The 115,343-nt window shown below is 39.4% G+C and carries 102 protein-coding genes (1 of these 102 running past the window's edge); 50 read left to right on the forward strand and 52 right to left on the reverse strand.

Annotation, left to right across the window (positions count from 1 at the left end; all coding sequences use genetic code 11):
- Positions 1–320 carry the start of a metal-dependent transcriptional regulator gene (locus B9Y87_RS08370; RefSeq protein WP_085498022.1) on the reverse strand. 703 nt of this gene lie to the left of the window's left edge, so only the first 320 of its 1,023 coding nucleotides appear in the window; it begins with the start codon at positions 318–320; its stop codon lies beyond the left edge, outside the window.
- Positions 321–656: 336 nt separating this feature from the next.
- On the opposite strand from B9Y87_RS08370, the gene B9Y87_RS08375 reads away from it, so the two are divergent.
- Positions 657–1,442, forward strand: a complete 786-nt coding sequence (locus B9Y87_RS08375; RefSeq protein ID WP_245808687.1) for a sugar phosphate isomerase/epimerase family protein — start codon at positions 657–659, stop codon at positions 1,440–1,442.
- 3 nt (positions 1,443–1,445) lie between these two features.
- Here the strand turns inward: B9Y87_RS08375 and B9Y87_RS08380 are convergent, their stop codons facing one another.
- Positions 1,446–3,428 (reverse strand): heavy metal translocating P-type ATPase, encoded by a 1,983-nt coding sequence (locus tag B9Y87_RS08380; RefSeq protein ID WP_085498026.1) that lies wholly within the window; start codon positions 3,426–3,428, stop codon positions 1,446–1,448.
- Positions 3,429–3,481: 53 nt separating this feature from the next.
- Positions 3,482–3,895: a Fur family transcriptional regulator gene (locus B9Y87_RS08385; RefSeq protein ID WP_085498028.1), complete on the reverse strand. Its 414-nt coding sequence runs from the start codon at positions 3,893–3,895 to the stop codon at positions 3,482–3,484.
- Positions 3,896–4,103: 208 nt separating this feature from the next.
- Between B9Y87_RS08385 and B9Y87_RS08390 the strand changes: the two genes are divergently transcribed.
- The 3 genes from B9Y87_RS08390 (at position 4,104) to B9Y87_RS08400 (ending at position 6,530) form a co-directional block, all read left to right on the forward strand.
- Positions 4,104–5,405: an alpha/beta hydrolase family protein gene (locus B9Y87_RS08390; RefSeq protein ID WP_085498030.1), complete on the forward strand. Its 1,302-nt coding sequence runs from the start codon at positions 4,104–4,106 to the stop codon at positions 5,403–5,405.
- Between the two features lie 75 nt (positions 5,406–5,480).
- Positions 5,481–5,849, forward strand: coding sequence for a DoxX family protein (locus B9Y87_RS08395; RefSeq protein WP_085498032.1), 369 nt, complete (start codon positions 5,481–5,483; stop codon positions 5,847–5,849).
- A 93-nt stretch (positions 5,850–5,942) separates the two neighbouring features.
- Complete coding sequence (locus B9Y87_RS08400) at positions 5,943–6,530, forward strand: pseudouridine synthase (RefSeq protein WP_085498033.1); 588 nt, start codon at positions 5,943–5,945, stop codon at positions 6,528–6,530.
- A gap of 29 nt (positions 6,531–6,559) precedes the next feature.
- On the opposite strand, the gene B9Y87_RS08405 is transcribed toward B9Y87_RS08400, so the two are convergent.
- On the reverse strand, positions 6,560–7,165 hold the full coding sequence (locus tag B9Y87_RS08405; RefSeq protein WP_245808682.1) for a protein-L-isoaspartate(D-aspartate) O-methyltransferase: 606 nt from the start codon (positions 7,163–7,165) through the stop codon (positions 6,560–6,562).
- 262 nt (positions 7,166–7,427) lie between these two features.
- Complete coding sequence (locus tag B9Y87_RS08410; RefSeq protein ID WP_085498036.1) at positions 7,428–8,123, reverse strand: 3-keto-disaccharide hydrolase; 696 nt, start codon at positions 8,121–8,123, stop codon at positions 7,428–7,430.
- A 245-nt stretch (positions 8,124–8,368) separates the two neighbouring features.
- Between B9Y87_RS08410 and B9Y87_RS08415 the strand changes: the two genes are divergently transcribed.
- Positions 8,369–10,657, forward strand: coding sequence for a type IA DNA topoisomerase (locus B9Y87_RS08415; RefSeq protein ID WP_085498038.1), 2,289 nt, complete (start codon positions 8,369–8,371; stop codon positions 10,655–10,657).
- Between the two features lie 169 nt (positions 10,658–10,826).
- On the opposite strand, the gene B9Y87_RS08420 is transcribed toward B9Y87_RS08415, so the two are convergent.
- From B9Y87_RS08420 to B9Y87_RS08430, 3 genes are all read right to left on the reverse strand, one after another.
- Entirely contained in the window at positions 10,827–11,255 is a 429-nt protein-coding gene (locus tag B9Y87_RS08420; RefSeq protein ID WP_085498040.1) for an FKBP-type peptidyl-prolyl cis-trans isomerase, read from the reverse strand.
- 160 nt (positions 11,256–11,415) lie between these two features.
- Entirely contained in the window at positions 11,416–12,699 is a 1,284-nt protein-coding gene (locus B9Y87_RS08425; RefSeq protein WP_085498042.1) for a serine hydrolase domain-containing protein, read from the reverse strand.
- 364 nt (positions 12,700–13,063) lie between these two features.
- Positions 13,064–13,519, reverse strand: a complete 456-nt coding sequence (locus B9Y87_RS08430) for a cold-shock protein (protein WP_085498044.1) — start codon at positions 13,517–13,519, stop codon at positions 13,064–13,066.
- Between the two features lie 488 nt (positions 13,520–14,007).
- Between B9Y87_RS08430 and B9Y87_RS08435 the strand changes: the two genes are divergently transcribed.
- Entirely contained in the window at positions 14,008–16,866 is a 2,859-nt protein-coding gene (locus B9Y87_RS08435; RefSeq protein WP_085498046.1) for a TonB-dependent receptor, read from the forward strand.
- Between the two features lie 115 nt (positions 16,867–16,981).
- Here B9Y87_RS08435 and B9Y87_RS08440 read toward each other — a convergent pair whose 3' ends face one another.
- Positions 16,982–17,401, reverse strand: a complete 420-nt coding sequence (locus tag B9Y87_RS08440; RefSeq protein WP_085498048.1) for an OsmC family protein — start codon at positions 17,399–17,401, stop codon at positions 16,982–16,984.
- Between the two features lie 671 nt (positions 17,402–18,072).
- On the opposite strand from B9Y87_RS08440, the gene B9Y87_RS22295 reads away from it, so the two are divergent.
- Positions 18,073–18,204 carry a hypothetical protein gene (locus tag B9Y87_RS22295; RefSeq protein ID WP_258364888.1) on the forward strand — a complete coding sequence of 44 codons (132 nt, stop codon included), beginning with the start codon at positions 18,073–18,075 and terminating at the stop codon, positions 18,202–18,204.
- A 133-nt stretch (positions 18,205–18,337) separates the two neighbouring features.
- Here the strand turns inward: B9Y87_RS22295 and B9Y87_RS08445 are convergent, their stop codons facing one another.
- From B9Y87_RS08445 to B9Y87_RS08460, 4 genes are all read right to left on the reverse strand, one after another.
- Entirely contained in the window at positions 18,338–19,276 is a 939-nt protein-coding gene (locus B9Y87_RS08445) for an EamA family transporter (RefSeq protein ID WP_085498050.1), read from the reverse strand.
- 215 nt (positions 19,277–19,491) lie between these two features.
- Positions 19,492–21,186 (reverse strand): DUF2207 domain-containing protein, encoded by a 1,695-nt coding sequence (locus B9Y87_RS08450; protein ID WP_085498053.1) that lies wholly within the window; start codon positions 21,184–21,186, stop codon positions 19,492–19,494.
- Positions 21,186–21,746: a LemA family protein gene (locus B9Y87_RS08455; protein ID WP_085498055.1), complete on the reverse strand. Its 561-nt coding sequence runs from the start codon at positions 21,744–21,746 to the stop codon at positions 21,186–21,188. The genes B9Y87_RS08450 and B9Y87_RS08455 overlap by 1 nt, the downstream gene beginning before the upstream one ends.
- Positions 21,747–21,963: 217 nt before the next feature.
- On the reverse strand, positions 21,964–22,893 hold the full coding sequence (locus B9Y87_RS08460) for a nuclear transport factor 2-like protein (RefSeq protein WP_085498057.1): 930 nt from the start codon (positions 22,891–22,893) through the stop codon (positions 21,964–21,966).
- A gap of 290 nt (positions 22,894–23,183) precedes the next feature.
- Between B9Y87_RS08460 and B9Y87_RS08465 the strand changes: the two genes are divergently transcribed.
- Both B9Y87_RS08465 and B9Y87_RS08470 read left to right on the forward strand, forming a co-directional pair.
- Positions 23,184–23,894, forward strand: a complete 711-nt coding sequence (locus tag B9Y87_RS08465; protein ID WP_085498480.1) for a pirin family protein — start codon at positions 23,184–23,186, stop codon at positions 23,892–23,894.
- 145 nt (positions 23,895–24,039) lie between these two features.
- Entirely contained in the window at positions 24,040–25,512 is a 1,473-nt protein-coding gene (locus B9Y87_RS08470) for a c-type cytochrome (protein WP_085498059.1), read from the forward strand.
- A 119-nt stretch (positions 25,513–25,631) separates the two neighbouring features.
- Here the strand turns inward: B9Y87_RS08470 and B9Y87_RS08475 are convergent, their stop codons facing one another.
- From B9Y87_RS08475 to B9Y87_RS08490, 4 genes are all read right to left on the reverse strand, one after another.
- Positions 25,632–27,191, reverse strand: a complete 1,560-nt coding sequence (locus B9Y87_RS08475) for a DEAD/DEAH box helicase (RefSeq protein WP_085498061.1) — start codon at positions 27,189–27,191, stop codon at positions 25,632–25,634.
- Positions 27,192–27,379: 188 nt separating this feature from the next.
- Entirely contained in the window at positions 27,380–28,372 is a 993-nt protein-coding gene (gene lpxD / locus B9Y87_RS08480; RefSeq protein ID WP_085498063.1) for a UDP-3-O-(3-hydroxymyristoyl)glucosamine N-acyltransferase, read from the reverse strand.
- 194 nt (positions 28,373–28,566) lie between these two features.
- Complete coding sequence (locus B9Y87_RS08485) at positions 28,567–28,788, reverse strand: VF530 family protein (RefSeq protein ID WP_085498065.1); 222 nt, start codon at positions 28,786–28,788, stop codon at positions 28,567–28,569.
- A 53-nt stretch (positions 28,789–28,841) separates the two neighbouring features.
- On the reverse strand, positions 28,842–30,200 hold the full coding sequence (locus tag B9Y87_RS08490; RefSeq protein WP_085498482.1) for a DEAD/DEAH box helicase: 1,359 nt from the start codon (positions 30,198–30,200) through the stop codon (positions 28,842–28,844).
- Positions 30,201–30,370: 170 nt separating this feature from the next.
- On the opposite strand from B9Y87_RS08490, the gene B9Y87_RS08495 reads away from it, so the two are divergent.
- Together B9Y87_RS08495 and B9Y87_RS08500 are read left to right on the forward strand one after the other, a co-directional pair.
- Entirely contained in the window at positions 30,371–31,921 is a 1,551-nt protein-coding gene (locus tag B9Y87_RS08495) for a M20/M25/M40 family metallo-hydrolase (RefSeq protein ID WP_085498067.1), read from the forward strand.
- Between the two features lie 106 nt (positions 31,922–32,027).
- The gene (locus tag B9Y87_RS08500; protein WP_072861502.1) at positions 32,028–32,330 is read left to right on the forward strand and encodes an HPF/RaiA family ribosome-associated protein; all 303 of its coding nucleotides are present in this window, start codon (positions 32,028–32,030) and stop codon (positions 32,328–32,330) included.
- 109 nt (positions 32,331–32,439) lie between these two features.
- Here B9Y87_RS08500 and B9Y87_RS08505 read toward each other — a convergent pair whose 3' ends face one another.
- Entirely contained in the window at positions 32,440–32,787 is a 348-nt protein-coding gene (locus B9Y87_RS08505) for a hypothetical protein (RefSeq protein WP_085498069.1), read from the reverse strand.
- A gap of 244 nt (positions 32,788–33,031) precedes the next feature.
- Here B9Y87_RS08505 and B9Y87_RS08510 point away from each other — a divergent pair, with 244 nt between their 5' ends.
- Positions 33,032–33,976: a TerC family protein gene (locus tag B9Y87_RS08510; RefSeq protein ID WP_085498070.1), complete on the forward strand. Its 945-nt coding sequence runs from the start codon at positions 33,032–33,034 to the stop codon at positions 33,974–33,976.
- Between the two features lie 9 nt (positions 33,977–33,985).
- On the opposite strand, the gene B9Y87_RS08515 is transcribed toward B9Y87_RS08510, so the two are convergent.
- The 14 genes from B9Y87_RS08515 to B9Y87_RS08580 form a co-directional block, all read right to left on the reverse strand.
- On the reverse strand, positions 33,986–34,243 hold the full coding sequence (locus B9Y87_RS08515) for a phosphopantetheine-binding protein (RefSeq protein ID WP_085498072.1): 258 nt from the start codon (positions 34,241–34,243) through the stop codon (positions 33,986–33,988).
- 2 nt (positions 34,244–34,245) lie between these two features.
- Complete coding sequence (locus tag B9Y87_RS08520; protein WP_085498073.1) at positions 34,246–35,523, reverse strand: beta-ketoacyl-[acyl-carrier-protein] synthase family protein; 1,278 nt, start codon at positions 35,521–35,523, stop codon at positions 34,246–34,248.
- The gene (locus tag B9Y87_RS08525; protein ID WP_085498075.1) at positions 35,520–35,969 is read right to left on the reverse strand and encodes a 3-hydroxyacyl-ACP dehydratase FabZ family protein; all 450 of its coding nucleotides are present in this window, start codon (positions 35,967–35,969) and stop codon (positions 35,520–35,522) included. Before B9Y87_RS08525 ends, B9Y87_RS08520 begins: the two co-directional genes overlap by 4 nt.
- 81 nt (positions 35,970–36,050) lie before the next feature.
- Positions 36,051–37,106, reverse strand: a complete 1,056-nt coding sequence (locus tag B9Y87_RS08530; protein WP_085498077.1) for a type III polyketide synthase — start codon at positions 37,104–37,106, stop codon at positions 36,051–36,053.
- Complete coding sequence (locus B9Y87_RS08535; protein ID WP_085498079.1) at positions 37,093–37,824, reverse strand: methyltransferase domain-containing protein; 732 nt, start codon at positions 37,822–37,824, stop codon at positions 37,093–37,095. Before B9Y87_RS08535 ends, B9Y87_RS08530 begins: the two co-directional genes overlap by 14 nt.
- Positions 37,824–38,945, reverse strand: coding sequence for an NAD(P)/FAD-dependent oxidoreductase (locus tag B9Y87_RS08540; protein ID WP_085498081.1), 1,122 nt, complete (start codon positions 38,943–38,945; stop codon positions 37,824–37,826). Before B9Y87_RS08540 ends, B9Y87_RS08535 begins: the two co-directional genes overlap by 1 nt.
- A 70-nt stretch (positions 38,946–39,015) precedes the next feature.
- Positions 39,016–39,711, reverse strand: a complete 696-nt coding sequence (locus tag B9Y87_RS08545) for a YiaD family glycine zipper/OmpA-like lipoprotein (protein ID WP_085498083.1) — start codon at positions 39,709–39,711, stop codon at positions 39,016–39,018.
- A 123-nt stretch (positions 39,712–39,834) separates the two neighbouring features.
- The gene (locus B9Y87_RS08550; RefSeq protein ID WP_085498484.1) at positions 39,835–40,329 is read right to left on the reverse strand and encodes a lipocalin-like domain-containing protein; all 495 of its coding nucleotides are present in this window, start codon (positions 40,327–40,329) and stop codon (positions 39,835–39,837) included.
- A gap of 341 nt (positions 40,330–40,670) precedes the next feature.
- On the reverse strand, positions 40,671–41,048 hold the full coding sequence (locus B9Y87_RS08555) for a hypothetical protein (protein WP_085498085.1): 378 nt from the start codon (positions 41,046–41,048) through the stop codon (positions 40,671–40,673).
- Between the two features lie 2 nt (positions 41,049–41,050).
- Positions 41,051–41,470, reverse strand: a complete 420-nt coding sequence (locus B9Y87_RS08560; RefSeq protein WP_085498087.1) for a GreA/GreB family elongation factor — start codon at positions 41,468–41,470, stop codon at positions 41,051–41,053.
- Positions 41,471–41,492: 22 nt separating this feature from the next.
- The gene (locus B9Y87_RS08565; protein ID WP_085498089.1) at positions 41,493–42,776 is read right to left on the reverse strand and encodes a Glu/Leu/Phe/Val family dehydrogenase; all 1,284 of its coding nucleotides are present in this window, start codon (positions 42,774–42,776) and stop codon (positions 41,493–41,495) included.
- 360 nt (positions 42,777–43,136) lie between these two features.
- Positions 43,137–44,471 carry a sigma-54-dependent transcriptional regulator gene (locus B9Y87_RS08570; protein WP_085498091.1) on the reverse strand — a complete coding sequence of 445 codons (1,335 nt, stop codon included), beginning with the start codon at positions 44,469–44,471 and terminating at the stop codon, positions 43,137–43,139.
- A 4-nt stretch (positions 44,472–44,475) separates the two neighbouring features.
- Positions 44,476–45,573 carry a sensor histidine kinase gene (locus B9Y87_RS08575; RefSeq protein ID WP_317045125.1) on the reverse strand — a complete coding sequence of 366 codons (1,098 nt, stop codon included), beginning with the start codon at positions 45,571–45,573 and terminating at the stop codon, positions 44,476–44,478.
- 29 nt (positions 45,574–45,602) lie between these two features.
- On the reverse strand, positions 45,603–47,579 hold the full coding sequence (locus B9Y87_RS08580) for an alpha-ketoacid dehydrogenase subunit alpha/beta (protein WP_085498095.1): 1,977 nt from the start codon (positions 47,577–47,579) through the stop codon (positions 45,603–45,605).
- Between the two features lie 126 nt (positions 47,580–47,705).
- Here B9Y87_RS08580 and B9Y87_RS08585 point away from each other — a divergent pair, with 126 nt between their 5' ends.
- From B9Y87_RS08585 to B9Y87_RS08610, 6 genes are all read left to right on the forward strand, one after another.
- The gene (locus B9Y87_RS08585) at positions 47,706–48,656 is read left to right on the forward strand and encodes an isopenicillin N synthase family dioxygenase (RefSeq protein ID WP_085498097.1); all 951 of its coding nucleotides are present in this window, start codon (positions 47,706–47,708) and stop codon (positions 48,654–48,656) included.
- A gap of 78 nt (positions 48,657–48,734) precedes the next feature.
- On the forward strand, positions 48,735–49,340 hold the full coding sequence (locus B9Y87_RS08590; RefSeq protein WP_085498099.1) for a DinB family protein: 606 nt from the start codon (positions 48,735–48,737) through the stop codon (positions 49,338–49,340).
- 109 nt (positions 49,341–49,449) lie between these two features.
- On the forward strand, positions 49,450–49,779 hold the full coding sequence (locus B9Y87_RS08595) for a translation initiation factor (RefSeq protein WP_085498100.1): 330 nt from the start codon (positions 49,450–49,452) through the stop codon (positions 49,777–49,779).
- Between the two features lie 73 nt (positions 49,780–49,852).
- On the forward strand, positions 49,853–50,785 hold the full coding sequence (locus tag B9Y87_RS08600) for a DUF1835 domain-containing protein (RefSeq protein WP_085498102.1): 933 nt from the start codon (positions 49,853–49,855) through the stop codon (positions 50,783–50,785).
- Between the two features lies 1 nt (position 50,786).
- Complete coding sequence (locus B9Y87_RS08605; RefSeq protein WP_085498103.1) at positions 50,787–51,653, forward strand: nucleoside phosphorylase; 867 nt, start codon at positions 50,787–50,789, stop codon at positions 51,651–51,653.
- Between the two features lie 130 nt (positions 51,654–51,783).
- Positions 51,784–52,638, forward strand: coding sequence for a substrate-binding domain-containing protein (locus B9Y87_RS08610; RefSeq protein ID WP_085498105.1), 855 nt, complete (start codon positions 51,784–51,786; stop codon positions 52,636–52,638).
- 40 nt (positions 52,639–52,678) lie between these two features.
- Here the strand turns inward: B9Y87_RS08610 and B9Y87_RS08615 are convergent, their stop codons facing one another.
- Together B9Y87_RS08615 and B9Y87_RS08620 are read right to left on the reverse strand one after the other, a co-directional pair.
- A complete protein-coding gene (locus B9Y87_RS08615) occupies positions 52,679–53,095 on the reverse strand; it encodes a response regulator (protein ID WP_085498107.1) in 417 nt (138 codons plus the stop codon).
- A gap of 225 nt (positions 53,096–53,320) precedes the next feature.
- Positions 53,321–53,986 (reverse strand): uracil-DNA glycosylase, encoded by a 666-nt coding sequence (locus tag B9Y87_RS08620; RefSeq protein WP_085498109.1) that lies wholly within the window; start codon positions 53,984–53,986, stop codon positions 53,321–53,323.
- Between the two features lie 231 nt (positions 53,987–54,217).
- Here B9Y87_RS08620 and B9Y87_RS08625 point away from each other — a divergent pair, with 231 nt between their 5' ends.
- The 3 genes from B9Y87_RS08625 to B9Y87_RS08635 are packed head-to-tail and all read left to right on the forward strand — an operon-like array spanning position 54,218 to position 55,757.
- The gene (locus tag B9Y87_RS08625) at positions 54,218–54,760 is read left to right on the forward strand and encodes an RNA polymerase sigma factor (protein ID WP_085498487.1); all 543 of its coding nucleotides are present in this window, start codon (positions 54,218–54,220) and stop codon (positions 54,758–54,760) included.
- Between the two features lie 33 nt (positions 54,761–54,793).
- Entirely contained in the window at positions 54,794–55,315 is a 522-nt protein-coding gene (locus B9Y87_RS08630) for a hypothetical protein (protein ID WP_085498111.1), read from the forward strand.
- The gene (locus B9Y87_RS08635; RefSeq protein WP_139827192.1) at positions 55,305–55,757 is read left to right on the forward strand and encodes a hypothetical protein; all 453 of its coding nucleotides are present in this window, start codon (positions 55,305–55,307) and stop codon (positions 55,755–55,757) included. The genes B9Y87_RS08630 and B9Y87_RS08635 overlap by 11 nt, the downstream gene beginning before the upstream one ends.
- A 60-nt stretch (positions 55,758–55,817) precedes the next feature.
- Here the strand turns inward: B9Y87_RS08635 and B9Y87_RS08640 are convergent, their stop codons facing one another.
- A complete protein-coding gene (locus B9Y87_RS08640) occupies positions 55,818–56,849 on the reverse strand; it encodes a WD40/YVTN/BNR-like repeat-containing protein (RefSeq protein WP_085498115.1) in 1,032 nt (343 codons plus the stop codon).
- Between the two features lie 71 nt (positions 56,850–56,920).
- Between B9Y87_RS08640 and B9Y87_RS08645 the strand changes: the two genes are divergently transcribed.
- Complete coding sequence (locus B9Y87_RS08645; RefSeq protein WP_085498117.1) at positions 56,921–58,150, forward strand: RsmB/NOP family class I SAM-dependent RNA methyltransferase; 1,230 nt, start codon at positions 56,921–56,923, stop codon at positions 58,148–58,150.
- Between the two features lie 55 nt (positions 58,151–58,205).
- On the opposite strand, the gene B9Y87_RS08650 is transcribed toward B9Y87_RS08645, so the two are convergent.
- Both B9Y87_RS08650 and B9Y87_RS08655 read right to left on the reverse strand, forming a co-directional pair.
- A complete protein-coding gene (locus B9Y87_RS08650; RefSeq protein ID WP_085498119.1) occupies positions 58,206–58,646 on the reverse strand; it encodes a hypothetical protein in 441 nt (146 codons plus the stop codon).
- 104 nt (positions 58,647–58,750) lie between these two features.
- Entirely contained in the window at positions 58,751–60,562 is a 1,812-nt protein-coding gene (locus tag B9Y87_RS08655) for an acyl-CoA dehydrogenase family protein (RefSeq protein ID WP_085498120.1), read from the reverse strand.
- Between the two features lie 197 nt (positions 60,563–60,759).
- Between B9Y87_RS08655 and B9Y87_RS08660 the strand changes: the two genes are divergently transcribed.
- The 3 genes from B9Y87_RS08660 (at position 60,760) to B9Y87_RS08670 (ending at position 65,908) form a co-directional block, all read left to right on the forward strand.
- Complete coding sequence (locus tag B9Y87_RS08660; protein WP_085498123.1) at positions 60,760–61,626, forward strand: cation diffusion facilitator family transporter; 867 nt, start codon at positions 60,760–60,762, stop codon at positions 61,624–61,626.
- A gap of 137 nt (positions 61,627–61,763) precedes the next feature.
- Positions 61,764–65,450, forward strand: a complete 3,687-nt coding sequence (gene purL / locus B9Y87_RS08665; RefSeq protein WP_085498125.1) for a phosphoribosylformylglycinamidine synthase — start codon at positions 61,764–61,766, stop codon at positions 65,448–65,450.
- A gap of 5 nt (positions 65,451–65,455) precedes the next feature.
- Positions 65,456–65,908: a GNAT family N-acetyltransferase gene (locus B9Y87_RS08670; RefSeq protein ID WP_085498127.1), complete on the forward strand. Its 453-nt coding sequence runs from the start codon at positions 65,456–65,458 to the stop codon at positions 65,906–65,908.
- Positions 65,909–66,006: 98 nt separating this feature from the next.
- Here the strand turns inward: B9Y87_RS08670 and B9Y87_RS08675 are convergent, their stop codons facing one another.
- Entirely contained in the window at positions 66,007–67,116 is a 1,110-nt protein-coding gene (locus B9Y87_RS08675) for a glycoside hydrolase family protein (protein WP_085498129.1), read from the reverse strand.
- 486 nt (positions 67,117–67,602) lie between these two features.
- On the opposite strand from B9Y87_RS08675, the gene B9Y87_RS08680 reads away from it, so the two are divergent.
- From B9Y87_RS08680 to B9Y87_RS08710, 7 genes are all read left to right on the forward strand, one after another.
- Positions 67,603–69,375 (forward strand): AMP-dependent synthetase/ligase, encoded by a 1,773-nt coding sequence (locus B9Y87_RS08680; RefSeq protein ID WP_085498131.1) that lies wholly within the window; start codon positions 67,603–67,605, stop codon positions 69,373–69,375.
- 136 nt (positions 69,376–69,511) lie between these two features.
- A complete protein-coding gene (locus tag B9Y87_RS08685) occupies positions 69,512–69,943 on the forward strand; it encodes a MarR family winged helix-turn-helix transcriptional regulator (protein ID WP_085498489.1) in 432 nt (143 codons plus the stop codon).
- A 32-nt stretch (positions 69,944–69,975) separates the two neighbouring features.
- The gene (locus tag B9Y87_RS08690; protein ID WP_085498133.1) at positions 69,976–72,366 is read left to right on the forward strand and encodes a 3-hydroxyacyl-CoA dehydrogenase/enoyl-CoA hydratase family protein; all 2,391 of its coding nucleotides are present in this window, start codon (positions 69,976–69,978) and stop codon (positions 72,364–72,366) included.
- Positions 72,367–72,448: 82 nt separating this feature from the next.
- A complete protein-coding gene (locus B9Y87_RS22365) occupies positions 72,449–72,607 on the forward strand; it encodes a four helix bundle protein (RefSeq protein WP_317045126.1) in 159 nt (52 codons plus the stop codon).
- Between the two features lie 189 nt (positions 72,608–72,796).
- Positions 72,797–73,987 (forward strand): acetyl-CoA C-acyltransferase, encoded by a 1,191-nt coding sequence (locus B9Y87_RS08700; protein ID WP_085498135.1) that lies wholly within the window; start codon positions 72,797–72,799, stop codon positions 73,985–73,987.
- Between the two features lie 81 nt (positions 73,988–74,068).
- Positions 74,069–75,877, forward strand: a complete 1,809-nt coding sequence (locus tag B9Y87_RS08705; protein WP_085498137.1) for an acyl-CoA dehydrogenase family protein — start codon at positions 74,069–74,071, stop codon at positions 75,875–75,877.
- A 581-nt stretch (positions 75,878–76,458) separates the two neighbouring features.
- Complete coding sequence (locus B9Y87_RS08710) at positions 76,459–76,896, forward strand: response regulator (RefSeq protein ID WP_085498140.1); 438 nt, start codon at positions 76,459–76,461, stop codon at positions 76,894–76,896.
- 151 nt (positions 76,897–77,047) lie between these two features.
- Here the strand turns inward: B9Y87_RS08710 and B9Y87_RS08715 are convergent, their stop codons facing one another.
- Positions 77,048–79,534, reverse strand: coding sequence for a PAS domain-containing sensor histidine kinase (locus tag B9Y87_RS08715; RefSeq protein ID WP_085498142.1), 2,487 nt, complete (start codon positions 79,532–79,534; stop codon positions 77,048–77,050).
- A 5-nt stretch (positions 79,535–79,539) separates the two neighbouring features.
- Positions 79,540–79,977 carry a response regulator gene (locus tag B9Y87_RS08720; RefSeq protein WP_085498144.1) on the reverse strand — a complete coding sequence of 146 codons (438 nt, stop codon included), beginning with the start codon at positions 79,975–79,977 and terminating at the stop codon, positions 79,540–79,542.
- A 298-nt stretch (positions 79,978–80,275) separates the two neighbouring features.
- Between B9Y87_RS08720 and B9Y87_RS08725 the strand changes: the two genes are divergently transcribed.
- From B9Y87_RS08725 to B9Y87_RS08770, 10 genes are all read left to right on the forward strand, one after another.
- Positions 80,276–80,776 (forward strand): hypothetical protein, encoded by a 501-nt coding sequence (locus B9Y87_RS08725; RefSeq protein ID WP_139827193.1) that lies wholly within the window; start codon positions 80,276–80,278, stop codon positions 80,774–80,776.
- Positions 80,777–80,819: 43 nt separating this feature from the next.
- Positions 80,820–82,523 carry a phytoene desaturase family protein gene (locus B9Y87_RS08730; RefSeq protein WP_085498148.1) on the forward strand — a complete coding sequence of 568 codons (1,704 nt, stop codon included), beginning with the start codon at positions 80,820–80,822 and terminating at the stop codon, positions 82,521–82,523.
- A 49-nt stretch (positions 82,524–82,572) separates the two neighbouring features.
- On the forward strand, positions 82,573–83,250 hold the full coding sequence (locus tag B9Y87_RS08735; RefSeq protein WP_245808683.1) for an SGNH/GDSL hydrolase family protein: 678 nt from the start codon (positions 82,573–82,575) through the stop codon (positions 83,248–83,250).
- Between the two features lie 68 nt (positions 83,251–83,318).
- Entirely contained in the window at positions 83,319–84,419 is a 1,101-nt protein-coding gene (locus B9Y87_RS08740; RefSeq protein WP_085498153.1) for a family 20 glycosylhydrolase, read from the forward strand.
- 96 nt (positions 84,420–84,515) lie between these two features.
- Positions 84,516–85,523, forward strand: a complete 1,008-nt coding sequence (locus B9Y87_RS08745) for a glycosyltransferase family 2 protein (RefSeq protein WP_085498155.1) — start codon at positions 84,516–84,518, stop codon at positions 85,521–85,523.
- Positions 85,524–85,654: 131 nt separating this feature from the next.
- The gene (locus B9Y87_RS08750; protein ID WP_085498157.1) at positions 85,655–87,577 is read left to right on the forward strand and encodes a BatA domain-containing protein; all 1,923 of its coding nucleotides are present in this window, start codon (positions 85,655–85,657) and stop codon (positions 87,575–87,577) included.
- Positions 87,574–88,827, forward strand: a complete 1,254-nt coding sequence (locus B9Y87_RS08755) for a dihydroorotase (RefSeq protein WP_085498159.1) — start codon at positions 87,574–87,576, stop codon at positions 88,825–88,827. The genes B9Y87_RS08750 and B9Y87_RS08755 overlap by 4 nt, the downstream gene beginning before the upstream one ends.
- 25 nt (positions 88,828–88,852) lie before the next feature.
- Complete coding sequence (locus tag B9Y87_RS08760; RefSeq protein ID WP_072861547.1) at positions 88,853–89,170, forward strand: magnetosome magnetite crystal formation protein family; 318 nt, start codon at positions 88,853–88,855, stop codon at positions 89,168–89,170.
- 82 nt (positions 89,171–89,252) lie between these two features.
- Positions 89,253–89,579 carry a hypothetical protein gene (locus B9Y87_RS08765; RefSeq protein WP_085498161.1) on the forward strand — a complete coding sequence of 109 codons (327 nt, stop codon included), beginning with the start codon at positions 89,253–89,255 and terminating at the stop codon, positions 89,577–89,579.
- 1 nt (position 89,580) lies between these two features.
- Entirely contained in the window at positions 89,581–90,240 is a 660-nt protein-coding gene (locus B9Y87_RS08770) for an alpha/beta hydrolase (protein ID WP_085498162.1), read from the forward strand.
- Here the strand turns inward: B9Y87_RS08770 and B9Y87_RS08775 are convergent.
- Together B9Y87_RS08775 and B9Y87_RS08780 are read right to left on the reverse strand one after the other, a co-directional pair.
- Positions 90,237–90,731: a hydrolase gene (locus B9Y87_RS08775; RefSeq protein WP_085498164.1), complete on the reverse strand. Its 495-nt coding sequence runs from the start codon at positions 90,729–90,731 to the stop codon at positions 90,237–90,239. The genes B9Y87_RS08770 and B9Y87_RS08775 overlap by 4 nt on opposite strands.
- 80 nt (positions 90,732–90,811) lie before the next feature.
- Positions 90,812–91,576, reverse strand: coding sequence for an MBL fold metallo-hydrolase (locus B9Y87_RS08780; protein WP_085498166.1), 765 nt, complete (start codon positions 91,574–91,576; stop codon positions 90,812–90,814).
- Between the two features lie 88 nt (positions 91,577–91,664).
- Between B9Y87_RS08780 and B9Y87_RS08785 the strand changes: the two genes are divergently transcribed.
- The gene (locus B9Y87_RS08785) at positions 91,665–93,125 is read left to right on the forward strand and encodes a nicotinate-nucleotide adenylyltransferase (RefSeq protein ID WP_072861552.1); all 1,461 of its coding nucleotides are present in this window, start codon (positions 91,665–91,667) and stop codon (positions 93,123–93,125) included.
- 73 nt (positions 93,126–93,198) lie between these two features.
- On the opposite strand, the gene bcp is transcribed toward B9Y87_RS08785, so the two are convergent.
- Complete coding sequence (bcp, locus tag B9Y87_RS08790) at positions 93,199–93,648, reverse strand: thioredoxin-dependent thiol peroxidase (RefSeq protein WP_085498167.1); 450 nt, start codon at positions 93,646–93,648, stop codon at positions 93,199–93,201.
- Positions 93,649–93,736: 88 nt separating this feature from the next.
- On the opposite strand from bcp, the gene B9Y87_RS08795 reads away from it, so the two are divergent.
- Positions 93,737–94,399: an endonuclease III domain-containing protein gene (locus B9Y87_RS08795; protein WP_085498169.1), complete on the forward strand. Its 663-nt coding sequence runs from the start codon at positions 93,737–93,739 to the stop codon at positions 94,397–94,399.
- 234 nt (positions 94,400–94,633) lie between these two features.
- Here the strand turns inward: B9Y87_RS08795 and B9Y87_RS08800 are convergent, their stop codons facing one another.
- The gene (locus B9Y87_RS08800; RefSeq protein WP_085498171.1) at positions 94,634–95,215 is read right to left on the reverse strand and encodes an RNA polymerase sigma factor; all 582 of its coding nucleotides are present in this window, start codon (positions 95,213–95,215) and stop codon (positions 94,634–94,636) included.
- 742 nt (positions 95,216–95,957) lie between these two features.
- Positions 95,958–96,539, reverse strand: coding sequence for an RNA polymerase sigma factor (locus B9Y87_RS08805; protein WP_085498173.1), 582 nt, complete (start codon positions 96,537–96,539; stop codon positions 95,958–95,960).
- Positions 96,540–96,781: 242 nt separating this feature from the next.
- Between B9Y87_RS08805 and uvrA the strand changes: the two genes are divergently transcribed.
- Complete coding sequence (uvrA, locus tag B9Y87_RS08810; protein ID WP_085498175.1) at positions 96,782–99,565, forward strand: excinuclease ABC subunit UvrA; 2,784 nt, start codon at positions 96,782–96,784, stop codon at positions 99,563–99,565.
- Between the two features lie 245 nt (positions 99,566–99,810).
- Positions 99,811–101,130 (forward strand): hypothetical protein, encoded by a 1,320-nt coding sequence (locus tag B9Y87_RS08815; protein ID WP_085498176.1) that lies wholly within the window; start codon positions 99,811–99,813, stop codon positions 101,128–101,130.
- 637 nt (positions 101,131–101,767) lie between these two features.
- Here the strand turns inward: B9Y87_RS08815 and B9Y87_RS08820 are convergent.
- The 4 genes from B9Y87_RS08820 to B9Y87_RS08835 are packed head-to-tail and all read right to left on the reverse strand — an operon-like array spanning position 101,768 to position 107,226.
- Complete coding sequence (locus tag B9Y87_RS08820; protein WP_085498178.1) at positions 101,768–103,237, reverse strand: oligosaccharide flippase family protein; 1,470 nt, start codon at positions 103,235–103,237, stop codon at positions 101,768–101,770.
- Positions 103,228–104,508 (reverse strand): glycosyltransferase family 4 protein, encoded by a 1,281-nt coding sequence (locus B9Y87_RS08825; protein ID WP_085498180.1) that lies wholly within the window; start codon positions 104,506–104,508, stop codon positions 103,228–103,230. Before B9Y87_RS08825 ends, B9Y87_RS08820 begins: the two co-directional genes overlap by 10 nt.
- Complete coding sequence (locus tag B9Y87_RS08830) at positions 104,508–106,943, reverse strand: YfhO family protein (RefSeq protein ID WP_085498181.1); 2,436 nt, start codon at positions 106,941–106,943, stop codon at positions 104,508–104,510. The genes B9Y87_RS08825 and B9Y87_RS08830 overlap by 1 nt, the downstream gene beginning before the upstream one ends.
- Positions 106,944–106,962: 19 nt before the next feature.
- A complete protein-coding gene (locus B9Y87_RS08835) occupies positions 106,963–107,226 on the reverse strand; it encodes a DUF4834 family protein (protein WP_085498184.1) in 264 nt (87 codons plus the stop codon).
- A gap of 88 nt (positions 107,227–107,314) precedes the next feature.
- Here B9Y87_RS08835 and B9Y87_RS08840 point away from each other — a divergent pair, with 88 nt between their 5' ends.
- On the forward strand, positions 107,315–108,391 hold the full coding sequence (locus B9Y87_RS08840) for a transporter (protein ID WP_085498186.1): 1,077 nt from the start codon (positions 107,315–107,317) through the stop codon (positions 108,389–108,391).
- A 68-nt stretch (positions 108,392–108,459) separates the two neighbouring features.
- Positions 108,460–109,578, forward strand: coding sequence for a GTP cyclohydrolase (locus B9Y87_RS08845; RefSeq protein ID WP_085498188.1), 1,119 nt, complete (start codon positions 108,460–108,462; stop codon positions 109,576–109,578).
- 93 nt (positions 109,579–109,671) lie between these two features.
- Here B9Y87_RS08845 and B9Y87_RS08850 read toward each other — a convergent pair whose 3' ends face one another.
- The 3 genes from B9Y87_RS08850 to B9Y87_RS08860 all read right to left on the reverse strand — a co-directional run bounded on the left by B9Y87_RS08850 (position 109,672) and on the right by B9Y87_RS08860 (position 114,240).
- A complete protein-coding gene (locus B9Y87_RS08850) occupies positions 109,672–110,931 on the reverse strand; it encodes a cysteate-C-fatty acyltransferase (RefSeq protein WP_085498190.1) in 1,260 nt (419 codons plus the stop codon).
- Between the two features lie 124 nt (positions 110,932–111,055).
- Positions 111,056–112,096 (reverse strand): cysteate synthase, encoded by a 1,041-nt coding sequence (locus B9Y87_RS08855; RefSeq protein ID WP_085498191.1) that lies wholly within the window; start codon positions 112,094–112,096, stop codon positions 111,056–111,058.
- 83 nt (positions 112,097–112,179) lie between these two features.
- Complete coding sequence (locus B9Y87_RS08860) at positions 112,180–114,240, reverse strand: S9 family peptidase (protein ID WP_085498193.1); 2,061 nt, start codon at positions 114,238–114,240, stop codon at positions 112,180–112,182.
- A gap of 192 nt (positions 114,241–114,432) precedes the next feature.
- On the opposite strand from B9Y87_RS08860, the gene B9Y87_RS08865 reads away from it, so the two are divergent.
- Both B9Y87_RS08865 and B9Y87_RS08870 read left to right on the forward strand, forming a co-directional pair.
- Entirely contained in the window at positions 114,433–114,759 is a 327-nt protein-coding gene (locus B9Y87_RS08865) for a YbaB/EbfC family nucleoid-associated protein (RefSeq protein WP_085498195.1), read from the forward strand.
- A 46-nt stretch (positions 114,760–114,805) separates the two neighbouring features.
- Positions 114,806–115,264, forward strand: a complete 459-nt coding sequence (locus B9Y87_RS08870; RefSeq protein WP_085498196.1) for a thioredoxin family protein — start codon at positions 114,806–114,808, stop codon at positions 115,262–115,264.
- Positions 115,265–115,343: the final 79 nt, after the last annotated feature.

Consider the following 115,343-nt stretch of genomic DNA (forward strand, 5'->3'; position numbering starts at 1 on the left):
TCACTGCCCGATTTTGTAAGTTTCACGCTATCGCCCTCTATGCTTATCAATGCATGGTGAGACATTCTATTGATGCATTCCAGTATAAGCTTATCATTATATTTTAAGGTTCTGATAATGTCGTTGACATTAAGATGTTTGTCCGCATTTTCATTGTGATATAACAATTTAAGAACATCCTCAACGACAATTTTGTCATTCGAAACCGAACTATTTTTTATCAGCCAAAACCATCCCTTATTTGGCCTAAATAGTAGATATGCCAAAATTGATAATGCAAAAAACACTGCCAGTGCAGTTATAGGGTTGTAGGTATTCATTGGTCTGTTGTATATATATTTTTGGCTACCGTACGCTTAAATGTAGGCCATGGCCCATTTCAATCTCGGTTTTGTAATTTTTTATAAAGATAATTATTAATTTTTAGATTAACCTAAAAAAATATTTCACATAGACTATACTATAAGCTGGGTCAATCAACCTGGTCTCTACCATGCATTCGCGTTTCATATTGTGGTGTACTTTTAAATTTTATCTTTCATTTTGTAGCCTATTCATAAAAACTTATACTACTTTTAAAAAAAAGATTATTTACCAGCATTATGAAAAAGTTATTGTCTTCCCCTGCCCTAAAAAAATTGATTCTACCCCTACTAATGATCGGAATGTTCAATGCCAGTGCCCAACAAAAAATTGGAGGGCTGGCGCTCTACACGGTTAGGGACAATATGGGAGCGGATGCCAAAGCCACTCTAATGGCGGTTGCAGAGGCAGGTTATAAAAATATTGAGGCGGCGGGTTACAGGGATGGCAAGTTTTACAATATGTCTCCCAAGGACTTTCACAAACTACTAAAGGAAGTAGGGCTGGCCCCTATTAGCACGCACCAGGGTGGTGTTACCTTAGAGAATGCCGATAACATGATCGCCGATGTAAAGGCGGTCGGTTTCAAGTACTTTGTAATTCCGGTACCTCCCATGGGATTGAGGGACGATTATAAACAATTGGCCACTGTCTTAAGCACCCTTGGCGAAAAATGTCATAAAGCAGGGTTGAAACTACTGTACCACAATCATGATTTTGAATTCAAAAAAGGAAATGATGGTATAGTGACCATTGATTATTTGCTTGAAAATACCGATCCAAAATATGTTAATTTTCAGATGGACCTCTTTTGGGTAACCAAAGCAGGAGAAGACCCTGTGGCCTATTTTAAGAAATATCCCGGTAGGTTTAAAATGTGGCATGTAAAAGATATGGACTCCGAAGGAAAATTTGCTCCTGTTGGTAGAGGACAAATTAATTTTTCCGATATCCTAGCTGAAAAAAAACTGTCTGGGATGGAATATTACATGGTAGAGCAAGATAATACTTTTGACATAGCACCTCTGGAAGCCATAAAAATTAGCCATAAAGGCCTTATCGAAATAGGTTTTAAATAATCGCTAATCCAAATTATAACGCAGTAATCGCAGTGCATTGATGACTACCAGGATGGTAGAGCCCTCATGAATGGCAACGGCAACTCCGATATTGGCAAATCCGAACAGGGTTGCTGGAATTAAAAATGCCACAATCCCCATACTTGCCCATAGGTTCTGCTTAATAATTGATTTGGATTTTCTACTTAGGCCGATCACAAAGGGAAGACTTTCTATCCTGTCCGACATCAAAGCTACATCTGCTGTTTCCAAAGCTACATCACTTCCTGCCGCCCCCATGGCAATACCAACAGTGCTGTTGGCCATGGCCGGTGCATCGTTTACGCCGTCTCCTACCATAGCGATTTTAATGCCTTTATTAACGTATTCCCCAATAGCCTTTACCTTGTCTTCTGGAAGTAAATTTCCTTTCGCCTCGGTTAGTCCAATTTGTGCCGCAATGGAATCTGCCACGTTTTGATGGTCCCCGGTCAGCATTATCAACTGTTTTATCCCTATTTTCCGTAGGCGCTCCAAGGTAGGAGCTGCACTTTTTCTAGGCACGTCCATAACACTCAACAATCCGATGGCCCTTTGCTTATAACCAACAAGCATAATGGTCTGTCCTTCTTTCTGCAATTGGTCTATTTGGTCTTGAATTTCTTCTAAAATTTGTATTCCCTTTTCCTTCATCAGTTGTCCATTGCCAATATAAATATGGCCACCGTTGTATTGCCCCACTACTCCCTTGCCCTGAATGGCCTCCATATTGGAGGAACGGTTACTGTTTTCAACCTTATATTCGTCCTTAAGATCTTTGGTTATGGCCCTCGCCAAGGGGTGGTCGCTTAGGCTTTCAACGTCCAGGACCAATTCTAAAAACTCCTTTTTGTCATATCCGTTCAATGCAATTGCATTAATCAACCTAGGCTTGCCTTCGGTAAGGGTACCTGTTTTATCAAAAGCAATGGTAGTAAGGCTACCCAGATCTTCCAGGGCACGACCACCTTTGATGATCACACCCTTATTGGCAGCTCTGGCTATGCCGCTGATTACTGCACTGGGTGTTGAAATGGCCAAGGCGCAAGGGCTGGAGGCTACTAAAACGCTTATAGCCCTGTATAGGCTATCCTGGACCGTCTCATCTATAATCAAGTGAAGAAAACAAAGGCCTATTACCAAAACCACCACTATAGGTACAAACCATTTTTCAAATTTTTTAGTAGTTAATTGGGTGGGCGATTTTTTAGTTTCCACCTCGTTTATCATTTTCACCAAACGTGATATTGTGGCATCCGCATTCAACTTTAAAACTTGGACTTCAAGCATGGAATCCCCATTTATAGTCCCGGTAAAGACAACATGGGACGGGTCTAGTTTTTCAAATTGGGGCAAATCGCTAATATCGTGAATCGCTGTTTTGTCCACGGGAATACTTTCTCCCGTTATTGAAGACTGATCAATACTGCTACTGCCCTTAACAACTACCCCGTCTGCAGCTATTTTGGTATTTGGTTTTACTACTATAATATCGTTCAACCTTAATTCCTCAACTGGAATTTCCTTTAAATCGCCTCCATTTTTCAGCAATGCCGTCTTCGGGGAAAGTTCACCCAAGGCCTTGATTGACTTTGAGGCTTTGTTCATGGCATAATGCTCCAACGAATGTCCTAAACTAAATAAAAACAGTAATAAGGCTCCTTCCCCCCATCTATCTATATAAGCAGCGCCTATTGCAGCGACTATCATTAGGAAATCTATTTCAAATTCCCCCTTTCTAATCTTGCCTATAGCCTCCAGCAGGGTGAAATATCCTCCAAAAACATAGGCCAATATATAGCAGACCAGTGAAACCCATGGTGTTGCCCATGGTACCCTGGCCAAAATCAATCCCATTAAGAAGAAGACACCGCTTAAAATGGCAAAATATAGCTCCGTTCTCTTTCCAAAAATTCCTCCGTGGTCATGATTGTGATTGTGTTTTTCATGATCATGCTGATGTTCCATACTTATAATTTGAAAGCAAAATTAACCCTAATGCCCGTGCAATGTATGTGCATTTATTGGTTACAGTGCTCACAAGTTCCCTTTACCAGCATATTCACATCTTCAGGTATAAATTTGTCGGGAAGATTAATTTGTGGTATTCTGTGTTCGGTTAAGCAGGTAGTCCTATTGCATTTAGTGCAATGAAAATGCAAATGCAGGTCCGAATGATTGGCCATACCATCATCATGATCGCAAAGGGCGTATTTAGGAATTCCGGTGCCATCATCTATTTGATGCACAATGCACTTTTCCTCAAAAGTCTTCAAAGTCCTGTATAAGGTGGTTCTATCGGATTTCTCAAAATTTCCCTCTATGCTACTAAGGCTAACGGCCGAATTTTGCGAAACCATAAATTGATGTACCAAAATACGCATAGCCGTTGGCCTAACACCAAATCTCATCAATTGCCTTTCAGATTCTTCCATAACTTTTAGAGGTGGTCTAGTTTTTACTATTGCAATTTAAAATTATGCCTGCTTCTTGGATACTTTTGGCTTTCCCTGGAAAGCTAAAAATACCACTTCTGAAAATTTAATATTTAAAATTAATGATAATGGTACAAAGGGTAAGCCCGGAACACAAAATTGTTCCTTTAAAATTCGTAGATTTAAACAAAACCAATAATTCTGGATCATGTCAATTATCAACCGTTTTTCTTATCTCCAAATAATAATTTGTTTTCTAATTTACAACCTAAGCTTAAATGCCCAAACCGATTCCTTTGTCTATGGTGATGCACTCCCGGACGCACCTGAGTTATCTGCTCGGGGAACCTATGCTGTTGGCGTAAGTACTTTGGATTTTATTCATGAGGGACAGGCAGATGTATTAAACTCAAAAAATGGAATTGACCCCATCTATGATCGACCATTAAAAGTAGAGGTTTGGTATCCCGCTCAGTTGGCCAAGGGAGCAATAGAAACTGTCCTTTATAATGAGGTCATGGGAACCGCCAATGATTCCCTGCGCCCCTTGATTCCCATTACCATTAAGGGCAGGGCATCCCGTGATGCCGCACCTCTAACCGCCAATGGTCCTTTTCCACTTTTAGTGGTGGCACATGGCTATGTGGGCTCCAGATATCTTATGACCTATCTTACAGAGAATTTGGCATCCAAAGGATATGTTGTCGTATCCATAGACCACACGGATTCAACTTTTAAGGATGCCTCCCCTTTTTCAAGTACCTTGGTGAATCGCGCAAAAGATATCTCCTTTGTTATGAACCAAATTGCGGATTTGGGAACATCCAAGAACAAAAACTTTTTAACGGGATTGGTGGATTCCGAAAACATCGGTATCATAGGCTATTCCATGGGAGGTTACGGAGTTTTAAACGTAGCTGGAGCCGGATATAGCGATGGTCTTGTAGGATTTTTTTCAGGCATGACCGGCGGCAGCAAAGCAATAGTCGACTTGGCCATGAGTAATCCGGAATTCCCAAAGGTCGACCCTAGAATAAAAGCGGTTGTAGCCTTCGCCCCATGGGGCATGGAGCGGGGCATTTGGGATGCCGAGGGCCTAAAAGGGCTTAAAGTTCCTACCTTTTTTGTTGCAGGAAACCAAGATGACATATCTGGCTATGAAAAAGGAATTAAGGCAATATATACCGGGGCTGTTAATGCTGACAGATATTTACTTACCTATAAAAATGCCAGGCACAACGTAGCCCCTAATCCACCCCCAGTGGAAGCTTTGGCTCCCGGTCTGCATATTGACGAATACTATAGGTACGCCGAACCAAGTTGGGACGAGAGAAAGATTAATAATGTGAACCAACATTTCTTAACGGCCTTTTTAGGTATTCATCTGAAACAGAAGGATTATTCGAAATTTTTGGAGTTACAAGAGAATTCCAATGAAAAGGATTGGACCGGATTTAAGCCGCGATCTTCCACCGGAATGGAACTGCTTCATGCCAAACCTGCGCCCTAAGAGCAATGGATGAAGCAATGTCCTTATTGTCGCGATACACAACTTTATTTTATATCCTCTTAAAACAGTAAGGCCATGAAACTATTTTGGACCATTCTTAAAATACTTTTGGCCCTTTTTATGATATACGCAGGGGTACAACATTTTATAAAACCAAGTTTTTATCTCGTTTTTGTACCTGATTTTCTGCCCTATAAAGTGTGGGTCGTTTATTTGTCTGGAGTAATAGAGATTGCCTTGGGTATCCTTCTATTGCTTCCGCATTACTCCCGAATTGGCGCAACAGGAATACTTTGGCTCATGATCCTTTTTCTTCCGATCCATGTTTGGGATGTTTTTTCTGACCAACCCGCCATTGGAAGTTCGGAAGCAGCCATGATCCGCTTGCCAATACAGTTTGTCTTTATAGGTCTTGCCTGGGGCGTTAAAAAATATGCAACGTGAAATAGCTTGGATTGATGTTTCAAATACTATCCACCGAAAAAAATTACACCTTTGGTGATTTAAAAAGAGTTTAATTCAAAGTACCTTCCACCCATGCTGGAAAATGACCATCTACATTTTAAAATTTACAAACCATTCGGAATGCTTAGTCAGTTGCATTCCAATGATGCCAAAGAGTCGCGCAACAAACGCTTCTTAGGTGAACTTTATAACTTTCCGGATGGGATTATGCCCATTGGGCGACTGGATGAAAAATCGGAGGGATTGCTCCTGCTCACAACCGATGGAAAACTGAGTAATCTGATCAACCGTTCTGGTGTGGAAAAGGAATACTATGCGCAGTTGGATGGCGAAATAACCAATGAGGCCATAGAACTACTACAAATTGGAGTGGAAATTGGATTCCATGGGAGGAAATATATAACCAAATCTTCCCAGGTCCAAAGATTGTCCACACTCCCTGCCCTGCCCGAACCGAACAACAAATTGAGAATAGGACGTCATAGACCAACTTCATGGATCAGTATCTCCATTACCGAAGGCAAGTTTCGTCAGGTACGCAAAATGACTGCTGCCGTGGGTTTTCCCACTTTAAGACTAATTCGCATGCGCATAGGGGATGTTCGTTTAAAGGAATTAAGCCCGGGAAAAGTAACCCCCATCAAGGAACCATCTTTTTAAATGTTCGGCTATGGCCGTTCCAATAAATATTACTGTTTTCTTGTGAAGGGAACAAAACGAACAGGGAACATATTTTTAGTTATTACCCTATCCTTCTTTTTTAACACACTTACCAAATAGGTGATATTATCGTTTGATCCAACGGGGATTACCATACGTCCGCCAATTTTTAATTGGTCCAATAAGGGTTGGGGAATCGAATCTGCTCCTGCCGTGACCATAATTGCGTCAAAAGGTGCTTTTTCTGGCCATCCATGATATCCATCGCCCCAATTTACAGTGATATTGTCATACCCTAAGTACTCCAATCGGCTCTTGGCGGATACGGCCAAATCCTGTATTATTTCAATAGTGAAAACAGAATCCACAATTTTACCCAATACCGCCGCCTGGTATCCCGATCCCGTTCCAATTTCCAAAACCCTATCGGTCGATTTCAATTTCAATGTTTCTGTCATATATGCCACAATGTACGGCTGTGAAATAGTCTGATTACTTCCAATAGGTAGTGCCCCATCCCTATAGGCATGCTCTACCAAATTTTTAGGCACAAATTTATGCCTTGGTACATTTAGCATGGCATACAAAGTTAAAGGGTCTATTATTCCCCGGTCCTGAAGCTGTGTTTTCACCATCTGCTCCCGTTTAAAGACGTGATCCTCCTGGGCAATAACTGCACCTGCAAAACAAATCGCAAGGGTATAAACAAAAAGAGATTTACAGATCATCACTCTAGTTATCAAATAATAACCTATTAACAACCAATAAGATACAAAATATGAACTAGCTATGCTACAGGGCAACGTTAAAAGAGACTCCCTTATCAAGCAGTAAACCTACATTGAGTGCAAAGTATAATTAGGAGTATCCAGGATGGAAGTGGAAGGGCATTGTTGATCAGGGCGCTTTTTCGCTCAGCTTTGAAATAGGGGTCAGCAATACTTTTCGGAATTCTACTTCCGCACCCTCAGCCTGCAGGGCAATATTTCCAATACTTGCGGTAGCATTATAACCATAATTGACCAAATCGCCATTTACCCATACCTTAATTGAGTTCTTTAGGCACTCTATGGTCATGGAATTCCATTCACCCAAGGGTTTTTCGGAACCATCGGTCAAATTTTTTATTCTTCGCAATTTGCCTTCGGTAATTCCCCATTCCTCCTTAGGTCCCCGCCTTTCCAACATATTGTCCGTTTCAATATCCTGTACGATACACCAAAAATCCCCGGCATTATCATGCATCATTTGAACCTCTATGGATTTAGGAAACATTTCATACAAGGATCTGGGGGTTGAGGCAAAAACCAACACACCGCAATTACCAGGTTTCCCCGCAAAACGATACTCCACTTCCAGTCTAAAATCCTGATAAACGGCATCAGTAATAAGATGGCCTTGTGGCTCTCCCAAACTTACCAACATACCCTCTCTAACTATAAAAGGATTTATAGCTTCGGGATTATTGTCCATTTCAGGTACGTCCACATGCCAACCGTCCAAATCCTTTCCATTAAACAGACTTTTGGAAGACTGGGAATTACAACTAATTAGTGTCAAGAAAGCGATAATGACCAATATTATACTTTTCATCGGTTTATTTTTAATGATTGAAATGTTCCATACCATAGCACTTATAATCCATGATCCTTTAAATGTATCATTTTCCAATGAAATAATATACAACCAGTTTGCCTTTAAATATTTCTTTTTTGTACCCAAAAAATACTAGTTGGTATCTAGTCACTGGACATCTGTTAGATAAAATACCGTATAATACGAATGTGGGGGTTCTGTATAATTTAAGTAATTTGCACCCATCCAAAACAATATTAAAAGTGAAGGTCTGTATTGCGGAAAAACCTAGTGTTGCTCGGGAAATTGCCCAAGTATTGGGGGCAAATACCAAACACGATGGGTATTTTGAAGGAAATGGTTACGCAGTTACCTTTACCTTCGGCCATCTCTGTACTTTATTTGAACCCAGCGATTATAAGCCCCATTGGAAAAGTTGGGACCTGAACAATTTACCCATGCTTCCCGAAAAATTTAAAACAAAAGTGGTGGATAATGCGGGAATCCAGAAACAGTTCAAAATTGTAAAAAGTCTATTCGACAAAGCTGAAGTGGTCATAAACTGTGGGGATGCCGGACAGGAAGGGGAACTTATTCAGCGTTGGGTACTGCAACAGGCTAATTATAAGGGCGAAGTAAAGCGATTATGGATTTCATCGCTGACCACTGAGGCCATAAAGGAGGGATTTACCAAATTAAAATCTTCCCATGACTACGACAATCTTTATTATGCCGGCTTTTCCCGTGCCATTGGGGATTGGTTATTGGGAATGAACGCCACCCGTCTCTATACCGTGAAACACGGGGGATATAAGCAAATGTTATCGGTTGGACGGGTCCAAACGCCAACCTTGGCCATGGTGGTCAATAGGTTTAAGGAAATAGAAAACTTTATACCCCAACCTTATTGGGAATTACAGACACTCTATAGGGATACGGTTTTTAATTATGAAGAGGGCCGTTTCCTAAAAATGGAGGACGGGGAAATTCTTGCTAATGAAGTAAAGGAACATGAATTCGAAATTGTTGCCATTACCAAAAAGAAAGGTAAGGAATACGCTCCCAAGTTGTTCGATCTTACAGGTCTACAGGTGTATTGCAATACAAAGTTTGGATTTACGGCAGATGAAACACTTAAGATCGTCCAAAAATTATATGAACAAAAAGTGGTCACCTATCCTAGGGTAGATACCACCTTTTTACCTAATGACGTTTATCCCAAGGTAGCGGGAATACTTCGTAATTTAACCCAGTACGAACAGTTCACCTCTACCCTGTTGTTAAAAAAGATCAGGAAATCCACAAAGGTTTTCAATGACAAAAAAGTAACGGACCACCATGCAATCATTCCCACTGGGGTCCAAATAAAGTTAGCTACAGCCCAGCAGCAAGTCTACGATAGTATCGTGAGGCGATTTATAGCTGTATTTTATGATGATTGTGATGTCTCTAACACAACGGTACTAGGCAAGGCTGCCAATATCCCATTTAAAACCACCGGGAAGGAAATCCTTAAAAAAGGGTGGCGGGTTGTTTTTGAGACAGGCAATTCCAAAGAAAAAAAAGAAACTGGAATATTGCCCAATTTTGTTAAAGGTGAAAAAGGTCCCCATAAGCCTACATTTTTGGAAAAGCAGACCAAACCACCAAAACAATTTACTGAAGCTACCTTGTTAAGAGCCATGGAGACCGCTGGAAAACAGGTCGATGATGATGAAATGCGCGAACTAATGAAAGAAAACGGAATTGGTAGACCATCAACCCGCGCCAATATTATAGAAACCTTATTTAGACGCAAATATATAGAAAGAAAAAAAAAGCAGGTATTACCAACCCCAACTGGTATTCAACTAATTGATACCATACAAAACGAATTGCTAAAATCTGCAGAATTGACCGGAATGTGGGAAAAGCAATTAAAGGACATAGAAAAAGGCGCGTATAGTGCCGGCCTGTTTATTGCCAACATGAAGAGGATGGTAGACGAATTGGTATACGAAGTAAGAAGTGAGGCCCAACGCGCCAATATCTCCCATTCTCAGGAACCCGTTAAAAAAGAAACCCAAAAAACTAAAAAAAATATAGGTGGCATTACGCATGAAACCTGTCCAAAATGCAAGAACGGCCATCTAATAAAAGGGAAGTTGGCCTATGGCTGCAGTGGGTACAAAAATGGTTGTGATTTTTTACTGCCATTTACCATTCACCATAAAAAAATCTCAGAAAAGCAGATGATCAGGCTGCTACAAAAGGGTTGTACCGTAAATTTAAAGGGGTTTACATACAATGGCGTAGAGGATGTTGAAGGCCTGCTACGCTTCGATGAAAATTATAAGGTTATTCTGGAACCAAAGAAAAAGCAGCATACCGATGTCCCAAGTTGCCCCAAATGCAAAAATGGTAGGATTGTTAAGGGCAAAACGTCCTATGGCTGCAGCAATCACAACAAAGGCTGCGATTTCAGGTATACTTTTATCGAGGTAAAAGCCAAAGCCTTGGGCAAACCCTTGACCAAAGCCCTAGTTGTTTCTATTTTGAATGGGAATTACTAATGTTTTCAACCCTAAGGACAAGGAAATGTTTTAGTCCAAATGGATAATTCATCCATGGATGAAACATAAGGATTGGCGGAAACTAAAAACCGCCCAAAAATGGACGGTCCTTATGTACTTTGCATTGCCTCCTCAAAAAAGGAAAGTCAATGCCCCGTAATCTATAAGCCTATAAAATGGCTACCAATTCCAACTCAAAAGTAAGGTCCTGCCCTGCCAAAACGTGATTGGCATCAATAACAATACTTTCTTCCTTAACATCTGTAATTCGCAATTGGTTTTCTGTACCGTCCGGATTTTTTGCAACCAACATCATTCCTATTTCGGGTTGAATGTCTTCAGGAAGCTCTGCCTTCTTAATTTCATGAAATAATTCTTCCATAATATCTCCGTAAGCTTCTTCCTTAGGTACGGTTATGGTCTTCTTTTCATTGACCTCCATATTTACCAATTCCTTTTCAAAACCGGGAATAAGCTGCCCTTGTCCCAAAGTAACCTCAATAGGCTCCCTTTCCAAAGAACTATCAAAAATTTGTCCGGTTTTTAATTTTCCAGTGTAATGTACTTTTACCTTGTCATTTTCCTTAACTCTACTCATAAAATTCAGTATCTCTAATTTTTAATCTGACTATTAAAGTACAAACCTATGGGATAAAGATTTTCTAGAAGAATAGATTGGTCCAAATCCTCTAAAATTTACAATATCTTAACACTTTTCACTAATAACCACATAGTTTCAACAAAATTTTGGGATAAGTTTATTCCAAAATGGCTTGGTAGACCAAACTTCTCAACTTGGCATGATCATCAACTCCATTGGTGGGTATAAGTTGTTTAAAATATACTACTACAAGCTCTTCCACCGGGTCTGCCCAATAAGTGGACCCATATGCCCCACCCCATTCAAAAGTACCTACAGAACCAGGCTCTCCCCTTTCACCTACATTTTTTGTAATGGAAAAACCGAGCCCAAATCCTGACCCTTTTCTACTTCCATAAGGAATGCCCCGAACATCCACGTGATCGGCAATCATCAATTCCACGGTTTTCGGGGACAATATCCTATTTCCGTTAAATGTACCTCCATTCAACAACATTTGTAAAAATTTAGCATAGTCCATGGCCGTAGAAAGAAGACCGGCACCACCAGAAAAGCTTTTGCGTGGACCCTTTATGTAATGGCCCTGGCCTATACCCAAACCGGGATCTGGTGATCTTTCCAAAGGCTTACCTTCATAGGCCATATAAGAAGTAGCCAGTCTTTCCGTTTTGTTTTTAGGCAAATAGAAATGTGTATCCACCATGCCTATAGGATCCAAGATTCTTTCCTTTATAAATGCATCCAAGGATTTTCCAGAGGCTTTTTCAACAATTACCCCTAATATATCCGTGTTGTAACCATATACAAACTGCTCACCTGGCTGTGCATCCATAGGTAATTTTGCCATTCGTGCCACGGTTTCCGCAATTAGTTCGTTTCGGTCTGCAAAATACCAGTTCTGTATCCCGGCTTCTTCCCATTCTTTTTTTGCGGGGCCATGACCGTAACCAATACCGGCAGTATGAGTCAATAAATCCCTAATGGTTATGGAACGGTTAGCCTTTACAACATCATACCCACCATCATCACGTAATTTGGCAACGGTTGTTTCTTTCCATTCCGGTAAATATTTTCCTATTGGATCTGCAATTAATAGTTTTCCTTCCTCCTGCAAGATCATTGCTGCCACACTTACAATGGCCTTGGTTTGTGAAGCTATTCTAAATATGGCATCATTGGTCATCTTTTTCCCTGCCTCAATATCACTCGCCCCAAACGCCTTATGATAGATTACTTTTCCCTTTCTGGCTATCAGTGCAACATTTCCGGACATGCTGCCGTCTTTAACATACTGCTCCAAAGTAGCGGATAATCGTTCCAACCTTTCACTGGACATCCCCACCTCCCCGGGTAGGGCCGAATCTAAATTTTGAGCTTGTGAAAAGGATAAAAAGAATAGACATGCCAATAATAGAATGTTACCTTTGATGAATTTTACCATGGTATTAAATATTTGATTAGTTACTCTTTTAAAGAATGCCGGAAGTTATTATTTTTTTTGGTTTTAAGAAACAATAATCAACTTTCGATCCTGTTTTTATATCTTACCTTGGGTCTTGGCTAATAGCGTATTAAATCCATTCAAACACATCTCCTGGGTATGGTTTTGTTAATAAATGGGCAGGGCCTTATATTACGCTAAAATTCTTTGCGCTTGCCAAAAATTGTCACATTTACACAAGACTGTATTGTATAATTTTAGGTCAAAAAAATAGTACATAAATCCAATACGTTTATGGATTAATATGTACTATCCCTTAAAATCTATAAATAAGTCAATTCCTATTAGGAAACTGGCTTGGACACTAAATTTTCTTTACTCGTACGGCATTCATACCTTTCATCCCCTTTTCTAGTTCAAAGGAAACTTTGTCATTTTCAGCAATTTCATCTATGAGCCCACTAACATGGGTAAAATACTTCTCTTGATTTTCAGTGTCGATTATAAACCCAAAACCCTTGGAAGTATCAAAGAATGATACTTTACCATTTCTAACCGGGTCGAATTCCTCCACATCACTATCATCTCTTTTAGGCACCCCTATTTCAATGGTAGAGGCATCTATTTTTATTTTTTTAGAGGGATCTGGTGGGGTATCCGTTAAATTTCCGTCGTGATCAACGTAGGCAAATTGGATACCGGGTCCATTTTCCTTAGACTCCAATTTTCGGGCCTCCTTTTTCTTTTGTTTCTCCTCACGCTTTTTTAGACGCTTCTTTTCTTTTTCACTTTTACTATACGTTTGTTGCGATTTTGCCATTGTTTTTTTTAAAATTATAAATTGTAAATCTCGTCTGAGCAGCGGTTGAAATACTAAACGAGTGTTTGAAAAAGAAAAATGAATCTAATTTTATCTACCCAAGAATTTAGTAGCAGCAATGGTGATTACAGGTCAATGCGCAACTCTTATATAACTTCAACAAATATAAGGCTAGTATTTCAAATATTTTAATTTAGTCCCCCAATTTTTTATCTCCATTGAAGAAAATTGGACATGATTTTCAGGATTTTGGAAATAAAAAATAAGAAATCAGCGCTTCTATGCTATTTCTTCAATAAAATACAATGTCTTATGTAAATCCCAAATAACAAATACTTCCAATCCCTAAGCAAGACCTATTCTTCTTGTAACAAACCCGTTTGTAAAGTCTTCTTTTTTAAATGATTGCATCACATTTTGGGATTTTTTCTTACAATTCACCTTAAAAATCCTTAACTTCTAAGCATATAAACTCAAAAAACTCACATATGAAAAAGTATTACTTTATTGCAGTGATTTTCGTTTTTGGGATGGTTGGTTTAACCAACGCCCAAATAACGGGATCAGTTTTGGATGAAGAAGGAACACCGTTGCCCGGTGCCTCCATCGTAATTAAAGGAACTACCACTGGTACAACCACGGATTTCGATGGCAACTTTACCATTGAGGTCTCCATGGGCGATATCTTAGTGGTTTCCTATATTGGATTCGAAACCTTAGAGGTAACGGTCAACAATACCGTAATGAACATACGGCTTACTTCGGGTGTGGCCCTGTCAGAAGTAATTATTGTAGGTTCACGTAATCCGAATAGGACTGCCACAGAAAGTACGGTTCCGGTAGATGTCATAGACATGACGGAATTGAACAATGTAGCCCCCCAAGTGAATCTAAACCAGATATTAAATTATGTGGCACCCTCCTTCACCTCCAATACCCAGACTATTTCGGACGGTACAGATCACATTGATCCAGCCTCCCTTAGAGGCTTGGGACCAGATCAGGTCTTGGTTTTGATTAATGGCAAAAGAAGGCATACCTCTTCTTTGATCAACGTAAACGGTACCTTTGGTAGAGGAAGCGTGGGAACGGATTTAAATGCCATCCCTGCCGCTGCCATACAGCGTATAGAAGTCTTACGGGACGGTGCGGCCGCTCAATATGGTTCGGATGCCATAGCAGGGGTTATCAATATTATATTGAACAAAAATGTAAATGAACTTACCACAACCGTCACCACAGGGGCCAATTTTACCAAAAATGCCAATGATCAAACAGGTGGCGTAGACGGAGCAACCACTAACCTATCGGCTAGTTACGGTATTCCATTGGGTGATAATGGTGGATTTATAAACCTCTCCGGAGATTTTGACGTTCGGGAAGACTATAGCCGAATGAAAGAGTGGGAAGGTACTATTTTTAATCTGTACAATACAGTTGAAAGAGTAGCCAGTTCGGATGGATATGACATTGCCAACCTTCTGGATGACGATGTGGCCGATGTAATACAGTATACCGACCAGGCGGGAATTGACCGAAATGGAGCAACCACCAAGGAAGATTTAAGAACTATACTTGGCGCAGATGCAACTACTACCGAATTGGCGGCCCGAGGGCAACAAAGAAGCGATTACAATATGCGGGTTGGCCAATCTGCCCTGCGTGGGGGCCGTTTATTTGCCAATTTCTCCTTGCCCTTGGACGATATAGGCACAACACTATATTCCTTTGCGGGGATTAGTTCCAGAACCGGTAATTCCGCCGGATTTTATAGGCTACCCAACCAAAGTAGGACCTATACTCCCGCTTATATTAACGGCTTTCTACCGGAGATCAATTCCAACATTAAAGATCAATCCTTATCTATTGGTATAAAAGGTATGGTGGGAGATTGGAATGTTGACCTGAGCAATACCTACGGTAAAAATTCCTTTTTGTACACCATAGGCAATACCTTTAATGCCTCCATGCAAAATGCTTCTCCAACATTTTTCGATGCTGGTGGATTCTCATTCCTGCAGAACACCTCCAATTTGGACATTACCCAATTTTTTGAGGATGTTATGTATGGGTTAAACATTGCATTTGGTGCGGAATACAGGGTAGAGAATTATGATATTGTGGCTGGAGAAGAACCATCTTACGCGCAATATACAGCAAATGGTCAACGTATTACCTTAGCTTCCCAGCAGCCTTCCCAAGATTTCTTCGGGAATTCCAGACCAGGAGGTTCCCAAGTGTTTCCAGGATTTGCCCCATCAAATGAATTATCGAGAGGACGAAGCAGTGTAGCTGGATATTTTGATGTAGAGGCCGATTTTTCGGAAGCGTTTTTGGCAAGTTTCGCCTCCCGCTATGAAAATTACAGCGATTTCGGAGGCACCATCAATTTTAAATTGGCAGGAAGATTCAAGGCTACTGACAATCTAAATATCCGTGGCGCATTGAACACAGGCTTTAGGGCTCCTTCCCTTCACCAAATCAACTTTAATTCCACTTCGACCATATTTGACAACCAGGGCAATCCACAAGAAGTAGGAACGTTTGCCAATGATAGTAGGGCGGCCAAACTTTTGGGCATTCCGCAATTGAAGGAGGAAACCTCCCAAAGTGTTAGTTTGGGACTCACCGCCAAAATACCGGATGCCAATTTAACTATAACCGTAGATGGCTATTTTGTTAAAATCAATGACCGTGTCGTATATACAGGTCAGTTTTCAGGACCTGGAACAGGTACCGAGTTAGACAACCTTCTAAGGCAAGCCAATGCCACGGCAGCCTCATTCTTTGCCAATGCCATAGATACCGAATCCAAAGGGCTGGATATTGTTCTTACCCATAGAACGGATCTGGGTGCCAATTGGAGGTTAAAATCGGATCTTGCCGGTACACTATCCAAAACCAAAAAAGTAGGGGACATCAACGCCTCTGAAGTTTTAAGGAACGCAGGATTGATCGACACATACTTTCCAGAGGACAGTAGGGTCTATTTGGAAGAGGCAGTGCCTAGGACCAAAATAAACCTCTCCAACAGCCTTACTTCCGATAAATTCATCATTTTCCTCAGAAATGTATACTTTGGAGAGGTAACCGAAGCAACAACAACGGTGGCCAACCAACAGGTGTTCGGCACTAAATTGGTAACAGACCTTTCTGTAGGTTATAAGGCAACGGATGCCCTAACTTTGACCATAGGGGCCAATAATTTATTCGATATTTATCCGGACAGGGCCAAGGACGAATTTGGCAACCGTAGCGACGGTCGTTTCGATTGGTCCCGTAGAGCACAACAATTTGGAATAGGTGGTAGGTTCCTTTTTGCCAGGGTAAATTTTACACTTAAATAGGAACTGCACATAACTTTCACTTAAATGGGAAAAGCCACTTATCAGTGGCTTTTCCCTATTATAACTGAACCCTGAAGGGTTTACCTCATTTGAAAGGCCATTATTAAACCTTAGCTTAGCCTTGCAGGCTTACATCCAACACTATATTTGTTTTTAACAATTTGGAAATGGGACAAATTTCTTTAGCCTTTTGTGCTATTTCCTTAAACTGTTCCAATTTAATCCCCGGTACCGTACCACTAAGACTTAAAGATATCTGAGGTATACTCCCATCCTCAAAGTTGACCTTGGCAGCTGTATCCAAATTAGTGGGAGTAAATCCAGCCTCCCCCAGTAAAAAACTGAGCTGCATGGTAAAACATCCCGCATGGGCCGCGCCAACCAATTCTTCAGGGTTGGTACCCTTGCCATCTTCAAAACGTGATTTAAAAGAATATTGAGTATCCTTCAAGATGGTACTTTCCGTACTCAAGGTACCCTTGCCATCCTTTCCGCTACCTTTCCAGTTTGCACTTGCTTTTCTACTGAATTTCATACTATTAATTTTTAAGTTAATACAAATTATTATTTATCTAATTCCATCTACTTCGTCTTTAAATGATCTGCATAATCCCTACTCTTTAGGGTTTTTGGATATACCACTTAATATATATCTAGCGAATAATTAAGCACACTAACCTCTAAGATATTAAATAGGTAATAATAATCCGATAAAATTCATTCAATTCCTTTAAAGCGTCTTTCTTGGCATATAAACTGAATTATTTTTTTTAGATCGATAAAAATCAAAATTTCACAATAATCTGTTAATCATATATTTAAAACTTAAAACTCTCCTATCGATGGAATATAATTGTTAAATATTGCTTAAAACGGTACTATTTTATACATAGTACTGTAACAATTTTACACTTGCGTCGTCTTCTAGTAGTAAATCAATTAATCATATTTAAATAAAATATCATGGAAACAATAAACAAACATCTGGTTAAGCAAACATTGGAATCTTCAAAAAGTAGAATTTGGAATAGCAAAAGAAGGTACAATTAAAAATCAATAAATAAAACAATTTAAACATCAATTAAAAATCAACATCATGGAAACAATCAATAAGCATTTCGTAAAACAAACAATTGAAAACTCTAAAAGCAACATTTGGAACGCCAAGAGGCGTTTCAGGTAATTAAAAAACTTAAAACAGTAATCATGAAATCATTTATTCATAAATCACAATCAGAATCAACAAATTTTCAGTTGACGGGGGAAAGTATTCTAATGGTAAATTTTAAAAGTATCAAGAAAAACCGTTGGGCCGAGCGCAGAATCTATTTAAATTAATTCCTAATATTTACTGGGAAAGGGTTCTAGATTTAAGAGCAGTTGATGTGGTATCACCTGCTTTTTTTTATATCACTCCAACCTAACCCTATACCTGCAATCCATGGAAAGCTGGTACAATCAAAACACCCTTCTAATCCTCTTTTGGCGAATACCGACTTGAAAATCTAGAAAACAATACCAATTTTTTTCTAGTATTGATGAAATAGACCCCGGTTAAAAGTACTATAGCCGCAATTGTGGACTGAGTGGTTATTTGTTCATCCAAAAAAAACCACCCCAGTAATAGGGCAATAATAGGGTTTACATAGGTGGAAGTGGCGACCTTTTCCGGAGAGACCACTTTTAATAAATAATTAAATGCGGTAAAGGCAACAATACTTCCAAGAATAATTAGAAACAGCATGGCATATTGCACTGGACTACTCCAAGCGGTAGGCAGGGTCCAAGTTTCCCCAATCAGCAAACTCCCTACCATTAGCATGATGCCCGCAGTGAACATTTGAAATCCCGTATTAACAAAATAATTCTTGGGTAGGTCGGCCTTGGCTACAAACAAACTACCATAAGCCCAACTAACCATACAAAAAAAGATCATGACCATCCCTAAGACCGAGTTCTCTTGACTTATAACCTGATTTTGACTAACCAATAAGTAGATACCCAATATGCCGATTATAACCCCTACAACGGACATGGTCTGAATCTTTTTCCCTTCAAGAATGCGCATTAACAATAGAATTACCAAGGGTTGAGCCGCTATTTCCAAAGCTGCAAAACCACTGTCTACATACTTCAGTGCCCATACTACAAATCCGTTTCCAAAAGCAAGGAATAGAAATCCTGCAATCATAGAATTCAGTAGTTGTTTTTTTGTGATATTAAGTGGAATCCCCATGATTTTGCACAATACAAAAATCAATAGTCCAGCAACCGAAAAGCGTACGGAAGCCAACATAAATGGAGGAAGCTCGTGCACGGCTATTTTGTTCATCAAATAAGTAGATCCCCAAATCACATATATGGCAACAAAGGCGAGTACTATTAATAACGCATTCTGGGATTTGGACATAAAAACAACTTTTCCAATGAACCACAAAAGTAAGTATAACTTTATTAATTGTGTCTGTCTAGGCGTCCATGTTATTTTTAAGAATCAACGAAGCACTATACCTGATCGTTAGGTTACGAACTTCATATTCAAACCCTCACATAGTTAGCGCAATATATGACAACGGCAAGTCTTTCAATAAGGCTTCCGTCCACTTTTACACGATTCCCTCCAACTTACCAACTACCTCCTCCCCCTCCGCCAAAACCGCCGCCCGAGGAACCTCCTCCAGAACTTCCGCTACTGGAAGGAGAACTCACCATATTGGATTTAGTGCTGGCCATGGCGTTGGAAAAAGATTTGGAAAACTGATTCATGGTAAGACTGCTACTTGAAGTGGACGTATACCAGTCTGGGGGCGGTATATTTAGATCTCGAAACTTTTTGGCCCATTGCTCGAACATACCAAAGGCAAGTGCATATCCCAGGGTATTTTCGAAATAATGCGGATCATCCTTTAAAAGCATTTTTAATCTGTTTTCCTCAGCAACCTTGATAAATCTTTTAAATCCCTTTAATTCCGAAAGCAACTCATTGCCCTTGGCATTCTTTTTTACCATGAATCGATTAACAAAAATCAGTATCACACAAAAACCGACTATTGCCACTGCTGCCACAGGGCCCCAGAAAAACAACCCCACCACAGTAAGTCCGATCGCCAAAGCAATCAAGGCCACATACATAATACCTTGCATTTTTTTTGATTCAGCCTCGTAATAAGGTTGGGCACTTTCCTTTAATTGGCTGCGTGCCTTTATCATTTTGGTATAAAAGGTATCCTTTAAACTACTCACCAGCACTTCCGTGCCAACAACGTTGTTATTGTCTCCGAACAGACCCTTGAATATTTCCAATTCATAGGCGGGCGAATCCAATGGCAGGGACTGCAACCGTATAATTTTTGTGTCCTTTGATCCAAAAAGGCCTTTTTTAGGGATTTCCTCCAGTCTTATCAATCCTTTTGAGCCCCAATACGGTATTAATGCTATTAAGTCGGAATTGTCATCCTTATCGTTTATCAAAAAACCTACCATGGCCGGATCCAAACTGTCCGGTGGATAATAACTGGTTGTTGCAATGACGCGTTGATCCTTGCCAAATTTCCACCATACCCTAAAAAAAGCAAAAAGCATTATTCCGATTAAGAAGACCCAACCATAATTATCCCAAAATGGCCATAAAGGCTTTTCCTCCTTTACAGATCCTAAGGGAAGATTGATCAATACCGTAACACTTTGTCCTGGGTAGGATACAAATTCCGCCTTGCTCGTTCCCGAAAATTCATTATTTGCATAATATAATTGCATTTCCGTAGTGGTGGTGGAAGTACCCCTATCCCCTGAGTAAACAAAGCTGTTTTCCTTGCTGGGAAATACATTGTCGGGTAGCCTAATCGTAAAACTGACCTGATGAAATTCGGCCAACCAATCTTCCGGTTTAATGTTCCAATAAAACCTGATTTGCGAATCCTCAAAAAGAAAGGCATTGTGGACCCTATATTTTATTTCGTAGTGCTGGGGCCCTACTAGGGTAATATCCTTATCCCCTATTTTGATTTCCATTTGGTCCTGCATCTTTTGGACAAAATCGAACGGCGCTTCAAATTTGTAATCGGGAACCTTTATTTTACTGATCCTGATCTTTCTTGTAGATTTGTTGCCCTCGGAATCGACAAGGTCATATTTTGTTTGGATAGTCCTATAAATACCGTGTTTTGGGATTTCGAAGTTAAGATCGTAGTTTTCAACTACATCAAAATAACCTTCTTTATGGACCGTAATGTCGACAGTGTAATTTTTAACCGTAAAATCCTGGGCCAATCCCGTATTTAAGGTTAGCAGTAATAAAAGTAAGTAATAGCAATTTTTCATTAAGAGAAATCTACTTTTACATTCGCCCTACTAGCCTCCTCAGCCTCAAAATAATCGAAATGTTGATATTTAAACAAACTGGCCACAAGCACTCCCGGTACACTTTCCCCATAAGTGTTATTTTCCCGTACTGAACCATTATAATATCTTCGGGCACGCTCCAGATTCTCTTCAATTTCATTTAATTTTTGTTGAAGATCCAAATAATTGGTGTTGGCCTTAAGATCTGGATAGGCTTCCCCCAAAGCAAAAATACTTCTCAAACTTTGTTGCAGTTGGTTCTCTGCCTTTATCTGGGCATTGATATCTCCAGGTGGGACTGCCATTGCAGCGTTACGGGCATTTATTACCGCCTCTAAGGTAGATTTTTCATGTTTGGCATACCCTTTTACGGTCTCTACCAAATTTGGTATAAGATCGTACCTTCTTTTTAAAGCCACATCTATATTGCTCCAGGCATCCTTGACAAGATTTCTAAGTGTGGCAAAGCGATTGAAAACATTTACTAGGAACAATACGATCAGCACTAAGATTCCCAAAAAAATAATTAACGTAATCATGGTTCGGTTTATTTATATGTTAAATATATGGCCACACTAAGTTACTTTATTTTTTTATTCAAGCTGCAGCCCTTCGAACAAATAATAATACAGTTATAAATCTAGGAACCGGAACCTTAAATACCGATTAGGCCATGCACGCTAATTAATTTATTGGGCCCAAACAAAAAAAAGAGGCTGTCTAAAACACAGCCTCTTTTTCTTTTAATTTTTATTCCTATTTGGCATCAAGAATCTTTGTGCTCACATAGGCGATGGACCTCATTATTTTTCCTTCATCATTAAAATCATGAAGATAAAAGGCAGGCAAAATAAATTTTTTGCCATCGGATTTTCTTGTCAATCTAAATTTCCACCAGGACTGCACTACTTTGGCATCCTGCATATCATATTCCATATAATCCGGGTAGCCCGTCTCATCTATACTATCAAAGCTGTAGGTTTCCAACAACTTCTTATTACGTTCCTTTACTTCATCTAAATTAAGACTCTCACCATCAGGAAGTTCCAAACTATAAAACTTGGCATCTTCTGCAAAATAGCTGTAAAAGGCATCCAAATCGTTAAATTCAAAGGCATACATCAATTTCCTAACTGTATTTATATTATCGTGATGGTTATAAATGATGCCATTTTGTCGATCACCAAAACTTCTACGTACCTCCCAAATGACCTCATTATCAAAATAACTGATTAAAGTACTTATTTTGTTTTCTTTATTAAGCTTATACAATCGATGATAAGGCATATCCAGTTTAACTCCCGTAGCATTGTGCATTCCCTTTAAATGATCCCAGGTCTGTACCCAAACACCACTCTCTTTATATTCCAAGGCATCTGGATAAGCGCCCTTGGTAGGTTCCATGGAAAGGTAGGAAACATTCTCATTCCAAAATTTCACCTGCCCCAAAAACTCCTCTTTTGTAGTCCCTTTGTCATCTTTATCGGTACTAAAACCATTGTATGCTTTAAAATCATCGGCAAGGTAAGTACCAACTTTCTCTTGATCCCCAGCTACAAATGCTGCCATCATCTCATTAACCACTTCTATCGCGGGGTGTTCCAAAAAAATAGTTCCGTTTTTTTTCTTTTGGGAATAGCCCAAAGCCACAACGAGCAATAAGGCTGTAATAATTGATTTTTTCATTGTTCTTAGGTTTTAATATTATACGTTAAAAGACACAATTCCAATGTGCTACTGAGTGTTAAGTAAATTACATTGATGAAATTTTTATATCGAAAAAGGACGAATAAACAGATTTATTGTCCGAACCATATGTATTTCTTATCCATAGCTCCTTCTTCCACTATTCTTACGTGTTAGCCCGTAACATTATCTTATAAAGCCAAAAAGATTATGGCTTTTGCATTACTTATCATAGGTCAATGCATATATGCCGTATGAACACTAATTTTGGGCAAACAAAAAAAAGTATCATGAAAACTATATTACATACAGCAGAGAGTCGAGGACACGCCAATCATGGTTGGTTAAACTCCTACCACAGCTTTAGTTTTGCCAATTACCACAATCCGGAACGAATGAACTTTGGGGTTCTCAGAGTACTAAACGACGACACCGTATCTGGCGGGCAGGGCTTCGGACAACATCCCCACAAGAATATGGAAATCATTTCTATTCCCTTGAAAGGGGATTTGGAACATAAAGACAGTATGGGCAATACTACCGTCATAAAACAAGGGGATGTTCAGGTAATGAGCGCAGGGACCGGTGTTTTTCATAGCGAGTATAACAAAAACAAAAATGAAGAGGTAAAATTTTTACAGATTTGGGTACTACCAAAAACCCAAAATGTAAGTCCCAGGTACGATCAAATTTCTACGAGAGATCTTGCAACGAAAAATTCCTTTTACCAAATCCTATCTCCCGAAAAGACCGATAACGGGGTATGGATTCATCAGGATGCTTGGTTTTCCTTGGGCGATTTTGAAACAGGAATCACATCAACCTATACTTTAAATAATAACAGTAATGGATTGTATATGTTTGTTCTGGAAGGAGATATCACTATTGAAGATCAAATACTAAAAAGACGGGATGCATTGGGAATCTGGAATACGGACCAAATTAAGGTTACAGCCAATTTACCCAGCAAGTTGCTTTTAATGGAAGTTCCAATGTCCTAACACCTAAACCCCATTTCCACGCCTATTAAATGTTACCTTTTAGCGAGGTGGCCGGTGGTTTATCGAATTTAGTACAATCCAAGGACGTTTTATCCTATATTGCCTCTAAATTTAGGGTACTAGTTTTATCCATAAAACCTTTGTTTTGAAAAAAAGTAAACCCCTTCTTTTCATCGTATTTCTATTTTCCCTTGTCCTATCATGCTCCAAAGAGAGCAAAGACGAACTAATAGATATTGTTGTCAATGAAAAACCTACCGATCAACCGGAGGAAGTGCCCGAAGTGGAAGAACCTTTAATAGAAAGCAGCCCAATCCCTGACAATCCCCAAAGAACTGGGAACGCCTCGGTAGGATACGAATATTTAATATCTGGCAATTATATGAGCTCCGGGGTTCCCTATGATGCATTTTTGCTAGGGACCAGTGTAATTCCGGATAATCGCCTCAACAGAACCGGGGACAATGCAAACTTACCTTATGATTACACGGCCATATCGGCCCCCAACGGAGCAAGAGTCGTTGCCCCTAATTGCATGGCATGCCATGCCTCCTCCATAAACAATGAATTTATTATTGGTCTAGGAAGTCATGACGCGGATTTTACAGTTAACCGGGCAAGCAACATTGCGCTATTAAATTCGGGCATTAGGGCATTGTACGGCGGTGAAGAAAGCGTAGAATGGCTGGCATACGATCAATTCAGAAAGAGCATTTTAGCTATTGGCCCTAGGACAATTACAGCAACCAGGGGCGCCAATCCCGCTGATAAAATTACCCAGGTATTAATTGCGCATCGGGACAAGAATACATTGGTTTGGCAGGACACCCCGTTAGTGGAAATACCGGAAGAGGTAATCCCATCAGATGTGCCGGCTTGGTGGCTGCTCAAGAAAAAGAATGCTATGTTTTATCACGCTATAGGCCGACTTGATTATTGCAAGTCATTTATTGGGTCCAGCCTGCTAACCCTTGGTGACGCAACCAAAGCCGTTGAAATAGACGCTAAAATGACAGATGTACTGGCCTACATACAGACTTTGGAAGCCCCTGAGTATCCGTTTTCCGTTGATTCCAATCTAGCTCTTCAAGGCAAACAAATATTTGAAAATACGTGCGCAACTTGCCATGGTACCTATGGGGAGAGTCCAACTTATCCAAATTTACTAGTGACCCTGGAGTCTGTTGGGACCGACCCGGAACTATCCAACCATTACACAAAATCCTCTCCAATGAACGATTATTTTATGGATTGGTTCAATACTGGATGGTTCGGTACTTATGGAAATAATTTACAGATAAAAGCGGAAGGTGGTTATATTGCCCCACCCTTGGATGGCATATGGGCCACGGCCCCTTACTTTCACAATGGATCGGTTCCCACCCTGGAGGACGTCTTGAACAGCAAGAACAGGCCCATCAGATGGAGCAGGTCTTTTGACAATACGGATTACGATCAATTAAAAGTGGGCTGGAACTACACCAACGAACAGACCAAAGTTGACAAGCACACCTACGATACTACTTTAAAGGGATATGGAAATTCAGGTCACATCTTTGGCGACCATTTAACAGACTCTGAAAGAACAGCCTTATTGGAATATTTAAAAACACTGTAGTTCAACACCTTGAAACACCTTACTTAAACTAAAAATATAACTAATTGCGCCTTGTATCAAGCTAAATGAATAAGCGCAGGTATTGGTGTTTTCTTCAAATGTACCCGCCTAAACAACTATTATTCCTCTGGTGGTCTACCGTGAATATCTTCGTAAATGGTATCGAAGTTTTGACGCAGATGAGTACTTAATTTTTTATGATAATCATCCGTTAGCCACTTAAGAAAGTTATAGGTGCTTTTACTAATACACTTGGCATAACGTTGGATTCTATCATCAATATCCGGGCCCAACATCTTGGAGAGCGCCAGGGCATCATACACATCCTCACTATTTTCAACACATATCCTGGCATGTTGGGCTATGGAACGCTCCAGCACCACCTTTGATGACTCCCCATTCTTAATGGAGTCTACATAGGTTTCCTTGATATCGAAATACACTTCATCGGATTTAGCAAACTCTGCCCGCAATTCTTCGGGCATTTCCCATTTAAAATTGCTTTCCAGCTCCTCATCACTTAGAAGTCTATCCGCATAAAAATTTGGTGATTTAAATATAGTCTGCCAATCCAAATCTGCCCCCCACGGACCAAAGCGATGGAAATTATTTCCGAGATCAATTACAGAAAAGGTAGATTTATTGTTTAAAATCCTGGAACCACGTCCTATCATTTGGTAGTACAGGGTTAAGGATTTAGTGGCGCGGTTCAATATAATGGTATCTATGGTAGGCTCATCAAAACCGGTGGTCAAAATACTTACGGACGTCAAAATAGCATTAGGAGTCATGTTAAACCACTTTAATATGGTCTTACGCTGCTTCTTGGTGGCTGTATTGTCCAAATGTGCAATTGGATAGCCCGCAGCCCTGAAAGTCTCGTAAACGTGTAGGGAAGTATTAATACCGTTATTGAAAATCAAGGTCTTCTTACCTTTGGAGTGTTTTTCATAAGCCTCCAGAAGCTTGCTGAGCATCTGACTATTATTATAAAGGTCCTCCGAGGATTTAACCGTATAATCCCCATTAGAACCTACTTCCAAAGAAGTTAGCCCCATATTGTAGGAATAAAATTCCGCCCTTGCCAAAAACTCATTCTCAATAAGTGACTCTATGGTCTCCCCTACGATCAATTCATCATAGTTGTCTTTCATGGGCAAGTCCTTGTTGGAACTCAAAGGGGTTGCGGTAACGCCCAAAACAAACGAATTCTCAAAAAACTTGAACAATTTTGTAAAGGAATTATAATGTGCCTCATCAATAATCACCAACCCAACATCGGAAATATCCAACTTATCGTCCTGAAGCCTGTTGTTCAATGTCTCCACCATGGCCACAAAGCAACTGTATTGCTCCTGATCATCCAAATTCGCCTTACTGTCCACCACTTTATTGGTCACCCCAAAACTGGTAAGCATGGTAGAAGTTTGTTTACAAAGTTCTATACGGTGGGTCATGATAAGCACCTTCTTATTGTGGTGCTTGAGATATTGCCTTACAATTTCAGAAAATATGACGGTTTTACCTCCACCCGTGGGCAATTGATACAAAAGATGATAATCCTCCGGAGCAGTTTCAAATTTATCAAAAATCTGGTCTATTGCTCCTTTTTGATAGCTGTACAGCTCCTTATCCGTTTTTCTTTCTACAATGGCATTGGCAATCAAAGTCTCCGACATAATCTCTTTTTTGGATTGCAAAACTAAGCCCTTTGTTGGGTGTTTGACGAATATTTTTAGAAAATTTAAGGATTATTTTTTTTTGAACATCATCATCACCGGCCAATTAAAGTGGTTATTGGGCCACTTATCAAAACAAAACACCCAAAAAATTAAGTACCTAATAAAATCTGGGCTCCCGCATTTTATTAGTTTTTGACAAGGTTTCTTAACGCCACCCATTGTTTGAGCATTTCCCTTGAATCCGTAGCCGGATATCCCAGTACGGTTTTTCCGGGAAGAACGTCGCTCATCACACCGGAACCGGCCCCCACTACGGCACCGGAATTGATGGTCGTATGGTCTTTAATGGAAGCGCTCCCTCCTATGATTACACCATCGCCCAAGGTCACCGAACCAGCCAAACCACTATGCCCGGCCATAATACAGGACCTCCCCAATACACAATTATGGGCGATTTGGACCAAATTGTCGATTTTACACCCATCACCCACTATTGTGGAACTAAATTTTCCGCGGTCCACGCAGGAATTGGCACCAATTTCCACATAATTTCCAATCACCACATTGCCTATTTGTGGAATTTTCACCAAACCCCTACCATCCTCGCTTGGCCTATACCCAAACCCATCGGCTCCAATACTTACATTGGTATGAAAAATACAATTATTCCCTATGATACTTCGTTCCCTGATAACGGTGCCCGACCAAACCACGGTATCATGGCCAATTATACTCTCGTCAAAAATGGTGACGTTGGGATAAAGGATAACCCCATCTCCCAAAACTACATTTTTACCCACATAACTACCGGCTCCAATCTTACAACCCTGGCCCAAAACCGCAGTTTCGTGCACTACCGCCCTAGGGTGTATCTCTTCAACCATTTCAGGCGGTACCGGCTGAAAGGCTTCCAACAATTTTGCCATGGCCAAATCCGCATTTGCCACCTTGATAAAAGCTCTATCCGCACCTGGTTGTATTTTTACTGCATTGGACACAATGGCAGCACTAGCACTGCAAGAATCCCATTGTTTCGCATATTTATTACTGGAAATAAACGTAATTTGCTGATCCTTCGCCCTGTCTATTTGTTCGGCACCAATGATCGGCCTATTATACCCTCCAATAAGCTCCCCATTCAAAAGCTCACTTATTTCTGCAACAGTAAATGATTTCATTTAATACTTTTATTATTGTTTTATCGCTAAAACGTTGATCTATTTTCTGTCAAATATTTAAATATAGTGTTAAATATTGAACCACATTAATAATTGTTAAGGTTACTGGAGCAAAAACCTAGAACAGGACTCCTGTCCGTATTAATAAAGTTGTTTAATCTTTTTTTTAGGTAAACACCCTTAGCAACTTCCCGCTATTTCCTTTTCCTTTGCGATCTTAGGTACAATTGTTCTACCTTTTCCCGTGCCCAAGGAGTCCGTCTTAAGAATTTTAAACTGGATTTGATAGAGGGGTCGTTATTAAAGCAACGAATATTGATTCTTTCACCCATTTCCTCCCAGCCATATTGAGCTACCAGGGATTCCAATATCGCGGCCAAGGTAATGCCATGCAAAGGGTTCTTATCGTTATTCATTTAAAGCAATACATTAAATAGAGGTAACTATATAACTCAATTTAAGTTAAAAATTATTTTCTTTTTTTGTTTTTTTGGGCCAATCTTTTATCGCCCCTAGTAATCGGTTTTTTATACTTTTTTGCAATTTCCCTTTTATAGGACCCCCCTTGGTTTACCTTTTTATTTTTTTCCGCTTTCTCATGAAAGGCTGCGCCACGGGCCTCTGCTTCGGACGCGCTCACAGGATTGTTATGTTCTAAATTTATAGGGCGTTCTTCCGGTGCCAACTCCTCTGATATTTTTACCTCCTTTGGCAACTCCAACAACGGTATTTCGTAATCCATTAATTTCTCAATGGCATTTTTAAACTCCTCTTCCTTTTCAGTATACAACAACAGGGAGTTTCCTTTTTTCTCCGCTCTTCCCGTTCTACCTATACGATGCATATAGTTCTCGGGAAATGTTGGGGTATCAAAATTAATAACATGGGTGATTTGCTCTAGATCCAATCCCCTGGACATTACATCGGTGGAAACCAGTATCCTATTTTTACCTTCATCAAATTGTTTGATGGACCTAATTCTATAATTCTGTGTTTTATTGGAATGTATTATTGCTGCCTCATCCCCAAAATCTTCCTTTAAAGCTTCAAATAATCTATCGGCACTTCTTTTATTGGAAACAAAGATCAACACCTTTTTGTATATGGTTTTATCTTTTAAAAGAAAAGCCAAAAGGTTTACTTTGGTATAATAGTTTGGTACGGCATAGGCCACTTGTTCAATATTTTCCAATGGGGTACCACTTACTGCAATCGATATTTTTACCGGAGCAATAAAGAAGTCCCCTATCAATTTGGAGACCTCCTCGGTCATAGTAGCTGAAAACATGATGTTTTGCCTTCTCTGTGGCATTAACTCAAAAATATTGGTGATCTGAAAACGAAAACCAAGATCCAACATAATATCGACCTCATCGATGACCAATTTCTTGATATCCCTGAGCTTAACGGTCCTATCCAGTGTTAGGTCGTACAATCTACCGGGTGTAGCCACCAAGATATCACACCCCTGTGCAACTGCCTGTCGCTGTGTATTTATATTTGCCCCACCGTAAATACCGCAAACCCTAACGCTCATATATTTGGAATAGGCTTCAATATTGGCCACCACCTGCAACACCAATTCCCTTGTCGGTACCAATACCAAAATTCTGGGATTGACTTGTTTCGAAAATTTCAACTCTTGTAAAAGAGGCAACATATAGGCAAATGTCTTCCCTGTACCTGTTTGTGCAATCCCTACAATATCCTTACCTGACATGATTACGGAAAAGGCCTCTTGCTGAATAGGTGTCGGGGAACCAAATCCCAAATCCTCTATGGCATAATGTAATTGCTTAGATATATTAAAATCCGAAAAAGTACTCATTCCCAATATTTTTGGACAAAGGTAGAGTTTATAATCTTGATTACTATCGTTTTTGCGATTGATGATATAATTCCAAGGCAACTGTAGATTCATAATTAAAACTTAATTCCAGAGTTTAACTATTCGATTATTATTATTTTGATGACGCTTACTAATTTAAATTTCAAAAAATGAAAAAAACCTACCATCTATTTGCCTTGTCCCTCTTAAGCTTCATCCAGACCGGGTTTGCCCAGACTACCGATAAAATTGTAGCTCAAATAGTATCCGAAGTTCATGAAAATTCACAGTTGGAAGCCTTGGCGCACCAATTATTGGATGTCATTGGCCCTAGACTGGTAGGCACACCGCAGATGCAACAAGCCCATGATTGGGCAGTGACCCAATACACCAACTGGGGAATCGCCGCCAAAAACGAACAATGGGGCCAATGGAGGGGCTGGGAACGGGGAATAACCCATATAGACATGGTATCACCTAGAGTACAAACCTTAAAGGGAACCCAACTGGCATGGAGTCCAAGTACCGGACGTAAAGGTATTACGGCAGAGTTAATGGTATTGCCTACCGTTGCCGATTCCGCTGAATTCAACAATTGGCTAACCACCGTTAAAGGTAAGTTTATAATGATCTCCATGAAGGAACCTACTGGTAGACCGGATTATAACTGGGAAGAATTTGCAACGCCGGAGTCTTATTATAATATGAAAAAAGATAGGGAGGCCCAAGAAAATGAATGGTCAACGAATATGCAACGCATAGGATACGATAGGCGTTCGCTGCCTATTGCCCTGGAAAAAGCTGGAGCTGCGGGAATAGTTAGTTCCTATTGGTCCAAAGGGTTTGGCGCCAATAAAATTTTTGGTGCCAATACGGACAAAATTCCAATAATAGATTTGGAACTGGAAGACTATACCATGCTTTACAGATTGGTTGAGCATGGGAATCGCCCCAAAATTAAAATTTTGGCAGCGTCCAAAGAGCTTGGTGCCGTACCCACTTTTAATACCATAGCGGAAATAAAAGGTTCTGAAAAACCCAATGAATATGTTGTATTATCGGCACATTTCGATTCTTGGGATGGCGGTACGGGGGCCACGGATAACGGAACGGGCACCTTGGTAATGATGGAAACCATGCGCGTGCTCAAAAAATTATATCCCAATCCCAAAAGGACCATTTTGGTGGGACATTGGGGAAGCGAAGAGCAGGGGTTGAACGGCTCTAGGGCTTATGTGGAGGACCACCCTGAAATTGTAGCCAAAGTACAAGCCGTTTTTAATCAGGACAATGGTACGGGGAGAGTGGTCCAAATATCCGGAGGCGGGTTTGCCAATTCCTATGATTACATTCCCAGATGGTTATCGGCCGTTCCGGACGATATAACCCAGCATATTGAGACCACATTTCCTGGAATGCCTGCAGGCGGAGGGTCGGACAACGCTTCCTTTATAGCTGCCGGAGCCCCTGCTTTTGGACTTAGTTCCTTACATTGGTCCTATTGGAATTATACTTGGCACACCAATAGGGATACTTATGATAAAATTGTTTTTGACGATTTAAAAAACAATGTAATTCTTACTGCAATTTTGGCCTATATGGCAAGTGAAGATCCAGAAATGGCCTCTAGGGAAAAAAGAATTTTGCCGGTTAACCCCAAAACTGGGGAACAATCCATTTGGCCAGCACAGCGTTCTCCCGAAAGGAAAGGAGGATTGTGAGAATTTCCCATTAATTTCCCTTGGGTTTATTAAAAATAAAGACTAACTTAAATTCCAGAATTTATACTAGATCTTGCTAGGTCTGTTAACCTAAAAACAATTAAATATGAATATCAATTTTGTATATGATGATGTAAAAGCCAGTGCCCGTTTAGAAGAATTGGCTACCAAGAAGTTAGAAAAACTAGAAGACAAATATGATTTTATAGTGCGCGCCGATGTTTTCTTTAAAAAAGAGAATACTTCCTCACCAGATACCGGTTTAATTTGTAACATACGGCTAAGTGCACCAGGCCCCAGATTATTTGCAGAGTCCAACAACTCTAAATTTGAAGTTTCCATTGCTGCTTCAGTAGAGGAGCTTGAACGGCAATTGGAAAAAAGAAAAGGCAAAATGAAAACACATTAGCCTAATTAATAACAATGAGAACACAAAAAATGCCCCGGCAAAGAGTTGAAACTTCCCGGGGCATTTTTATTTACCATTTTATAACAATAAATTATAAGCTTCCTTTTTTTTAATCCCCATCGTCCTCAAATTGGGTATCGGCCAAGGTTTTCTTCAATCTATCCGAGAAAGGGTTTTTGTACAAATCCCTCATCAACTTTTTTCTTTTACGTTCTGAAATGTCCATAGTATCCAAAATACCTTTTCTCCTTTTGACCTCAACAAACCGCTTCTTCTTTAAAGCCATCCGATCTTCGGCAGATAAAATCATGTCTGGCTCATACTCCTCCAGTACCGTCCATTTTTCCACTTTCAGCTTTTTTCCCAAAGTGTCACTCTCCTTGGATTGGGCATTGCCATCCACCAAGAAAAAAACCATAACAAGCACAATTATAGCACTATATATATCTTTAATCATTTTTCATAAAAGTGTCTGTTTAAAGTTATAACATTTTATGCATCCCACAGTACCATAAATCCAGCCCAAACTTACCGTATATCGTGTTTTATAACCTTCTATCGATTTTCTACATCCATCCATGTTCCAACCACCTCAAAATCCGGCAAAATGCAATACTCGATTTCCATAAAAAGAATGTTATACGTGCGCACTAGTGATTGAAAAATGATACTTACATTTGTGCCTTTAAATATTATAAATTATGTTGGTTTGGGGGTCTTTTATTGGTCTGATCATTATTTTTTTAGCTCTGGATTTAGGTGTTTTTCACAAACATGAGCATGTAATTAAAAGTAAGGAAGCCAGTATTTGGACCGCAGTATGGGTAACCGTGGCACTAAGCTTTAGTGGGGTTATCTATTGGCTGTTCTCCAATAATATCATTGACAACCCTACCGGATTAACACCAAACGATGCTGTTCTAAAATACATAACCGGATATCTTATTGAACTATCGCTCAGTGTAGACAATGTTTTTGTGATAGCCGTAATATTCAGTGCTTTCAAGATTCCGGCCATTTACCAGCACCGGGTACTGTTCTGGGGAATATTGGGAGCAATAGTTTTTAGGGCCGTTATGATAGTGTTCGGGGTTGCCCTGATTACCAAGTTTGATTGGATTATTTATGTCTTTGGAGTATTCCTATTGTATACGGCCTTTAAAATGCTGAAATCGGACAACAGCGAATTTGATCCAAAAAAGTCCTTCGTATTTAAAAGATTAAAAAAAATATACCCCATTACGGCATCCATTAATGGCCATGATTTTTTCGTAAAACGTATGGGCGTTACTGCCGCTACCCCACTATTTGTTGCCTTGGTAATTATTGAATTAACGGATATTCTATTTGCACTGGACAGCATCCCTGCTATCCTGGCCATTACGGCCGACCCTTTTATTGTTTTTAGCTCCAATATTTTGGCCATATTGGGATTGCGATCCATGTATTTCCTAATTTCCAGAATGCTGGAGAAATTCAGGTATATCAACTATAGCCTAGTTGTGATTTTAGCTTTTGTAGGTTTAAAAATGTTGTTTTCCCACCATATAGAAATCCCAGAGTGGGTATCCCTTACAGTGATATCCGTATCCTTGGTTGGGGGAATAATTTTCTCACTACTCATCACCGAAGAAAAAGGGGAGTGAAAGTGCCAGTTATTTTTTAAGCTGTAATTTCTGGGCTATAATATTTAAGGCATCCTGTACGGTTTGCATTTTGTCCATATCCTCATTTTCCAAACGTATCCCAAACGCATCCTCTACATCAAGGACAATATCGACCAAATTGGCCGAATTAATATTGAGTTCCTTGACGAAATTACTATCCACCACAATAGCATCCACAGAAACATCATCAGGAAGGTACATCTTTACGATATCCTTCAGTTGCTCAAAATGTTGATCACTCTCCACAGTTATTTTTCTTTATAATCATTAAAGATAACACAGGCGTTTACATCTCCAAAACCAAAACTTGCTTTTGCCATTATTCCAGGTGTATGGGAAATGGTTGTTAAGGGTATTCTGGAGGCATCCACCAAAGCCAGGATCTCAGGATGCAGGTCCTGACAGTTTCGATTCCCAAAAACCAATCCTTCGCGGTATTGTAGCAAGGAAGCGACACATTCAACACTGCCGGAAGCGGCCAAACAGTGGCCTACCAGTCCTTTTGTAGTGTTTATGAAAGGAAAATCCACACCTGTTCGCCCCAAGGCCTCACTCCAATTTCTAATTTCGTCTGCGTCTTTTGATGTAGCCGTTAAATGTCCATTAATAACGTCCACTTCAGATTTATCCACCCCGGCATCCATAAGTGCCTCCAAAATACATTTCTGTACCGCTAGACTGTTTGGAGCGGTCATACTTCCTACACCCCGTTGTCCGCCACTATTGATTGCACCTCCCAAAACCTCCGCATATATTTTGGCCCCTCTCTCCAAAGCACTCGACAATGACTCCAACACCATGGCACCTGCCCCACTACCAGGAACAAACCCGGAAGCACTTGCGCTCATGGGCCTACTGGCCTCTTGGGGATTATCATTGTAATTGAAGGGCAATATGCGCATAGCATCAAAACCGCCCCAAATATACGGTCCGCTGTCATTACAACTTCCTACCAACATCCTTTCTGCTTTTCCTGCCCTTATCCGTTCCATCCCCATAATTACCCCTTCAGTACCCGTAGCACATGCCGAGGAATTGGTGGTTACCTGATTTCCACATCCCAAAATGCCACCGAGATAAGCACTGATACCACTGGCCATAGTCTGCATTACGGAATTACTGCCCAAACGGCGGGCATTGTTATTATCTATTAAATGGATGGATTCCCTTAGTTTGTCTATTCCCAAAATTCCAGTGCCAAAAATAATTCCGCTATCCCAGTCAGGTTGATCCTTATCCGCCTTTTCAAGACCCGCATCCTTCCAGGCATCCGTTCCGGCCATAACACCGTAAACAACACCGCTTGAGTTTAACCCCCTAAGTTGTAATGAAGTAAAATAAGATTCCTTTAAACCTTCCCGTATTTCCGGTTTTCCTGCAATTTGACATCCAAATCCCAAGTCGGCCAACTCCTGATGAAAGGTAATTCCGCTACTACCATTGAGCATTGACTCATAAAAATTGGCTAGCCCCACCCCGTTAGGCGCGCATATACCAAGTCCGGTTACCACTACCCTCCTATTCATATGTTATTGTTCCTTATCATCCCGGACAAAACACCCTTGCAAACCAGCTGGGTTTCCTGGTTGTACATTTTAACCTCACATTTCAACTTATTGAAGCGAAAGTATAGCTTGTTCGCCTTTACAATAACCGTCTCCAGTGGAAATACAGGTAACAGAAAATGCATATCGGAACTGCTTAGTGCCACCTGGAAATCCCTTGATCCCACCTCTTCCGAATTGAGTAAGTGGATCCCCAAACATACCAATCCAATTTGAGCACAACATTCTGTGAGAATCACTCCCGGCGTAACAGGTTGTTCCTTAAAATGTCCCTTATAAAAGAATTCATCCTTTTTAAAAGTGTAGCGACCTTCAATAGCGTTATCACTCACCATATCAATTTCATCAACGAATAAAAAGGGGTCTGTATATGGTAATTTATTTATTATATCATTTACAATAAGCATTCAACAATACTTTAATTAAACTATTACTTTATAAATTTTGGTTGAAGCAATATCCAATACTTTCTTAAATTTCAGGTTTTATTACCATTCCAGTAATATCCGTTGGGCCGAGAATCCAGGACCAAAACTTAACAATAAACCTTGATCCCCTAATGGAATATCCTTTTCCATAAATCGCTCCAACACATAAAGTACCGTGGCGCTGCTCATATTACCATATAACCGTAGGGTTTCCCGGGTATCCTCCAAATTCTTGCCCAGGGTACCGAACAGCTGCTCTACAGTCTCTACAATTTTCTTTCCACCTGGGTGAAAAATTAAATGGTCCACGTTTTCAATACTACTTCCATTCCGTTTTAAAAATGGGTGGATGATTTCTGGGAAATGTTCCGAAATTACCTGCGGCACCAAAGGATCCAAAATCATTTTTAGGCCCGAATTGGTTAAATCGAAACCCATCATTTGTGTAGCATCGGGAAAATGATACATTTCCTCCCCAACGATTCTTGGTCCCTTGGCATTCTTTTCCGAAGATACCAATACACAGGCCGCCCCATCTCCAAAAATAGCGGCACTTACCATATTGGCCATGGAATAATCATTGAGTTGAAAGGTAGCAGTTGGACTTTCAACAGCTACAATGGCCGCCCTCTTCCCAGGGTTCGATCTTAAAAAATTACTGGCATATATTAAACCGGAAACACCTGCAGCGCAACCCATCTCCGTAACAGGCAAACGAACAATATCTTTCCTGAGGTCCAAATCATTAATTAGATAAGCATCCAAGGACGGAATCATAATTCCCGTACAGCTAACCGTAATTATATAATCCAGACTGTCTGCCGACCACCCACTTTTATCAAGGGCCCTCTGAAGGACAGTTCTCCCCAACTTCTTAACTTCACGGATAAAGACATTGTTCTTATCTTTAAAAGAGGTAGCTTCAAATACCTCTTCAGGACTCATTATACTATAGCGTTTGTCTACAGCGGCCCCTTCAAAAATTTTAAGCACCTTACGCTGAAACCGTACATCCTGACCGTGCAACCATTGCTCCACAAAAGGCAAAATATCCTTTGTGTTCCTACTGTATTGTGGCAGTGATTTGGTTACTGCAACTATCCTAGTCCCTTCCATATGGCAACTGTTTTCCCTTTATTCTCATTACCCATAGGTATCTAAATGCCCATCTCCAACAAATATCGTGTTCCACATGGGGTAGATTAATTGAAAAGGCTTCCAAATCCAATTTGGTAAAAGCGCTTTTTATGGAAACCAAACCATCATGTTTCGCAATCTTTGTTTTTATAAAAATAAGGCTAAAGAGTTGAAATAGATAATAGGACACTTTACTTCTTTGCAAATCATTGATAACAATGCCCAATCTACTGAGTTTTACAAATCGATCTAAAAAAATGGGTATTTCATAGGAATCAAAATGATGCATTGTTAGGGTACAGAGTAGGATATCACATTGTAGGTTCTTTGCTTCCGGCCCCAAAATATCCAATTCCAGGAATCTTATATTGGAATATTCCTTAGCATTTTCTTTGGCGAGCGCAATAGATTTGGAATTTAAATCTACCCCTATTAGATCCAAGTGCAGAGGTTTGTTTTTGTAATGCGCAGCAACTTTAGCCAACATGGCCCCATCCCCACAGCCCATATCCATTATGGTATATGAATTCTGAGGGTTTTCTTCAATTATTTTTTCAATAGCCCGTAAGGTAAGTGAAAAACCATGCAAAACGGTATTGACCCTATTTATATCTGTATAAACTTTTTGTAACAAAAGGGTATCCAATAAAGGATCGTCCATAAGCTCTCTACGGCAACTACGTCTTTTGAAATTCATTAACTCTGGATAATTTTTCCATGGGTGTTTTTGATAAGTTTATTTACAATATAGGGAGAATTCGCCAATATCCCCATGGATAAATTGGAAAGCCTTGGGTTCAGCAAAATAGCCTGCAGCTGTCTACCCATCCACAACCTCTTGGCAAACAAATGCTTCCATTGGGTGTCGTATTCCAACTCTAACTGGGATCGATTCCATAACCCGGTCTTAAAAAAAGCATTGATAGCCTCCGAAGCTATTTTGGCGCTATGGATGGCCATGGCCATACCATTGCCGCACAACGGATGTATAAGACCCGCTGTATCCCCACACATGATAATATGATTCTCCACGGGTTTCTTTTTATGAAATGAAATCTGTCCTATGGTCAGCGGTTGCTCAAATAACATCTCCGCATCATTAAGAAATTCATTCAAATAAGGATTCCTAGCAATTATATTCTGATTAAAGTCGGCAATACCCTTCTCTTTTTTAAAACTATCATAAGAAACCAGATAACAAAAATTTACCGCCCCACTTTCCGTTTTGGACAGCCCGCCATAACCGCCTCTGAAATTATGGATAGCTACCAAATTATTAGGAAAGGAGTCTAATTTATAATGGGCCTTTACCGCTAACCATGGCGATTTTTTCTGAATAAAAGAACGCCCTAGTCCCTTATCCAACACACCCCTTTTTCCATATGCTCCAATAACAAATTTACTGATGTATTCCTGACCCGATTCCAAACCGACCCTAAATTTGTTATTTTCAAATTTTATGGAGTTTACACTTTTAATAAAAACATTGACTCCCAATTCCAATGCCCGCTGATACAATAGGTGGTCAAAAGTATATCTACTAAGACCAAACCCTCCCATGGGTAAATTAGCCTTCAAGGCTTTCCCTTGCTCTATACTCAGGAGCATTTCATTAAATTGAAAGGTTTGCGGCAAAGAAACCCCCAAAAACTCTAAATAAGGTTTCACTTCGTTGGAGATATACTCTCCACACACTTTATGGTGGGGGTATGGCTTGCTTTCAAAAACAGCCACATCGTAGTTTTGCCTTCGCAAGTGTATGGCGGCAGTTAGACCTGCCAGGCCTCCCCCTACAATAATGACATCAAAATTATCCATTAACAAAAGGTACTGAAAATAAACAAAAAACCCGACGATCAACGTCGGGTTTTACACAAGGGTATCCTGTTTATTGTTTTGCCTTTTCTAACGCCTCCTGTTGTAAAGCTTCATTGGCCACGATTACCAATTCTACCCTACGGTTTTTAGCCTTACCGGCAGCCGTACTGTTATCGGCTTTGGGTTGCGTCTCACCATACCAGGTTGTTGTTAACCTACTCCCTGAAATACCATTGGTAATTAGGTAATTGGTTACAGACTGCGCACGTTGCTTGGACAGATTAAGATTGTAGTCATCGGGTCCGGCACTATCAGTATGGCCCTCCACCAATATGTTGGTGTCCGGATATTCTTTTAAAATCCCAACCAATCTATCCAATGTTGCTGCCGAAGTACCCTTAACATCAGATTTATTGGTATCAAAGTAAACACCGGCATCCTCATTAAAGGTTACATTTATTCCTTCACCTACCCTGACTACCTCAGCTCCAGGAATCTCTTCTTCAATTCGTTCTGCCTGACGGTCCATTCTATCGCCGATATAACCACCGGCAACACCACCTACCACTGCTCCAATAATGGCTCCTAGAGCCGTATTATTACCTTTTCCAACATTGTTACCAAGAACACCGCCTATTACCGCTCCGCCAGCAGCACCTGTTGCTGCGCCCCTTTGCTTGTGATTGGTGTTCTTTACTGCTTGACAACTACTAAACGTAGCAAGAATCATGATTACGGATAAACTACTTACTATTATTTTTTTCATTTGATTTTATTGTTTAATGTTAATCCCAAATATTTCAAGGACGAATATCCTTTAAAACAGAAATCATGCCAATCCCGACTTATTTGCGTATCGGCTTGATTATATATTTCAGGCAATTAGAAATTAGGGCAGGTCGTTTTTGGTAAATTCATAAACTACTGTCAACGGCTGTCCATCCACAGATACTTTTGAGGTCATTCTCAACTGTTGATCGGTGAGTTGTTCAATGTCCAACCTATATCCCAAACCTCCTGAAATATCTTTATACTTCTCGTCTATAAACTTAAATTGCAACTGACTGTTCATTCCTGGCCTATCTACAACAGACCAACGGATAAAGCGCTCAGCACCATCACAATTAGCACCATTGCCCAACATATAACTCCCTGTACTGTTATTATTTCTAAAAAACCAGGTACTGCCCTCAAAACAAGTGGCATCGGAATCATTAAAAAGAACCGATTTGAATTTTCCCTGGCCGCCTTGATAGGAAACATTGTTCAAAATCCAGTTACCGCTCAAAGCACTTCTGTCCTGTCTTGCCGCTTTGGATACGGAACAGGAGCTAACAAAACCGACAGAAATAAACGCTAAGACTATAAACTTTTTTAAATGCATAATTTTCATATTTATAATTTGAACATATATACGTTGAAAGTGTGCAAAAAGTATGATGTGCTTCCTATAATTCTGAAGATATAAACTAATAGCTTCAGGCACAGTATGCTCCGAACAACTTATTTTTCCCAAAACTATTGTAAACGACAAAAATTGCTTTGCTCTTATCAAAAAATAATTGACTTTACCCCAATTGTGGAAGAGCGATAATCCAAAGGTATCCGCCTATACATATTACTCAATGTTCCTAAAAAAACAAGGGGAAGCATTGCTTCCCCTTGTGCATTAACAGCCAAAACTCTAATATTAAAACCAACAAACAGACTGCTAACAAAACAACATCATAGTTTTATCAAAATCTTCGTATATAATTCTTCTTTCAATTTGTGTGCCTCCTGTAAAATGGCCTTATAAAGATTACGATATTCCTCATGCTTGTTTACATAGTATATATCACACTCCATATCTTCGCATTCATGTAAATTTACCATAGAGCTCTTATACCTGTAGAATACTCCTAGATGCAATTTGTTTTCCATGGCCAATTCTTTCAACCTACTGCCCATATCATCTTCATTCGATAATTTTTTGGCAATGTTGATCAATATTTCCAACTCCCTGCCGTTGTCGACCAAATGACCTATCCAATTATTGAGCTCCAGGGCATCTTTTTTGGCAATTAACCTATCGTCCGAGTCATGTTCATAAAACACTTCCATAATTACAATAAAATATCAGAATTAATGGTGTTATGTTCTTGCTTCACATCCGCAACCTTAAGGGTCTGCTCCCCATTCCTAAATTCCCATACAATATTATCCCCTTTGGCATAGCCGATAACTGCGGCCCCCATGGGAGTTAAAATAGATATTTTACTATTCTTGAAGTCACCTTGGGAAGGAATGACCAATTGGAATTGTTTGGACCATCCATTGACTGCCTGGATCGTGACGATAGAATTGAACCTAATCACATCTTTGGGCATTTCCTCCTCATTATAAACAACCGCAGACTTCAATTCTTCGGTCAACTTTTCAATGGAACTCTTATACGTATTATCCGTGTAAAACCCGGATACATTTACCAGACGCTTTAATAGGACGAACTCCTTCTCCTCCAACACTAAATTTCCGTACTTCATAACTCTGTATTTTTTATTTTATTTATGGAAATATCCCTCTTTGAACATAAGCCTTTTCTATTCTCTCAATAGCAATGATATAGGCTGCAGTTCTCATATCCCCATCCCTATTTTCGGCAGTTTCATATACCTTCTCAAAGACTTCCTTCATCTTCTTTTCCAGCTTGGCCATCACTTCCTCCAATTGCCATAACTCTCCGTTTCTGTTCTGTAGCCACTCAAAATAACTGCCTATTACACCCCCTGAATTACACAGGATGTCCGGTATAATTCCCACTCCATTTTTCAACAATATCTCCTCACCTTCCACATCGGTTGGCCCGTTTGCACCCTCCGCAATTAAAAATGCCTTGATCTTAGCTGCATTATCTGCGGTGATTTGATTACCTAAGGCAGCAGGAATACATATATCGCAATCCAGTTCAAAAAAACTATCCTTATCTACCACTTGCGCCAGCGCATAGCCTACAATACTGCCCTTGTTGCCCTGCATATACTGGTACAATTTGGAAACTTCAATTCCATCGCTATTGGCAATGGTTCCATAGGCATCCTGCACCCCCACCAATTTAGCACCTTCGTTTTCCAAAAAATAGGCAGTCCAATAGCCTACATTCCCAAATCCCTGAACAATAAACCTCTTGCTCTTTAGGTTCACCTTTTTCTTTTCGGCCCAAAGCTTTATATTGAGAAAAACACCATAGCCCGTAGCCCTGTCCCTACCTTCAGAACCTCCGGAACCCAAAGGTTTCCCTGTTACTACATGCTGATTTTTGGACCGCTCCGCCGGGGACTTAGTAGACATATACGTATCCACGATCCAAGCCATGGTTTGTGAATTTGTGTTTACGTCCGGGGCAGGTATATCGTGTTCCGGACCTATGTTGTCGCCCAATGCATATGTAAATCTTCTGGTAATCCTTTCCAATTCCGCATTGGAATATTTTGAGGGATCAATTTGAATCCCTCCCTTTGCGCCACCATAAGGCAGACCTGCCAAAGAGGTTTTCCAGGTCATCCACATGGCAAGCGCCTTTGCCGCATCAATATCTACGGTTGGGTGATAACGAAGTCCGCCTTTATAAGGTCCTAATGCATTATTGTGCTGCACCCGGTATCCTGTAAAAACTTCAACATCCCCATTGTCCATTTTAACCGGGAAATGTATCAGTAATTCATTGTTGGTAATGCTAAGTATTTTTCTGATATTACTATTTAGACCAATAATATCGGCAGCATGATTGAATTGACGCATCACGTTCTCCAACATGCCCTGTTTCAATTGTGTTTTAGATTTTGTAATCATAAATTTCTGTTTAGAACAATCTCACTTCTCTCTTAAAAACCATTTGATTTCCTCCAGGTACTGCCCTTGAATCCGCGGATTCAAATTCATTGCAGTTCCAAATATGCTTTTTATTTTTTGTCAGTACACATGTTTTGAAATACTCACAACTTGGACATAAACTAGTGCTGTTTCCCATAACCGTGTATTTTAGTTACACGACATGGGCAACTAGAGTGCCATAAAACCGTAGTATTGCATACAATTAATTTAAATACCTGATAATCGGGTATTTAAATCACTAAAAAGCATATTTAGCCTATTATATATTTGGGATTTTTTCCCCAGATGGGTAGGAATTACCCATCTGGAACATGGGGATTATTGAATTTTTTGACGCAGTGTTTTGCGATCGATCTGCAAAATTTCTGCCGCCTTGGATTTGTTATTGTCGGTAGCCTCCAAAACTTTCAATATGTATTTTTTTTCAACTTCCCTTAATGGTAAAAGGTTGTCTTCGGGAAAATCTATCTTAAATTTCAAATTGTCAGGCAAATTGTCGATTTCAATTCTTTTATCGCACATTATTACAGCCCTCTGGATTACGTTTTCCAATTCCCTAATGTTCCCTGGCCATGAATACCGCATCAAAAGTTCCAAGGCCTCTGGTGTAATGGTGACCAACCTATCTTTATACTCTACACCGTATTTTAAAAGAAATTTGTCCACCAGCAAGGGAATGTCTTCTTTGCGCTCCCGAAGGGAAGGAACATTGATCTCCACAACGGTTAACCTATAATAAAGGTCTTCCCGGAACAATTTTTTTTGTACTTGGGAATATAAATTGCTATTAGTGGCCGCAATGACCCGGATGTCTATTTTTTCAATTTTTTGAGATCCTACCTTCATCACTTCCTTTTCCTGCAATGCCCTCAGCAATTTGGACTGTACGGAGAGGGATGCGTTGCCTATTTCATCCAAAAATAGGGTCCCTTTATCCGCAGCCTGAAAAAAACCGTTACGATTTTCATTGGCTCCTGTAAAAGCTCCCTTTGCATAACCAAAAAGCTCGGCTTCCAACAAGCTTTCAGGAATGGCCCCACAGTTCACCGCAACAAACGGAGCCCTGGAAAATTTTCCCATATAATGAACAGATCGGGCAACCAATTCCTTTCCAGTGCCACTTTCCCCGTTTATCAGTACTGTTGCCTTATTGTCCTTAACCCTATCTATAATATCGGTCACTTTTTTTATGGCCTCGGAACTACCAATGAGTTCCCCATAAGTATCAGCATTATTATTTTTGGATATCGATGAACCCGTGGCAGCTACCTTCCCAAGAGAATTGCCCGTGAAGGATTTTAGTACAGCCTGCTTTAATTCCTCCTTGGTAAAAGGTTTGACCAAATAGTCCATGGCTCCTGATTTTATGACACTCATGGCGTCATCTACGGAAGGATATCCGGTAACCACCAACTTTGGCAATTTGGGATAATGTTCGGAAACGTATTTGACCAACTGCAATCCATCCACATCCGGCATTTTAAGATCTGTAATTAAAAGGTCTATTTTGGAATCCTTTAAAATCACCAAGGCCTCCTTTACAGATACGGCTTTGTAGGTGTGATAATTAAAGGATTGAAGATGCCTATGGATCAGTTCCAATATATTTACATCGTCATCTACGATCAATACGTTCTCTTTATTAAAGCCCATAAATTCAAATTTTCGGGAAATCAACGGTAAAGATAGCCCCTTTAGGTTTGTTGGATTTATACTTAATGGCCCCTTTGTGACTTTTTACAATACCATGTACAACACTTAAACCTAATCCAGAACCCTCACCAACCGGTTTGGTACTGTAAAACGGCTCAAAGATCTTATCGCTAATTTTACGATCTATACCTGGTCCTTCATCGGTTATGGTTATCTCTACCATATTTTTAGTTTCCTCTACATCGATCTTAATCTCCCCTTTTACCGGAGAAAAATATATGGCATTGAGCACCAGATTAAAAATTACCTGTGTCAACTGAATCGTATCTACCCTAAGAAGAATAGGTTCGGCACTTATGTTGAGCTTGTGTACAATTTTCTTTTTCTTAAAACTGGGTTCCATTAAATTAATAGCATTGACAATTATGGGACCTATATTTACCAAGGACATTTGTTGGGGCATTTCACAGGCGAAGAACATAAGCTTTTTAACCACTTCCCTGGAAAATATGGCGCTGTTAATAATTTTATCAACATCCTTGGAGGCTTGGGTATCTTGGGTTATCCTAGTTTTCAATAATTCGGCAAATCCAAGTATATTGGCCAAAGGGGTATTTAGTTCATGGGCGATTCCTGCAGTAATTTCACCCAAAATACCCAAGCGGTCGGCCCTTTCCATTTTACGCTTTATAATTATCTCATTGTCCTTGATCTGTTTTCTTTCCAAAAGATTGCCGACCTCCAAGCACACGTTGATTAGCAATTTCTCTTCTTCCTTCAAAAAATCATCTTCGCTAAATTTTGGCCTGGGATAGGCTACGTGTATTTCTCCCACCTTTTTATTAAATACCATGACATTGGACTCCAACGAAACGGGATTATCCGGGAAATCCGGCGTAACAATGTTGTACTGGTCCGATATGAGTTTTACTTGGGCAGCCTCACTAAACAGCCAAGCCTTCTGCAAACAATGCAGAATTCCCTTTAGGGCATCTTCCACTTGGTCATAGTCGCAATTCACGATAATAGAGGTCACTTCATATAAACAAGTAAGCTCTTTAATACGCTCTTTAAGTTTTTCTTCTGCTGTAATCATCTGCATATTAATCCTTTTTAAATTTTGGGAGATTCCTAATAGGTCAACAAATTTATAAGCTCCTTTACGAATCTATCTTTGGGCAAATAATTATGTTCCAGATTTTTAGCAAAAGGAATGGGAGTATCCAAACTGGCAACACGTTTTACGGGTGCATCCAAATACTCAAAACAATTTTCCATCACCAAGGCCGAAATGTCACTGGCCACTCCCCCAAACAAACTATCCTCCTGTAAGATAATAAGTTTTCCAGTTTTTTTTACAGACTTATAAATTGCATCCATATCCATGGGCTGCAATGTCCGCAGGTCAATTAAATCGGCCTTTATATCCGGATTGTCATTTAGTGCTTCCAAGGCCCAATGTACCCCCAAACCATAGGAAACCACTGTTATATCCTCGCCCTCCCTCAATAAGGAAGCCTGGCCAAAAGGTAAGGTGTAATAATCCTCGGGTACGTCTTGATAGATATTTCTGTAGAGTCCTTTATGTTCAAAAAACAATACCGGATTGGGATCATTAATGGAAGTGGCCAAAAGGCCCTTTGCATCATAAGGAAAGGCCGGATAGACCACTTTTAAACCCGGAGTCTTGGTAAACCAAGCCTCATTGGTCTGGGAATGAAAAGGTCCGGCACCCATCCCTGCACCGCAAGGCATCCTTATCACAACATCTGCATGCTCGCCCCATCGGTAATGAACCTTGGCCAAATAGTTTACCACAGGATTAAATCCAGTACTTACAAAGTCGGCAAATTGCATTTCCACTACCGATTTTACACCGTTAATGGAAAGGCCCATTGCAGCGGAAACCACTGCCGATTCGCATATTGGGGTATTTCTGACCCTATCCTTCCCAAAGGCCTCCACAAAACCCTCGGTAATCTTAAATACACCACCATAATCTGCAATATCCTGCCCCATCACCACCAAGTTCCCGTGTCTCTCCATAGACTGTTTTAATCCCTGGGAAACCGCATCTATCAACCTAATATTTTTAGTTATGGAATTATGGTTAATTGACTGATAATCAAAATCTTTATATACATCCTTTAATTCCTTGGTTTCATCAACATCAATCTCCTTTTCGGCAAACGCCTTTTTTAGATCGTAGTCTATTTCAGCGTATATTTCATTTTTAAACGTTTCTATCAAATTAGGTGATAGAATTTTTTCTTCCAAAAGAAAGTTTTCAAAATTAACAATAGGGTCCTTTTCCTCCCAAGTGTCCAACAATTGCTGTGGGACATATTTGGTACCACTGGCCTCCTCATGACCTCGCATTCTAAAGGTTTTAAATTCCAACAAAACAGGCCTAGGATTTTTCCGCATACTCTGGCAAATAAAATCGACCTGTGCATACACTTCCAAGATATTGTTGCCCTCCAAAATATGCGATTCCATTCCATAACCTATTCCCTTATCGGCCAAATTTTCGCATTTGTATTGTTCGTTCGTCGGGGTAGACAAACCATAGCCGTTGTTTTCTATACAAAACAAAACTGGTAAATTCCATACCGCTGCAATATTTAAGGCCTCATGAAAATCGCCCTCACTAGTGCCCCCCTCTCCCGTAAAAACCGCAGTTACCTTCTTATTCCGCTTTAGGAGGTCTGCCAGAGCTATCCCATCGGCCACCCCCAATTGGGGACCTAAATGGGAAATCATTCCAACAATTTTATATTCTTGGGTGCCAAAGTGAAAACTTCTGTCCCTGCCATTGGTAAAGCCGTTGCCTTTCCCCTGCCATTGGGAGAACAGTCGGTACAATGGTATATTCCTGCTTGTAAAAACACCCAGATTTCGGTGCATGGGCAGGATGTATTCATCAGGCTTTAAAGCGCTGGTGACCCCTACCGATATTGCCTCTTGACCTATACCACTAAACCATTTGGATATTTTCCCTTGACGTAGAAGAATCAACATTTTCTCTTCTATCAAGCGCGGTTTTAGCATCCGTTGATAAAGTTTCAATTGCATTGCCTTATCAACACTATCTCCTTTATACTCCATGTTATGTTTTTATCCTTATCGGCTTAAATAATTTATAAATGTAACAAAACGGAAAAACAAAGTCGAATAATATTCCAAGAAGATTGCCCATATTTATTAACTTTGATTTTATTAAAAATAATAATGATGAGTGCAATACCAAGTGTAAATCTTGAAGATTTTATATCCAACGACAAAACAAGAAAAGAAAAATTCATACGAGAGATAGGAAGTGCCTTCGAGAATATTGGATTCGTAGCATTAAGTGGTCATTTTTTGTCCGAAAAATTGGTGGAGGATCTTTATTCTGAAATCAAAAAATTTTTTAACCTGCCACAAGAGGTCAAGGATAAATATGAAATTCCTGGGATTGGGGGACAAAGGGGTTATACTTCTTTTGGTAAAGAACATGCCAAGGGAAAAAAGGAAGGCGATTTAAAGGAATTCTGGCATTTTGGCCAATATGTGGAAAATAATCCAAAATTGGAAAAGGAATATCCTGCCAATGTGGAGGTACAAGAGTTGGATAATTTTAATGCCACTGGCAAGGAAACCTATAAAATGTTGGAAAAAACGGCAAAATTTGTATTGCGTGCCCTAGCCCTACATTTAAACCTGGAGGAAACCTATTTTGACAATTATATAAAAAATGGAAATTCCATCTTAAGGCCTATTCATTATCCTCCAATTCAACAAGAACCAAAAAATGCCGTTAGGGCTGCAGCCCATGGAGATATCAATCTAATTACCCTATTAATGGGGGCCCAAGGAAAGGGCCTGCAAGTAAAAAACCACAACGGGGAGTGGGTAGATGCAATTGCCCAGCCAGCTGAATTGATGATCAACGTTGGGGATATGCTATCCAGATTGACCAATAACAAATTAAAATCCACCATTCACCAGGTGGTTAATCCCCCCAAGGAGCTATGGGGTACCTCTAGGTATTCCGTACCGTTTTTTATGCATCCCATTAGCGAAATGCCTCTAAATTGTTTGGAAAATTGTATTGACAAGGACCATCCAAAACAATTTGAGGATATTACTGCTGGCGAGTTTTTGCACGAAAGATTGATCGACTTAGGCCTAATAACGAAGTAGATTGGAATTAATCCAGGCTTAATTATTGCCTATGCCTTTAATGAATAGTTAGTATTAACAATTTAAAACTTGGACACTATGAAAAAAGTTTTTTTACCAATCGTATTATTGGCTCTATGTGCATTTGGAGTAGTTGAATCTACGCTGACAGAGGCCGAAAGGGAATTTGCCGTAAAGGAATTGACAAGAACCCATGATCATTTATTAAACACCTTGGAGGGTCTAAATGAGGAACAACTAAATTATAAGGTATCGGATGATTCTTGGTCCATTGCCGAATGTGCAGAGCATATTGCAATATCTGAAAATTTGATTTTTGGAATGCTTCAGGGAACTTTGGCCCAGGAGCCAGACCCTTCCAAACGTGCAGAAGTAAAAGTTACTGATGAAGGATTAATTGCCATGATAGAAGACCGGAGCAACAAAGTTAAAACCGGTGAGCCTTTTGAACCCTCTGGGAAATATGGCAGTTTTGAAGAAACGGTGGAAGAATTTAAAACTAAGAGGAAGGAACATATTGGATTTGTCAAAAACACTCAGGACGACCTTCGCAACCGTTACCAACAACTTCCCTTTGGGACCATTGATGCCTATCAAATTCTTCTGTTCATGTCTGGCCATACGGAAAGGCATATAAAGCAGATGGAGGAAGTATTGGACGACGAGGACTTTCCTATGGATTAAATATCAACTAGATAAAAATGACCCATTCTTACCAAAATCCCAATTGGTAAAGGTTGGGTTTTGATTTTGGCGTTGAAATATTATTTTAGCATAATTTTTAAAATGTAAGATGGACTTAAAGGATCAATTGAAGAATCTATTTCCGGATCATAAACCAACGGAGGAAGAGCCGAAAAAGGATGTCGACAATGATATTTGGTTGCAGGAAGACCCCATAATATGCAAGTATGAAAAAAGAAAGGGAAAACCAACAACCATTTTGGAAGGGTATACCGGCGCTGACGAAGATTTTAAGAAATTGGCCAAGGAGCTTAAAACCAAACTTAGTGTAGGCGGAAGTTTTAAGGACGATTCTATAATCATTCAAGGAGATTATAGAGATAAAATAATGAAAATATTACAGGAAAAAGGATTTAAAGTAAAACGCGTTGGAGGTTAGATTTTTGTTAATTATTTTTTGATATTAAGATAAAACACTACATTTATTAGCCACAACCTAAACCACCATTACAATGAGTTCCCAATTACACATAACAAACGGTGATGTTTTCACCAACAAATTAAGCACCCTTAAATTGGAAGGGGATATTATTACCTGGCGCGAAATGTTATGTGAAGGTAAGACCGAAACCAATGTTGGCAGCGAATCATTTTGGAAGACAAGGTTCGAGTTTTTAAATAAGAACTATAAGATCTCCAAATCATGGTTTATCGATAAGACTTTAAAAGAATACCGCACCCTATGTAATCACAAGCAGGAAGACCGTATTGTGCTCTGGTTCGATTTCGATCTCTTTGATCAAATAAATATGTTGGCGGTAATTAGCTGGTTAAAGACCCATAGGCCGTATGCCGAAATATCTTTGGTATCCAGTGAAGGAAAAGAAGATTCCTTGGATATATTGGGGCTAGGAGAATTATCCGGAGAACAAATTCGTAAATTATATACCAATCGTACACTTTTAACGCAGGACGATATAGAATACGCCGATTATGTTTGGCAGTTGTACTGTAGCGACAATCCCATTAGATTGGAAAACCTCAAAGATTTTGATAGTTTTCAATTCTCTCACCTTTCCGGTGCTATAGAAGCCCACTTGATGCGTTTCCCTACCATTAGAAACGGACTCAATGAAGTAGAAAACAATATATTGCGTTTAGCGCGCAATGCCAAACCAAAGACCAAATTGGAATTATTGAATACCGTCTTGAGAAATCAAGGGCGATATGGATTTGGTGACACGCAATATGAGCGGGTATTAACCAAGTTAAAGCCACTTTTCACCAATTTCAATCCCGTAAAACTTTCTAAAAAAGGTATGGAAATTCTGGAAGGAAAAACCAGCTATTATTCTTGTATTCAAGAAAATGACGCTTATTTGGGCGGAGCCTTAAAATACAATTTCCTTTATAACTCTGAAACGAACCGCATACTAAAATTATAAAATGAAAATTGGTTCTTCAGAGCTAATCCTAAACGCAGACCATAGCGTATACCATCTTAATTTACTTCCACAAGACCTAGCAAATACCATAATTACCGTTGGAGACCCGGATAGGGTTAAGCATGTTTCGCGGTATTTTGATAAAATAGACATCAAAAAAGGAAAACGGGAATTTTTAACCCATACCGGATGGCTGAACAATAAGCGCATATCCGTAATTTCAACAGGTATAGGCACGGACAATATAGATATCGTCCTAAATGAGCTGGATGCCTTGGTCAATATAAATTTTGACACTAGGACTATAAAGAAAGTCAAAACCCAATTGGATATTATTAGGATAGGCACTTCAGGTGCCATTCAGCCGGATATTCCCATAGATTCGTTTTTGTTGAGCGAATACGCCATTGGTTTGGATAGTCTTGTTCATTTTTACGACAGTGCCCATATACAACACCAGGAGATTCAGCAAGCATTTATAAAACACACCAATTGGCTGAAAGATAAGTCCAGCCCCTATGTTGTTGAATATGACAAAACTTTGGCAGCCCATTTCATTTCGGATAAAATACAATTGGGATTTACCGCTACCAATGTCGGTTTCTACGGTCCCCAAGGTAGAAGTTTACGTTTAAAATTGGAAGATGAAAATATGAATGCCAAACTGGCCAGTTTTAATTACAATAATAAGCGCATTACCAATTTGGAAATGGAGACCTCTGGAATTTATGGCTTGGCAAAATTATTGGGCCACAGAGCTATTTCCTTAAACTGTATATTGGCAAATAGGCCCAATGTACAGTTTTCATCAAGACCGGATTTGGCGATAGACGAACTCATCCAATATGCCTTGGGCAAGATAGCCTAAAAGTGCAAAAATTAAAATTATAACTAGTTAATTACAAACAACATATAAGGCTCCATATACAACAATAGTTAAGATCATGAACAAAACCAAAACCCTTAAATGGATTCCGAACCTAAAAAAATAGATCGATTTGAAGAATGTAAATATCGTTGGCGTTCCCGAACACTTTAATTTTCCTTGGCAATTAGCCATAGAAGAAGGCGCTTTCGGAGCCCGTGGAATAAACCTAAAATGGACAGATATTCCGGAAGGAACCGGTAAAATGGCTCAATTGTTAAAAGATAACGAAACTGATCTGGCCATAATTTTGACCGAAGGAATCGTAAAAAGTATTAGCGAAGGGAATCCTTCAAAAATAGTTCAGGAATATATTGCTACTCCCCTCTTATGGGGCATCCACGTAGCGGCCAAAAGTAATTATAAGACCTTGGCCGATCTAAAAAATAAAACTGCGGCTATAAGCAGATATGGGAGTGGCAGCCATCTTATGGCGTATGTAAATGCACAAAACCAAGGTTGGGACACCCAAAAATTAAAATTTGAAGTAATTGATAATTTAAATGGTGCGGTGGTCAGTTTAACAGAGGGCAAGGCCGATTATTTTATGTGGGAGCGATTTACTACAAAACCATTGGTTGATCAAGGAGTATTTAGAAGAATTACAGATTGCCCCACCCCTTGGCCTTGCTTCGTTATTGCCGCAACGGATAAATTTATATCTGAAAATCGAGGTACCTTGCAACATATATTGGATGTCATCAATATATACACTTCCGATTTTAAACGGATCCCCAGCATAGACCGAACTTTGGCCAACACTTACAACCAGCAATTGGAAGATATTAAACATTGGCTATCCCTAACGGAATGGGGACAAAATAATATCAGCAAAAGGAATTTGGAATTGGTACAAAATACTTTACAGGACTTAAAGCTTATTGAAAAGGTAAGCCCAAGCATGGAGATATTGTACAAGGCAACTTAGAGGAACAAACAGATTTTATTATTTTCGATTGCAGGTCGCCCTAGTCGTAAAAATAGGTTTGGATGATACTTCTGAAATTGATGTCCGATAATGGTTTTTGAAGACATTCCTTAACACGGGGATTGGCCAAGGCCCTGTAGGTCACCTCTTCACAACTATTGGCTGTTAATACGGCTATTACAATTTTTTCCTTCTCCTCTTTTCTAAAAAGTATGTCGAAAGCCTCCAAAAATTGCCATCCATTCATTATTGGCATTTCAATATCCAAAATCAACAAAAAACTACCTTGTTCTATATCGTTAATATTGGCCTCTATAAAATCCAATGCCCTGTGACCATCCGTAACAGTATCAATATCCAGGTCAGGAATAAGTTTTTTTAAAAATAGTTTATTCAGCATATTGGTTGTTCCGTCGTCGTCAACCAATAATACCCATTTTAATCTTGTAGAATTCATTAACCTATTAATATTTAATATCACAAATGTTCGTGTAAGTTTTATAATTCAGGTTCAAAAAAAGTACAAATATAGATTTAGTTAATAGTACATTTTCGATTTTGGACAAAAAAGTAATATAAATGTGATTTCATCGGAAGGATTTAAGCAACAAAAAATGAATCATACAGTTCCTTTATAACCGCATAGTAAATTTATAGTATACCTATTCGAATACCCTACGGATTACCATTTAATTGCTTGTCTTCCATTTTCCATTAATATTTTGTTCGTTTTACTAAAGTGTTTGTTCCCAAACCAATACCCTCTGTTGGCACTTAAAGGGGACGGATGTCCGGATGTTAAAATATAATGTTTCTTGGTGCTGATCAACTTAGCCTTCTTCTTTGCAAAACCACCCCATAACAGAAATATCAAGCCCTCTTTTTCTATTGATAATTTTTCGATAACAGTATCCGTAAAAAGCTCCCACCCCTTATTCTGATGACTGCCAGCTTCATTGGCCCGAACCGTTAAGGTGGCGTTCAACAACAGTACGCCTTGGTTGGCCCAACGCTCCAAATTTCCGTCTTCCGGATAGGCCGTACCCAAATCGGATGCAATTTCCTTAAATATATTGACTAGGGAAGGTGGGTGCGCTACGCCCGAATTTACGGAAAAACAAAGACCATTGGCCTGATTTGGTCCGTGATACGGATCCTGGCCAATAATAACCACCTTGGTATCTTCCAAGTGACAATGGTTAAAAGCAGAAAAAATATTGTTCTCCTTTGGGTAACAAGTATTCTGGGCATACTCTCTACCCACAAATGCCATAAGGGATTCGAAATAAGGTTTTTTAAACTCGTCCAGTAAAAGTTTGTGCCAACTCTCATGCACACTAAAGACCATTTATAATTTCATTTCATAATTGTTTAACAAAGAATTGACACCTTATTGCTAGGAATAACATCAAAAATAGCCAAAAAATAAAAATAATTTTCTTTAAAAGGCCATAACCTAAAAAAATAGGTCAATACCTAAACTTGCTTACCTTTACGGTAGGTTAATAAAAAATAATAAAGCTATAATTAAACCTTTTGCCATTTTTATAGTCCTATAACGGAACTTAAGTCCAAAATGTTGATTGCGGAAGAAACTTTAGTAATACAATTAAAGCAAAAGGACCATCAGGCCAAAGCGTTTGAGGTGTTGGTAAACACCTACAAGGAACGTTTGTATTGGCATATAAGACGGATTGTCTTGAACCATGATGATACCGATGATGTATTGCAGAATACCTTTATAAAAGTTTTTAGAAATATCGATAGCTTTAAAGGGGATAGTAAATTATACTCTTGGATGTATAGGATAGCCACCAATGAGGCGTTGACATTTTTGAAATCCAAATCACAAAAACTAAAGATCAATAACGAGAAGTTGATCACCAAGGCCGTTGAAGATTTAAGGGCTGATGTTTATTTTGAAGGCGATGAAATTCAACTAAAATTACAAATGGCCATTGCCACCCTTCCTGAAAAACAAAAATTAATATTTAATATGAAATATTTTCAGGAGATGAAGTATGAAGAAATTTCGGAAATATTAGAGACCTCCGTAGGTGGATTAAAAGCCTCCTATCATTTGGCGTCAAAAAAGATTGAAGCTTTTTTGAAAGAGAATTAAACCTTTTATAATGTTCAAGGTCAAACTATTGAAATGGATAAATTAAATAAAAATAAAAACTTTGGGGTTCCGGATGGGTATTTTGACACCCTTTCCAATGATATCATGAAAAAGATATTGAAGGAAGATTTTTCCATGCCTCCAAATGAAGGTTTCAAGGTTCCGGAAGGTTATTTTGAAACTTTCAACGCAAGGCTTTCTGGTCAACTGGAAATCATTCAGGCGGAGGAGATCAAGGTAATCCCTTTAAAATCTTATAAAAAACACCTTTATGCGGCCGCTTCCGTAGCTGCTGTTGTATTGTTGTTCATTTTGGTTCAAATTAATAACGATAAAACACCATCGTATTCGGATTTGGCCAATTCCGACATAGAACAATATTTTGAATTTAACGATTTGGAACTCTCTTCCTATGATTTGGCAGAAATACTTCCAATACAGGATATGGACCTAAATGATATACTGGAAAGTAGACTGGACAATGATAATATCATAGATTATTTGGATTCCCATATTGAAGATTTTGAAGAATTAAATATGCACCATGATGATTAAGAAAATAAATATACTTGCCACCCTCCTATTCCTTGCAGCTACCCTTTCATTAAGCTCACAGGAAAGGCAGGATTGGGATAAAATAAAGTCCCTAAAAATAGCTTTCATTACAGAAAGGTTGAACCTCACCCCAAAAGAGGCCCAAAGCTTCTGGCCTATTTATAACGAACATCAATCCAAAAGAGAAAATTTGTTTAGGGAGGAGCGCTTTGAAATAGGTTCCGAGATAAAGAATCTGGACGCCCTATCTGATACTAAAGCAGACGAACTTTTGGGCCGTATGCAAAGGTTGGAGGAAGAAAAATTTAAGCTGGAAAAATCTTATATAGAAAAAATATCCAAGACCATTTCTGCCAAGAAGACCATTATGTTGATGCGTTCGGAAGAGGATTTTAAACGTCAGCTTATCAAACAATATAGACAGAAAAAGGGAGGCCAGTAATTTTCATCCAGGCCCAAAGCCAAAGGAACAAGATTAAAGTATCATCTTTTTTATAACCTCTCAGCGAAAAATAAGTTTTGCAATCCTATCCTTACCGGCGGCATACGCAATAGTGTCGTTCATAAACCTAAGGGTATAAAAAGATTCATCGGATAGTTGTTTCCAAGTTTCACCAGTGTCTTGGGAATAAGCTATACCTTCAAAACCAATAGCAACCAGGGAATTCCCTTTGGATTTTGGTACAAACTGTACACAACTCCTAAAATTTGGTAGTTTGCCATCGGCGATCAATTTCCAAGTTTTACCTCCGTCCTTAGTAACCGCTTTGTTGCCGTTATTTATTTCCGGGTCGGTATAATCCCCGCCAAAAACAACGCCAAGGTGTTCATCATAAAAATCAACGGAAAAGATACCTTGAGTAGTTTTTTCACTGCTTATTGGGGTCTTTACAACTTCCCAAGTAACCCCTTTATCGTTGGTATAATATACATTTCCATGTGTAGTTGCTATCCACGCCATGGTCCCCAACAACTTTATGTTGGTATTACTGGCAGCGAAGGCTCCCTCCCCGGTTTCGGACTTTGGCAAAATGGAACACGGTATTTTTTTCCAACTATTACCGCCATCCCTAGTAATGATTATGGATAGACACCCATCCATACTGTCCCCAACAGCAATCCCCTCCTGATCGTTCCAAAAGGTCATGGCATCATAGAACACCTTCTCACCCTCTTCCTTATATACCAATTCCATATTGCCTTGATCACCTGTTTTGTACAATAAGGCAGGACTACCAATGGAAAGCATAAAAAAATCGGTTGAATTTTGTGCTACGGCCCTAAACTCCGGAAGTATACTGTCATATCTTTGGGTATTTACCCTTACCTTGTTGGACCTAAGGTCTACCAACCCAAAAGCTCCCTTATTGGCAGCAAATGCCATATTGCCACCGTCCATAATTTCGATGGCCCTAAAGCTTAATGAATCGGTATAAATGGTCTCTATCTTTACTGTACTGAACACCCTATTTTCTTCCATTTCGGAACAGGAGCCCAAAATAAACAGAAGGAGAATTACCAAATAAATGCGCATGCTTAGAATTTTTCCCAAAAATAAGAGGAATAGGTTCTAATACAATACCTTTGCAATCTTAATTTTTAGAAATGCGATTACATAGAAATCTAGTGTTTGCGGTTGTTGATGCGTTGAATTATATATTTAATGAAGGTGAATATGCAGACAAGGTAGTAGAAAAAGTATTAAAATATGACAAAAGATGGGGTGCCCGGGACAGAGGTTTTATTGCAGAAACCACCTATGAAATGGTACGTTGGAGGCGCTTATATGCAGAGATTGCAGAGGTAAAGGCCCCATATAGTAGACAAAACCTATTTAGAATGTTCGCTGTTTGGGCCGTTCTTAAAGGTATTAAGCTACCGGACTGGAAACAAATAGAGCCTACTCCGGAAAGAAGGATCAAAGGAAAATTTGACGAACTCTCCAAAATAAGAAAATATAGGGAATCCGTACCGGATTGGATGGACGAGCTCTGTGCAAAATCTTTGGGCGAGGCCCTTTGGACCAAGGAAATTCATGCTCTAAATGAACAGGCAGAAGTAATTTTAAGGGTAAATACCTTAAAAACAACCAAGGATAATTTAAGCAGTGTTCTCCACGAGGCCGGAGTTGAAACGGAATCCATTAAAGGGTATCCCGATGCTTTAAGGTTAAAGGAGCGTTCCAATGTTTTTGTTACCGAAGCCTTTAAAAATGGTTGGTTTGAAGTACAGGATGCCTCTTCCCAATTGGTGGCTCCATTTTTGGATGTTAAACCTGGTCAACGTGTGGTAGACACCTGTGCAGGAGCTGGTGGTAAAACACTTCATTTGGCGGCACTAATGGAAAACAAGGGTCAGCTGATAGCACTGGATATTTATGGCAACAAACTAAAGGAATTAAAAAGAAGGGCGAAACGAGACGGAGCCCATAATGTGGAGACCAGAGCCATAGATTCCACCAAGGTAATTAAAAAACTATTCGATACTGCCGATAGGGTACTAATAGATGCGCCCTGTACTGGATTAGGGGTCCTAAAGAGAAACCCCGATGCCAAGTGGAAATTGCAACCCGATTTCTTGGAAAAAATAATGGTTACACAACAACAAATTCTTCAGGATTACAGTAGAATAGTTAAACCAGGAGGGAAATTGGTCTATGCCACTTGTTCCATTTTGCCCCAAGAAAATATTCAACAAGTAAAAAAATTCCTAGGTTCGGAGGCTGGAAAGGACTTTAGTCTTATCAAGGATAGTAATATTTACGCCTGCAAAACTGGATTTGACGGATTCTATATGGCCCTTTTGGAAAAAAACAGCTTAGAAAATAAAAAATGATTAAATAAAAGAGGCGGTCCATGTTTATGGACAGCCTCTTTTTAAGTTCTGGTTCCTAAAGTCCTATTCTAACACTGGGTGCACTTAGCCCAACTCCCGTGCGGATAGTTGTTCCACTGGAATAGCTTCTATATCGATAAGGCTCGTTGTGGTAATAGTAGAAACTGGCATGGGTATGGTAATGGTCACTATGGTGGCAGTGATGGTCACAATGACTGCGGTGTTCCGCATAGGCATCCCTCTTGCCTTTCATATACGCTTTGTAAGCCTTTTTATCCCTCTTTTTCAATTGTTTTTCATAATCCTGCTGTGATTCCCAGAATTCTTCCTCCTCCTCTTCAACCAGTTCATGTGATTGTTCAAATTGAGCGTCCTCCCTGGCTCTTTGTTCGTAATAAGTAAGTTTTTCCTGTTCGGTGGATTCTACCTCCTGGGCCTTTAATCCAACAAAAGAAAAAAGTAGGATCGCTAAACTAAAAAATGGTAGTCTCTTCATAATTTAATTGTTTTATTTAAACTGTGATTTTATCAATAGCACTGTTTGTATATAGAACAACCAAATGTAGAATTACCCTACCTAGTCTAGCAAAAAAAAGATATTTAAAAAACTTCCTTCTTGGTATTTATGGTAAGTACGTCCGGATGCATCAGCGATTCTGCCAAACTGTTGGTCTTTGGTAACTCATACTTAAAATAAAACTTCATTGTATGTATCTTACTTTCATAAAAGGCTTTGGAATAAGCAGGGTCCCCCTGCTGCAAATTTCGTTGCGCATGTACAGCAATATCCAACCATAGCCATCCTATTACCACATGACTTAAATATTCCATAAATAAATTGGCGTCGGCCAAATAGCGTTCGTAGTTCCCCTCTTTGGCAAAAGGCATTAGAAAATCCAGTACCTCCCTTGTCAATTTAATTTTGTCCCCCAAATTTTTGGCCGAAGAACGTAATTCATCAAATTCCATAGCCTCCTCTAGAGTATGCAATATTTCCGTTAACAACAATTCCAGGGCCTCACCATTTTCCATGGGAACCTTTCTTCCCAATAAATCCTGGGACTGAATACCAGTGGTACCCTCGTATATACTAAATATCCTAATATCTCGATAATATTGCTGAAGAATAAAATCGGAACAAAATCCATATCCGCCCAATACCTGCACCCCATTGCTCACAGACAAAGTTCCTGCTTCTGTGGGATAGGTTTTTACAATAGGAATGACCATTTCCAACAATAAGCTGTACTTTTCCTTAGTATCCGGATTTTTGGTGGATGCAATGATATCATAATACTTGGCTGCCAACAGCACCAAACTTAATGACCCTTCGGCAATGGATTTTTGTAATAACAACATGCGCCTTACATCGGGGTGTTCTATTATTAGACAAGGATTTTCATCTGGATCTTTTTTTCCGTCATTGGAAAGTTTTCGTCCTTGGGGTCGCTCATTGGCATACTCCAAGGATGCTTGGTAAGCTGCCATACTTATGGCTGCACCTCCACGTCCTACACTTATTCTGGCACTATTCATCATTAAGAACATATATTTAAGCCCCTTATGGGCCTCCCCTACCAGCCAGCCGTGGCAATCGTCCTTATCACCAAATCCCAAATGGGTCGTGGCATAACCCCGTTGACCCATTTTCTGAAAATCGGCCACCGTCAATACATCGTTATTTATTAATTTCCCATCTTTATCCAATCTAAGTTTGGGCACCACAAATAAGGATATACCCTTTGTTCCCGACGGAGCGCCTTCTATTCTGGCCAACAAAAGGTGGACTATATTTTCCGCATATTGATGATCCCCGCCCGATATAAATATCTTTTGTCCGGATATCCTATAATATCCTTCCTGTGTTTTAGTTGCCTTGGTAGTGATATCCGATAAGGAACTACCCGCCTGGGGTTCTGTAAGGCACATGGTACCTCCCCATGCACCGGATAACATTTTGGGAACATAGGTTTCCTTAAGATCCTCATTGGCAAAATGAACTATCAACTCGGCAGCCCCTTGGGTCAATCCAGCATATCCCGGCAAATGATTGTTGGCGGCCTCCTGTATATAAGCAGAAGCAGTATGGATGATAAAAGGCAACTGCAATCCGCCTTCCCCATAATCAAAAGGACCGGAAATAATTCCCATTTCACCCCCCTTCCTCATCATTACATCTACCTGTTTATGCACCATTATGGTCCCATTTTTATACATGGCCGGAGCTTCATCCATCTCTTTGAAATAAGGAAACAATTCACGGTCGGAAAACTCCTTGATGGCATTTAAAAATAAGTCAAGGGAATCCTTGTCATAATCCTGAAACCGTTCTGACGACAGCAAAGTTTCCGCCCCATGCACTTGGTATAACAAAAATTTTAGTGTTGCGATATCTACATATTCCTTAGCCATGGTGCTTATCTATTAATTGTTTATAAGGTATTTTACTCCTAATATACAATTTACTCAACTAATAAAGTCCCTTGGCAAAAAATGGAGCTATTCAAGTAACATGCACGCTAAAATAAGATATCCCTATTCTGCTTTACTATCCTAAAAAGCAGTCAAAAGTTTCTTACCTTTAATTTTTTATCCATTTTAGGAATAGAATGAACAACGAACAGTCCGCCATAAAGACCACCTATTTCAGCATTGCTGGAAATATTTTTTTAGCAATAATTAAAGGTTTGGCTGGTATTTTTGGTAATTCCTACGCTTTGATTGCCGATGCCATTGAATCCACAACCGATATTTTTTCTTCCCTTTTGGTATTATTTGGACTTAAATACGCCAAAAGACCGGCAGACGAGAATCACCCTTATGGTCATGGCAAGATTGAACCCCTCATTACATTTTTGGTAGTAGGGTTTTTAATTACCTCGGCAACGATCATAGCCTATGAAAGTATCATGAACATTTTGACCCCACATAAAACACCCAAATCCTGGACCCTGTTGGTCTTGGGCACTATTATTCTTTGGAAGGAAATTTCGTATAGGGTGGTTTTAAAAAAAAGTATCCAAACCAATAGTTCTTCCTTAAAGGCAGATGCGTGGCACCATAGAAGCGATGCCATTACCTCCGTTATGGCTTTCATAGGGATTTCCATTGCCCTTATCTTTGGCAAGGGATACGAAACGGCCGATGATTGGGCTGCTTTGGCTGCCTCATTTTTTATTGTTTACAATGGTTATCTAATCTTTAGACCAGCCCTTGGAGAGATCATGGATGAACATCTTTATGATGATCTCATAGATGAAATTCGCGATGTTTCCACAACTGTTGATGGTATAATGGGAACCGAAAAATGTTTCATCCGAAAGGCGGGCACAAAATATCATATAGACCTGCATGCCCAAGTAGACGGCAAAATTAGTGTAAAAGAAGGGCACGATCTGTCCCACAAGCTCAAGGATAGGCTCCGTAGGGACATCCCGAACATTGGACATGTATTGATACATATAGAACCAAAATAATGATTAGGGCAGGTTCTTAAAAGGACCACCTACAGAAATTAACAATTGTTGTCCAAAACTGTTAACTATTCTAATCAAAAATTACACATTAAAACCGTAAATTTGCAGCTTTCTCAACCATACAATTTACATATTAGATGATTCATTTCTTTGGAGACCTTAGCACTAAGATATTTGCGGTTCAAACCAAAAACGACCTTTCCCAGGAAGATAACGTTAAACTTATGTGGTTGTTCGGCAACCAACCTAAGTTGAACGCGGCGTCATTGGACGCCTTTTTTGTTGGTCCCAGGGCAGCCATGATTACCCCATGGAGTACCAATGCCACGGAGATAACCCAAAATATGGGGATTTCAGGTATTATTAGAATTGAGGAGTTTACCGCAGTAGACCAAGACGAAAAAGGGTATGACCCAATGCTTTTCCAAAAATATAGTGGCCTTTCGCAGGATGTTTTTAAGATTGATATAATGCCCGAACCTATCTTGGAGATAGTGGATATTGCCCAATACAATGAACAGGAGGGATTGGCACTTAGCGATGAAGAAGTTGCATATCTGGAACAAGTCTCTGAAAAAATTGGTCGCAAGCTAACAGATTCTGAGGTATTTGGCTTTAGTCAGGTAAATTCTGAGCACTGTAGGCATAAAATTTTTAACGGGACCTTTGTCATCGACGGAGTAGAAAAGCCATCATCGCTTTTTAAGCTTATTAAAAAAACATCCCAGGAACATCCTGGGGATATCGTTTCCGCCTATAAGGATAACGTGGCCTTTCTTAAAGGGCCAAAAGTGGTACAGTTTGCCCCAAAAAGTGCCGACAAGCCAGATTTCTACCAGGAGAAACCTTTTGAATCGGTTATTTCCCTGAAGGCAGAAACCCATAACTTCCCAACCACAGTTGAGCCTTTTAATGGTGCAGCCACAGGGGCCGGTGGAGAAATCAGGGACCGTTTGGCAGGAGGAAAAGGTTCCTTGCCCTTGGCAGGAACCGCGGTGTATATGACCGCCTATTCCCGCTTGGAGGAAAATAGGCCCTGGGAAAAAGGAATGCCCGAAAGGAATTGGTTATACCAAACCCCAATGGATATTTTAATAAAGGCCTCTAACGGAGCATCCGATTTTGGAAACAAATTTGGGCAACCTTTAATAGCCGGATCCGTACTTACTTTTGAGCACGATGAAGCCAATGACAATTCTGCAACGGACCAGGCTAGGAAATTAGGCTATGACAAGGTAATAATGCAGGCGGGAGGCATTGGTTATGGAAAGGCCGAACAAGCCATAAAGGATCTGCCCAAAACAGGCGATAAAATCGTTATACTTGGTGGTGACAACTACCGTATTGGTATGGGCGGCGCGGCCGTATCCAGTGCGGATACCGGAGAATTTGGCGCAACTATAGAACTGAACGCCATTCAGCGTTCCAACCCTGAAATGCAAAAAAGGGCAGCAAACGCCATAAGAGGTATGGTAGAAGGCGACCATAACCCAATCGTTTCCATTCACGACCATGGTGCGGGCGGACATTTAAATTGTCTCTCCGAATTGGTCGAGGATACAGGGGGATTAATAGATATGGACAAACTGCCCATTGGAGACCCTACCCTATCGGCAAAAGAAACCATAGGAAACGAATCCCAAGAACGTATGGGATTGGTCATTGGAAAAAAGGATGTCGACATGCTGCACCGAATTGCAGACAGGGAACGATCGCCCATGTATGAGGTTGGTGACGTTACTGGAGACAACCGTTTTACCTTTAAATCTGCCACAACGGGAGAAAGTCCGATGGACATGGAACTATCCGATATGTTCGGTAGTTCCCCTAAAACCGTAATGAACGATTCCACAATAACAAGAAAATATTCGGCTCCGTCATATTCCTTGGAACACTTCCATGATTATTTGGACCAAGTGCTGCAATTGGAAGCTGTAGCTGCCAAAGATTGGCTTACCAATAAGGTAGACCGCTGTGTAGGAGGCAAGGTTGCCAAACAGCAATGTGCCGGTCCGTTGCAGTTGCCCTTGAACAATTGTGGCGTTATGGCGTTGGATTATAAAGGAAAGGAAGGAATTGCAACCTCTATTGGCCACTCCCCTATTTCAGGACTGATAGACCCCACTGCTGGAAGTAAAAATAGTATTGCGGAAGCATTGACCAACATAGTCTGGGCACCTTTGAAAGACGGTTTGGACTCGGTTTCGCTTTCAGCCAACTGGATGTGGCCTTGTAAAAATCCCGGGGAGGACGCAAGGCTATACGAGGCTGTGCAGGCCATTTCCGATTTTGCCATCGGCCTAGGAATCAATGTCCCTACTGGAAAAGACTCCCTTTCCATGAAACAACGTTACAAGGACGCTGAAGTGATAGCTCCTGGAACCGTAATCATATCCGCTGCCGGAAACTGTACCGATATTAACAAGGTAGTAGAACCGGTGTTACAAAAAATTGGCGGGGATATTTATTACATCAATTTATCCCAGGACTCCTTTAAATTAGGTGGATCCTCCTTTGCCCAAATTTTGAATACCATTGGTGACGAAGCGCCTACTATAAACAATACCGATAATTTTAAGAACGTATTCAATACGCTACAAAGTTTAATATTAGACGGACAAATTCTTGCCGGACACGATGTTGCTTCTGGTGGATTGATCACCACACTTTTGGAACTTTGTTTTGCCGACCTGGATTTGGGCGCCACATTGGATTTAACCGCCATAGGTGAATCCGATACCATTAAATTATTGTTTTCGGAAAATGCCGGAATTGTTTTTCAGGCTAAGGACAACAGTGTAGAAAAGGTATTGACCAATGCAGGAATTGAACATTTCAAAATTGGATCGGTGAGCACAAAAGCTACCCTGACCATTAAGAATCACAGTATGGAAATGGGACTGAATATTAATTCCCTTCGGGATACCTGGTTTAAAACTTCTTACCTTCTTGATAATAAGCAAACGGCCAACAACCTGGCACAAGAAAGGTACAGCAATTATAAAAACCAACCCTTATCCTATACATTCCCTGCCCATTTTGATGGCAAACTACCAAGTAAGACAACTTCCCGTCCAAAAGCGGCCATCCTACGTGAAAAAGGTAGCAACTCGGAACGAGAAATGGCCAATGCCATGTACCTGGCCGGTTTTGATGTAAAGGATGTACACATGACCGATCTTATTTCTGGCAGGGAGACCTTGGAAGATATTCAGTTTATTGGCGCGGTGGGTGGCTTCTCCAACTCAGATGTATTGGGAAGTGCCAAAGGTTGGGCAGGCGCCTTTAAATACAACGAAAAAGCCAATAAGGCATTAAAGAATTTCTTTGCCAGACCAGATACACTATCCATAGGTATTTGTAACGGTTGTCAGTTATTTATGGAATTGGAATTGATTAACCCGGAGCATTCTGAACACGGAAAAATGACCTTTAATGATTCCCATAAACACGAAAGCGGATTTACTTCCGTGGTTGTTCAAAAGAACAATTCCATTATGCTTTCAAGTTTGGAAGGAGCCAATTTAGGGGTATGGATATCCCATGGTGAAGGAAAATTTAAATTGCCCATGGCCAAGGAAAATTATAATATAGTGGCCAATTACGGTTATGAAGGTTATCCTGCAAACCCGAATGGCAGCGATTTTAATACCGCTATGCTATGTGACACCTCTGGCCGACATCTGGTAACAATGCCCCATATAGAACGCTCTATTTTCCAGTGGAACTGGGCACATTATCCTGAAGGAAGAAAAGATGAGGTTTCACCATGGTTGGAGGCATTTGTCAATGCCAGAAAATGGCTGGAAATTATTAATGGATAATCATCATGGTCTATAGAAAAGCTACTCAGGAAGATCTGGTAGCAATATTAGAAATGATTGCCAATGATATGTTGGGTCAAATGCGGGAAAGGTTGGAGGATCCTCTTCCCAAAGAGTATTATAGTGCCTTTGAAAGAATTAATAGGGACAAAAATCAGGAATTGATCGTACTAGAGAATTCCCAGGGCGTAGTCGTAGCCACTTTTCAATTAAGCTTTCTCCAATACCTAACCTATGTAGGCGGCATACGCTGTCTTGTGGAAAACGTCCATGTACGGGAAGACCAAACGGGCAAAGGAATTGGCAAACGCATGTTTCAATGGATTATTGAAAGGGCAAAGGAAAAAAACGTCCATTTGATACAGTTGACCTCCAACAAACTACGCCCCAATGCCATTCGTTTTTATGAAAGTATCGGATTCAAGGCAACGCACGAAGGATTTAAACTACATCTATAATTTCTCAAATTAAAATCCCTTGACTAAAAGTTGGACTTTTAGTCAAGGGATTTTTATAAAAAATTCTCCTACTTCCTTATGGAAGTCAATGAAATTGTTTATTTCTTGGAATAATCGGCATGGATTGCCTTATCAAAAGCCTCCCAATGCTCAGGTTTCATTCTTTCGGGAGTAAAAAGACATATTCCGGCAGCTCCATTCTCCATGGACGCCCTAATGGCCGTTTCTATTTCTGAAGGTAATAACCCGTGATTTTCAGGGTCATTTTCCTTTGTTTTGTTTTCAGGGTTCGGGCATATAAAAAGTCCACTAAAAATTGGCTTTTCACCATTAACGGAAGCCACTTCCTCTTTGGTTATATCACCCACCCATTCAGGACCTTTTAAATAAAAATCATTATAGTTCATAGGATAAAAAGCGTCCAAATCCCATTTGTTCCATTCCTGTCTAACCATTTTCATAGCATTGCTGGGGCCTGGAAAAACTGCAGCATTTATTTTTTTGCCTTTTTCATGGACCACCTTGGCCAAACGGTTTACGATATTGGTAATCAAATCATATCTAAACTGCTTCCATTCCTGAACTTTAGATGGGTCTTCCACCGCTTTGATGTCTATTCCGGATTTTTCTTTAAAATCACCAACACACTTATCACAATAGCAATAATCGGCTACGGGATATTCCTCGTTCATTACCAGTCCATACTTATCCCATAGGCCTTCCGCCAATATTACATCCGGAAAACGGATGTAATCCAAATGTATTCCGTCCACCTCTTCCACAGCGGCAATATTACCGTATAATTCCGACAAAAAGTTAAAAGAACCCTCCTTATTGGGACAAAGAAATTTATAATAGGAAACATAGGCCGGTTTATCAAAAGCCGATTCGCCATTTCTATTAATAGCATAAAGATCTTTTGGCAATTTAGGATTGTCTCCCTGAACCATTGTGGGTATCCATGTATGGAATTCCATTCCTGCATCCTTCACCAATTTGCCTACCCGTGTATACGTTTCCGGATTATGTCCGCCATTATACATTAGTCCATCAATCCCCTTTTCCTTATAGTTCTTAAAAGTTGCCATCAGTTCTTGATCGGTAGCCTCTCCTGGACCACCGGTCCATGCATATACAGGGATTTTGGATTTTTCGGCGCATGAAATCATGGTAATAATAACTGCTGCCGTTACAAAAAGCTTTTTCATTGGTTTAGTTTAATTGTTAATAATGGTTACAAATAAAATTAAGCACCATAAACTTTTCAGTTGATTTCAAAAGGTTGAAACGTATATTTTAGAAAATGGCACATTAAAGATTGAACTTAATCATTTTGTAGTTTCCAAGCTATAAATCTTAGCTAAGTAACCTCAGAATTAATACAAACAACGTTAATAAGCCCCATAATTAATTCTACTTGGAAATTCTTTAATTAGGACACATGTAAACCTTAATTCATGGAACCTTATTTAAAAATGAACAAAAATTACACATAAAATTAAGTACTCCATGATTAAAACACTAATTTAAAACACAGCTATTTCAACTCACCAACCTAAATAAACAAAGCCAATTAGGCACCTATTTTAGTAGTAAAATGAAGACTCCATAATTTTTTTACATTTTTTATACGAATGTGATTTTAAAATACCGTTCCCTTTTCTTAATTTGCGATTACGAACAGCAAATTAAATATGCAAGAAATCACCCGCCTTTTTGACTTTCCTTATTATCAACTAGAGAAATTCAATTTAAAAAAATCGCTAGTCACAAAGTATAATGGAGAATGGGTTGCAACATCTACCCAGGAATATATAGACAAGGCAAATGCCATAAGCAGGGCTTTGTTACGTCTTGGAGTAAAACCTAATGACAAGATTGCCCTTATTTCCATGACCAACAGAACGGAATGGAACATTATGGATATCGGAATACTTCAGTTAGGCGCTCAAAATGTACCTATTTACCCAACTATATCCGAAGAGGATTATGAATACGTCCTAAATCATTCAGAGGCCAAATACGTATTTGTTTCCTGTACGGAAGTTTTTGACAAGGTGAATGCAGTAAAAGCAAATACCCCGCATCTAAAGGATGTATATTCGTTTGATGTACTTGAAAACTGCAAAAACTGGGGTGAAATCTTGGAAATGGGTGCGGATACCTCCAACCAAAATGAGGTAGAAAAACTCAAAAATAAGGTTAAGCCAGATGATTTGGCCACCCTGATTTACACGTCCGGGACCACGGGGAGACCAAAAGGGGTTATGCTCACCCACCACAATGTGGTGTGCAATGCCTTAGAAAGCTCAAAGCGCTTGCCCATAGATCATGGCAAAATCTCTTGCTTAAGCTTTTTGCCCGTATGCCATATCTATGAAAGAATGATGATGTACCTCTACCAATACACCGGAGTCACCATTTATTTTGCGGAATCTATGGATAAAATAAGCGACAATCTAAAAGAGTGTGCCCCGCATGTGATGACGGCCGTCCCCAGATTATTGGAAAAAGTGTACGACAAGATCATTGCCAAAGGAACCGAGCTTACAGGCATTAAAAAGAAATTGTTTTTCTGGGCCGTTGAAGTGGGCCTACAATACGAACCTTATGAACAAAATGGTTGGTGGTATGAAAGGAAATTGGCATTGGCCAGAAAATTAATATTCAGTAAATGGAAAGCGGGTCTGGGAGGAAATCTGTCATTAATAGCATCTGGTAGTGCAGCTTTACAACCTCGCTTGGCTCGTATTTTCAATGCTGCCGAATTTGGGGTCATGGAGGGGTATGGCCTTACTGAAACTTCTCCCGTTGTCTCAGTCAACGATATGAGGAACGGTGGATTTAGAATTGGCACTGTAGGAAAACTTTTGGAACAGACCGAGGTAAAAATAGCGGAAGACGGGGAAATATGCGTTAAGGGGCCACAGGTAATGCTAGGCTATTACAAGGATCCCGAAAAAACAGCCGAGGTCATTAAGGATGGATATTTTCATACGGGCGATATTGGCGAGATAGATGCCGACGGATTTCTTAAGATTACCGATAGAAAGAAAGAAATGTTCAAAACCTCCGGAGGTAAATATGTTGCGCCCCAACTTTTGGAAAACCGCTTTAAACAATCCAGATTCATAGAGCAAATAATGGTAATAGGTGAAGGGGAAAAAATGCCGGCAGCTTTGATACAACCAGATTTTGAATTTTTACGCAATTGGGCCAAAATACACAATATAGAAGTGGGCGATCATAAAAAAATGGTCCAAAATAAAGAAGTAATTGCGAGGTTCCAAGAGGAAGTGGATACAGCCAATGAGAGTTTTGCCAAATGGGAAAAAGTAAAGCAATTTAGACTTACCCCGGATATTTGGAGTATAGATGAGGGACACCTTACCCCTACCATGAAGTTAAAACGAAAAATAGTCAAAGAAAAGTATATAGATCTTTATAATGACATTTACGGGCATTGAGGAATGTCCAAAACTAAATCCTAAACAGCTTCTTTAACGGGAAGCTGTTTTATTTTCCGGAAACCCCATTTTTTTTTAAAATATATTATGCATGCATAATATATTTTTATATCTTTGGAACAACCAACAATACAACATGCAAGACATAACCATAGATTATGCGCTCCGGGCAACCTGGCAAGCGGTAACAAAAATGTACAACGAGGAGGCGAGAAAATTCAATAGTACCATGGCCGTAGGTTTTACTTTATTAAGTATTGATCCCAAAACGGGAACGCCCTCTACTGCCCTTGGTCCAAAAATGGGCATGGAGGCCACAAGTCTCTCCCGAATATTGAAGAGTATGGAGGAAAAGGGACTGATTGAACGTAGGCCCAACCCCAATGATGGCAGAGGTGTACTTATACACCTTACAGCATTTGGCCTGGAAAAGAGAAAAGATTCGAAAGATGTTGTACTTCGTTTTAACGATGTGGTTAAAACCCATGTACCCGCAGAAAGATTAAATACTTTTTTTGAGGTAACTGAGATCATTAACAAGTTGATTGCAGAAAAGAAAATTTATTAAGAAAATAAAAACTAGTTAACACCTTTTTATTGATGAACAAACACATTAAAAAAGTAGCAGTTATTGGTTCTGGTATTATGGGAAGTGGTATTGCCTGTCATTTTGCCAACATAGGAGTGGAAGTATTGCTCTTGGACATTATACCACGGGAACTTAATGATAAGGAAAAGGCAAATGGCCTTACCCTAGAGGATAAGGTTGTAAGAAATAGATTGGTAAACGATTCCTTGGCCGCGGCCTTAAAATCCAAACCTTCCCCCATATATCATCAAAAATTTGCCCAGAGAATCACTACAGGGAATCTTGAGGACGATATTTCCAAAGTGGGACAGGTAGATTGGATCATTGAAGTGGTTGTGGAACGCTTGGATATCAAAAAAATAGTTTTTGAAAAGCTGGACAAACACAGAAAACCAGGAACCTTAATTACCTCCAACACCTCGGGAATACCTATTAAATTTATGAGTGAGGGCAGAAGTGAGGATTTCCAAAGACATTTTTGCGGAACACACTTTTTTAATCCGGCCAGATATTTAAAACTATTTGAAATAATTCCTGGTCCAAAAACTTCCACCGAAGTATTGGATTTCCTAAATGGTTACGGGGAACAGTTTTTAGGCAAGACTTCCGTGATAGCTAAAGACACTCCGGCATTTATCGGTAATAGAATAGGGACATTTAGCATTATGAGTTTGTTTCATGCTGTAAAGGAAATGGACCTCACCGTTGAGGAAATAGATAAACTGTCAGGTCCGGTAATAGGTAGGCCTAAATCGGCCACCTTCCGTACGGTAGATGTTGTTGGTTTGGACACTTTGGTACATGTAGCCAATGGTATTGCAGAAAATTGCAAGGATGATGAAAGACGGGAGCAATTTACACTTCCCGATTTTATCGGAAAAATGATGGAAAATAAGTGGTTCGGAAGTAAGACAGGACAGGGCTTTTACAAAAAGGAAGGTAGGGAAATATTGGCCCTGAACCTTAACACCATGGAATACAGGCCCAGCAAAAAGGCTAGTTTTGCCACTCTTGAACTCACCAAATCCATAGAGAATGTAATAGACAGATTTAAAGTATTGGTGACTGGAAAGGACAAAGCAGGTGCCTTTTACAGAAAGAGTTTTTCTTCATTATTCGAATATGCTTCCAATAGGATCCCCGAAATAACAGGAGAATTATATAAGATAGATGACGCCATGAAAGCAGGCTTTGCCTGGGGACACGGTCCCTTTCAAATTTGGGATGCCATTGGGGTTGAAAAAGGCATAGAGATGATGAAGGCAGAAGGCTTTCAACCGGCCACTTGGGTTACCGAAATGATATCCGCTGGTAATAAATCTTTCTACACTATTAAAGACGGGGCAACCTATTATTACGACATCACTAAAAAGGCGATGGAGAAAATACCAGGCCAGGATTCATTTATCATTTTGGACAATATTAGAAAATCCAACGAGGTATGGAAAAACTCCGGTGTTGTTATTGAGGATTTGGGCGATGGTATATTAAATGTGGAATTCCAGTCCAAAATGAACACCATTGGGGGTGATGTCCTAGCCGGACTCAACAAGGCCTTAGATTTGGCCGAAAAAGACTTTCAAGGCCTGGTGGTGGGCAACCAAGCACCCAACTTTTCTGTTGGTGCCAATATTGGAATGATATTTATGATGGCCGTAGAACAGGAATACGATGAGCTCAACATGGCCATAAAGATGTTTCAAGATACCATGATGCGTATGCGTTACTCTGCCATTCCTACAGTATCGGCCCCGCACGGAATGACCTTGGGTGGTGGTTGTGAGCTTTCCTTACATGCCGATAAGGTTGTGGCTGCAGCTGAAACCTACATGGGATTGGTAGAATTTGGAGTTGGGGTTATACCCGGAGGTGGAGGTTCCAAGGAAATGGCCTTAAGAGCATCGGATACATTTAGGAAAAATGATGTGGAACTGAATGTGCTTCAGGAATATTTCCTCACCATTGGAATGGCAAAAGTCTCTACTTCAGCCTATGAGGCCTTTGATATGGGGGTACTTGAAAAAGGAAAGGATTTAGTGGTCGTTAACAAGGACCGACAAATTGCAACGGCTAAGGCTTATGCCCAATTAATGGCAGAACAGGGCTACACCCAACCACCCAAGAGAAAAGATGTAAAAGTGCTTGGTAAACAAGCCCTAGGAATGTTTTTGGTAGGAACAGATGCCATGGAAGACAGCAATTATATAAGCGAACACGACCATAAGATTGCCAACAAATTGGCCTATGTAATGGCTGGAGGTGACTTGTCCGAGCCCACTTTGGTCACAGAGCAATATCTTTTGGATCTAGAGCGGGAAGCGTTTTTATCCCTTTGCACGGAAAGAAAAACCTTGGAGCGTATCCAGCATATGTTAAAGACAGGAAAGCCGTTACGTAATTGAAGCCGCTAGTATTGAGATTTGAGTATCTAGTAATTAGAGACCAATGCATAATATTGAGGATTTGAAAATATGGAAGAGGTCTATGGATTTGACAAAATCGGTCTATCAACCGGTCTCCGAATTGACGCTAGAAGAAAAATTTGGACTTATCCCTCAAATTAAAAGGAGTTCAATCTCAATTCCTTCAAACATCGTGGAAGGTGCTGTAAGAAATTCAAATAAAGAATTTAAACATTTTTGAGCATTGCAAATGGTTCGGTATATGAAATGCATACACAATTATTTTTATTAATAGACTTAAATATAGTTACATAAGAAAAAGTACAACCAGTAAGTGAAACATGTATTGAAATCCAAAAAATGAACTATTCATTTCAAAGAAAATTATGATTCTCAATACTAAAATCTCAATACTCAATACTAAAATAAAATGAAACAAGCATTTATAGTAAAAGCATATAGGACTGCGGTAGGAAAAGCTCCAAAAGGTGTTTTCCGTTTTAAAAGAACGGATGAACTGGCTGCCGAAACCATAGCGCACATGATGAATGAATTGCCCCAATTGGACAAAAAACGTATTGATGACGTTATTGTTGGAAATGCTATGCCCGAGGGTTCCCAAGGTCTCAACATGGCTAGATTAATCTCTTTAATGGGGCTAAATATAGTTGATGTGCCAGGAGTTACGGTAAATAGATTTTGTTCCTCCGGTATAGAAACTATCGGTATTGCAACCGCCAAAATACAAGCTGGTATGGCCGACTGCATTATTGCTGGTGGAGCGGAAAGTATGAGTGCGGTTCCCATGACCGGATATAAAACAGAACTCAACTATGACCTGGCAAAGGCCGGACACGAAGATTATTACTGGGGTATGGGAAATACTGCGGAAGCAGTAGCCAAACAATTTAATGTATCGCGTGAAGATCAGGACGAGTTCGCCTATAATTCGCACATGAAAGCACTTAGGGCCCAAGGAGAGGATCGTTTTCAAAGTCAGATCGTACCCATTGAAGTGGAACAGACCTACGTTGACGATAACGGAAAGAGGGCAACAAAAAAATACACAGTGACCAAAGATGAGGGACCTCGTAAAGGAACCAGTAAGGAAGCTTTGGCAGGACTGCGACCGGTTTTCGCGGCAGGGGGAAGTGTTACTGCCGGTAATTCCTCCCAGATGAGCGATGGAGCTGCGTTTGTACTGGTCATGAGTGAAGATATGGTGAAAGAGCTAAAATTGGAGCCAATTGCAAGATTGGTCAACTATGCCGCTGCCGGCGTAGAACCCAGAATCATGGGTATTGGCCCCGTAAAAGCAATTCCAAAGGCATTAAAACAAGCAGGTCTTAAACAGAACGATATTGAATTGATAGAGTTGAACGAAGCCTTTGCATCGCAATCTTTGGCAGTAATTAGGGAACTAAACCTAAACAATGATATTGTCAATGTAAATGGTGGTGCCATTGCTCTTGGCCATCCGTTGGGTTGTACAGGAGCCAAGTTGTCCGTTCAACTTTTTGATGAGATGAGAAAGAGGGATATGAAAGGGAAATACGGCATGGTAACCATGTGCGTAGGTACAGGTCAGGGAGCAGCGGGGATTTTTGAATTTTTGAACTAAAAATACAAGTCTTATATATTGGGGCTAATGTTAGTGCAACATACCCTTTAATGCATGTTATAAAACTTAATTACACGAACAATGAGTACAGAAACAACAACTAAAGAGATATTAAGGGGAGGGCAATTCCTTGTAAAGGAAACCAATTGTGAGGATATTTTTACGCCAGAGGATTTTTCCGAAGAGCAAAAAATGATGCGTGATTCCGTTATTGAGTTCAACGATCGGGAGATTGTGGCCAACAGGGATCGGTTTGAAGCCAAGGATTATGCCCTAACACAGGAGGTAATGACCAAGGCTGGTGAAATGGGCTTCTTGGGTGTTGCCGTACCTGAGGCTTATGGCGGATTGGGAATGGGCTTTATATCTACCATGATCGTATGCGAATATATTTCTAGTGGAAGTGGATCATTTAGTACGGCATTTGGTGCACACACCGGTATTGGAACCATGCCCATTACCTTGTATGGTACCGAAGCTCAAAAACAAAAATATGTTCCAAAATTGGCCACTGGTGAATGGTTCGGCGCTTACTGCTTAACGGAACCAGGTGCCGGTAGTGATGCCAATTCGGGCAAAACCACAGCCACCCTTTCCGAAGATGGCAAGAGTTACAAGATCAACGGCCAAAAAATGTGGATTTCCAATGCAGGGTTCTGCAAATTGTTTATCGTTTTTGCAAGAATAGAAAATGACAAAAATATTACCGGGTTTATTGTTGAAAACAACCCAAGTAACGGAATTACCTTGGGAGAGGAAGAACATAAATTGGGGATTCGCGCCTCCTCCACCAGACAGGTATTCTTTAACGATACCGTAGTTCCGGTTGAAAATATGCTTTCTGAAAGGGGAAACGGTTTTAAAATTGCCATGAACGCCCTAAATATTGGACGTATTAAATTAGCGGCCGCTTGTTTGGATTCGCAAAGGCGAATAACCACCAATGCCCTAAAATACGCTACGGAACGCAAGCAGTTTAAGACGGCCATAGTAGATTTTGGAGCAATAAAATCAAAATTGGCGGAAATGGCCACAAGTTTGTATGCCGGGGAAGCTGCATCCTATAGGGCAGCCAAAAACATTGAGGACCGTATTGCTCTGCGTATGGCAGCTGGCAACAGCCATCAAGAAGCCGAACTTAAAGGTGTGGAGGAATATGCCATTGAGTGCTCCATCCTAAAAGTGGCCGTATCCGAAGACGTGCAGAACTGCTCGGACGAGGGGATCCAAATTTTTGGTGGTATGGGCTTCTCGGAAGAAACCCCAATGGAAGCCGCATGGAGGGATGCACGTATAGCCAGGATTTATGAGGGCACCAATGAAATAAACAGAATGTTGTCTGTTGGCCTGTTAATTAAAAAAGCTATGAAGGGTCATGTAGACCTACTGGGCCCGGCCACTGCCGTAGGGAATGAATTAATGGGCATCCCCTCTTTTGACATCCCCGACTATTCGGAATTATTGTCCGAAGAAAAGGAAATGGTTGCAAAACTTAAGAAAGTGTTCTTAATGGTCGCGGGGTCAGCGGTCCAAAAATATGGACCAGCCCTTGATGAACATCAAATGCTGCTGCTGGCTGCATCCAATATTTTAATAGAGATTTATTTGGCAGAATCTGCCATTCTAAGGACTGAAAAAAATGCAAAACGTTTTGGGGAAGCGGCCCAAAAAGAACAAATCGCTATGTCCAAATTGTACCTTTACAATGCAGTGGACACCGTTATAAAAAATGGCAAGGAGGCTATAGTTTCAATGGCCGAAGGTGATGAGCAACGGATGATGCTTATGGGCCTTAAGCGTTTCACGAAATATACAAACCAACCCAACGTAGTTGAACTGCGAAATATAATTGCCGATAAACTCAAGGCTGAAAACAAGTATTGTTTTTAAGGAAGATAGACTAACTCAAGCTCATGCTTCGTAATGAAGTAAAACCGAAGAACCGCTCTTTATTGGGCGGTTCTTTGATTTATAGCAACTTTTTCCCTTCCATTCATAATACTTTCCATCTATGGTCCAATGCCGCTGGTAAATCCTTCCTGCTACTTCCTATATGTTTCCTATAGCAGTAGAGGCATATTATGGACTTATATATTATAATCAAAAACCAAAAACAACAAGTGTCAAACCACATACATTACAAACCTAAAGCTGAATACCAAAGACCATTATAGGTCCATTTTCCGAATTCTTTGTATTTGTACCGTTCAACCAAAATTGGTATGGAGTTAATATTCAATTCATTTGGCACATCAAATATTTAGAATTTCCTTAAATTTATGATTATGTGGCAATTAAACGGCTTTTGATAAATTTTAGAGCCTTGTTATAATTATGAATACTATAATGGATTACCAATAAGCTAGATTAAAATAGCAATAAACCATGGGGCAATATTAAGTGTTTAATTTTATAAATCAGATTAACATAAATATACTTAGCCGGTAGATGATCAATTAAAATATACAGTTATGAATCCTATTAACATTTTTCTAGCAGACGACGATCAAGATGATCGGGAACTTTTTATGGACGCCCTGTCCGAATTACCTATTGAAACTTCGGTAAAACAATTTGAAAACGGTGTTGATCTAATGGCCGAACTATACTCTGGAAACCCAAAACCAGATACTATTTTTTTAGACCTCCGAATGCCACTTATGGACGGCTTTGAATGCCTTACGGATATACGTAACGTCCCCGAATTATCGGAAATTCAGGTTATTATTTATTCCACATCCTATAATGAAAATGAAGTAGAACAATTGAAAGAGAGTGGGGCAAATCTTTACATAAAGAAACCCAACTCGTACAATCAATTAAAAACCGTCTTATATAAATCCCTAAAACCCTTTCAAAATACAACCTCAAAAACGAATGGCGATTTAAGTTTTATGGTTATTGTCTAGAATTGCAACAATTGTACAACTTATTCCTACTGTCTAAACTAATTGCATTTGTTAAATTTAAAGGACTCGTATTTAACCCATTCAAAGGAAGATATATTTTAATCCCAGCTGACCCATAGTTTCAGGGTATAAAAGGCGAAAATGGCGCCTTTTAATCCGCCACGGGAAGATATATATGAAAAGTAGCACCCTTGCCCAATTCACCCTGTGCCGTAATAACGCCATGGTGGTTTTCTACGATACGTTTTATTATGGCGAGTCCTATTCCTGTTCCTGGATATTCTGTCTTTCCATAGAGACGCTGGAACAGTTCAAAAATCTTTTCGCTGTATTTTTGTTCAAAGCCTATACCATTGTCCGAAAAAGTGATATGGCAATATTTCGTATTCTCTTGAAAATATTCACCTTCCAATAAATTACCAGGAACATACTCATTTTTTATAGTTATGTGCACAGGTTCATCCGGTTTCGCAAACTTTAATGAATTACTTATAAGATTATAGAAAAGCTGCTTAAATTGAAATGGAATTATATTGACCATGCAAGTATTATCAGCTTGAATTATGGCATTTTTCTGTAGAAGTTCTTCGCTAAGGTCTTGTTTTACTTGCTCAATGATAAGATTAAGATTAATCCTTTCAAAATCGCCTTCCAAGTTATGTGTGCGCGAATAGGCCAACAAATCGTCGATCAGCGATTGCATTCGTTCTGCGGACAATTGCATCCTTTTAAATAGATATTTTCCATTTTCGGATAGGGTATCATGGTCCTTTTCGATTATTCTGGATGCAAAGGTTTGAATTTTTCTTAATGGCTCCTGTAAATCATGGCTAGATATGTACGCAAAGGATTGGAGTTCCTTGTTCATTTTTTGCAGTTCAATGTTCTTTAGTTCCAGCTCGGCCTGCTTTTCCTTAAGTGCATCATCCGATTCCTTCTTTACCGTTAGGTCGTGCGTTACTTTTGAATATCCTATTACCTCATTTATTTCGTTATGCACGGCAGTGATTACCACACTTGCCCAGAACAAAGTTCCATCCTTTCTTACCCGCCATCCTTCCTGCAATGCTTTGCCTTTTTTGGCTGCCAAACCCAATAACCTTTTGGGAAGACCGCTTTTTCTGTCATCCTCCGTGTAAAAATTGGAGAAATTCTTTCCTATGATCTCATCTGCCCTGTAGCCCTTAATTTTTTCTGCTCCCGTATTCCAATTCACTACAATTCCCTCCGGATTCAGGTAAAGGATGGCGTAGTCCTGCACTTCTTCTACCATTAGATGATAGCGCTGTTCGCTTTTTTTAAGTGACTCGTACAATTCTAACAGCTCTGCAGTACGTTCCTGCACTTGTTTTTCCAATTCATCAAGGAAAACCTTTTGTTCCTGTATGTCGGTACTGCTTCCCACCCACATTTGTATAATGCCTTCATCATTATATTGTGGCTTTGCACGGCTCAACTGCCATCGATATTCACCGTCATGTCTTCTAAAGCGATGCTCCAATAAAAAGTCTTTTCCAGTTGCGATGGAATCCTCCCAAGCCCTAAAGTTATTTTTCCTATCGCCCGGATGTACCATCTGCAACCATCCTTTATTGATTAATTGATCCTGTGACAATCCGGAAAATTCAAAAACCGATTGGTTAAAGTAGTTCAAATTGCCTTCGGGATTTGCAGTCCACACAAACTGTGGAAGTGAGTCGGCCAGTAGTCTGAATTTTTTTTCACTTTCTTCTATACCCTTGCGGGAAATTACCTGATCCGTAACTTCTATACCCAAGGCCATTATCCCTTCAATATTCCCGGAAAGATCTAAAAGTGGTTCGAAACTAAAGTTTAGATAGGCCATATTCAAATTTCCCTTCCTCATGATTTGCACCGGAAATTCCGAAGTAGAAAAAGTTTTGCCAGTATTGTAAACGTCGTCCAACAACTCTTTAATACCTTGCGACTTAAGTTCTGGCATTGCTTCCAAAATTGGTTGTCCTAATACCTCATCCTCCCTTCTACCCCACATTTGCAATGCAAGAGAGTTGGCCAGTTCTGTAACATGGTCCTTCCCCTGAAATATAGCTATGGATACGGGAGCCTGGGCAATCATGGTGCGAAGCCTACGTTCACTTTCCTGTAATTCTCTTTTCGTAATTACGGTTTCGGTAGTCTCCGTACAGGTTACAACTACACCGTTTACATTGCCATTATCATCAAAAGCAGCACTGTAGCAGAATGTCCAATAAATATCCTCCATCCTCCCATTTCGATAAAATGGTACCAATTGGTCACTATATGAAACAGGTTTGGCGGTAGTGACTACTTCCTTGATCAAGGGACCAATAAAATCCCATATTTCCGGCCAAACTTCTTTGCCCCTTTTTCCTATTGCCGGATGTTTTCCCTCTTTCCCTAAACTTGGTCTATACGCATCATTATAAAAGCAAATTAGCTCATCGCCCCAAAAAAGGAACATAGGATAGGATGAGTGTAAAATTATGGCCAGGGTAGTTCGTAGACTTACAGGCCAATTCTCGATAGGCCCCAGGCTTGAATTATCCCAGTCCATCTCCCTAATAAGCATGCCCATTTGGCCACTATTCTCAAGAAACGAGAGATTATTTGCTTTATGGGCGGAATTCAATTTCATATACTTCAAGGTTGTATTACAAATTCTTCTCTGGTTGAGGGTAATACATCTTTTTGTAGGATAAGATCAATGGTCCTACGAATTACAGATTTGAGATTGGAGAAATCCGCTGGTTTGCGAATATAGTAATGCGCCCCTTCGCCATACAATTGGTCCATGACATCAATATTGGAGGAGGTGGAATAAATTATTACAGGCAAATGCTTAAATTTTACATTTTGCTTTATTTCCGATAAACACTCCGCCCCCGATTTTCGGGGCATATTCAGATCCAAGAAGAGCATTTGTGGCAGATTGAGCAAATTGTTTTCAAGAAAATTCATCAGCTCTACCCCATTGTTAACCGTTTTCAAAGTTGCACACAATGAAAGCTCCTCCAAAGCTTCCCTGAAAAACATGCAATCATCTTCATCATCGTCTGCTAGAAGTATTTGAAAATCCATATTGGTCACGTCCTGTTGGTTTAGATACTGTAATTTACGATTGCCCCGTTAATTCCATTTACGTAAAAATAAACAAAAATAAATGCCAATTGAATTTCCACGAGTATTGTTTATAACGGGCATATTTTTTATTACTAGCTGTTATAATATACAGGACCATTTGGTAATACTATTATTTTTGGCTTATCTTCCTTGCGTATCTACGGAAAGGCTTATACCTTTAAAAACAAATGTGTGCTTAACACGAGTTTTTATTAGTTATGGCATTGCCAAGCACCACTGTACTTTAAAATGCCATATGATTAATTCCAAAGCCAAAAACCTAACATCCAAAAGCCTTATTTTTACGCTTTCCACAATTCACGCCCTTTTTACCTTTGGAGCATTGCTTTTTACCATTATCGTTTTTATTATAGCCGATAAGGTTGTCCTAGAGTTCGCTAAAGATAAAAGCATTTTTGTTTACATAGTGCCCATAGTTTCCATGATCAGTTATTTTGGAAGCAATTTTTTCTTCAATAAACAGCTGGCCAACATAGTCCAAAGCAAATCATTAAAGGATAAATTGGGGCCATATTTACAGGCATGCGTGGTAAGATTTACATTTTTAGAAGGTGCGGCAATATTGAGTACCATTGCCTATAATTTAAATAACCATATTTTTTATCTGGTTATTTCCTTATTTTTAATTCTTTATCTTTTTAAGCTGAGACCTACCAAGAAAAAGGTGATGAGCGATTTGAAATTAACCTTGGCAGACCAACAGTTTTTCCAAAAAGAGCATTGGAAATCCAATTAAAATTAATCATTACCAGCAACTTGGCATAAGCTACACCCATACAATGGACACCAAAAACAAAATAAAGAAACACATAGATACGATTATTATCGGTTCTGGGGCCGGCGGATTGTCTGCCGCCATTTGTCTGTCCAAAGCAGGTCAGCGGGTAATGGTATTGGAACAACACGATGTCCCTGGCGGCTGGTGCCACAGCTTCTATCTAAACGGCCATCGTTTTTCTCCGGGAGTACACTATATTGGTCTGCTAGGGGAAGGAGAATCTACAAGAGCCCTTTATGAAGGATTGGGGGTAGCCAATAATCTGGTGTTTTTTAGAATGAACCCCAAGGGCTATGAACACTGTTATATCGGAAAAGAAAGAATTGACCTACCAGGCAATTTTAACGATTTAAACACTACTCTAGCAAAAAGGTTTCCCAAGGAAAAAAAACGAATCGAACATTATTTAAAGCTGGTCAGGAATGTTTCCCGACAAATACAACTGATCCCTAAGATGAGTGGTTTTTGGGACAATATTACCATCCCCTTTAGAACCAAACACATGGGCAAGTATGCGCTGTTCAGCTTAAAGCGTGTTGTTAACTGGCATATAAAAGACCCCTTACTGCAAAAAGTACTCAATATACAATGGGGAGATCACGGTTTGGCTCCTGCGCAGGCGAGTTTCCCCTTACATTGTGCCGTTATGGACCATTATTTTAGCGGGGGATATTATCCTATGGGTGGTGGAGCGGCCATTGTAAAGGCAATGACCAACGCCTTACAAAAGAATGGTGGTACCATACGCACAAGAACAGCTGTAAAAAGTATTATTTTGGAAGGCGATAAAAAGAGAAAAGCCATTGGGGTAGAATTGGAAAATGGCGAAAAAATATATGCTTCCCGGATTATTTCCAATGCCGATCCAGGGATTACCTATTTGAACTTGGTGAAAGAACAAAATCTAAGTGCCAAACTTCTTAAAAAACTAAAAAAAACCAAGTATTCCTGCAGTTCCCTAATGCTTTTTCTAAGCGTTGCCATGGATGTTCGAAAATTAGGCATGGACTCCGGAAATATATGGATGATGGATAACAGGGATATGGACGGGATTTATGAAGAGATGAATGCCGTGGATATCACTTCTGGGGATGTGTTTCCTGGTTTGTTCATTAGCTGTACCACTCTAAAGGATCCGACGAGTTTCGATGGAAAACACCATTCCCTTGAAGTCATTACGTATATCAATCCAGATTCATTCCATAAATTTAACAAAGAGAACAAAGAGCGTTCAAAGGAATATTTGGAATTTAAGGAAATATTGACCAATAAAATGATAAATACCTTGGAACGTGCCCTGCCCGGTATTAGAGACCATATAGTACATAAGGAATTGGGTACTCCCATGACCAACAAACACTATTTAAATGCTACCAACGGCAGTGTATACGGCACAGAAAAGAGTTTTGGACAGATAGGCCCCTTTGCGTTTAGGGCCAAGAGCGAAATAGAGAATCTGTATATGTGCGGGGCAAGTATTCAATCGCATGGCGTGGCAGGTGCTAGTTACTCCGGAGTTCAGACAGCGGCCCTTATTTTAAATTGCAAACAACACGATTTAATAAAACCAGACTTATTACAGAATATCAGAATCTTTGAGGCCGAAGACGATTCCGCTTATACGCCAGATATTACACAAAAAATAAATTTGAGAAAAGCGAGATTGATCACAAATGAAAAAAAATCAATAAAATCCAGTAACTAACATCAGTATTAATGTTTTTTTTAATTATTACTTTACCAATATGAAAACCATGAAATTATCCATTGCCCTGTTTGTACTGACCATCTTTACCATGAACAATAGTTATTCCCAGGATTGGCCAAATCTGGAACATTTTTCTGAAGACAACAAGAAAATAGGCCCACCTCTTGCTGGTGAAAATCGGGTGGTGTTTATGGGCAATTCCATTACCATTGGCTGGCTGAACAAAAGGCCGGAATTCTTTGAAGGGAAACCCTATATCAACAGAGGTATTAGTGGGCAGACTACACCCCAGATGTTATTGCGTTTTAGACAGGATGTAATTGACCTGAAGCCTAAGGTTGTGGTTATTTTGGCCGGAACCAATGATATTGCCGGAAATACAGGACCTTCCACTCCAAAAATGATATTAGACAATATAAAGTCCATGGCCGAACTGGCCAGGGCCAACGATATTAAAGTTATTATCTCCTCCATACTTCCTGCCTTCGATTACCCTTGGAAGCCCGGATTAAATCCAAATGAAAAAATTCCTGCATTAAACTCCCTCTTAAAGGAATACTCTGAAAGCAATGGTCATATTTATCTGGATTATTTTACCGCCATGGCCGATGATAGAAATGGACTTCCAAAAGAATACGCTCATGATGAGGTTCACCCTACCCCTGAGGGTTACGCCGTTATGGAACCATTAGTGGAAGAAGCGATAAAACAAGCTTTGCAATAGGGTTATATTATAATAGCTTTTGTAAATAATATTTTGTGAGGTATTTTAAAGTCAAATCCCGGCCAACAATGAAAAAACTACTCCTTATATTTTTGTCCTTAAGTATTTATTTGGGCAATGCACAAGATGTTTTTGAGGTAAAGGGACTTTGTATAGCCGCACCCAATGCTGATGGTGTAACCGAGTTTGTGAAATTCGTTGATGAAGAACTGGGTCCTATTGGCATCAACACCTTAGTGCTTCGGGTAGATTTTAATTATGCCTATGAATTAAGACCGGAATTAAGGGGTAATAACCCATTGTCTAAGGAACAAATAAAGGAATTGGTAGCTGTTGCCAAAAAACACCATATAAATCTAATTCCTCAAGTAAATTTATTAGGTCATCAGAGTTGGGCAGAAAAAACCAATAAACTATTGGAAGTATATCCCGAATTTGATGAAACGCCACATATTAAAATACCTGAAAAATATGAATGGCCCAATGCTGACGGACTCTACTGCAAAAGTTATTGCCCGTTACATCCTGAAGTGCACAATGTAGTGTTTGATCTGGTAGATGAAATTATTTCCGTCTTCGAAGCCAAAGCCTTTCACGCAGGAATGGATGAGGTATTTTACATAGCGGATGAAAAATGCCCCCGCTGCCAAGGAAAAGATCCTGCCGCAATATTTGCGAATGAGGTTAATAAAATAAGTCGACATTTGGAGATCAACAACAAGCGACTTTGGATTTGGGGAGATCGTTTAATAGATGCATCCACTTCCGGCATTGGAATGTGGGAGGCTAGTATGAACAACACTGCCAGGGCCATAGACCTAATTGATAAATCTGTAGTGATTTGCGACTGGCATTATGAAAAGGCATTACCAACCCCTGCCCTATTTGCCCTTAAGGGATTGGACGTTATAGCCTGTCCTTGGAAGAAGTCAGACGTTGCCAAGGAACAGGTTAATATGATGTATAAATTTAAAATAAACGCAACTCCGGAAATGAAGGAACACTTTTTGGGCATGATGCATACGGTCTGGTCTTCTGCCAGTGAATTCATAAAAAGCTATCATGCCCAAAAGGACAAAGAAATCAATCCGGTTACCCAAGAGGCCTGTTTTAGGGCTATGATGGCCGCAATAAAGGATGTGGAAAGCATGGGTAAAAACGTCAATTAGATATTATATAGACCTACCTGGGTCATCCGCTATCCAAAACACTTATTCCCAAGCCCTAATTGACCTTATAGTGAAATATATTTCTACTTTTGACACATGAATATAAGTAGTATCAGCATCCTTCTTCCCTTTAAGAACACCGCAGAATTTCTACCGGACTGTATACAATCCATCATCGACCAAACCTATGACGAATGGGAAATTTTGGCTGTAAACGACCATTCTTCGGACGATAGCTTGGATATTATGTTTTCTTATGCCCAAAAGGATAGTCGGATTAAAGTATTGACAAATGAAGGCAACGGAATAATTGATGCATTAAGAACCGCGTATGCCCATTCCCAGGGCAAATATATAACCAGAATGGATTCTGATGACATTATGTCCGTGAACAAATTGGAAGTCATGGTCAAGTCCCTGAAAAATCATGGACGAGGCCGCATAGCCCTGGGCAAGGTGAAATACTTTTCCAAGAATGGGGTTGGGGATGGATACAAACGTTATGAAAAATGGCTGAACCGCTTAACGGAAAAAGGATTAAATTATTCAGAAATATATAAGGAATGTGTAATACCCTCGCCCTGTTGGATGGTACATAGAAAAGACTTGGAAAAGGCCGGTTCATTCTCTTCAAATCGATATCCAGAAGATTACGACCTGGCATTCCGTTTTTATGAGCAGGGATTAACATGTATTCCCACCAATGAGCTTCTTCACTATTGGCGCGATTATGGCCACAGAACCTCCAGAACCAGTGAACACTACGCCCAAAATTACTTCTTGGATATTAAACTACATTATTTTTTAAAGCTAGATTATAACAAACAATGCCCTTTAGTGCTTTGGGGCGCTGGTAACAAAGGAAAAACACTGGCCAAAAAACTCTTGAAAAAGAACATCGCTTTTATTTGGGTTTGCAATAATTCCAATAAAATTGGATTGGACATTTATGGTAAAAAGATGGAACATTATATGGTAATAGATAAACTCCAAAAAGCACAAATTATAATTACGGTGGCCAATACAGAGGCACAGGAATTTATAAAAGATTATTTGTTGGTACAGGAAAAAAAATCTGTACAAGATTTATTCTTTTTTTGTTGAAAAAACCTTTGTGGCACTTCCGTAAAGAAGGTTCCAACTTTGTCGGCCAACTTAATTTAGTTAGTACTTGAACAATAAATTTAAGACTGCCTCGAAATTCTTTTCTTATATTTGAAAAATTAAATTTGGGAATGCTTTTTAAACATCCGAATCTCCTTTGGGCCCTTTCACTTCTCCTAATTCCTATTTTTATTCATCTATTCCAACTCCGTAGATTTAAGAAAACCCCATTTACCAATGTAAAGATTTTAAAAAAAGTAGAGGCACAATCTAGAAAGAGCAATTCTCTAAAAAAATGGCTTCTATTATTTACCCGCCTATTGCTCCTAACTGCACTCATTATTGCATTTGCACAACCTTTTATTCCAGGGAAAACAGCGTTAAAAAGCAACGAAATAGTCATATACCTTGATAATTCCCTAAGTACTCAGGCCAAAATGGGAACAGCTACCCTATTGGAAAACATGGTACAAGGAATACTGAAATCTATCCCCGAAGAAGAAGTTTTCACTCTTTTTACCAATGATAAAATTTTTAAGGAAGTTCGTATTGGCGACATCAAAAACGATTTGTTGGCCCTGCCCTATTCCAACAACCAATTGCAGTTGAAAGAAATCAACCTAAAGGCCAAAACCTTTTTCTCCAAAGCTGAAGGTATACGAAAAGATCTGGTCTTGATTTCCGATTTTCAAAAGACTATCAATTCGCCTACTATAGACACTATCCCCGACATCAATAGGCATTTGGTAAAATTGACACCGGAAAGCCTTGTGAATATTTCGATCGACACAGTATTTATCCATTCTTATTCCTCGGATAACTTGGAGCTGAAAAGCATGCTCTCTACCAATACTGAATTGGACAATACTCCGATTTCCCTGTATAATGGAGAAAGATTGATAGCAAAAACCTCGGTTACCTTCAATAAGAATAAAAAGGGCGAGGTAATTTTTACCATTCCGGCCAACGAACTTATCAATGGCGAAATTGTGATCACCGATTCAGGTCTAAATTATGACAATCAACTTTACTTCAATTTGGCCAAACAAGATAAAATCAAGGTATTATCCATAGGGGATGTAGATAGTGATTATTTAAGACGTATTTACAATAAGGAGGTGTTTCAATATTCCAATTTAAGTTTAAAGTCACTGAATTACAGTGTATTGGAATCACAAAATTTAATTATCCTGAACGAACTTAACTCCATTCCCATAGCCTTGCAAAACGCCCTCCAAGCCTATAAAAATACAGGAGGCAGTTTAGTGGTTATTCCAAGTAGTGAAATTAATATGGAAAATTACAATCCCTTTTTAATGGGACTTTCCAAAACTATGCTAGTTTCTTTGGTCAAGGAAGAGCGAAAGATTAGTCAGATTGCCTTTGCCCACCCCCTGTATAAAAATGTGTTCGAAAAAGAAGTAACCAATTTCCAATATCCTTCCGTAAAATCGTACTACAATATCAAATCGGCCATGCCAAAAATTCTTTCTTACCAAAGTGGTGATCCATTTCTGGTAGGGGAAGATGGTACTTATTTATTTACAGCTTCCATTTCCAAAGAAAATTCAAATATTTTAAATTCCCCATTAATTGTTCCAACCTTATACAACATGGGTATGGCAAGCCTAAAAATGCCTGAAATATATGAGATGATTGGTAGTAAAACCACTGTTGATATCCCCGTTAGTCTTACAAAAGATCGAATTTTGAAAGTGTCCCTAAAAGATTTCGAATTTATACCCTTTCAACAATCCTTTACCAACAAAACCACCTTAACTTTTAACGACTACCCCGGGGTTTCGGGCATATACGATATAACGGACGAAGGAAAGACCATAAAGAACATAAGTTTCAACCTTCCCAGGGAGGAAAGCCTGCTACATTATTTGGACCTGGACGACCTCAAAGCAAGCAGTAAGAACGACAATATTTCTGCCCTGTTCCAAAATATAGAAAAAGACAATAGCATCAACGAGCTTTGGAAATGGTTTGTTATTTTAGCATTAGCATTTATATTTATTGAAGTTCTTATCCAAAAATTTCTGAAATGAACATACTTTTAAAATCTGCCAAGATAGTTGCTCCTAACAATAAGGAACTTCATTTAAAAAAGCGCGATATTCTTATAAAAAACGGGGTAATTGAAGATATTGCTGCCAATTTGGATGTTCAAGGAAAGACGAAGCCCATCCAATTAAAGAATCTACATGTATCCCTCGGATGGTTCGATTCCAGCGTAAGTTTTGGTGAACCGGGTTACGAGGAAAGGGAAACCATAGAAAATGGCCTGTATACAGCTGCAAAGAGCGGTTTTACGGACATTGTCCTAAATCCCAATACCAATCCTCTCCCCGATAGCAGCTCCGACATTGTCTTTTTAAAGAATGCCTCTAAAAATGCTGCGACAACACTTCATGCTTTGGGAACTTTGACCGTTAAGTCTGAAGGAGAAAGCTTGGCGGAACTATACGATATGAAAACGGCCGGTGCCGTGGGGTTCTATGATTACAAATTGCCATTAAGGAACTCGAACCTTCTAAAAATTGCCCTCCAATATGCCCATAATTTCAATGGACTGGTACATTCTTTTCCTATGGACCTGCAGATTGCCGGAAAAGGAATCGTTAATGAAGGTGAAGTCTCCACAAGACTGGGGCTAAAGGGAATTCCCAATTTGGCAGAGGAACTAAATATTGTCAGGGACCTGTTCATATTGGAATATACGGGAGGAAAACTGCACATCCCCACTATTTCAACGGCCAATTCCGTAAAGCTCATTGCTGAAGCCAAAAAAAAGGGAATGGATGTGAGCTGCAGCGTAGCAGTACACAACCTGTGCTTCACCGATGAGACCTTGATAGAGTTCGATTCCCATTATAAATTGATGCCTCCACTTAGGACCCAATCGGATCGAAAGGCCCTGATAAAGGGTATAAAGGATGGAACTATAGATTTTGTTACCTCAGACCATAGACCTATGGATATTGAACACAAAAGAGTGGAATTCGATAATGCTTCGGATGGTACTATAGGTCTGGAAAGCGCTTTTGGAATGTTGAATCGGATTTTTGACCTTGATACCACTATTTCCCTTTTGACCAAAGGTCGCGAAAGATACGGTATAGAAACACCTAGTTTCAAAGTAGGTGAAAATGCAGCACTTACCCTTTTTGATCCCGATGAGGAATATACCTTTGAAGAACAGCATATTTTATCCAATTCCAGTAATAGCTGCTTTTTGGGAAGTAAACTTAAAGGAAAGGTTTATGGAATTGTATCCAACAATCAAATAATTAACTAAATTTATAGGAACTAAAAACATTACAATGGACCAGAATACTATAAGTCAGGGAAAAACTATGGCAATAATCAGTTACATTACTGTAATTGGCCTGCTCATTGCCTTCATAGTGAACAGTGATAAAAAAAATGAATTTGTCAAATTCCATATTGGACAATCCTTAAGGGTTTGGATCTTGGCCATAGCACTTTCCATTGTCCTAGGGGTTATAGCTGTTACCATGGGTATGGGTTTCCTTAGAATATTACAGTGGGCCCCATGGATTTTGGCTATTATGGGTATCATAAATGCCAACAACGGAAAATTGGAAAAATTACCCATTATCGGATCTATTGGGGAATAACAATAAAGATCTATAAATTCAGGGAGGTCTAATAAGGACCTCTTTTTTTGTTCAAATTTTAAACTTGACTAACTTTGCCTCTATGGATAATGTTATTAAGGAAGGGAAGACTACGGCAATTGTGGCTTACCTTACAATGGTTGGGGCGTTGATTGCCATTTCAATGAATTCAGATCCCAAGAACGAGTTTGCCCGGTTTCATACGCGACAGGCATTTGGATTACATCTCGTTTTCCTAGGCTTTGCTATTTTTTTAAGCAATTGGTACAATGAATATGCTTGGTACGGCCTTTATGTTTTTTATATAGTACTTTGGTTCTACGGCTTTCTTGGAGCCTTGAACAACAAAAAACAAGAGGTGCCCGTACTTGGCCCCTATTTTCAAAAATGGTTCACTTTTATATCTTAGAATGACAACAGCTCCCCTATCATTGGAACATCTTATTAGACCATCAAGTTTTACCGAGGGCAAGCCCCCGGTACTTTTTATGTTCCATGGCTATGGAAGTAATGAGGAAGATCTGTTTTCCTTTGCCTCCGAACTGCCTAAGGAACTATGTATCATATCCGTTAGGGCCCCTTACCCTATGCAGCCCTATGGCAATGCCTGGTATGCCATTAACTTTGAGGCTGAAAAAGGCAAATGGAACAATGAGGAAGAAGCAGTCCTTTCCAGGGATAAAATTAAAGTGTTTATAGAGGAGGCTTGCAAAACCTATGGATTGGACGAAAAAAATGTAACCCTGTTAGGTTTTAGTCAAGGTACCATCCTGAGTTATGCGGTGGCCCTATCCTACCCTGAATTGGTCAAGAATGTAATAGCCCTAAGTGGCTATATCAATGAGAACCTTTTATTGAAAAATTACAAGGACAACAACTTCAAAGATCTAAAAATATATGTCTCCCATGGAAGTGTAGATCAGGTAATCCCAGTTGCATGGGCACAGCAAGCCCCCGGCATTTTAAAAAATCTAAACATAGATCATGTATATGAGGAATTCCCTGTTGGCCATGGTGTTGCCCCCCAAAATTTCTACTCTTTCAAGACATGGCTTCAGGATAAAATTTAATTGCTGCGGGTGTACAATAAGTGGTCCATCAATGAAAAATCTACACCCAGATCATCTTTAAGTTCATACTTGATCAATACTTCTCCCCAATATTTCCCATCTGAGAAATCGGCCAAAATCCATTTGTGGTTCAAGATCTTGATCTTGTTTATTTTAAAATCATTTTCCATACCCTCATAAGGTACCAAGGGATTATCTCCCTTACTCTCATTGGTCTCCAACAATTTATCCGAGATATACCGACTGGGATCCTTCAAATTTAAATGATCATAATAAGCCAAGGCGTCATCGTTATTTTCCAAAGAAAAATATTGGTTGTCCAAAACCTTAAGATGTAATTTCTGTATGGAATCCTCTAATTGGGAAAGCTTTTCTTCCTGAGACTCTATTTTGGTGTTTTTTGCCGTCACCATATTATTGGTGCTTACAAATTGGTAAAGTGCAATTAACGCAACGAATATGAACAAATACAAGTAAATCTTATGTTTCATACCTAATTTTCTAATTTATTGATTTAATAATAATTTTTCAAGTTGAAATACTTCCCATGAATCATGTTATGTTAGGTTGTTTAAACCTCAATGACCAGATTATCATAGGCCAGATGTACATTATCCGGAAGCTGTTTTTCAATTTCGTCATGAAAACCCAACAAATGGCTTATATGTGTCAAATAAGCTGTTTTAGGCTTTACAATATCAATGAATTCCAACGCTTCCTCCAAATTGAAATGGGAATGGTGGGGCTCTATACGCAAGGCATTGACAACCAAGGTATTTACCCCTTTTATTTTTTCCATCTCTACTTTTTCCATACTTTTTACATCGGTTAGATAAACAAAGTCCTGAATTCTAAACCCAAAAACCTGCAATCTATTGTGTTGCGCCTCCACAGGTATGGCCATTAAGTTTCCGATCCTAAAAGGCCTATTGTTTTTTATGGTATTAATCTCAACGGCCGGTGCACCGGGATATCGATTTTCATCGGCGAATATATAATCAAACCTTTCCTTTATGGAGGTTACAACCCGTTCATGGGCATAGATAGGAATATCCCCCTGTCTGAAAAAAAATGGCCTTATATCATCTATGCCTGCAGTATGGTCTGAATGTTCATGGGTAAATAAAATACCATCTATCTTTACCACATTATTGGCAAGCATTTGTTGTCTAAAATCAGGGCCACAATCTATTACATAATTATAGGAATCCCAAGAAACCATAACCGAAACGCGAAGCCTTTTATCTTTTGAATTATCACTTAAACAAACGGGGTGTTTGCTCCCAATTACGGGGATTCCCTGCGATGTTCCAGTACCTAGAAAAGTTATTTTCAATCTTACATCCTTTTAATCCAAATTTATAACTATTTTATTTAATAGATAACTCAATCTTTTTAACTTTGCTATACGTAAATAAGACACTATGTCCAATATTTTTAAGAAGGAAATCGCTTTTACCAATGTCCCGTCCATTAAGGCAAAAACTTTAAGGATAAATTTGAATCCTGATATTTACGGTACATTTTCTGAGATTGGTGCAGGACAGGAAACTTCCGCGCACTTTTTTAGGTCGGGTGGTGCTTCGGGTACCATTGCAAAGGCAATGAGTGCATACGACAAGGATTTTAGTGATGCTATTTACGGAATAGAGGAAGACGGCAGATACGTAACCCAGTCCAGGTTAAAAAAGATGTTGGCCCATGAAATGGAAAACATGGACAATAGGATAAGCCGGGAAAAACACCCCGACAGATTGTTTTTTTCCTATGCCAATACGGTTGCTACCATTGATTTCTCCAAGAGATATAAAGGCCATGGATGGATCGGAATCCGTTATCAGTTGGATCCCAAACAAAAAGAGTTAAACGAAATTATCCTACATATTCGCTTTAAACAAAATGAAGCGAGGTTACAACAGGAAACCTTAGGCATTGTTGGGGTTAACCTTATTTACGGTGCATTTTACAAATACGATAAGCCCAGAAAATTATTAAAATACCTATATGACCATATCGATAAGGATACGGTGGAAATTGATATGGTTAATTTTTCGGGACCAAATTTTGCGGAAGTCGACAATAGATTGATGAGTTTACAGCTTGTTAAGAACGATATGACCGATGCCGTAATGTTTGGACCCGATGGCAATAATCTATTACCGGCGACCATTCTTTATAAGAAAAATATATTGGCCCTACGCGGTAGCTTTAGACCAGTGACCAAGGTTAATATGGATATGTTTAAAAAATCCTATGAAATATTTATTAGGGAGCCCAGTGTTGAGGAAGAAAATACCGTTGTAATTTTTGAAATTACACTTTCCAACCTTCGTGCTTCGGGAGAGATTGATGAACAGGATTTTATGGATCGTGCAGAACTATTATGTTCCTTGGGCCACACAGTTATGATTTCGAAATTTCAGGAATACTTTAAACTCGTTGAATATTTTAGCAATTATACCAAGTCCAAGATTGGCCTTACCATGGGGGTAAACAATTTGGTCGATATTTTTGATGAAAAATACTACCGTCATCTTAGTGGTGGTATCCTAGAGGCTTTTGGTAAATTATTCTTTAAAGACCTTAAGGTTTACCTATATCCAATGCGTAACGAGGAAACGGGTCAAATAATGACCAGTAACACCATAAAAGTCCATCCTAGAATGAAGGAATTGTACAAATTCTTCAAATACAATGGCAAGGTGATGGACATTATAGATTACGATCCGGAGATATTACATGTTTTCTCCAGGGATGTACTCAAAAAAATAATCAACGGAGAAGAAGGTTGGGAATCCGTCCTTCCTGAAGGAATCGCGGAAATAATAAAAAAGAAGAAACTTTTTATCCGCAAACCCATAGAGGAACAACAGGAAAAAGTCTAATTTATAAGAGTTCCAATACAAGGGGCTGTAATAATCCAAAGATTATTACAGCCCCTTGTCCTTGTATTGGCATTTATAGAATTTGTGCGGCGTGATCCTTGGTCTTGACCTTATCAATTACCTTTTCTACCACTCCGTCCCCATCAATGACAAAAGTCATTCTGTGTATACCATCATATTTTTTTCCCATAAACTGTTTTGGACCCCAAACCCCGAAAATATTAAGGATGGTATGGTCTTCATCCGCCAATAATGGAAAAGGAAATTGATACTTATTCTTAAAATTTAATTGACGTTTCTGTGAGTCGGCACTAACCCCAAGCAGCTCATAACCCTGTGCTTTTAATTCGGTATAATTATCCCTTAAATTACAGGCTTCGGCGGTACATCCGGGAGTACTTGCCTTTGGATAAAAAAAGACGATTAATTTTTTTCCCTTATAATCGGAAAGCTTAATAATATTGCCGTTTTCATCCTTGGCCGAAAATGCGGGTACCTTATCCCCTACTTTTAAAGTGTTCATAGATATATTTTAAGTAAATTTATATTCAAGAACACGCCATTAACCAATGGGTGTTTCCATATTTATATTTTATAAAATTACGCAATAAATGACGAAAGCGGAAAAAGTAAACTTTGCCATTGAAACTTTACAAACCATATATCCCACCATCCCAGTTCCTCTAGACCATAAAGACCCCTATACGCTACTTATTGCCGTTCTGTTGTCCGCCCAAAGTACGGATGTTAGGGTCAATCAGATTACACCGATACTATTTGCCAAGGCAGACAATCCATATGATATGGTAAAAATGACGGCAGATGAAATTAGGGAAATAATCAAGCCGGTTGGACTTTCACCTATGAAATCCAAAGGAATTTATGGGCTTTCCAAAATCTTGATTGAAAAATATGACGGACAAGTACCGCAAGAGATGGAACTTTTGGAACAATTGCCGGCAGTTGGTCATAAAACAGCCAGTGTGGTTGTCTCGCAAGCTTTTGGCATACCTGCTTTTCCAGTGGATACCCATATACATAGACTTATGTACCGATGGGGATTTTCCAATGGTAAAAATGTAGTACAAACCGAAAAAGATGCGAAAAGATTGTTCCCAAAAGAATTATGGAACGATCTTCATTTACAGATAATATGGTACGGAAGGGAATACTCCCCTGCAAGAGGCTGGAATTTGGAAAATGACATCATAACCCAAACAATAGGAAGAAAAAATGTTTTGGATGCCTACTACAAAACAAAAAATCCCAAATAAAAGTTGGGATTTTTTGGTCTAGTTTAAATTATTTTCGAATTGAATATTACTATATTCAACTATTTGCAAAGATTTGGAATAGCCAATCAAAAACTTAATAGTTTCAGGACTCGCTTTGGCAAGTTTACACTTGTGCTGATTCTCAGAGTAAATTTTTTCCATAGGATTATAGTATTGTTATGTTTAAATAACGCCACTAAAATGGAAATATTGTCCGGTTCGTCCTATGACCTATTAATTCGTTAAAACGATATTATGTTTTTCTATAATTTTTCTAAGGTTTATAAGTGCGTATCTCATTCTTCCCAAGGCCGTGTTGATGCTAACCCCAGTGTTTTCAGAGATTTCCTTAAAGCTCATGTCCCTGTAAATACGCATCAAAAGAACTTCCTTTTGATCATCCGGTAATTCCTCAATCAATAAAGTAAGATCGGAATCTATTTGATCCTTGATAAGTTGTTTTTCTACATTTAGTTTCTCATCGCCAATTACGGAAAAGATATTGAAATCATCATTCCCCTCAAACATTGGCATTCTTTTGTTTCTTCTAAAGTGATCAATAACCAAGTTATGGGCTATTCTCATTACCCAAGGCAAAAACTTGCCTTCCTCGCTATAATTTCCCTTTTTCAAGGTTTTAATCACTTTAATAAAGGTATCCTGAAAAATGTCCTCTGAAACATCGCGGTCCAATACCTTGGAATAAATAAAGCTACTAATACGTTGGTTGTGCCTGTTGATCAAAACCTCTAAAGCTTTTTCATTACCGTTAATGTAATCCTTTACTAATACTGAGTCATCTATTTGCAGTTCCATACAAAATATTGTTTTTGGTTAAACTAGGGGGCCTCCCCTTTCGGTTCGGACTTTTTCTATTACTTCTTCTTTATTGAAGACTTTAAATCTTCGTTATTAATTAGTAACAGGATAAAAGTATATAAATGGTGAGGTGTGCAAAAAACTATGTTGTAAAACCCCCGTTAATTGATGTCAAATGCCAATTTTCTTATTTTACACATAATAATTGGTCAAAAATGAAGTTGAATGGACCCAAAGAAATTGATGTTAAGACTGTAAATAATTGTCAGGATTGGCAAGGATAGTATCTCCTATACATTAATAACCCCAGAAAACATTATATAGTGTATTGTAATGGATCGGCCCTAGGGACCAACGGCATAAAAATAACTGGAAGGGCATTCCTTTACAAAATGTAATATAAGGAGTGCAGCAATTAAGGCATGGCCTTTTAAACCAATTACCCATGTACTTGGGTAAACTATTACCTAAATACATGGGCAAGCAAATACTATTGATAATACCGTTGTAAGCCTCTAGTTTAAGCAATGCTCATCCAATTCACCCTTACAATTATCGCATTTAATGATGTAAAGTGATTTGGAATAATTCAACAAAAAATCTATTTTGGACCTACGTGTAGACATTAGTTTACATTTGTTCTTATTGGTAACGTTGAATTTCTCCATAATAATATATTGTTATCGTCAAATAACGCAAGTGTTATGAAGAAATTAACCAAAAGCGGTTATAAGGCCTATTAATTCGTTAAAATAATGTTATTCTTTTCCACAATCTTTCGCAGGTTGATAAGTGCATAGCGCATTCTGCCCAGAGCCGTGTTAATACTGACCCCTGTATTCTCTGAAATTTCTTTAAAACTCATATCCTTATATAGGCGCATTTCCAATACCTCCTTCTGATCTTTTGGTAATTCCCTGATAAGTAGGGTCAGATCCTGATCTATCTGGTCTTTAATAATCCGCCTTTCAGCATTTAACTGATCATCACTTATTATGGAGAAAATATTAAAGTCATTGCTGCCTTCAAATCTGGGCATTCGTTTATTCTTCCTAAAATAATCTATTATAAGGTTATGGGAAATACGCATTACCCAAGGTAGAAATTTTCCTTCTTCATTATAATTGCCCTTTTTTAGGGTTCTTATCACCTTCATAAAGGTATCTTGAAAAATATCTTCTGTAACTTCCCGATCTTGTACTTTGGAATAAATAAAGCTGCTAAGTCGCTGGTTGTGTCGGTTAATTAATTTTTCCAGGGCTCTTTCGTCCCCGTTCATGTAGTCTTTTACTAATACTGAATCTTCTATTAATAGTTCCATACAAATTACTTTTTTGAGGCTAAAATGCCATACCTGTATTGTGTTACAAGTGCATTTTGAGCAAAATTTTAAAAAAGTAATTTTGTTACGTATAGGCTATTTAGGGTTTATTATGCATCAAATATAAAAAAAATAATATCCATTCAAACTACTTTCCTTCAATGAATATAATTTAGTTGTAAGACAAAGGCTACTAGCGAATAAAACTCACATATCGTATCTTTGCCAACTTAAATACGAGCATGACCACTATAACAGACGTTAATCCCAAGCACAATATTATAATTAAAGGGGCAAAGCTCCATAATCTAAAGAATATCGACGTTGTAATACCACGTAATAAACTTGTGGTCATTACAGGCCTGTCCGGTTCGGGGAAATCCAGTTTGGCCTTTGACACCCTCTATGCCGAAGGACAAAGAAGGTATGTTGAAAGTCTATCCTCCTATGCCAGGCAGTTTTTAGGAAAATTGGACAAGCCCAAAGTAGATTACATTAAAGGGATAGCTCCGGCCATTGCCATTGAACAAAAAGTTAATTCTACCAATCCCAGATCTACCGTAGGAACCACTACTGAAATCTACGACTATTTAAAATTAATGTATGCCCGTATTGGCAAAACGTATTCCCCCATATCGGGCAATGAAGTTAAAAAGCATACCGTTTCGGATGTAGTGGAACATATCAAAACATTTGAGGAGGGAGCAAAATTACTATTACTTGCCCCAATTAAAATAAGTGAGGATAGGGACCCCATTAAATCGCTCCAATTGTTTTCCAAGCAGGGATACGCCAGAATATTGTACAATGGGGAGGTTACTAGGATAGACGAGGATCTGAAAGATATAGGCCGGGAATTTGAACTGGTGGTAGACCGCATTATATATAAAAACGACGAAGACTTTTTCAATAGATTGGGCAATGCCATTGATACCGCTTTTTTTGAAGGAAAGGGGGAATGTATTGTTCAGGACTTGGCAACAGGTCAAAATACCCATTTTAGCAATAAGTTTGAATTGGATGGTCTTCAATTCCTGGAACCCAATGTTCATTTGTTCAGTTTTAACAACCCTTATGGGGCCTGTCCCAAATGTGAGGGTTACGGGGATGTAATAGGAATAGATGAAGACTTGGTTATTCCCAATACCTCCCTTTCGGTTTATGAAAACGCAATTTTTCCATGGCGGGGGGAAAGTATGGGCTGGTACAGGGATGAATTGGTGAACGTGGCCTACAAATTCGATTTTCCTATCCATAAACCATGGTATCAGCTATCCGACGAACAAAAGCAACTCGTTTGGGAAGGGAACAGTTATTTTACCGGTATTCACAAATTCTTTGAAGGCCTGGAAGAAAAAAGTTACAAAATACAGAATCGGGTAATGCTGTCCAGATATCGCGGCAAAACCAAATGCAGTACCTGTAAGGGAAGGCGTTTGAGGAAGGAAACCGATTATGTAAAAATTTCTGGAAAATCTATTTCCGACCTTGTGGAATTGGCTATAGAAGAGCTTATAGGTTTCTTTAAAAATATTAAACTTAGTATTAACGATGAGAAAATTGCCAACCGATTGCTCAGGGAAATTGAAAGTAGATTAGGTTTTTTACATAACGTAGGACTTAGCTATTTAACTTTGAACAGAAAATCCAATTCCCTGTCCGGTGGGGAAAGTCAACGAATAAATTTGGCAACCTCCTTGGGAAGTAGTTTGGTGGGCTCCATGTATATTTTGGACGAACCCAGTATTGGACTTCACCCCAAGGATACCGAAAATCTTATTACCGTTCTAAAATCGTTGCGCGACTTGGGCAATACCGTAATCGTGGTGGAACACGATGAGGACATTATGAAAGCGGCGGACGAAGTGATCGATATTGGTCCGGAAGCGGGCACACATGGCGGGGAAGTAGTGGCACATGGAACCTTGGATGAAATTCTTAAGTCCGACTCCCTTACGGCCGCTTATCTTAATGGTAGTAAGGAAATTGCCGTACCAAAATCAAGAAGGCCTTTCAAAAATTTCATAGAAATTAAAGGAGCTAGGGAAAACAACCTTAAAAATATAGATGTCACCTTTCCCTTAAACGTATTAACCGTAATTACAGGTGTGTCGGGCAGTGGAAAAAGTACTTTGGTAAAAAAGCTACTGTACCCTATAATCCTAAAGGAACTTGGGGGCTACGGAGAGAAAGCCGGACAGTACAGTTCCATGGAAGGCAAATTTCAATCCTTAAAGCACGTAGAATACGTTGATCAAAATCCAATTGGTCGTTCTTCCAGATCCAACCCCGTAACCTACATTAAGGCTTATGACGATATCCGTAATCTTTTTGCCAACCAAAAATTGAGCAAGTTAAGAGGGTATCAGGCCAAACATTTTTCTTTTAATGTTGACGGTGGTAGGTGCGAAAAATGCAAAGGCGAAGGTGAGATTACCGTGGAAATGCAATTCATGGCCGATGTGCATTTGGAATGCGAAACCTGCAATGGAAAAAGGTTTAAAAAGGAAGTATTGGAAGTAAAATTTGAGGACGCCAATATAGATCATGTCCTTAATATGACCATTGATGATGCCGTTGCTTTCTTTAACAAAAACAACCAATCCAAAATCGTAACCAAACTGAAGCCACTGCAAGATGTTGGTCTAGGATATGTAACCTTGGGGCAATCCTCCTCTACCCTTTCGGGGGGTGAAGCCCAGCGTATTAAACTGGCCTCATTTTTAGTGAAGGGGAGCACCAAGGACAAGGCGCTGTTTATATTTGACGAACCTACTACAGGCCTCCATTTCCACGATATCAAAAAATTGCTCAAATCATTTGATGCCTTAATAGACAAAGGACATTCCATAATTGTAATAGAGCACAATATAGACTTGATAAAATGTGCCGATTACATCATAGACCTTGGTCCGGACGGAGGCAATAAGGGAGGACAACTAATAGTCCAAGGAACCCCAGAAATTGTTGTAAATAACAAAACTTCCTACACAGCAAAGTACCTTAAGGAAAAACTGCCCAATTAAATGTAGCCCATGGTTTTCAATTTTTGACAGTTTACTTTTGACTATTGGCTTTTGGCTATTAGCTGATGCTTTTTGGTCAACAGTTTACTTTACTTAAAAGCCAACTCCTGTACAATGCCCTACAATAAAAAAAATATAAAGTATTAATAATCAATATGTTGTATTAAAATCCATTTTTTTGGCATGCTGTTTGGTATATACAAATTGAATGTAAATAGTTGCATTCAAAATTAAAACCTTATATCATGAGAAATTTAATACTCCTTTTTACAGCGTTTATATTAGGTACTTCAGGTTCCCAGGCAGCTTCAGTGGAAGATAAGGTTGCCACAAGCAATACTTATAGGAATAATAACTCATTTATTTTTGTAGAAAATGGCATCACATTTTCAGTTTATCCTGATGGGGAGTTCGATTTCTACATAGATAATAGAGGTGGTGTAAATGCCAATGTAAATTTTGGCCATACCAATATTACCTTTAATTCGGGTTACGACTATAACCCATATGTACAGTACGACGATTACGGTGCAGTTATACAAATTGAGAATGTCCCTATCTACTATGATTATTACGGCAGGGTTACCCAAATTGGGGATGTAGATATCAACTATAACAGTGGTAGGGTTTCACGGGTTGGCGGACTTTATGTGTATTACAACAATCGTGGGATTTACAGTCACCATAGGGGGTTCATCAACATCTACAACAGACATTATGTTTACAGCCCTTTCCACAGCTATTTTGTAAGACCTGCCATAGGCTTTTGTCTAGTATTCGGTAGTCCATATAGAAGATATTACGAACCGGTAAGATATACCTATTACAGGCCATATCATCACAACTACAGAAAAGCATATGCTAGAATAGGCCACCATTACAAATACAATAAGGGTAATCATCATAAGAGAAGCACCATTTATAGAAACGACAAAAGAGTTGCCGTTAGGGATAATGGGTACAGAAATAACAATAATCTCAGATCCAACAGGTCCGTAGCAAGTAGAAACGATGGTTATAGAAATAACAATACTGTGTCAAGAAGTACAACATCTAGAAGCAACAATTTAAGCGGCAGAGATAATACTATTTCAAGATCCACCACTCAACGTAGCAACGGAAACGGTACGGTAAAGAGAAGTACCACCGTAAGAAGCAGTTCACCTAGTTCCAGAAATGATAAATCAGTTTCCAGAAGTTCTTCGATCCGCCCAAATAATAATGGAAATGCTCAAAGAACAGTAAGTAGAACAACCACTACAAGAAGTAGTAATGGCAATGGAAGTTCTGTAACAAGGAGCAAAGCAGTTGTATCCAGACCTTCTGGAACTACCAGGACAGTGGTAAAAAAGGAAGTGAACAGAAGCCCACGAAATACTTCGATTAGCAGAAGTTCCTCTAGTAGAAGCAATAGCGGCTCATCTGTAAGGAATACAACTGTAAAACGACCAAATGTACAGTCGAAGAGTACTGTAAAAAGGTCGGTGGCAAGTTCATCCAACGGTAGTAGTGCAAGAAAAATTTCAACGACTTCCACAAGAGGAAGAAGTTCTGGAAGTAATTAAAAATAGTTTTTAGGTTGGTTAGTTGTTTAGCCCCGTAGCGAATTCGTTCCTGCGGGGTTTTTCTTTCTAAAAAGATTATTATGCTCCAATTGGTGGATCAAGAACAATTGTTGTGTTTATGCAGAAATTAGGATTAATTAATAGGAGCAATTTAGTAAAACCAACCATTAAATTATTTTTTCATTTTACTCAATTGGTTGTTATTGTTTTTTATCGGATTTCGTGAATCTTCGATTTCTTTGCTTGTCCAACCCTTTGACTCCGCTCAGGGTACGGCCATGCCATCTCCACGACGGAACTAAAAGAACGGCCTATTTTCAATTTCGTCTTAAATCAAGTGGTTTTCACACTGGTCGTGGGAAGCCGTCCATAGAGCATTTCACCTTAGTGAAAGCGGCCTGGGCGGCGCGGCAGTGGAAATTGCGTAGATTTAAAGAAATTTAAAATCAGCCTAGCGTTTTTTGGTTCGTTTTTTGGGCGATGCAAAAAATGAACAGAACACTAACTTGAGCTGGTCAGGCATATCATTTTGTAATTCACACACAACTTTTGGGATTGATCCCAATTGGTCCTGCCCAATATGGAAATAGTTACCTTCCAAAACCATTTCACAAGTTTAGCGACAAACTATATGGTCCTATCTTTTTAATCCCAACTTTCCCAAATAAAATGAGATGGCCCCAGATACATCTGCTGATATTTTAAAGCGATATAAAACAAAAATATAACAAAGCAGAATCAATATACTTTTTAGGCCGATATTAAGCACAGGGTGGAATGGAAAAGAAACAAAGTAAAAAATGATCGATAATACCAATAGAAGAAATACAACCTTAAAGGTCTCTTTTGTAATGGGTTGAATCCCAAATTTCAATTTAACGAACCCCAATTTTATAGTATTGTATATAAAAAAAGCCATAAAACTAGCTATGGCCGCACCATCCAAACCATATTTTGGAATCAGCCATAGGTTCAATAAAATGGTTAAAATGGCCAAAGCAACCCCCATAAGGAGCAATGCCCTATAAAAATCCGAATTGTACATTATTGCATTGTTATTGCCCAAGAGGGCATCATACACTCTGGCAAACCCAATGATGAAAACAATGACATATCCGCCACGATAAGAGTCGGGCAACAAGTTGTACAGGTCATTAAGATTGAGAATAATCAAAATAAATATGAGCCCGGATACAATTAACAATGTTAGCGAGCTCTTTTGATATAATGTTTTTAGAGCCTTGACATCCTTTTTATGAAGAATTTCCGCGGTTAAGGGGTAGGTTATATTGTGCATGGACCTGGACGGCACAGCAATGACGGTTGCTATATATCCGGCAACACTATAATAGGCCACATTTTTAATTTCTATAAATTGATTGATCATCACCTTGTCTACCTCCAACAAAACTATTGCCGCAGATCCGCCCAAAATAATTAGGGTACTATAATTAATAATTTCCCGGGTGTTGGCAGGAAAGCTAAAATTCAACTTTAATCGAAGCGATTTTAAGGCATAGACCTGCATTATAAGTGTCCTAAGGATATACATCCCAACCATGGCATTTAGAAATGTCAAGACCGAAATAAAGTCCCAATAAACCAACAAAAGCAGAAAGGTAATCACTATCCTACTAAATACTTCCTTCATAAAGTTCCCAAAAACCGACTTCATCTGAACCTTTGCCCAAGCGTAAAACACTTCAAAATAGGCCATTGCCACACCAATGATAAATATATGCCAAACGTACCCTTTTACTATTGGGTTTTCCTTGGACAGGAAATCACCAATAGTCTCATTCGCCAGATAAGAAATAGCTCCAATAGGTACAATAAGTATAAGTGGCAAGAAGACCATTAGGGTCAAAAAACCATCCTTCCCGTTAAGATCCTGGATACCTGAATAATATTTGATCATGGCATTCGGAATACCAAATGCCAATATTGGCATTAGAACGGATGATGCGGACAGTATAACATTGACCAAACCAAAATATTCATCCGATAAAAACCGCGTATATAGAAAGAGCAGGTTTAAGGCCCCTATGGCAAAGCCACCATAAGTAATCAAAGTATTGTTCAATGATTGTTTTAAGACTATTCCCATGCTAAAAACTTGGATAACTTTGCCGTTAATTCCCTTCTGTGATATTGTTCAACCTCTGCCAAAGGCAAAACCAATTCCTCTTTTTTATACTCTTGAAACCATTGCAGCAATGTAGTTTTTAACTCGCCCAGCTGTGCATATGTATAGGTCTTACCTGTATTGGATTCGGCAATAAGATCCCCTACCTCCCAATTGGATGGGCCAACGCCCAGGATAGGTCTTTTTGAGGCCATATACTCAAACACCTTTCCCGGAATAATACCCTGGGTCTCTTCAGAATCTATTTCTATTAACAACAGCACTTGCGACTTTCTTTGATAATGGAGTGCATCATCGTGCGAAACATAGCCCAATAATTTGGTAAAGGATTGAAGACCATAAAAATAGATACTTTCCAAAACGTCCGAACTAATAACGCCTGCCAATTGCAATTTGAAGCATTTTTTAAAATCAGGGTATTCCTGAATTAATTCCGATAGCGCTTTCCAAAGACTAATAGGATTTCTTCCCGTTAACAGGGATCCAATATGTGAAATGGTAAAATCAACGTCCAAAGCCACAGAATTGCCCAGAGTTGTATCATACCCATTGGTAATAACCGTAATTGGTTTTTGGGTTATTTGGGAAAACTCCTGTTTTGTAGTCTTACTGGTAACTATTATTTTATCGGCTTCATTAAGCACTAATTTCTCCAGCTGTTTGTGTTTTGTTTGGGAAGCCTTGGTCAGTTTCAATTTTTTATGATAGCCGATCGAAGTCCATGGATCCCTAAAGTCCGTTATCCACCTAATTTTGGTGCGTTTTTTTAGTTCAAGACCAATAAGATGAAGACTATGTGGGGGACCGGTAGTTATTACGGTTCTTATATTTTCCTTTTCAATGACATCTACCAAAAAATCAACCGAAGGTTTTATCCAAAATTTTCTGGCATCGGGAATAAACAAATTTCCCCTTATCCACAACATCACTTTTTCTACAACAGATTGATTTTTGGAATTGATTATTCCAGCGCTGATCTTTTTGGTCTTTTTTTTGGAAAATATTCGGGCAAAGCCATAAGGTTCATAAATGGGCTTTTTATATATTTTTACACCTGCCGGTACTTCATCCACTAAAGATTCGTCTATTATGGGATAATTGGGGTTTTCCGGAATATATACAATAGGTTCTATATCATAATCCCTAAGGTATTTCACAAACTTCAACCATCGCTGTACTCCAGGTCCACCTGCCGGAGGCCAATAATACGTGATGATGAGTACCTTGTGCATTAAGCTGTTGGTTTTTTTCTAGAACTCCAAAAGGCATGGCCAATTCCAAAAAGAAATACCAGTACCAAGATTATGGAACTTGCCATAGTTATATTGGCTCCAACCCTGATAAGGCTAGGCTCAAACTTAAACTCAATTTTGTGATTTCCTGCCGGTACCTCCAAGGCCCTTAAAACATAATTCACCTTAAAATGTTCCTTTAACTTGCCGTCTATATAAGCATTCCAACCATGTGGATAGTACATTTCGGAAAATACGGCAATTCCAGGGTTGACATTATTGGAACTATAGGTTAAATGGTTAGGTCTATATTGGGTAAGCTTTATACTTGCCGTAGAGTCGGTCTTATAATTGAGTTCCTTTATGTTTTCAAACTTCGACTTGTTAAAAACCGCTTTATACTTTACATCCAAAGTATTCAAAGCCATTATTTCATCATTGGCATTATAGACCGGCACCAATTCATCAATAAACCAGGCATTGCCGTTGGCATCTGGATTTAACGCTGGATAATTCCTGCCCTCTTCATCTTGCTGTACCACATATTTTACATTGAGCATACTCAAAACCCTGACGTTATTCTTGGATATGTGAAAATCGAACAATTCCTGGATCCCCGCCGGTTTAGCAGCGTGGTAGCCCCAAATGGATTGGTGAAAATAGGCGGTACGGCCTCCCCCTCCTATCTCTGAAGGGTCGTACACCCTAAAAACTGTAGTGTCCTTGGCAATCTGCCTGTCCATATCTGTTTCCTGAAAGGGTTCCAACATTCTTCGTTGCGCCACAAAATCGTCTTCATTTACATAGCGCTTTGCTACCCCAACCAAATCGAACATTACCAGCACTCCCAACAGAACAATCACCAAATTCTGTTTTAATTTATTCTTTAAATAGAACCAAATAACAAGTGCTGCCAGGGCAACATAGATCAGTGACCTAAAAATATCCGCATTGTAAACCGCCTTCCTATCGGCCACAATTAAGGAGACAATGTCATCCCCATAATACTGGCGGTAGGTTTCATCGCTCTGTCCGGTAAAACTGAACATTCCTTTGACCAGAAAAAGAAGGACTCCGATTCCCAAAGTAATGAATAGCGTTAATTTTAGGTCCTTAAGTTTCTTGGAAGTATCCTTCTTGGGATCAAAAAGTTGTACCAAGGCAAGGATGGCCAAAACAGGAGCACAGAGTTCCAGAATGACCTGAATGGATGACACCGCCCTGAATTTATTGTATAACGGAAAATAATCGATCATTACATCCGTAAGGAGACCAAAATTTTTGCCCCACGAAAGAAGAAGTGCCATTATAGTACCTCCCAGAAGCCACCATTTTGCTTTTCCCTTGACCAAAAATAGCCCCAATACAAAAAGAAAGAACACTACGGCCCCGATATAGGCAGGGGCAGCAACGATAGGTTGGTCTCCCCAATAAAGTGGCAACGCACTGGTAAAATCCAATGCCTTGGATCTGGATATTCCGTTCTCGGTCAAAAAGGTATAGGTTTTGGAGTCGGCTCCCAGATCCTCCCCGCCTGATCCCCCGAAAAGTCTGGGAACAAACAAATTGAAGGATTCCACAATACCGTAGCTATATTGCGTAATATACTCCCGGTCCAGACCTGAACCGCTTTCTTTAGGCTCGCCATTAGCCGTTATGGTAAGGTCCGATTTTCCCCTTGTACTCCAATCCGCATATTCCTTGGTAGCCAATAGACTAGTGGCATTTGCAGCGATGCCCAATAACACCGCCAATACTAGAATTGCCACCGAAACACCAAAATGTTTCAATTTTTTTTTCTTAATGGCGTCCACTAAATAAACTGTTCCAAGAATAAGCACCAACAACATAAAATAGTAGGTCATCTGGTAATGGTTGGCACCTACTTCCAAGGCCATAGCTAAGGCCGTTAAGAGAAATCCCCAAAGGTATTTCTTCCTGAACACCAAAATTATGCCCCCTAAAAGCATGGGCATATAGCCAATGGCATGTGCCTTTGCATTATGGCCTACCCCCAATATAATGATCATATACGTGGAGAAACCAAAAGCCAATGCTCCCAACACCGCCAACTTGTAATCTACCTTGAGACAACATAACAAAATATAAAAACCGATAAGGTATATAAAAAGGTAATCTGCGGGCCTAGGTAAAAACCGGATGATCCGATCCAACTTTTTTACATAATCATGGGGGTAATAGGCTCCCAATTGATAAGTGGGCATTCCACCAAAAGCACTATTGGTCCAATACGGCTCCTCTCCCGTTTTCTTTCGGAAATCATTTTGCTCCTTGGCCATTCCAGTAAATTGGACAATATCGGATTGCTGTATTACCTTCCCTTGAAGTACGGGATGGAAATAGGCCAGCGCTGCAATTATAAAAAATACCGTTACAAAAAAATGGATAAAAAAGGCTCTTAGACCGTTTCTCATGTTTGGTTATGGTAAAAGGTTATTCAATTTCCTCAAAATCTATGTATTCTCCAACATTTTTTGAGCTGTTCTTTTTCTTGGTCGTTTTTTTATCAATTATAACGTCGCCAATTTGTTCTTCATCTTGAGGTTGCCGACCTGCAAAACCTTCAAACCTTTCCTTAAAATGATCTTCGGTCTTCCTTGCGGCATACCTAAACAATTTAGGAGCAAACCATTTGGCCAGAATTTTAAGCAAATAGTATACTAAGAGTACAATTAGTATCGTTTTTAAAAAACCCATAATAAGTTGACAAATTTTATATCAAAAGTACAATTCTAACGTTGTATTAATAGTGCAAAAGTCTTAAAATAATAATAAAATAGTACCTATGGAGTATATTGTTTCCAAGAAACGCCTTTTGAAAATACTAATATTTGGAATTTTCACCATTCCATTGGTCTCATTTTCACAATACACCGATGTCATCAACTCCAATAGACCTGGACTATCTGTAAGTGCATATGCCATTGGCACCAATGTTTTACAGGCCGAGTTTGGCGTTGCTTATGAACAACAGGACCACTCAAAGCTAGCTACCGAATCCAATATTTTTGGAGCCGATCTGTCATTGCGTTATGGCCTACTTTTCGAAACCTTGGAACTGAATTATGAAGGTACTTTCGACAATCAAAATAAAACATATACCAACACAGGGGTAGAAATTACGAACACCGATTTTTCCAGAAACAGAATAGGTTTAAAATTTTTGGTTTACGATCCTTTCAAGAATCCCGAAAATAACAAGCCCAATCTTTATAGCTGGAAGGCCAACTACGGATTTAAGCTAAAAAATCTAATCCCGGCCGTATCGGTCTACGCAGGTGCCAATTTTGTATTGGGAGACAATCCTTTTTACCGAGGTGACCCCACGGTCTCGCCAAGGGTAATGCTTGCAACACAAAGTAGGCTTACCCCAAGATTTGTGCTTATTTCCAATATTGCCTATGATAGATTGGGAACGGATTTCCCGGAATGGAACTACACAGTATCCTTATCCCACGCCTTTAGAGACCCAAAATGGAGTGTCTTTGTGGAAAACCAAGGAATAAAAAGTGACCGGTACGCAGATGTACTCTTAAGGGGTGGTGTGGCCCATTTGTTAGGTGAGAATATGCAGGTGGACATGAATTTGGGCGCAAGTTTTAAGAATACACCCAGTAGGATCTTTGCCTCAATGGGATTCTCCTATAGGATAGACATGCATAGGGACAAGGTAAAGGCCATTGAAGATCAAAAGGCCGGAGAAAATGGCGGGCCTATCAACAAAAACGCCATGAAGAAAAAGAAAAAAGGGAAAAACAAGGGTACCGGCGCAGAGGATATTGATTTGGGACCTACCAAAAAACAACTTCGGAAACTAAAGAAAAAAGAAAGGAATAGGGACGATTCTGAAATTGATTTCTAACAAAATAACTTTTGTCCTTTTTCCTATAGATTAATATTGCTAATATTGAACCATACAAGAACTATGGTATGGTTACTCTGAAAGAAGCAAAAACAAAATCGGAACTTAAAGATTTCGTAAAATTTCCATTTTCACTCTACAAAGGTTCCCCTTATTGGGTACCCCCTATTATAAATGATGAACTGGAGTCTTTTGACAAAAGTAAAAATCCTGTTTTTAAGGATGCCGATGCTTGGTTTTATCTAGCATATAGGGACAATAAAATTGTGGGCAGGGTTGCAGCCATTATCAACAGATTGGAAGTGAACCAGCAGCAGGTAAAAAAAATGCGCTTTGGTTGGTTCGATTTTGTGGACGACTTTGAAGTTACGGAGGCACTGTTCAATAAGGTGGCCGAAATAGGAAAGGAACATAAGTTATCATACATGGAAGGACCTGTAGGTTTTTCCAATCTGGACAAGGTAGGCGTACTAACTGAAGGGTTTGATGAGAAAGGCACCATGATTACCTGGTACAACCATCCATATTATGTAAATCATTTTGAACGCTTTGGGTTTGTAAAGGAAAAGGAGTACATGGAAAATAAATTCCCCTTTAGCAATGCGGAGCCCAAATTCTTTCAGAAGGCAAACGAACTGGTCCGAAAACGATATGGTGTAAAGGAATTAAACTTTACTAAAACCAAGGAGGTAATGCCCTGGGCAGATAAGATGTTCGATCTTTTTAACGAGACTTACTCCTCCCTTTCTTCCTTTGTCCGTATCACCGATATCCAAAAAGAATACTTCAAGAAAAAATACATCAGTTTTATAAATCCCGAGTACATCAAATTCATATTGGATAAGGATGACAAATTAATAGCATTTGGAATAGTAATGCCTTCATTTTCCAAAGCCTTACAGAAAGCGAAGGGGAAATTATTCCCTTTTGGCATATTTCATTTGCTCAGCGCGAAAAAAAATAGCAAAGAAGTTATATTTTATTTGATAGGGGTTCTACCAGAATACCAGAACAAAGGAGTTACTGCCGTAATGTTCAATGAATATTACAAGACCTTTAAGGCCAAGGGGATTGAAAAATGTGTTAGGACTCCAGAATTAGAGGAAAATGTCGCCATTCGCCAGATATGGAAACATTTCGACCCAAAAATATATAAGAGACGAAGGACCTACAAAAAGGAACTATAAGCGGTCCAAATTTGTAAGGTTTCCAAACCATCCAAAATCAAAAAAAGCCAACTTAAAACTAAATTGGCTTTTTCTATGAAAGTTGAAAAAGAACTATTCTCCCATCGCTGCCGCTACTGCCGCAGACAACCTTTTGTACGTACCATTCTGTAATCGCTCACGTATTACGGAGAAGGCCTCCAAAGTTTCGGATACATCCTGTAAGGTATGTGTGGCCGTAGGAATCATTCTCAAAAGAATCAAGCCTTTGGGGATTACTGGATAAACCACAATGGAACAGAAAATTCCAAAATTTTCCCGTAAATCCTTTACCAATGCCATGGCCTCGGGAATACTACCGTTAAGATAGACCGGTGTTACACAGCTAGAGGTAGTACCTATATCAAAACCCCTTTCTTTAAGTCCGTTCTGCAAGGCATTTACATTCTCCCAAAGTTTTGCCTTTAATTCTGGTTGGGTTCTAAGCATATCCAACCTTTTCAACGCTCCTTTTACATAAATCATCGGCAATGATTTAGCAAACATTTGGGAACGCAAGTTGTATTTAAGGTATTCTATAATCTCTTTATCCGCTGCCAAAAAGGCTCCTATTCCTGCCATAGATTTGGCAAAAGTTGCAAAGTAAACATCTATATCATCCTGAACTCCCTGTTCCTCACCTGCTCCGGCCCCAGTTTCTCCCAAAGTACCAAAACCATGTGCATCATCTACGAACAATCTAAATTTGTATTTCTTCTTAAGAGCCACAATTTCCTTAAGCTTGCCCTGTTCTCCGCGCATACCAAAAACACCTTCGGATATCACCAAAATGCCTCCTCCCGTCTGCTCGGCCATTTTAACGGCCCTATCAAGGTTTTTCTCAAGACTTTCTATGTCATTGTGCTTAAAGGTAAAACGTTTGCCCATATGCAAACGCACCCCATCAATTATACAGGCATGAGAATCAACGTCGTAAACAATTATATCATCCTTGGAAACCAGCGCATCAATAGCAGAAACCATTCCCTGGTATCCAAAGTTCAACAAATAGGCCGATTCTTTCTTGACAAAGGCAGCTAATTCCTGCTCCAATTGCTCGTGGAATTCCGTATGCCCGCTCATCATCCTTGCTCCCATAGGAAATGCAGCACCGTACTCCAATGCTGCCTCTCCATCTACCTTCTTCACTTCCGGTAAATTGGCCAACCCCAAGTAATCATTTATACTCCAAGTAATTACTTCCTTTCCTTGAAACTTCATCCTATTGGATATAGGACCTTCTAATTTTGGAAACACAAAATAACCTTCCGCTTGGGAAGCCCATTTTCCTAAAGGACCTTTATTTTCGATAATTCTGTCAAATAAATCTCTCATCTAGCCTACATTGATTATTACTGCAAAAGTATATATTTTTAATATGCATATGCAACTTATTTAATACATAAAAAGCAACGACTTATGAACCGTTGCTTTCTAAATAATAAATTTTGCATAACCCTTACTTTACAAATTCTATTTTTTGTGGTTCCTCAACATTCTTACTATCAAAGAATCCTTGATCGGCCATCCACTGGTCACTGTATATCTTACTCATATACCTGGAACCATGGTCTGGAAAAATAACCACTACATTGCTATCTTCATTAAACTCGCCCATTTCCTCCAATTGCCTTACGGCCTGCATTACCGCACCACTGGTATATCCAACAAAGAGTCCTTCGGTCCTGGAAATCTCCCTGGCCGTATGGGCACTTTCTTCATCGGTAACCTTAATAAATTCGTCAATTACCTTAAAGTTAGTAGCTGTAGGTATCAAGTTTTTACCTAAACCTTCAATACGGTATGGATAAATTTCCTTGGTATCCAATTCACCGGTCTCATGGTATTTCTTAAGAACGGAACCATAGGCATCCACACCAATTACCCGAATATTGGGATTTTGTTCCTTTAGATATTTGGCGGTACCGGAAATGGTACCTCCGGTACCACTGCAGGCCACAAGGTGCGTAATATGACCGTTGGTCTGATTCCAAATTTCAGGTCCGGTACTTTTATAATGGGCCTCGGAATTTAATTCATTAAAATATTGATTGATATAAATAGACCCCACGGTTTCCTCGTGCAGTCTTTTGGCTACTTCGTAATAGGATCTTGGGTCATCAGCACTAACGTGTGCAGGGCATACATATACTTTTGCACCCATAGACCTCAGCATGTCTATTTTATCCTTGGAAGATTTTGAACTTACCGCCAAGATGCATTCATAACCTTTAATGATACTGATCATGGCAATGCTAAAACCTGTATTTCCCGAAGTTGTTTCTATTATGGTACTCCCCTTCTTTAATATCCCCCTTCGCTCCGCTTCTTCAATTATATAAAGGGCAATGCGATCTTTAGAAGAATGTCCTGGATTAAAACCTTCCACCTTAGCGTAAAAATTACCTTCTAAGTTGGCAGTTATTTTATTTAGTTTGATTAACGGGGTGTTTCCTACAAGTTCTAGGAGGTTGTTATAAGCGTTTATCTTATGTTCCATAAACAGTTTCTAGGTTTAGAACTTATCGACATCTATTTAATTTATGTCAATACTGATAGGACAAAATTAGTCTTTTTTTTTGATTATTGAATTTTATGCTCCAAATCTAACAAAAATGCATATTCTTTTGCCACCTCCCTTAAGGATTCAAACCGGCCCGAAGCTCCGCCGTGACCAGCATCCATATTGATATTGAACAACAGTAAATTAGTATCCATTTTATACTCTCTAAGTTTAGCTACCCACTTGGCAGGTTCAAAATATTGTACTTGGGAATCGTGAAATCCTGTAATAACGAGCATATTTGGCTGCAATTGTTTGGTAACATTGTCATAGGGCGAATAGGATTTCATATAGTCATAGTACTCCTTTTCGTTTGGATTTCCCCATTCATCATATTCCCCTGTTGTTAATGGGATGGTATCGTCCAGCATAGTCGTAAGCACATCTACAAAAGGAACAGCTGCAATTACCCCGTGATATATTTCCGGGCACAGATTTATAATGGCTCCCATTAAAAGTCCGCCTGCAGAACCTCCTGAAGCATAGAGATGTTTCGGACTGGTATATTTTTTTTCAATCAAAAATTTGGAGCAATCAATAAAATCGGTAAACGTATTCATTTTATTCAGCAACCTTCCCTCCTCGTACCATTTACGGCCTAGATACTCCCCGCCCCTAACATGTGCTATGGCATAAACAAATCCTCTGTCCAAAAGACTTAGGCGTACCGTTGAAAAATAGGGGTCAATAGTATGGCCATAGGAACCGTAGGCATATTGCAATAACGGACTGGAGCCGTCCAACTTGGTATTTTTGTGATAGACCAATGAGATGGGAACTTTTTTACCATCCCTGGCAGGTGCCCATATTCGTTCAGAAATATAGTTCTCCTTATAGAACTTACCTCCCAATACCTCTTGTTCCTTTTTTATTTCCTTCTCCCTGGTCCTCATATTGAAATCTATGATGGAACTGGGTGTTGTCATGGAGTTGTATCCATATCTTAAAATTTCGGTATCAAAATCGGGATTGGTACCCACATAGGCCGTATATGTTTCATTATCAAAGGGCAAATAATAGCTTTCCCCGCTATCCCATCTCACAATCTTCAACTTATTTAAGCCATTTTCACGCTCGGACAAAACATAATAATCATTGAACATTTCAATATCCTCTAGCAACACCTCTTCCCTGTGCGGAATAAAGTCTACCCAATTTTCAGATTCGGTTTTATCTTCAGGGGTCGTCATCAATTTAAAATTGGTTGCCCCTTCCATATTGGTGAGGATGTAAAAATTGTCTTCATAATGGGTCAATGAGTACTCCATACCCCTAATTCTCTTAGAAAACACATGAAACTGTCCATTAGGGTCGTCTGCCCTTAAAATTTGAAATTCAGTGGTCAGTGTACTGGAAGAACCAATCACTATAAATTCTTTGGACTTAGTTTTATAAACAAAGGTGGTAAAAGTTTCATCCTCCTCATGAAAAACCAGTTCATCCTCCTCGGGGGGAGTTCCCAATACGTGCCTGTAAATATTATTGGACCTAAGGGTAACAGGATCTTTCTTGGTATAGAACAGGGTCTTATTGTCATTGGCCCATACCGCACTGCCCGTGGTGTTCTCTATTTTATCTGTATAAATCTCCTGGGTACGCAAATTTTTTATTTGAAGGGTATATTGCCTACGGGAAACAGTATCCACACCAAAGGCCGCAAGTTCGTTGTTGGGGCTTACGGACAAGCCTCCCAGGTTAAAATAATCGAACCCCTCCGCCATAAGATTACAGTTGAACATTATTTCCTCCTCGGCATCCTCTTTTTCAAACCTTCTGGTAAAAATTGGATACTCCTTACCTACCTCATATCGGGTAGCATACCAATAACCATTAAACTTGTAGGGCACAGAAGAATCATCCTCCTTTATGCGAGACTTCATCTCTAGGAACAGACTGTCCTTAAGCTCCTGGGTATGGGACGTCATTGCCTCGTAGTAAGCATTTTCCTCTTCCAAATAAGCAATGACTTCCGGATTTTCCCTTTCGTTCAGCCAATAGTAATCATCGATCCGTACATCATTGTGCTTTGTTAATCGCTTCTCAATCTTTTTTGCTCTTGGTGTTTTCGATTCCCGCTGCATGAGTGTGGTATATTATATAAATAAGAAAGCGCAAAAATAATATTTAAATGCAATCGACCTCTTTAAATGTGTTCTTTATCCATTATTATATGCTATCCTCACAGGGTGCATAAGAATAACTGTCATCTTTAATTCCAATAAATCCCGATCATTTTAGTAATTTTGGTCAATGAACTTTTTAAATCTATAATTATGTTTGGAGATATGATGGGCATGTTGGGAAAATTGAAGGAAACCCAAGAAAAAGTAAAGGCCACCAAAGAAAGGATGAATACCGTAATACTTGAGGAGCAATCTCCGGATAGCTTGCTCAAGATTAGTATAACGGCCAATAGAACCATTAAATCCATTACTATAGATGATAGTCTATTGGAGGACAAGGATCAGCTGGAGGATTATTTGATTCTTACCCTGAACAAGGCTATAGAAAAGGCCACAACCATAAATGAGACTGAATTGGCAGCAGTTGCCAAGGAAGGAATGCCGAACATTCCCGGTATGGATTCATTTTTGAAATAAATTTCTGTAAGTTGATCAAAGCCTTTTTTAATCACAACCCAAAAACATGAAAAAATTTTTCTTGCTACTGCTGTTTCCATTTCTGGTACAAGCGCAAAATAATAGTGCCAATATTAAAGAATCTGGTTGGCTGACCGATTACGCGAATGCCCAAGAAGTTGCAAAAAGAACCAATTCCAATATACTTATGTATTTCACAGGCAGTGATTGGTGCTCGCCCTGTAAGGCTCTAAAAAAGGATCTGTTCGATACCCATCAATTTAAGGAAGTGGCCAAAGATTATGTCCTCTTATACGTGGACCTACCCAGAAAGAAAGAACTTCTTAGTGCCGAAGAAATGAAACAGAACAAGGCTCTGCTATCCCAATGGAATAAAAAGGGCATTTTTCCATTGATAAGCTTGGTCAATACGGAAGAAAAGGAAGTAGCCTCACTGTCCGGCTATGGTTCCAAAGTGGATGTGGAAAAGTATCTGGACTTTCTTAAGAAGAATCGCAAAATGTAACTTTAACTCCAAGGTCCTTCCTTTTTTCAATACCCAACCCAGATTTTGAATTAGGCATTGTTTCTGATTGTCCAATGCC

Origin of the sequence: Arenibacter troitsensis, assembly GCF_900177645.1 — a bacterium.
Taxonomy (GTDB): Bacteria; Bacteroidota; Bacteroidia; order Flavobacteriales; family Flavobacteriaceae; genus Arenibacter; species Arenibacter troitsensis.

Coding starts and splice junctions, on each gene's coding strand:
- purL (WP_085498125.1), top strand. CDS start 61,764: ATGATTCATTTCTTTGGAGACCTTAGCACTAAGATATTTGCGGTTCAA.
- B9Y87_RS08580 (WP_085498095.1), bottom strand. CDS start 47,579: ATGGAGTATAAAGGAGATAGTGTTGATAAGGCAATGCAATTGAAACTT.
- B9Y87_RS08835 (WP_085498184.1), bottom strand. CDS start 107,226: ATGGGTTTTTTAAAAACGATACTAATTGTACTCTTAGTATACTATTTG.
- B9Y87_RS08485 (WP_085498065.1), bottom strand. CDS start 28,788: ATGAATAACGATAAGAACCCTTTGCATGGCATTACCTTGGCCGCGATA.
- B9Y87_RS08600 (WP_085498102.1), top strand. CDS start 49,853: ATGAGTTCCCAATTACACATAACAAACGGTGATGTTTTCACCAACAAA.
- B9Y87_RS08375 (WP_245808687.1), top strand. CDS start 657: ATGATCGGAATGTTCAATGCCAGTGCCCAACAAAAAATTGGAGGGCTG.
- B9Y87_RS08755 (WP_085498159.1), top strand. CDS start 87,574: ATGAACATACTTTTAAAATCTGCCAAGATAGTTGCTCCTAACAATAAG.
- B9Y87_RS08815 (WP_085498176.1), top strand. CDS start 99,811: ATGAGAAATTTAATACTCCTTTTTACAGCGTTTATATTAGGTACTTCA.
- B9Y87_RS08725 (WP_139827193.1), top strand. CDS start 80,276: ATGATTAATTCCAAAGCCAAAAACCTAACATCCAAAAGCCTTATTTTT.
- B9Y87_RS08795 (WP_085498169.1), top strand. CDS start 93,737: ATGACGAAAGCGGAAAAAGTAAACTTTGCCATTGAAACTTTACAAACC.
- B9Y87_RS08840 (WP_085498186.1), top strand. CDS start 107,315: ATGGAGTATATTGTTTCCAAGAAACGCCTTTTGAAAATACTAATATTT.
- B9Y87_RS08865 (WP_085498195.1), top strand. CDS start 114,433: ATGTTTGGAGATATGATGGGCATGTTGGGAAAATTGAAGGAAACCCAA.
- B9Y87_RS08445 (WP_085498050.1), bottom strand. CDS start 19,276: ATGTCCAAATCCCAGAATGCGTTATTAATAGTACTCGCCTTTGTTGCC.
- B9Y87_RS08800 (WP_085498171.1), bottom strand. CDS start 95,215: ATGGAACTGCAAATAGATGACTCAGTATTAGTAAAGGATTACATTAAC.
- B9Y87_RS08475 (WP_085498061.1), bottom strand. CDS start 27,191: ATGTCGGAGACTTTGATTGCCAATGCCATTGTAGAAAGAAAAACGGAT.
- B9Y87_RS08620 (WP_085498109.1), bottom strand. CDS start 53,986: ATGGTCTTTAGTGTGCATGAGAGTTGGCACAAACTTTTACTGGACGAG.
- B9Y87_RS08410 (WP_085498036.1), bottom strand. CDS start 8,123: ATGAAAAGTATAATATTGGTCATTATCGCTTTCTTGACACTAATTAGT.
- B9Y87_RS08855 (WP_085498191.1), bottom strand. CDS start 112,096: ATGGAACATAAGATAAACGCTTATAACAACCTCCTAGAACTTGTAGGA.
- B9Y87_RS08860 (WP_085498193.1), bottom strand. CDS start 114,240: ATGCAGCGGGAATCGAAAACACCAAGAGCAAAAAAGATTGAGAAGCGA.
- B9Y87_RS08825 (WP_085498180.1), bottom strand. CDS start 104,508: ATGCACAAGGTACTCATCATCACGTATTATTGGCCTCCGGCAGGTGGA.
- B9Y87_RS08605 (WP_085498103.1), top strand. CDS start 50,787: ATGAAAATTGGTTCTTCAGAGCTAATCCTAAACGCAGACCATAGCGTA.
- B9Y87_RS08820 (WP_085498178.1), bottom strand. CDS start 103,237: ATGGGAATAGTCTTAAAACAATCATTGAACAATACTTTGATTACTTAT.
- B9Y87_RS08440 (WP_085498048.1), bottom strand. CDS start 17,401: ATGAAATTCAGTAGAAAAGCAAGTGCAAACTGGAAAGGTAGCGGAAAG.
- B9Y87_RS08735 (WP_245808683.1), top strand. CDS start 82,573: ATGAAATTATCCATTGCCCTGTTTGTACTGACCATCTTTACCATGAAC.
- B9Y87_RS08490 (WP_085498482.1), bottom strand. CDS start 30,200: ATGAGTACTTTTTCGGATTTTAATATATCTAAGCAATTACATTATGCC.
- B9Y87_RS08535 (WP_085498079.1), bottom strand. CDS start 37,824: ATGAATTTCAAAAGACGTAGTTGCCGTAGAGAGCTTATGGACGATCCT.
- B9Y87_RS08705 (WP_085498137.1), top strand. CDS start 74,069: ATGAGTACAGAAACAACAACTAAAGAGATATTAAGGGGAGGGCAATTC.
- B9Y87_RS08520 (WP_085498073.1), bottom strand. CDS start 35,523: ATGAATAGGAGGGTAGTGGTAACCGGACTTGGTATATGCGCGCCTAAC.
- B9Y87_RS08870 (WP_085498196.1), top strand. CDS start 114,806: ATGAAAAAATTTTTCTTGCTACTGCTGTTTCCATTTCTGGTACAAGCG.
- B9Y87_RS08660 (WP_085498123.1), top strand. CDS start 60,760: ATGAACAACGAACAGTCCGCCATAAAGACCACCTATTTCAGCATTGCT.
- B9Y87_RS08690 (WP_085498133.1), top strand. CDS start 69,976: ATGAACAAACACATTAAAAAAGTAGCAGTTATTGGTTCTGGTATTATG.
- B9Y87_RS08715 (WP_085498142.1), bottom strand. CDS start 79,534: ATGAAATTGAATTCCGCCCATAAAGCAAATAATCTCTCGTTTCTTGAG.
- B9Y87_RS08505 (WP_085498069.1), bottom strand. CDS start 32,787: ATGATTAAAGATATATATAGTGCTATAATTGTGCTTGTTATGGTTTTT.
- B9Y87_RS08805 (WP_085498173.1), bottom strand. CDS start 96,539: ATGGAACTATTAATAGAAGATTCAGTATTAGTAAAAGACTACATGAAC.
- B9Y87_RS08645 (WP_085498117.1), top strand. CDS start 56,921: ATGCGATTACATAGAAATCTAGTGTTTGCGGTTGTTGATGCGTTGAAT.
- B9Y87_RS08425 (WP_085498042.1), bottom strand. CDS start 12,699: ATGGTAAAATTCATCAAAGGTAACATTCTATTATTGGCATGTCTATTC.
- B9Y87_RS08615 (WP_085498107.1), bottom strand. CDS start 53,095: ATGAATTCTACAAGATTAAAATGGGTATTATTGGTTGACGACGACGGA.
- B9Y87_RS08530 (WP_085498077.1), bottom strand. CDS start 37,106: ATGGAAGGGACTAGGATAGTTGCAGTAACCAAATCACTGCCACAATAC.
- B9Y87_RS08380 (WP_085498026.1), bottom strand. CDS start 3,428: ATGGAACATCAGCATGATCATGAAAAACACAATCACAATCATGACCAC.
- B9Y87_RS08785 (WP_072861552.1), top strand. CDS start 91,665: ATGTCCAATATTTTTAAGAAGGAAATCGCTTTTACCAATGTCCCGTCC.
- B9Y87_RS08420 (WP_085498040.1), bottom strand. CDS start 11,255: ATGAGTAGAGTTAAGGAAAATGACAAGGTAAAAGTACATTACACTGGA.
- B9Y87_RS08465 (WP_085498480.1), top strand. CDS start 23,184: ATGAAAACTATATTACATACAGCAGAGAGTCGAGGACACGCCAATCAT.
- B9Y87_RS08585 (WP_085498097.1), top strand. CDS start 47,706: ATGAGTGCAATACCAAGTGTAAATCTTGAAGATTTTATATCCAACGAC.
- B9Y87_RS08700 (WP_085498135.1), top strand. CDS start 72,797: ATGAAACAAGCATTTATAGTAAAAGCATATAGGACTGCGGTAGGAAAA.
- B9Y87_RS08540 (WP_085498081.1), bottom strand. CDS start 38,945: ATGGATAATTTTGATGTCATTATTGTAGGGGGAGGCCTGGCAGGTCTA.
- B9Y87_RS08765 (WP_085498161.1), top strand. CDS start 89,253: ATGGATAATGTTATTAAGGAAGGGAAGACTACGGCAATTGTGGCTTAC.
- B9Y87_RS08710 (WP_085498140.1), top strand. CDS start 76,459: ATGAATCCTATTAACATTTTTCTAGCAGACGACGATCAAGATGATCGG.
- B9Y87_RS08745 (WP_085498155.1), top strand. CDS start 84,516: ATGAATATAAGTAGTATCAGCATCCTTCTTCCCTTTAAGAACACCGCA.
- B9Y87_RS08430 (WP_085498044.1), bottom strand. CDS start 13,519: ATGGCAAAATCGCAACAAACGTATAGTAAAAGTGAAAAAGAAAAGAAG.
- lpxD (WP_085498063.1), bottom strand. CDS start 28,372: ATGAAATCATTTACTGTTGCAGAAATAAGTGAGCTTTTGAATGGGGAG.
- B9Y87_RS08565 (WP_085498089.1), bottom strand. CDS start 42,776: ATGATTACAAAATCTAAAACACAATTGAAACAGGGCATGTTGGAGAAC.
- uvrA (WP_085498175.1), top strand. CDS start 96,782: ATGACCACTATAACAGACGTTAATCCCAAGCACAATATTATAATTAAA.
- B9Y87_RS08400 (WP_085498033.1), top strand. CDS start 5,943: ATGCTGGAAAATGACCATCTACATTTTAAAATTTACAAACCATTCGGA.
- B9Y87_RS08830 (WP_085498181.1), bottom strand. CDS start 106,943: ATGAGAAACGGTCTAAGAGCCTTTTTTATCCATTTTTTTGTAACGGTA.
- B9Y87_RS08680 (WP_085498131.1), top strand. CDS start 67,603: ATGCAAGAAATCACCCGCCTTTTTGACTTTCCTTATTATCAACTAGAG.
- B9Y87_RS08495 (WP_085498067.1), top strand. CDS start 30,371: ATGAAAAAAACCTACCATCTATTTGCCTTGTCCCTCTTAAGCTTCATC.
- B9Y87_RS08640 (WP_085498115.1), bottom strand. CDS start 56,849: ATGCGCATTTATTTGGTAATTCTCCTTCTGTTTATTTTGGGCTCCTGT.
- B9Y87_RS08650 (WP_085498119.1), bottom strand. CDS start 58,646: ATGAAGAGACTACCATTTTTTAGTTTAGCGATCCTACTTTTTTCTTTT.
- B9Y87_RS08385 (WP_085498028.1), bottom strand. CDS start 3,895: ATGGAAGAATCTGAAAGGCAATTGATGAGATTTGGTGTTAGGCCAACG.
- B9Y87_RS08570 (WP_085498091.1), bottom strand. CDS start 44,471: ATGGGCTTTAATAAAGAGAACGTATTGATCGTAGATGACGATGTAAAT.
- B9Y87_RS08720 (WP_085498144.1), bottom strand. CDS start 79,977: ATGGATTTTCAAATACTTCTAGCAGACGATGATGAAGATGATTGCATG.
- B9Y87_RS08395 (WP_085498032.1), top strand. CDS start 5,481: ATGAAACTATTTTGGACCATTCTTAAAATACTTTTGGCCCTTTTTATG.
- B9Y87_RS08760 (WP_072861547.1), top strand. CDS start 88,853: ATGGACCAGAATACTATAAGTCAGGGAAAAACTATGGCAATAATCAGT.
- bcp (WP_085498167.1), bottom strand. CDS start 93,648: ATGAACACTTTAAAAGTAGGGGATAAGGTACCCGCATTTTCGGCCAAG.
- B9Y87_RS08750 (WP_085498157.1), top strand. CDS start 85,655: ATGCTTTTTAAACATCCGAATCTCCTTTGGGCCCTTTCACTTCTCCTA.
- B9Y87_RS08675 (WP_085498129.1), bottom strand. CDS start 67,116: ATGAAAAAGCTTTTTGTAACGGCAGCAGTTATTATTACCATGATTTCA.
- B9Y87_RS08460 (WP_085498057.1), bottom strand. CDS start 22,893: ATGAAAAAATCAATTATTACAGCCTTATTGCTCGTTGTGGCTTTGGGC.
- B9Y87_RS08405 (WP_245808682.1), bottom strand. CDS start 7,165: ATGGTGAAAACACAGCTTCAGGACCGGGGAATAATAGACCCTTTAACT.
- B9Y87_RS08450 (WP_085498053.1), bottom strand. CDS start 21,186: ATGAAAAATTGCTATTACTTACTTTTATTACTGCTAACCTTAAATACG.
- B9Y87_RS08670 (WP_085498127.1), top strand. CDS start 65,456: ATGGTCTATAGAAAAGCTACTCAGGAAGATCTGGTAGCAATATTAGAA.
- B9Y87_RS08590 (WP_085498099.1), top strand. CDS start 48,735: ATGAAAAAAGTTTTTTTACCAATCGTATTATTGGCTCTATGTGCATTT.
- B9Y87_RS08740 (WP_085498153.1), top strand. CDS start 83,319: ATGAAAAAACTACTCCTTATATTTTTGTCCTTAAGTATTTATTTGGGC.
- B9Y87_RS08655 (WP_085498120.1), bottom strand. CDS start 60,562: ATGGCTAAGGAATATGTAGATATCGCAACACTAAAATTTTTGTTATAC.
- B9Y87_RS08525 (WP_085498075.1), bottom strand. CDS start 35,969: ATGCTTATTGTAAATGATATAATAAATAAATTACCATATACAGACCCC.
- B9Y87_RS08550 (WP_085498484.1), bottom strand. CDS start 40,329: ATGCATTTAAAAAAGTTTATAGTCTTAGCGTTTATTTCTGTCGGTTTT.
- B9Y87_RS22295 (WP_258364888.1), top strand. CDS start 18,073: ATGAAATCATTTATTCATAAATCACAATCAGAATCAACAAATTTTCAG.
- B9Y87_RS08455 (WP_085498055.1), bottom strand. CDS start 21,746: ATGATTACGTTAATTATTTTTTTGGGAATCTTAGTGCTGATCGTATTG.
- B9Y87_RS08555 (WP_085498085.1), bottom strand. CDS start 41,048: ATGGAAGTGTTTTATGAACATGACTCGGACGATAGGTTAATTGCCAAA.
- B9Y87_RS08560 (WP_085498087.1), bottom strand. CDS start 41,470: ATGAAGTACGGAAATTTAGTGTTGGAGGAGAAGGAGTTCGTCCTATTA.
- B9Y87_RS08575 (WP_317045125.1), bottom strand. CDS start 45,573: ATGCAGATGATTACAGCAGAAGAAAAACTTAAAGAGCGTATTAAAGAG.
- B9Y87_RS08390 (WP_085498030.1), top strand. CDS start 4,104: ATGTCAATTATCAACCGTTTTTCTTATCTCCAAATAATAATTTGTTTT.
- B9Y87_RS08595 (WP_085498100.1), top strand. CDS start 49,450: ATGGACTTAAAGGATCAATTGAAGAATCTATTTCCGGATCATAAACCA.
- B9Y87_RS08775 (WP_085498164.1), bottom strand. CDS start 90,731: ATGAAACATAAGATTTACTTGTATTTGTTCATATTCGTTGCGTTAATT.
- B9Y87_RS22365 (WP_317045126.1), top strand. CDS start 72,449: ATGGATTTGACAAAATCGGTCTATCAACCGGTCTCCGAATTGACGCTA.
- B9Y87_RS08510 (WP_085498070.1), top strand. CDS start 33,032: ATGTTGGTTTGGGGGTCTTTTATTGGTCTGATCATTATTTTTTTAGCT.
- B9Y87_RS08850 (WP_085498190.1), bottom strand. CDS start 110,931: ATGAGAGATTTATTTGACAGAATTATCGAAAATAAAGGTCCTTTAGGA.
- B9Y87_RS08770 (WP_085498162.1), top strand. CDS start 89,581: ATGACAACAGCTCCCCTATCATTGGAACATCTTATTAGACCATCAAGT.
- B9Y87_RS08435 (WP_085498046.1), top strand. CDS start 14,008: ATGAAAAAGTATTACTTTATTGCAGTGATTTTCGTTTTTGGGATGGTT.
- B9Y87_RS08545 (WP_085498083.1), bottom strand. CDS start 39,711: ATGAAAAAAATAATAGTAAGTAGTTTATCCGTAATCATGATTCTTGCT.
- B9Y87_RS08685 (WP_085498489.1), top strand. CDS start 69,512: ATGCAAGACATAACCATAGATTATGCGCTCCGGGCAACCTGGCAAGCG.
- B9Y87_RS08845 (WP_085498188.1), top strand. CDS start 108,460: ATGGTTACTCTGAAAGAAGCAAAAACAAAATCGGAACTTAAAGATTTC.
- B9Y87_RS08635 (WP_139827192.1), top strand. CDS start 55,305: ATGATGATTAAGAAAATAAATATACTTGCCACCCTCCTATTCCTTGCA.
- B9Y87_RS08500 (WP_072861502.1), top strand. CDS start 32,028: ATGAATATCAATTTTGTATATGATGATGTAAAAGCCAGTGCCCGTTTA.
- B9Y87_RS08730 (WP_085498148.1), top strand. CDS start 80,820: ATGGACACCAAAAACAAAATAAAGAAACACATAGATACGATTATTATC.
- B9Y87_RS08630 (WP_085498111.1), top strand. CDS start 54,794: ATGGATAAATTAAATAAAAATAAAAACTTTGGGGTTCCGGATGGGTAT.